At 67.6% G+C, this 87627-nt stretch carries 86 protein-coding genes, 2 tRNA genes and 1 pseudogene; 52 read left to right on the top strand and 37 right to left on the bottom strand.

All coding sequences use genetic code 11. From position 1 onward, the window contains the following. The 6 genes from AC1DTF_RS09825 to AC1DTF_RS09850 all read right to left on the bottom strand — a co-directional run. Positions 1 to 1444, bottom strand: a 1444-nt coding sequence (locus AC1DTF_RS09825; protein ID WP_477473946.1) for a polyamine aminopropyltransferase, incomplete at its 3' end; no start/stop codon positions are given. Next, positions 1441 to 1905 (bottom strand): DUF350 domain-containing protein, encoded by a 465-nt coding sequence (locus AC1DTF_RS09830; protein ID WP_477473947.1) that lies wholly within the window; start codon positions 1903 to 1905, stop codon positions 1441 to 1443. The genes AC1DTF_RS09830 and AC1DTF_RS09825, both read right to left, overlap by 4 nt. A 15-nt stretch (positions 1906 to 1920) precedes the next feature. Next, positions 1921 to 2352: a DUF4247 domain-containing protein gene (locus AC1DTF_RS09835; protein ID WP_477473948.1), complete on the bottom strand. Its 432-nt coding sequence runs from the start codon at positions 2350 to 2352 to the stop codon at positions 1921 to 1923. Continuing rightward, complete coding sequence (locus AC1DTF_RS09840; RefSeq protein ID WP_477473949.1) at positions 2349 to 2855, bottom strand: DUF2617 family protein; 507 nt, start codon at positions 2853 to 2855, stop codon at positions 2349 to 2351. The genes AC1DTF_RS09835 and AC1DTF_RS09840 overlap by 4 nt, the downstream gene beginning before the upstream one ends. A gap of 8 nt (positions 2856 to 2863) precedes the next feature. Then, the gene (locus tag AC1DTF_RS09845) at positions 2864 to 3481 is read right to left on the bottom strand and encodes a DUF4178 domain-containing protein (RefSeq protein ID WP_477473950.1); all 618 of its coding nucleotides are present in this window, start codon (positions 3479 to 3481) and stop codon (positions 2864 to 2866) included. A 73-nt stretch (positions 3482 to 3554) separates the two neighbouring features. Then, complete coding sequence (locus AC1DTF_RS09850; protein WP_477473951.1) at positions 3555 to 4214, bottom strand: ACT domain-containing protein; 660 nt, start codon at positions 4212 to 4214, stop codon at positions 3555 to 3557. 70 nt (positions 4215 to 4284) lie between these two features. Between AC1DTF_RS09850 and gatC the strand changes: the two genes are divergently transcribed. Together gatC and gatA are read left to right on the top strand one after the other, a co-directional pair. After that, the gene (gene gatC / locus AC1DTF_RS09855; protein ID WP_057166289.1) at positions 4285 to 4584 is read left to right on the top strand and encodes an Asp-tRNA(Asn)/Glu-tRNA(Gln) amidotransferase subunit GatC; all 300 of its coding nucleotides are present in this window, start codon (positions 4285 to 4287) and stop codon (positions 4582 to 4584) included. Then, entirely contained in the window at positions 4581 to 6062 is a 1482-nt protein-coding gene (gene gatA, locus AC1DTF_RS09860) for an Asp-tRNA(Asn)/Glu-tRNA(Gln) amidotransferase subunit GatA (RefSeq protein WP_477473952.1), read from the top strand. The genes gatC and gatA overlap by 4 nt, the downstream gene beginning before the upstream one ends. A 3-nt stretch (positions 6063 to 6065) precedes the next feature. Here the strand turns inward: gatA and poxB are convergent, their stop codons facing one another. Further along, the gene (poxB, locus tag AC1DTF_RS09865) at positions 6066 to 7796 is read right to left on the bottom strand and encodes a ubiquinone-dependent pyruvate dehydrogenase (RefSeq protein ID WP_477473953.1); all 1731 of its coding nucleotides are present in this window, start codon (positions 7794 to 7796) and stop codon (positions 6066 to 6068) included. 77 nt (positions 7797 to 7873) lie between these two features. On the opposite strand from poxB, the gene AC1DTF_RS09870 reads away from it, so the two are divergent. The 4 genes from AC1DTF_RS09870 (at position 7874) to AC1DTF_RS09885 (ending at position 12011) form a co-directional block, all read left to right on the top strand. After that, positions 7874 to 8905: an ATP-dependent 6-phosphofructokinase gene (locus tag AC1DTF_RS09870; protein WP_057166292.1), complete on the top strand. Its 1032-nt coding sequence runs from the start codon at positions 7874 to 7876 to the stop codon at positions 8903 to 8905. 205 nt (positions 8906 to 9110) lie between these two features. Further along, positions 9111 to 9671, top strand: a complete 561-nt coding sequence (locus AC1DTF_RS09875) for a hypothetical protein (RefSeq protein ID WP_057166293.1) — start codon at positions 9111 to 9113, stop codon at positions 9669 to 9671. After that, a complete protein-coding gene (locus AC1DTF_RS09880) occupies positions 9668 to 11002 on the top strand; it encodes a Dyp-type peroxidase (RefSeq protein ID WP_057166294.1) in 1335 nt (444 codons plus the stop codon). The genes AC1DTF_RS09875 and AC1DTF_RS09880 overlap by 4 nt, the downstream gene beginning before the upstream one ends. 1 nt (position 11003) lies before the next feature. Continuing rightward, a complete protein-coding gene (locus tag AC1DTF_RS09885) occupies positions 11004 to 12011 on the top strand; it encodes a hypothetical protein (protein WP_477473954.1) in 1008 nt (335 codons plus the stop codon). Positions 12012 to 12018: 7 nt separating this feature from the next. Here the strand turns inward: AC1DTF_RS09885 and AC1DTF_RS09890 are convergent, their stop codons facing one another. Then, positions 12019 to 12711, bottom strand: coding sequence for an NAD(P)-dependent oxidoreductase (locus AC1DTF_RS09890; protein WP_477473955.1), 693 nt, complete (start codon positions 12709 to 12711; stop codon positions 12019 to 12021). A 72-nt stretch (positions 12712 to 12783) separates the two neighbouring features. Between AC1DTF_RS09890 and AC1DTF_RS09895 the strand changes: the two genes are divergently transcribed. Beyond that, positions 12784 to 13257, top strand: a complete 474-nt coding sequence (locus AC1DTF_RS09895; RefSeq protein WP_057166296.1) for a MarR family winged helix-turn-helix transcriptional regulator — start codon at positions 12784 to 12786, stop codon at positions 13255 to 13257. A gap of 16 nt (positions 13258 to 13273) precedes the next feature. Continuing rightward, positions 13274 to 14776 (top strand): Asp-tRNA(Asn)/Glu-tRNA(Gln) amidotransferase subunit GatB, encoded by a 1503-nt coding sequence (gatB, locus tag AC1DTF_RS09900; protein ID WP_477473956.1) that lies wholly within the window; start codon positions 13274 to 13276, stop codon positions 14774 to 14776. Between the two features lie 10 nt (positions 14777 to 14786). Here the strand turns inward: gatB and AC1DTF_RS09905 are convergent, their stop codons facing one another. Further along, entirely contained in the window at positions 14787 to 16175 is a 1389-nt protein-coding gene (locus AC1DTF_RS09905; protein ID WP_477473957.1) for an HNH endonuclease signature motif containing protein, read from the bottom strand. A 137-nt stretch (positions 16176 to 16312) separates the two neighbouring features. Next, on the bottom strand, positions 16313 to 17419 hold the full coding sequence (locus AC1DTF_RS09910; protein ID WP_442928708.1) for a PQQ-dependent sugar dehydrogenase: 1107 nt from the start codon (positions 17417 to 17419) through the stop codon (positions 16313 to 16315). 178 nt (positions 17420 to 17597) lie between these two features. On the opposite strand from AC1DTF_RS09910, the gene AC1DTF_RS09915 reads away from it, so the two are divergent. Beyond that, a complete protein-coding gene (locus AC1DTF_RS09915) occupies positions 17598 to 18419 on the top strand; it encodes a DoxX family protein (RefSeq protein ID WP_057166299.1) in 822 nt (273 codons plus the stop codon). A gap of 74 nt (positions 18420 to 18493) precedes the next feature. Next, on the top strand, positions 18494 to 18643 hold the full coding sequence (locus AC1DTF_RS09920) for a hypothetical protein (RefSeq protein ID WP_477473958.1): 150 nt from the start codon (positions 18494 to 18496) through the stop codon (positions 18641 to 18643). Between the two features lie 7 nt (positions 18644 to 18650). On the opposite strand, the gene AC1DTF_RS09925 is transcribed toward AC1DTF_RS09920, so the two are convergent. Continuing rightward, positions 18651 to 19031 carry a PH domain-containing protein gene (locus tag AC1DTF_RS09925; RefSeq protein WP_477473959.1) on the bottom strand — a complete coding sequence of 127 codons (381 nt, stop codon included), beginning with the start codon at positions 19029 to 19031 and terminating at the stop codon, positions 18651 to 18653. Positions 19032 to 19325: 294 nt separating this feature from the next. Between AC1DTF_RS09925 and AC1DTF_RS09930 the strand changes: the two genes are divergently transcribed. The 3 genes from AC1DTF_RS09930 to ilvC all read left to right on the top strand — a co-directional run bounded on the left by AC1DTF_RS09930 (position 19326) and on the right by ilvC (position 22750). Continuing rightward, positions 19326 to 21176, top strand: a complete 1851-nt coding sequence (locus AC1DTF_RS09930) for an acetolactate synthase large subunit (protein ID WP_477473960.1) — start codon at positions 19326 to 19328, stop codon at positions 21174 to 21176. Further along, entirely contained in the window at positions 21176 to 21685 is a 510-nt protein-coding gene (gene ilvN, locus AC1DTF_RS09935) for an acetolactate synthase small subunit (RefSeq protein WP_057166302.1), read from the top strand. The genes AC1DTF_RS09930 and ilvN overlap by 1 nt, the downstream gene beginning before the upstream one ends. Positions 21686 to 21748: 63 nt before the next feature. Next, positions 21749 to 22750, top strand: coding sequence for a ketol-acid reductoisomerase (ilvC, locus tag AC1DTF_RS09940; protein WP_200962101.1), 1002 nt, complete (start codon positions 21749 to 21751; stop codon positions 22748 to 22750). A gap of 66 nt (positions 22751 to 22816) precedes the next feature. Here ilvC and AC1DTF_RS09945 read toward each other — a convergent pair whose 3' ends face one another. The 4 genes from AC1DTF_RS09945 to AC1DTF_RS09960 are packed head-to-tail and all read right to left on the bottom strand — an operon-like array spanning position 22817 to position 25537. Further along, positions 22817 to 23242 (bottom strand): hypothetical protein, encoded by a 426-nt coding sequence (locus AC1DTF_RS09945; protein ID WP_477473961.1) that lies wholly within the window; start codon positions 23240 to 23242, stop codon positions 22817 to 22819. Then, positions 23239 to 23454 carry a hypervirulence associated TUDOR domain-containing protein gene (locus AC1DTF_RS09950; RefSeq protein WP_477473962.1) on the bottom strand — a complete coding sequence of 72 codons (216 nt, stop codon included), beginning with the start codon at positions 23452 to 23454 and terminating at the stop codon, positions 23239 to 23241. The genes AC1DTF_RS09945 and AC1DTF_RS09950 overlap by 4 nt, the downstream gene beginning before the upstream one ends. A 41-nt stretch (positions 23455 to 23495) precedes the next feature. Further along, entirely contained in the window at positions 23496 to 24095 is a 600-nt protein-coding gene (gene wrbA, locus AC1DTF_RS09955; RefSeq protein ID WP_477473963.1) for an NAD(P)H:quinone oxidoreductase, read from the bottom strand. Continuing rightward, a complete protein-coding gene (locus tag AC1DTF_RS09960; protein ID WP_477474000.1) occupies positions 24092 to 25537 on the bottom strand; it encodes a phytoene desaturase family protein in 1446 nt (481 codons plus the stop codon). The genes wrbA and AC1DTF_RS09960 overlap by 4 nt, the downstream gene beginning before the upstream one ends. A gap of 62 nt (positions 25538 to 25599) precedes the next feature. On the opposite strand from AC1DTF_RS09960, the gene serA reads away from it, so the two are divergent. Genes serA through AC1DTF_RS09980 form a run of 4 tightly spaced genes read left to right on the top strand, consistent with a single transcriptional unit; the run spans position 25600 to position 29400 of the window. Further along, a complete protein-coding gene (gene serA / locus AC1DTF_RS09965; protein WP_477473964.1) occupies positions 25600 to 27186 on the top strand; it encodes a phosphoglycerate dehydrogenase in 1587 nt (528 codons plus the stop codon). Then, on the top strand, positions 27183 to 28193 hold the full coding sequence (locus tag AC1DTF_RS09970) for a 3-isopropylmalate dehydrogenase (protein ID WP_477473965.1): 1011 nt from the start codon (positions 27183 to 27185) through the stop codon (positions 28191 to 28193). The genes serA and AC1DTF_RS09970 overlap by 4 nt, the downstream gene beginning before the upstream one ends. Before the next feature lie 5 nt (positions 28194 to 28198). After that, positions 28199 to 28762, top strand: coding sequence for a hypothetical protein (locus tag AC1DTF_RS09975; RefSeq protein WP_477473966.1), 564 nt, complete (start codon positions 28199 to 28201; stop codon positions 28760 to 28762). 29 nt (positions 28763 to 28791) lie between these two features. Continuing rightward, entirely contained in the window at positions 28792 to 29400 is a 609-nt protein-coding gene (locus AC1DTF_RS09980; RefSeq protein WP_477473967.1) for a dihydrofolate reductase family protein, read from the top strand. 18 nt (positions 29401 to 29418) lie between these two features. Here the strand turns inward: AC1DTF_RS09980 and AC1DTF_RS09985 are convergent, their stop codons facing one another. Further along, entirely contained in the window at positions 29419 to 30621 is a 1203-nt protein-coding gene (locus AC1DTF_RS09985; RefSeq protein WP_477473968.1) for an MFS transporter, read from the bottom strand. A 129-nt stretch (positions 30622 to 30750) separates the two neighbouring features. On the opposite strand from AC1DTF_RS09985, the gene AC1DTF_RS09990 reads away from it, so the two are divergent. From AC1DTF_RS09990 to AC1DTF_RS10005, 4 genes are all read left to right on the top strand, one after another. Continuing rightward, positions 30751 to 31563 (top strand): fumarylacetoacetate hydrolase family protein, encoded by an 813-nt coding sequence (locus tag AC1DTF_RS09990; RefSeq protein WP_477473969.1) that lies wholly within the window; start codon positions 30751 to 30753, stop codon positions 31561 to 31563. Between the two features lie 2 nt (positions 31564 to 31565). Beyond that, positions 31566 to 33017: a glutamate--tRNA ligase gene (gltX, locus tag AC1DTF_RS09995; RefSeq protein ID WP_057166313.1), complete on the top strand. Its 1452-nt coding sequence runs from the start codon at positions 31566 to 31568 to the stop codon at positions 33015 to 33017. 116 nt (positions 33018 to 33133) lie between these two features. Continuing rightward, positions 33134 to 33205 (top strand) — tRNA-Gln (locus AC1DTF_RS10000). A gap of 92 nt (positions 33206 to 33297) precedes the next feature. Next, positions 33298 to 33370, top strand: a tRNA-Glu gene (locus tag AC1DTF_RS10005). A gap of 54 nt (positions 33371 to 33424) precedes the next feature. On the opposite strand, the gene AC1DTF_RS10010 is transcribed toward AC1DTF_RS10005, so the two are convergent. From AC1DTF_RS10010 to AC1DTF_RS10020, 3 genes are all read right to left on the bottom strand, one after another. Then, positions 33425 to 34630 (bottom strand): DUF1501 domain-containing protein, encoded by a 1206-nt coding sequence (locus tag AC1DTF_RS10010; RefSeq protein ID WP_057166314.1) that lies wholly within the window; start codon positions 34628 to 34630, stop codon positions 33425 to 33427. Positions 34631 to 34651: 21 nt separating this feature from the next. After that, positions 34652 to 35920: a DUF1800 domain-containing protein gene (locus AC1DTF_RS10015; protein WP_477474001.1), complete on the bottom strand. Its 1269-nt coding sequence runs from the start codon at positions 35918 to 35920 to the stop codon at positions 34652 to 34654. A 106-nt stretch (positions 35921 to 36026) separates the two neighbouring features. After that, positions 36027 to 36728, bottom strand: coding sequence for an IclR family transcriptional regulator (locus tag AC1DTF_RS10020; RefSeq protein WP_057166316.1), 702 nt, complete (start codon positions 36726 to 36728; stop codon positions 36027 to 36029). A gap of 76 nt (positions 36729 to 36804) precedes the next feature. On the opposite strand from AC1DTF_RS10020, the gene leuC reads away from it, so the two are divergent. The 3 genes from leuC to AC1DTF_RS10035 all read left to right on the top strand — a co-directional run bounded on the left by leuC (position 36805) and on the right by AC1DTF_RS10035 (position 39726). Then, on the top strand, positions 36805 to 38247 hold the full coding sequence (leuC, locus tag AC1DTF_RS10025; protein ID WP_477473970.1) for a 3-isopropylmalate dehydratase large subunit: 1443 nt from the start codon (positions 36805 to 36807) through the stop codon (positions 38245 to 38247). 28 nt (positions 38248 to 38275) lie between these two features. Further along, complete coding sequence (gene leuD, locus AC1DTF_RS10030; protein ID WP_057166318.1) at positions 38276 to 38869, top strand: 3-isopropylmalate dehydratase small subunit; 594 nt, start codon at positions 38276 to 38278, stop codon at positions 38867 to 38869. 203 nt (positions 38870 to 39072) lie between these two features. Next, entirely contained in the window at positions 39073 to 39726 is a 654-nt protein-coding gene (locus tag AC1DTF_RS10035) for an HU family DNA-binding protein (protein WP_477473971.1), read from the top strand. A 61-nt stretch (positions 39727 to 39787) separates the two neighbouring features. Here the strand turns inward: AC1DTF_RS10035 and mutT1 are convergent, their stop codons facing one another. From mutT1 to cofC, 3 genes are read right to left on the bottom strand one after another with little or no spacing between them, the layout of a single operon-like run. Further along, a complete protein-coding gene (gene mutT1 / locus AC1DTF_RS10040) occupies positions 39788 to 40708 on the bottom strand; it encodes an 8-oxo-(d)GTP phosphatase MutT1 (RefSeq protein ID WP_477473972.1) in 921 nt (306 codons plus the stop codon). A 40-nt stretch (positions 40709 to 40748) separates the two neighbouring features. Continuing rightward, positions 40749 to 42920: an RNA degradosome polyphosphate kinase gene (locus AC1DTF_RS10045; RefSeq protein WP_477473973.1), complete on the bottom strand. Its 2172-nt coding sequence runs from the start codon at positions 42918 to 42920 to the stop codon at positions 40749 to 40751. Positions 42921 to 42968: 48 nt separating this feature from the next. Continuing rightward, positions 42969 to 43637: a 2-phospho-L-lactate guanylyltransferase gene (gene cofC, locus AC1DTF_RS10050; RefSeq protein WP_477473974.1), complete on the bottom strand. Its 669-nt coding sequence runs from the start codon at positions 43635 to 43637 to the stop codon at positions 42969 to 42971. Between the two features lie 53 nt (positions 43638 to 43690). Between cofC and AC1DTF_RS10055 the strand changes: the two genes are divergently transcribed. The 3 genes from AC1DTF_RS10055 to AC1DTF_RS10065 are packed head-to-tail and all read left to right on the top strand — an operon-like array spanning position 43691 to position 46950. Beyond that, the gene (locus AC1DTF_RS10055) at positions 43691 to 44671 is read left to right on the top strand and encodes an NAD(P)H-dependent glycerol-3-phosphate dehydrogenase (protein ID WP_156409096.1); all 981 of its coding nucleotides are present in this window, start codon (positions 43691 to 43693) and stop codon (positions 44669 to 44671) included. 28 nt (positions 44672 to 44699) lie between these two features. Continuing rightward, positions 44700 to 45800 carry a cystathionine gamma-lyase gene (locus AC1DTF_RS10060; protein ID WP_057166323.1) on the top strand — a complete coding sequence of 367 codons (1101 nt, stop codon included), beginning with the start codon at positions 44700 to 44702 and terminating at the stop codon, positions 45798 to 45800. A 52-nt stretch (positions 45801 to 45852) separates the two neighbouring features. After that, entirely contained in the window at positions 45853 to 46950 is a 1098-nt protein-coding gene (locus AC1DTF_RS10065) for a D-alanine--D-alanine ligase family protein (protein ID WP_057166324.1), read from the top strand. A gap of 7 nt (positions 46951 to 46957) precedes the next feature. Here the strand turns inward: AC1DTF_RS10065 and AC1DTF_RS10070 are convergent, their stop codons facing one another. Both AC1DTF_RS10070 and AC1DTF_RS10075 read right to left on the bottom strand, forming a co-directional pair. Further along, complete coding sequence (locus tag AC1DTF_RS10070) at positions 46958 to 47500, bottom strand: DUF3515 domain-containing protein (protein ID WP_477473975.1); 543 nt, start codon at positions 47498 to 47500, stop codon at positions 46958 to 46960. A gap of 10 nt (positions 47501 to 47510) precedes the next feature. After that, positions 47511 to 47753 carry an Lrp/AsnC family transcriptional regulator gene (locus AC1DTF_RS10075; protein WP_057166326.1) on the bottom strand — a complete coding sequence of 81 codons (243 nt, stop codon included), beginning with the start codon at positions 47751 to 47753 and terminating at the stop codon, positions 47511 to 47513. Between the two features lie 106 nt (positions 47754 to 47859). On the opposite strand from AC1DTF_RS10075, the gene AC1DTF_RS10080 reads away from it, so the two are divergent. Beyond that, positions 47860 to 48810, top strand: coding sequence for a thiamine-phosphate kinase (locus AC1DTF_RS10080; protein ID WP_477473976.1), 951 nt, complete (start codon positions 47860 to 47862; stop codon positions 48808 to 48810). Between the two features lie 27 nt (positions 48811 to 48837). Then, complete coding sequence (locus tag AC1DTF_RS10085) at positions 48838 to 49521, top strand: uracil-DNA glycosylase (protein ID WP_057166328.1); 684 nt, start codon at positions 48838 to 48840, stop codon at positions 49519 to 49521. An 88-nt stretch (positions 49522 to 49609) separates the two neighbouring features. On the opposite strand, the gene rpmB is transcribed toward AC1DTF_RS10085, so the two are convergent. Beyond that, positions 49610 to 49804 carry a 50S ribosomal protein L28 gene (rpmB, locus tag AC1DTF_RS10090; RefSeq protein WP_057166329.1) on the bottom strand — a complete coding sequence of 65 codons (195 nt, stop codon included), beginning with the start codon at positions 49802 to 49804 and terminating at the stop codon, positions 49610 to 49612. 222 nt (positions 49805 to 50026) lie between these two features. Here rpmB and AC1DTF_RS10095 point away from each other — a divergent pair, with 222 nt between their 5' ends. Genes AC1DTF_RS10095 through AC1DTF_RS10115 form a run of 5 tightly spaced genes read left to right on the top strand, consistent with a single transcriptional unit; the run spans position 50027 to position 55901 of the window. Next, on the top strand, positions 50027 to 51625 hold the full coding sequence (locus AC1DTF_RS10095) for a DAK2 domain-containing protein (RefSeq protein ID WP_477473977.1): 1599 nt from the start codon (positions 50027 to 50029) through the stop codon (positions 51623 to 51625). A gap of 3 nt (positions 51626 to 51628) precedes the next feature. Next, positions 51629 to 53857, top strand: a complete 2229-nt coding sequence (gene recG / locus AC1DTF_RS10100; protein WP_477473978.1) for an ATP-dependent DNA helicase RecG — start codon at positions 51629 to 51631, stop codon at positions 53855 to 53857. Continuing rightward, positions 53854 to 54558 carry an HNH endonuclease family protein gene (locus AC1DTF_RS10105; RefSeq protein WP_477473979.1) on the top strand — a complete coding sequence of 235 codons (705 nt, stop codon included), beginning with the start codon at positions 53854 to 53856 and terminating at the stop codon, positions 54556 to 54558. Before recG ends, AC1DTF_RS10105 begins: the two co-directional genes overlap by 4 nt. A gap of 54 nt (positions 54559 to 54612) precedes the next feature. Then, a complete protein-coding gene (locus AC1DTF_RS10110) occupies positions 54613 to 54990 on the top strand; it encodes a BlaI/MecI/CopY family transcriptional regulator (RefSeq protein ID WP_057166333.1) in 378 nt (125 codons plus the stop codon). Continuing rightward, entirely contained in the window at positions 54987 to 55901 is a 915-nt protein-coding gene (locus AC1DTF_RS10115; RefSeq protein ID WP_477473980.1) for a M56 family metallopeptidase, read from the top strand. The genes AC1DTF_RS10110 and AC1DTF_RS10115 overlap by 4 nt, the downstream gene beginning before the upstream one ends. Positions 55902 to 55921: 20 nt before the next feature. Here AC1DTF_RS10115 and AC1DTF_RS10120 read toward each other — a convergent pair whose 3' ends face one another. After that, positions 55922 to 57121, bottom strand: coding sequence for a L,D-transpeptidase (locus AC1DTF_RS10120; protein ID WP_477473981.1), 1200 nt, complete (start codon positions 57119 to 57121; stop codon positions 55922 to 55924). 119 nt (positions 57122 to 57240) lie between these two features. Here AC1DTF_RS10120 and AC1DTF_RS10125 point away from each other — a divergent pair, with 119 nt between their 5' ends. Next, positions 57241 to 57900 carry a DsbA family protein gene (locus AC1DTF_RS10125; RefSeq protein WP_477473982.1) on the top strand — a complete coding sequence of 220 codons (660 nt, stop codon included), beginning with the start codon at positions 57241 to 57243 and terminating at the stop codon, positions 57898 to 57900. 29 nt (positions 57901 to 57929) lie between these two features. Then, on the top strand, positions 57930 to 58712 hold the full coding sequence (locus tag AC1DTF_RS10130) for a serine hydrolase (RefSeq protein ID WP_477474002.1): 783 nt from the start codon (positions 57930 to 57932) through the stop codon (positions 58710 to 58712). 3 nt (positions 58713 to 58715) lie between these two features. On the opposite strand, the gene AC1DTF_RS10135 is transcribed toward AC1DTF_RS10130, so the two are convergent. After that, positions 58716 to 59375 carry a TetR/AcrR family transcriptional regulator gene (locus AC1DTF_RS10135; protein ID WP_477473983.1) on the bottom strand — a complete coding sequence of 220 codons (660 nt, stop codon included), beginning with the start codon at positions 59373 to 59375 and terminating at the stop codon, positions 58716 to 58718. Next, positions 59372 to 60025 (bottom strand): TetR/AcrR family transcriptional regulator, encoded by a 654-nt coding sequence (locus AC1DTF_RS10140; protein ID WP_477473984.1) that lies wholly within the window; start codon positions 60023 to 60025, stop codon positions 59372 to 59374. Before AC1DTF_RS10140 ends, AC1DTF_RS10135 begins: the two co-directional genes overlap by 4 nt. Positions 60026 to 60119: 94 nt before the next feature. Between AC1DTF_RS10140 and AC1DTF_RS10145 the strand changes: the two genes are divergently transcribed. Next, a complete protein-coding gene (locus AC1DTF_RS10145) occupies positions 60120 to 61049 on the top strand; it encodes a metal-dependent hydrolase (RefSeq protein WP_477473985.1) in 930 nt (309 codons plus the stop codon). Beyond that, positions 61042 to 62184 carry a hypothetical protein gene (locus tag AC1DTF_RS10150; protein WP_477473986.1) on the top strand — a complete coding sequence of 381 codons (1143 nt, stop codon included), beginning with the start codon at positions 61042 to 61044 and terminating at the stop codon, positions 62182 to 62184. Before AC1DTF_RS10145 ends, AC1DTF_RS10150 begins: the two co-directional genes overlap by 8 nt. 19 nt (positions 62185 to 62203) lie before the next feature. Here the strand turns inward: AC1DTF_RS10150 and AC1DTF_RS10155 are convergent, their stop codons facing one another. Together AC1DTF_RS10155 and AC1DTF_RS10160 are read right to left on the bottom strand one after the other, a co-directional pair. Then, on the bottom strand, positions 62204 to 63043 hold the full coding sequence (locus AC1DTF_RS10155) for an aldo/keto reductase (RefSeq protein WP_477473987.1): 840 nt from the start codon (positions 63041 to 63043) through the stop codon (positions 62204 to 62206). Positions 63044 to 63049: 6 nt separating this feature from the next. Continuing rightward, positions 63050 to 63898: an aldo/keto reductase gene (locus tag AC1DTF_RS10160; protein ID WP_477473988.1), complete on the bottom strand. Its 849-nt coding sequence runs from the start codon at positions 63896 to 63898 to the stop codon at positions 63050 to 63052. Between AC1DTF_RS10160 and AC1DTF_RS10165 the strand changes: the two genes are divergently transcribed. From AC1DTF_RS10165 to sepIVA, 7 genes are all read left to right on the top strand, one after another. After that, entirely contained in the window at positions 63897 to 64979 is a 1083-nt protein-coding gene (locus AC1DTF_RS10165) for an alpha/beta hydrolase (protein WP_477473989.1), read from the top strand. The genes AC1DTF_RS10160 and AC1DTF_RS10165 overlap by 2 nt on opposite strands. A 10-nt stretch (positions 64980 to 64989) precedes the next feature. After that, positions 64990 to 65721 carry a DsbA family protein gene (locus AC1DTF_RS10170; RefSeq protein ID WP_057166343.1) on the top strand — a complete coding sequence of 244 codons (732 nt, stop codon included), beginning with the start codon at positions 64990 to 64992 and terminating at the stop codon, positions 65719 to 65721. Then, positions 65718 to 66335, top strand: coding sequence for a vitamin K epoxide reductase family protein (locus AC1DTF_RS10175; protein WP_477473990.1), 618 nt, complete (start codon positions 65718 to 65720; stop codon positions 66333 to 66335). The genes AC1DTF_RS10170 and AC1DTF_RS10175 overlap by 4 nt, the downstream gene beginning before the upstream one ends. Positions 66336 to 66394: 59 nt before the next feature. Further along, on the top strand, positions 66395 to 69775 hold the full coding sequence (locus AC1DTF_RS10180) for a pyruvate carboxylase (RefSeq protein WP_477473991.1): 3381 nt from the start codon (positions 66395 to 66397) through the stop codon (positions 69773 to 69775). Then, entirely contained in the window at positions 69772 to 70323 is a 552-nt protein-coding gene (gene rsmD / locus AC1DTF_RS10185) for a 16S rRNA (guanine(966)-N(2))-methyltransferase RsmD (protein WP_477474003.1), read from the top strand. The genes AC1DTF_RS10180 and rsmD overlap by 4 nt, the downstream gene beginning before the upstream one ends. Positions 70324 to 70334: 11 nt before the next feature. Beyond that, positions 70335 to 70811 (top strand): pantetheine-phosphate adenylyltransferase, encoded by a 477-nt coding sequence (gene coaD / locus AC1DTF_RS10190; RefSeq protein WP_057166347.1) that lies wholly within the window; start codon positions 70335 to 70337, stop codon positions 70809 to 70811. A 112-nt stretch (positions 70812 to 70923) separates the two neighbouring features. Next, positions 70924 to 71661 (top strand): cell division protein SepIVA, encoded by a 738-nt coding sequence (gene sepIVA, locus AC1DTF_RS10195; protein ID WP_057166348.1) that lies wholly within the window; start codon positions 70924 to 70926, stop codon positions 71659 to 71661. A gap of 65 nt (positions 71662 to 71726) precedes the next feature. Here sepIVA and AC1DTF_RS10200 read toward each other — a convergent pair whose 3' ends face one another. From AC1DTF_RS10200 to AC1DTF_RS10220, 5 genes are all read right to left on the bottom strand, one after another. Then, entirely contained in the window at positions 71727 to 72950 is a 1224-nt protein-coding gene (locus AC1DTF_RS10200) for an SfnB family sulfur acquisition oxidoreductase (protein ID WP_477473992.1), read from the bottom strand. Positions 72951 to 73047: 97 nt separating this feature from the next. Beyond that, the gene (locus AC1DTF_RS10205) at positions 73048 to 74385 is read right to left on the bottom strand and encodes a flavin-containing monooxygenase (protein ID WP_477473993.1); all 1338 of its coding nucleotides are present in this window, start codon (positions 74383 to 74385) and stop codon (positions 73048 to 73050) included. Positions 74386 to 74404: 19 nt separating this feature from the next. Next, positions 74405 to 76693: a DUF1989 domain-containing protein gene (locus AC1DTF_RS10210; RefSeq protein ID WP_477473994.1), complete on the bottom strand. Its 2289-nt coding sequence runs from the start codon at positions 76691 to 76693 to the stop codon at positions 74405 to 74407. Positions 76694 to 76711: 18 nt separating this feature from the next. Further along, positions 76712 to 77086: a cupin domain-containing protein gene (locus AC1DTF_RS10215; RefSeq protein WP_057166351.1), complete on the bottom strand. Its 375-nt coding sequence runs from the start codon at positions 77084 to 77086 to the stop codon at positions 76712 to 76714. 94 nt (positions 77087 to 77180) lie between these two features. Then, positions 77181 to 78362, bottom strand: coding sequence for an LLM class flavin-dependent oxidoreductase (locus tag AC1DTF_RS10220; RefSeq protein ID WP_477473995.1), 1182 nt, complete (start codon positions 78360 to 78362; stop codon positions 77181 to 77183). Between the two features lie 197 nt (positions 78363 to 78559). Here AC1DTF_RS10220 and AC1DTF_RS10225 point away from each other — a divergent pair, with 197 nt between their 5' ends. The 3 genes from AC1DTF_RS10225 to mutM are packed head-to-tail and all read left to right on the top strand — an operon-like array spanning position 78560 to position 80673. After that, positions 78560 to 79114 carry a YceD family protein gene (locus tag AC1DTF_RS10225; RefSeq protein WP_057166353.1) on the top strand — a complete coding sequence of 185 codons (555 nt, stop codon included), beginning with the start codon at positions 78560 to 78562 and terminating at the stop codon, positions 79112 to 79114. Further along, on the top strand, positions 79104 to 79820 hold the full coding sequence (gene rnc / locus AC1DTF_RS10230) for a ribonuclease III (RefSeq protein ID WP_057166354.1): 717 nt from the start codon (positions 79104 to 79106) through the stop codon (positions 79818 to 79820). The genes AC1DTF_RS10225 and rnc overlap by 11 nt, the downstream gene beginning before the upstream one ends. Next, positions 79804 to 80673, top strand: a complete 870-nt coding sequence (gene mutM, locus AC1DTF_RS10235) for a bifunctional DNA-formamidopyrimidine glycosylase/DNA-(apurinic or apyrimidinic site) lyase (RefSeq protein WP_057166355.1) — start codon at positions 79804 to 79806, stop codon at positions 80671 to 80673. The genes rnc and mutM overlap by 17 nt, the downstream gene beginning before the upstream one ends. Here the strand turns inward: mutM and AC1DTF_RS10240 are convergent. Next, entirely contained in the window at positions 80660 to 81322 is a 663-nt protein-coding gene (locus tag AC1DTF_RS10240; protein WP_477473996.1) for an Rv0361 family membrane protein, read from the bottom strand. The genes mutM and AC1DTF_RS10240 overlap by 14 nt on opposite strands. Before the next feature lie 61 nt (positions 81323 to 81383). Here AC1DTF_RS10240 and AC1DTF_RS10245 point away from each other — a divergent pair, with 61 nt between their 5' ends. The 4 genes from AC1DTF_RS10245 to AC1DTF_RS10260 all read left to right on the top strand — a co-directional run bounded on the left by AC1DTF_RS10245 (position 81384) and on the right by AC1DTF_RS10260 (position 86533). Then, the gene (locus AC1DTF_RS10245) at positions 81384 to 81794 is read left to right on the top strand and encodes an OsmC family protein (RefSeq protein ID WP_477473997.1); all 411 of its coding nucleotides are present in this window, start codon (positions 81384 to 81386) and stop codon (positions 81792 to 81794) included. Further along, on the top strand, positions 81787 to 82068 hold the full coding sequence (locus AC1DTF_RS10250) for an acylphosphatase (RefSeq protein WP_156409090.1): 282 nt from the start codon (positions 81787 to 81789) through the stop codon (positions 82066 to 82068). The genes AC1DTF_RS10245 and AC1DTF_RS10250 overlap by 8 nt, the downstream gene beginning before the upstream one ends. A gap of 26 nt (positions 82069 to 82094) precedes the next feature. Further along, entirely contained in the window at positions 82095 to 85682 is a 3588-nt protein-coding gene (gene smc, locus AC1DTF_RS10255) for a chromosome segregation protein SMC (RefSeq protein ID WP_477473998.1), read from the top strand. A 71-nt stretch (positions 85683 to 85753) separates the two neighbouring features. After that, entirely contained in the window at positions 85754 to 86533 is a 780-nt protein-coding gene (locus tag AC1DTF_RS10260; protein WP_477473999.1) for a hypothetical protein, read from the top strand. Positions 86534 to 86544: 11 nt separating this feature from the next. Here the strand turns inward: AC1DTF_RS10260 and AC1DTF_RS10265 are convergent. Beyond that, positions 86545 to 87627 (bottom strand): annotated as a pseudogene (locus AC1DTF_RS10265) (hypothetical protein); the annotation flags it as partial.

An 87627-nucleotide genomic window follows, 5' to 3' on the forward strand; every position in this document is an offset into this window, starting at 1 on the left:
CCGTCGCCGCATCGAGCACCTGCTGGGTCAGAAACCGCAGCGGGGGAGCGCCTTCGGGAATCGTGGGCGTCGGCGCCGAAGCCCCGCGGCGGGCCAGCGCAAAACCCCAGTCGCCGAAGGTCGGCACGTGCACGTGATACGGAGTCACCGCGAACCCCGCCGACCCCAGGGTGGACACCGTGCGCCAGAACGCATTCGGAGTCGAGAACGGGCTACCCGACTGCACCACCACCAACCCGTCGACCGCCAGCACCCGGGTCACCAGCGCGTAGAACTCGAGCGAATACAACCGGCCCAGCACCGGATTGTCCGGGTCGGGCAGGTCGATGATCACCGCGTCGAACCCGCCCTCGGGCAGCACCGAGGGTTTGCGCAACCAGGTCATGGCGTCATCGACCACCACCTGCACCCGCGGGTCGTCCAGCGCACCGGCATTGGCGGCGCGCAGGGGTCCGCGTGCCAACGCGATCACGGCCGGATCGAGTTCCACCTGAACGATCTGCTGCACCTGGGGCATCCGCAGCAGCTCGCGGGCCGCCAGACCGTCACCGCCGCCGAGGATGAGTACCGAACGCGCGTCGTCGCCGAGCGCGGGGTACACCAGACTCTCGGTGTAGCGGTATTCGTCGCGCGTCGAGAACTGCAGTCCGCCATCGAGATACAACCGGGTGTCGGTACCACGCCGGGTGACCACGATCTCCTGGTAGGAGGATTGCTGATAGGCGATGATCGGATCGGCGTACAGCCGCTGACGGGTGGTGCTCTGGATGCCGTCGGAGGCCACGATCAGTGCGGTCAGCCCGAGTGCGGCGGCGGTGAGCACGGCCAGCGCCGAGTTGAGTTGGCGGCGGCTGATGACGGTGCGCAGCAGGAACACCGCCACGATGGCCGCCGCGGTCAGGTTGATCATCCCGGTGACCGCGGCGCCGCGGATCATCCCGAGCTGCGGCAGCACCAGGAACGGCCAGGCCAGACCGCCGATCAGTGCACCCAGATAGTCCGCGGCGTTCAGGTTGGCCAGCACCCGGCCGGCATCGGCCGCACCCGCGGTCCGGCCCCGCTGCAACAACGTCATCAACAGCGGCACCTCGGCACCCACCAACGCGCCGATCACCGCGGTGCCCAGCACCAGCACCCACAGCGAACCGCCGATGAAGGAGAAAGCCACATACATTGCCGCAGCGGATAATCCGCCGATCACCCCGAGCAGGGTCTCGACGGCGATGAACGTGATGGCGGCGTGCCCGAGCAACGGTTTGACCAACAGTGCGCCGGCGCCGAGCGCCGCGACATAACCCGCGACGATCAGTGAGGTGGCGACGATACCGCCGCCGTGCAGACTGGCCGACAGCGTCAGCAGGGCGAGTTCGTAGATGAGCCCGCATGCCGCACAGGCCGCCACCGCGGCCAGCAGCAGTGCCCGCCAGCGCGTGGTGCCCGTCATGACAGCGCGGCTGCGTTCACCCCTCCGACGGCCAGCAGGATCACCGCGGTCGCGACGGCGCCCGGGTGCAGCTTCTCATCGCCGATCAGGTCGCGAAAACGTCCCGGCACCAAAGCCTCCAGCACCAGCAGCGTGATGCCCTGTAGCACCACCCCGACCAGTCCGTAGACAAGCGCGTCGACCAGTCCCTGGCCCAGCTCGGCCGAGCTCGCGATGATCGCCACGGCGGTCACCAACGACAGCGCCCCGTACATGCCACACGCCACCGCGACCGCATTCGGGCGGTGCTGCACGAACACCAGCTCGCGCAGGCTGCCGGGCGTCAGCACATCGGTCATCACGAATCCGGCGCCGAACACCACGATCCCGACGACGAAGTACAGCACTGCCGCGACCACGTTCTGGGTCAGTGCGCCGCCGTCGACCGTGCCGAACTCGAGTGCAAGATATGACGTGTCCATCGGTGTCTCCTGCTCTTACTTCGTTCCGCCGGGTCCGCCGGAGCTGCCGCCCGAACCGCCCGCTGGTGAGCCCGGGGTGAATCCCGGACCCAGGAAAATGAATCCGCCACCGCTGTAGCGGGAATTGATGTCCTCGACCCGGACGCTGCACGGATACTGTCCGTCCGGTCCGACGATGACGATGTCATCGGGATAGCGCAAATACTCACTGCCGCGGTCGGAAGCGCGTGACTCCGGTGCGTCGTAGGACGCGATGTTGTCGGCCACCGACTTCGGGGACCCGCTGCACTCGTAGCGACCGTCAYCGCCGTCCGCCGAGTACTGCCGGTAGTTCTCGCCCACGTGACTGCGAACATCCTTGTTCAGCAACAGCATTCCGGAAACCAGCAGGACGGCGCCGAGCACCCCCAGTGCTGCGGCAAGCCCGAACAGCGCGTTGCGGCTCATGGCCGCCACCTGCTGTCGGTGTGCACAATGGTTCCGCCACCTGGGGCAACCCCGCGGTCGGCGGGGTACAGGTGCCAGGTCTGCCAGTGCCAGCCGGGTCCGTCGGGGGTTGCGCACAACGCCGTGAGTGCGGCCTCGTCACCAGGGAAGCTGCCGCCCAGCCAACCGGTCTCGTGTTCGCAGCGGTGCCGCAGGTCGGCGGCGATCCGGCGGAAGGTGGTCTCGTCGTGGCCGGCGATCTCGGACTTCAGCGCGTAACCGGGTGCCTGCGCGGAGTCCGGTAGCGCCGAACTGGTGTCGTGCTCGGTGCAGGACACCTGCTCGGAAAACCCGGCCACCGTGACGACGTGGGACGCGCCGAGCACCCCGAGGACCAGATCGGCGCCGTCGGGATGGCGCAGCGTGCAGGCCGCCAGCGGCGCCGGGGCCGCGGCGTTCAGCGTCAACCGCAGACTCGCGCCGCTGACATCGGCGGGAACCACGCTGAGACGGTGCAACGGCAACGCGGTACCTAGGAGCCGGCCGGCGGGGCCGGGTAGACGGTCAGTTCTCCGGCGCGCACCGGCGTGCCGTAGGAGACCTCCCACGCCATGGTGGGCGCCCAGCGCTCATAACCGAGCAGGGCGGTACCGCCATTGGCGCTGTAGTCGACGTAATCCATGTCGCCGCCCGCGGGCAGTCCGGTGGTGCCTTCGGTGGTGTAGGACGCGCGGCCGTTCTCGTCGACGGTGAACGACACGCCGTCGACCTCGATGCTGCTACCCGGCTCGGCGGGCAAGCCGGTGCGCTTGTGCCACCACACCAACTCGAGACGGCCCTCGTCCTCTTCGACGCTGAACCAGACCGGCGGCTCGTCGGCTTTCCCTTCGAGCAGGTGCTCCCACCAGACGAACGGACCCTCGCGCAGGGTGACCGAGCCGCGCACCACATAGTCGGTGCCGCCGTAGCTGACGATGGCACCCGGGCCCAGTTGCCGCGGGCCGAAAGCCTCTGTTTGGGAAGCGAATCGCAACGGGTCCTGTCGGGCCGCGGGTTTCTTGGGCTGCTTCGGGCGGTTGCGGGCGACGAGGAAGACGATGACGCCCGCCGCGAGCGCAACGATGGCGAGGACGATCAGTAGTTCCCCCACGCAACACCTTTCATCGTGTTCGACTGCCAGATTTCCACCGTACAGCCTCGCTCACAGCGCCTTCTCAGCTTTATCAGCGAAGGATCGTCGCCACGATGCCCGCGAGATAGCCCAATCGGGCCACCTCCGACGGACGGAACGCCGGGCCGCCGGCACGGCCGAGCACGACCGCGGTGAGCGGATCACCGAGCGGGGCCGCGGCCAGTGCGGTGTCGATATCGCGCCACACCTGCGGCACCCAGTCCGCGGTCGCGTCCAGCGCCTCGGCGTGTTCCAGCGGAAGCCACGGGGCGGCGGTGGCTTGGGTCTCCGGGGCGCCCGAGCTGCCCGCGACCCGCTCGACACCGTCGCCGGTGGACCGGACCACGGTGCACCAGCTGACCCGCAGCACCCGCGGGGCGTCCTGGGCGAGCACGTGCAGTTTGTCGGTCCGGCCACGCGCCGCGGCGATGTGGTCGATGAGCTCGAGCTCACGGTGGGCTTCCAGCAGGCCGGTGTGCGGGCGCACGCTGTCGACGTACACACCCTTGATGTGCTCGGCGGCGGTGATCAGGGAGTCGGGCATGGCGCCGGGCGGCAGTTCGACCACCAGATCGTCGATGGCGTAACCGGCACCGCGCTCGACGACGTCGAGGGACAGGATGTCGGCGCCCACCGAACCGAGCGCGACGGCCAGCGAGCCGAGGCTGCCCGGTCGGTCCTCCAGCTGGACCCGCAGCAGATATGACGGCACGGCCAACACGATGTCACAGGGGTCGGGGCGCAGCGACCCGGGGAATGCAGGGTGACTAGGCTTTGCAGTCGTGTCACAGATTTCCCGGGACGAGGTAGCGCACCTGGCGCGGCTGGCCCGGCTCGCCCTGACCGACGGTGAGCTGGACAGCTTCGCAGGCCAGCTCGACGCCATCCTGGCCCACGTCGGCCAGATCCAATCCGTCGACGTCACCGGCGTCGAAGCCACGGACAACCCCCTCAAGGTTCTCAATGTCACCCGTCCGGACGCCGTGGTGCCCGGGCTGACGCAGGACGAGGCGCTCGCCGCCGCGCCGCGCGCCGAGGACGGCCGGTTCGCCGTGCCCAGGATTCTGGGGGAGGCAGAGTGAGCGAGCTGATTCGCGAGGACGCCGCGACCCTCGGCGCCCGCATCGCCGCCAAGGAGGTGTCCTCGACCGAGGTCACCCAGGCCCACCTGGACCAGATCGCCGCCACCGACGAGCGCTACCACGCCTTCCTGCACGTCGCGGGGGACAAGGCGCTCGCCGCGGCCGCCGAGATCGACGCCAAGGTGGCCGCCGGTGAGCAGCTGCCGTCGCCGCTGGCGGGTGTGCCGCTGGCACTCAAGGATGTGTTCACCACCACGGACATGCCGACCACCTGCGGGTCGAAGATCCTGGAGGGCTGGCACCCGCCGTACGACGCAACGGTGACCGCGCGGCTGCGCGCGGCCGGCATCCCGATCCTCGGCAAGACCAACATGGACGAGTTCGCCATGGGCAGCTCGACGGAGAACTCGGCCTACGGCCCGACCCGTAACCCGTGGGACACCGACCGGGTGCCCGGCGGCTCCGGTGGTGGCAGCGCCGCCGCCCTGGCGGCCTTCCAGGCGCCGCTGGCAATCGGCACCGACACCGGCGGCTCGATCCGCCAGCCCGCCGCCCTCACCGCGACCGTCGGCGTGAAGCCGACCTACGGCACGGTCAGCCGCTACGGTCTGGTCGCCTGCGCGTCCTCGCTGGACCAGGGCGGGCCGTGCGCGCGCACCGTGCTCGACACCGCGCTGCTGCATCAGGTCATCGCGGGCCATGACGTGCGGGACTCCACCTCGGTGGACGCCCCGGTGCCCGATGTCGTGGCAGCCGCCCGTGCGGGCGCGAACGGTGACCTCAAGGGCGTGCGCATCGGCGTGGTGAAGCAGCTGCGCGGCGATGGGTATCAGCCCGGCGTGCTCGCCTCGTTCAACACCGCCGTCGACCAGCTCACCGCGCTCGGCGCCGAGGTGACCGAGGTGGACTGCCCGCACTTCGATCATGCGATGGCGGCCTACTACCTGATCCTGCCCTCGGAGGTGTCCTCCAACCTCGCCCGGTTCGATGCGATGCGGTTCGGGCTGCGCGTCGGCGACGACGGCACGCACAGTGCCGAAGAGGTGATGGCCTTGACCCGCGCGGCCGGATTCGGCCCGGAAGTCAAGCGCCGCATCATGATCGGCACCTACGCCCTGTCGGCCGGGTACTACGACGCCTACTACAACCAGGCGCAGAAGGTCCGCACCCTGATCGCCCGCGACCTCGACGAGGCCTACCAGAAGGTCGACGTGCTGGTTTCCCCCGCGACGCCGACCACAGCCTTCCGGCTGGGGGAGAAGGTCGACGATCCGCTGGCCATGTACCTGTTCGACCTGTGCACGTTGCCGCTGAACCTGGCCGGGCACTGCGGTATGTCGGTGCCCTCGGGTCTGGCGGCCGAGGACAACCTGCCCGTCGGTCTGCAGATCATGGCGCCGGCGCTGGCCGATGACCGGCTCTACCGGGTCGGTGCGGCCTACGAAACGGCGCGGGGAGCGCTGCCCACCGCGCTGTAGCCGTCAGTCCAGGATGCGGCGCGCCACATTGGTGCTGACCAGATCCAGCAGCTCGTCGGACCGTCCGGCCAGGATGGTCCGGATCGCGTACAGCGAGAAGCCCTTGGCCTGTTCGACGGTGATGGCCGGCGGAATGGACAGCTCCTGACGCGCGGTCACCACGTCGATCACCGCCGGGCCGTCGTGGGCGAACGCCTCGGTGAGCGCGGACTCGAGGTCACCTGGCTGTTCCACACGTCGGCCGAAGAGCCCCAGTGACCGCGCGACGGCCGCGAAGTCGGGATTGTGCAGATCGGTGCCGAAGGTCACGATGCCAGCCGCCTTCATCTCCAGTTCCACGAAGTTCAGCGACGAGTTGTTGAACACGATCACCTTCACCGGCAGCCGGTTCTGGCTCAGGGTGATCAGCTCACCGAACAGCATGGTCAGTCCGCCGTCGCCGGCGAAGGCCACCACCTGCCGGTCGCGGTCCACGGTCTGGGCGCCGATGGCCAGCGGCAGCGCACACGCCATGGTGCCGTGGTTGAACGAGCCCAGCAGGCGCCTGCGCCCGTTCATCGTCAGGTAGCGCGCCGCCCACACCACCGGTGATCCGACGTCGACGGTGAACACCGCATCGTCGTCGGCCAGCCGATCGGCCGCGGCGGCAAGGTATTCCGGCCGAATGGGGGTTTTGTCGCGGTCGTTGACGGCGAGCTCGTCGAGCCGGCGCCGGGTCTTGCGGTAGTGCGTCAGCGACCGGTCCAGATGCGTGCGGTCGTTCTTGGCGGTGAGCAGCGGCTGCAAGGCGGCCAAGGTGTCGCCGACGGAGCCGACCAGACCGAGGTCGATGGGGGTGCGCCGGCCCAGGTTGCGGCCGCGGATGTCCACCTGGATGACGGTGGCGCGCTCGGGATAGAACTGCCGGTACGGGAAGTCGGTGCCCAGCATGAGCAGCACCTCGGCCTCCTTGATGGCCTTGTAGCCGGAGGCGAATCCGAGCAGGCCCGTCATCCCGACGTCGTACGGATTGTCGTATTCGACGAACTCCTTGCCGCGCAGCGCGTGCACCACCGGCGCCTGCACGGTGCCGGCCAAGGTCACCAGCTCGTCGTGGGCGCCCTCGACACCGGCGCCCGCCAGGATGGTGATCTTGCTGGAGTTGTTGAGAATGGTTGCGGCCTTGCGCAATTCATCATCGGCAGGCCGGCAGATCGAGCGGGTGGGCAGCACGGGAGTGACCCTCAGGTCGCTGACCTTGTGCAGGAACACCTCGCCGGGGATGACGACGACGGCCACCCCGTTCTCCTCGAYGGCGGCACGCATGGCCATCTGCAGCACCCGTGGCGCGGCCTCCGGTGTGGTGACCAGCTCGCAGTACACGCTGCACTCGCGGAACAGTTCCTGCGGCCGGGTCTCCTGGAAGTACTCCGAGCCGATCTCGGACTGCGGGATGTGCGCCGCGATGGCCAGCACCGGCACCCGGCTGCGCTGGGCGTCGAAGAGCCCGTTGATCAGGTGCAGGTTGCCCGGCCCGCAACTGCCCGCGCAGACCGCGAGTTGTCCGGTCAGGGCGGCATCGCCGGCCGCGGCGAAACCGGCCGCCTCCTCGTGGCGAACGTGTTCCCAGGTGAAGCCGTCGGCACGCCGGATGGCGTCGGTCAGCCCGTTGAGACTGTCTCCGGGCAGCCCGTAGACGCGGGTGATCCCACTGGCCTGCAGTGTCGAGATGACGTGATCGGCGAAGGTGGTCATACCTCAACCCTAAGACGCTGAGCTCCACTTTCGCTGTGGGCGAGCCCGGACTGGACGAAGCTGGCAGGATCTAACCCATGCGTATTGGTGTTCTCACAGGTGGCGGTGACTGTCCTGGCCTGAATGCGGTGATCCGCGCGGTGGTGCGCACCAGTGCGGTGCGGTACGGCTCGTCGGTGGTGGGTTTCCAGGACGGCTGGCGCGGTTTGTTGGAGGACCGCCGCATCCAGCTGTCGAACGACGACCGCAATGACCGGCTGCTCGCCAAGGGCGGCACCATGCTGGGCACCGCGCGTGTCAACCCGGACAAGCTGCGCGCCGGTCTGGACCAGATCAAGCAGACCCTCGAAGACAACGGGATCGACGTCCTGATTCCCATCGGCGGCGAGGGCACGCTGACCGCGGCGCACTGGCTGTCCGAGGAGAACGTCCCGGTGGTCGGGGTGCCCAAGACCATCGACAACGATATCGATTGCACCGACGTCACTTTCGGCCATGACACCGCCCTGCACGTCGCGACCGACGCCATCGACCGGCTGCACAGCACCGCCGAATCGCATCAGCGGGTGATGCTGGTCGAGGTGATGGGCCGCCACGCCGGGTGGATCGCGCTCAACGCCGGCCTGGCCTCGGGGGCGCACATGACGCTGATCCCCGAGCAACCTTTCGACGTGGAGGAAGTGTGCCGGCTGGTCAAACAGCGCTTCGTGCGCGGTGATTCGCACTTCATCTGTGTGGTGGCCGAGGGTGCCAAGCCTGCGGAGGGTTCGATGCAGCTCAAGCAGGGCGGTACCGACGAGTTCGGGCACGAGAAGTTCACCGGTGTGGCACACCAGCTCGGCGTCGAGATCGAGAAGCGGATCAACAAGGAAGTGCGGGTCACGGTGCTCGGCCACGTGCAGCGTGGCGGTACCCCGACGCCGTATGACCGGGTGCTGGCCACCCGATTCGGCGTCAACGCCGCCGACGCCGCGCACGCGGGTGAGTACGGGATGATGGTGTCGCTGCGCGGACAGGAAATCGGCCGGGTCCCGCTGGCCGACGCCGTGCGTCAGCTCAAGCTCGTCCCGCAAAGCCGCTATGACGATGCCGCGGAGTTCTTCGGGTAGCCGCGGCTGGTCCGCGCTTCGCGCTTCCCGATGTTTGCAAAGGCGGCAACCAAGTTAGTCGTCCTTACTTTTTCCCGGCGAGCCCCGGCCGCATCGAAATCGCCTAAGCCGCAGGCGGATCAGTGATTTCACCTCTTGCAGTTCGCGCGCCGGAACGGGTCTCCGGGTGTAGCGTCCGAGACACCGAATCGGGAAAGGTGTCGACATGGCGGCAGGGAATGACGACTGGACCAAGCCGGCAGCGATGGCCATCCCCAAAGAGGGCTATTTTGAGCTGGAACGCGGAAGGTACGGTCCGGTCTACCCCAGGACGCCCGCGTGCCACGGCTTCTCGATCATCGCGAAGGTGAAAGAGGGCCGCGAGGAGGCGGTCCGCGCCTACGGCAAGACGATCGAGGAGACCATCGCGGCGAGCCCGGAGGCATTGGCGCCGCTGAAGTTGCACTACCTGCGGTGGAATCTCTTCGACATCGGTTCCGGCCTGCACTTCCAGTACATGGGCATCTTCGACACCGACTTCGACAAATACACCGAGGATGCCGTCCAGTTGTTCAGTGCGACCGGCATCACCACCATTTTCACCCAACTCGAAGGCTTCCCCGAGGACTGGAAGGAGAACCCCGAGGCCTTCATCAAGTTCGTCCGCGACCACCAGCAGCCGAGCTTCCTGGAATACGGCGAATACCCCTACGTGACCGCCGACGAGATCAAGAAGGCACTGAAACTCAAGGCCGCCTTCTCGGACATGCTCGACCAGATGCAGTGACCACAACGCTCGAATTCGACGATATCCAGCACATCCTGCTGACCAGGACGCCGGCGATCACCGGGCGTTACGAGTTCCTGACGTTCGATACCCCGGCCGGTGGACGCGCCTGGCTGACGGCATTGCTCGATCGGGTGCAGTCCGCATCCGACGCCACATCGACCATGGACGAATCGGACCGCTGGGTCACCCTCGCGTTCACCTGGACCGGCCTGCGCGCACTCGGCGTGCCCGAGGAATCGCTGGCCACCTTCCCCGACGCGTTCCGCGAGGGGATGGCCGGCAGGGCCGCCATCCTCGGTGACACCGGTACGTGCGCACCCGAACACTGGGTCGGCGGGCTGGCCGGCGACGATGTGCACGCCATTGCGATCCTGTTCTCCCGCACCGACGAGCAGTGCGCCCGCTCGATCGAAGAACACGACAAACTGTTGGCGCGCACCGAGGGTGTGCGCAGCCTGTCCTACCTCGACCTGAACGCCTCGCCGCCGTTCAACTACGCCCACGATCATTTCGGCTTCCGGGACCGGCTGTCCCAGCCGGTCATGAAGGGCTCCGGCGAGGAACCGACACCGGGATCGGGCGACGCGCTGGAAGCCGGCGAGTTCATCCTCGGATATCCCGACGAGAACGGTCCGGTCGCGAATCTTCCTCAGCCCGAGATCTTGTCGCGCAACGGAAGTTTCATGGCCTACCGCAGGCTGCAGGAGCACGTCGGAACGTTTCGCGAGTATCTGAGCGATCACGCCGAGACGCCCGAGGAGCAGGAACTGCTGGCCGCCAAGTTCATGGGCCGCTGGCGCAGCGGCGCACCACTGGTGCTGGCACCCGAGCACGACGATCCGGAGTTGGGTGCCGACCCGATGCGCAACAACGATTTCAACTACAAGGAGATGGATCCGCACGGGTACGCCTGCCCGCTGGGTTCGCACGCCCGCAGGCTCAACCCGCGTGACACTGCGCATTACATGAACCGTCGCCGGATGATCCGGCGCGGCGCCACCTACGGTCCGGCGCTACCCGACGGCGCACCCGATGACGGTGTCGAGCGCGGTATCGCGGCGTTCATCATCTGTGCAGATCTGGTGCGCCAGTTCGAATTCGCGCAAAACGTCTGGATCAATGACAAGGCATTCCACGAGTTGGGCAATGAGCACGATCCGATCGCCGGGACCCAGGACGGCACGCTGGATTTCACCGTCCCCAACCGGCCGATCCGCAAGGTCCATAAGGGCCTGCCGGCGTTCACCACCCTCACCGGAGGGGCGTACTTCTTTCTGCCGGGCATGTCGGCGATGAGGTACCTGGCGGCACTGGACACGGGAGAGTGACATGACCGCTGCGCGCACCTACAACCAATCCCATGTGCCGCGACCGCACAACGGGCGCCGCCGGATCAGCATCTACTGGACGTGGAGTTATCCCTGGGAGGCGCAACGCGATCCGGCGGCCATGGCGAACCGGTTCTCGACCATCACCGAAGTCCGCAATGTGCTGTGGCCGGCCTACGAGACACCCGAATACGACGCGGCGAACTTCCTGCAAGGCATCCCGGGCACGCTCGAACTCTTCCACCGGTCCACGCTGGCGTTCCAGGCGCTGGCCGAGGAAGCCACCGGGCATCCAGTGGCGGTGTTCCAGCGAATCGACCAGGCCGGCTACCGGCTACCGATCGACGAACGCATCCTGGCCGACACCGACACCCTGATGGTGTTCGGGCTCGACCATCTGCCGTCGGCGCAGGACGCCGACCCCGACGAGATCGCCGCGATCAACCAATGGCTGCAACGGGAGGGCACCTGCCTGGTGCTGGCCCCGCACCATGACGTGGGATTCACCGACGACTACGACCAGCGCCAGGTCGAGTACCTGCACCACGGCGACCGGCTGGTGCCCCGGCAGCAGCGTTTCAGCCAGTACACCCGCTCCCTGATGGCGGCGCTGCAGGTACCGGTGCACAACACCTGGGGGCTGCGCCCGGCCGTCGTCGACGGCACCACCAACCAGATCGCGCCGCTGACCGCGTTTCACGATCTCGACGGGACCGGCCTGCTGGCCGACGTCACCACCTTCAACTTCCACCCGCACCTGCCGCACTACGAACTGACCGCCCCCGAAAGCGCGGATCTGGTGGTGCTCGGCAAGCAGCGCGTCGACCCCAATCGGCCCCACCCCTTCACCGCGGCCGGCCATACGGAGTTCAACGCATTGATCTCGATGCCACCGACCGGGGCACGGGCGGGTCACATGGTGCTGGTCGACTCCACGAACTTCACCACCCTGTTCGGCGGCACCGACAGCCTGCAGAACTTCTGGCGCAACGTCGCCACCATGACGTGATTCCCGCTCACGCCGACGCGAAGGCCTCGCGCCGGACCATCTGCCACAGGGTGGGAGTATCGGCCACGGTGGAGATCGTCACACGGGAATTCGGCCCGGATGTCTGCGCCAGCGCCAGCAGATAATGCGCAAGGTCGGTACGTGAGGTGAAGGCCCCCACCGGATCGACCTCTCCGGCAACGTATTCGGTGACATGGTCCAGATCGAACAGGCCGGACGGGCGCACCACCGTCCAGTCCAGCCCGCTGGCGGACACCACCGCTTCCATTGCGCGCTGATCGGCGTAGGTGGTCCGGCCGATGCTCGTCTTGAGGACGGGCTCGACGAATTTCAGGGCCAACGGCGCTCCGGTGCGCCCGGGATAGGTGGCCACCGCGGTCGAACTGACGGCGACGAGGCGCCGAATCCCACTGTCCGCCATGGCCTTGACGATGTTCTGTGCGGCGACCGAGTAGGTGTCGATGCGGCGCAGGCCCATCGGCACGCCGAGCACCGATATCACGGCATCAGCACCCGCGACGGCGGCTGCGACATCGGCGGGGTGATGGGCGTCCGCCTCGGCGACGCGTAGCCGCTCGCCGGACAGTGGAAACCCGGCGGGCTTGCGCGTCACCGCGACCGCATCGTGTCCTGCGTCGAGGACCTGCTGGGTCAGCAGCCGAMCGGTCTGACCGTTCGCGCCGAAGACGGCAATGCGCATGATGATCTCCAATAGTCACTGGTTGTGATTATCAAACTATATGACTATCAATTCTCGGGCTAGTCTTGGGCGGTGACCGGACCCGGCATCGTCGAGCTGCATCAGCGCATCCCGTTCCTGCTGTCTCAGCTCGGCGTGCACATCGCCGACGACTTCGTCACCCGCCTGCTGCCCTACGAGGTGGGTCCGCGCACCTATGCGGTGCTGATGGCGCTCGCCGCCGGCGACGGACAGTCGCAGCGACAGCTCTCCCAGCGGCTCGGCATCCACCGCAACGCGATGGTCACGGTCATCGATGATCTGGAGGTCAAAGGCCTGGTGGCGCGCCGTCCGCACCCGGATGACCGCCGGGCCTTCGCCGTCACGCTGACGGACGCCGGCCGTGAGCTGCTGCCCGATCTGGATGCCCAGGGGCGGGCCCAGGAGGACGAGATCACCGCCTCGCTGACGGCTCAGGAACGCACCGTGCTGCTGGGTCTGCTGCAGACCATCTCGGCGGGTCTGGGCATGAGCCCGGGTGTGCATCCGAAGCTGGCGGAGGGCTGACACTAAAATCGCGGGCATGACCACTTCTACTGCCGACCTCGTCGACTACGACGACGTCATCGCCGAGTTCGACCCCGTGATGGGCATGGAAGTGCACGTCGAGCTGTCCACCGCCACCAAGATGTTCTGCCCGTGCGCCAACAAGTTCGGCGCCGAGCCCAACACCCAGGTGTGCCCGGTGTGCCTGGGCCTGCCCGGGTCACTGCCGGTGCTCAATCAGGCCGCGGTCGAATCGGCGATCCGGATCGGGCTGGCCCTCAACTGCACCATCGCGCCCTGGGGACGTTTCGCCAGGAAGAACTACTTCTATCCCGATCAGCCGAAGAACTATCAGATCTCCCAGTACGACGAGCCGATCGCCATCGACGGCTACTTGGACGTGCCGCTCGACGACGGCACCACCTGGCGCATCGAGATCGAACGCGCGCACATGGAAGAGGACACCGGCAAGCTCACCCACCTGGGCAGTGACACCGGCCGGATCTCCGGTGCGACCACCTCGCTCGCCGACTTCAACCGGGCCGGTGTGCCGCTGATCGAGATCGTCACCCGGCCCATCGAGGGCACCGGCGAACGGGCCCCGGAGATCGCGCGCGCATACGTGACCGCCCTGCGCGATCTGCTGCGCGGGCTCGATGTGTCCGATGTGCGGATGGACCAGGGATCGATGCGCTGCGATGCCAACCTGTCACTGAAACCCAAGGGCGCCAGTGAGTTCGGCACCCGCACCGAGACCAAGAACGTCAACTCGCTCAAGAGTGTCGAGGTCGCGGTCCGCTACGAGATGCGCCGTCAGGCGGCGGTGCTGAAGTCCGGTGGCACCGTCACCCAGGAGACCCGCCACTTCCACGAGGACGGACACACCAACGCGGGCCGCAGCAAGGAGACCGCGCAGGACTACCGGTACTTCCCGGAGCCCGACCTGGAGCCGGTGGCGCCGTCGGCCGAGCTGGTAGAGCGGTTGCGTGGCACCATCCCGGAGCTTCCGTGGTTGGTGCGCAACCGCGTTCAGCAGGAGTGGGGCATCTCCGATGAGGTGATGCGCGACCTGGTCAACAATGGCGCGATCGACCTGGTGGCCGCGACCGTGGCCCAGGGCGCGTCCAGCGAGTCCGCCCGCGCCCTGTGGGGAAACTTCCTCGTGCAGAAGGCCAACGAACAAGGGGTCGAACTCGAGGCTCTGCCGATCACGCCCACCCAGGTGGCCGCGGTGATCAAACTCGTGGACGACGGCAAGCTGTCGAACAAGTTGGCCCGTCAGGTCATCGAGGGTGTGCTGGCCGGTGAGGGCGAACCCGAGCAGGTGATGAACGACCGCGGTCTGGTCGTGGTGCGCGACGATTCCCTGATCCAGGCCGCCATCGATGAGGCGCTGGCCGCCCAACCCGATATCGCCGAGAAGATCCGCGGCGGCAAGGTGCAGGCCGCAGGCGCGATCGTCGGCGCGGTGATGAAGGCGACCAAGGGCCAGGCAGACGCCGCCCGGGTGCGCGAACTGGTGCTAGCCGCCTGCTCCTGAGTGACGTCGGTCAGGGGTCTCGTTCTTCAGCTTTGCTTTTGCGTCTGGTGGTGGCCAGCAGCTTCTCTGGATGGTGGAACAGATTTGTCCGCGGTCCGGCGGTGTCGAGGGCCGCGGGTGGATGCCAGTGCACGGAGCCGTCGGCTGCAATGGTGGTCCTCCAGCCGCCTTCGGTGACGAGCCGGTTGTGCACACCGCAGGCCAGGGCGAGTTCGTTGATATTCGTCTGGCCGTTTCTTGCGAAGTCTCTGACGGCGTGGTGGACCTGGCAGCCATAGGCGGGGACCCGGCAGCCGGGGAAGGTGCACCCGCGTTGCAAGTAGGTCAGCACGAGGCGTTGGTCGAGGGTGGCGCAGCGTTTTGTGCGCCCGAAATCCAGCACTTTGCCGGTGACGTCGTCGAACACCGTCAGGCACAGGTAGGCGTGGGAGGCCAGCCGTATGACATCGCGGGTTGGGATCTTGGTGCCGTCGGCGGTGTGTCCGGTGCCGGTGCCGGCGTCGAGTTCGGCAGCGCCGACCCCGATGACGACGGTGACGGGCAGCCCGTTGTGGTCGCCGAGTTTCCCTGAGGTCAGGGTGCCGCGGGCGAGTGTCATCAGAGCGTCATGTTGGCGTTGCCCGGTGGTGCGGGTGTCGGTGTCGATCTTGTCCTGGCTGGGGGTGCCCGCGGTGCAGGGTGTGTCGTTGTCCGGGTTGCACATGCCCTTGCCGGCGAATCTGGCGAAGATCGGTCCCAGGTAGGCCCGGAACTCCGGGGTGATGGTCAGCCGCATCTCGGACATACCGTCCTGGTCCTGCTCACCCAGGACGCAGTCGCGACGGTCGCGGCGGCGTTGTTCGACCTCGTCGTCGTTTGGTTCGGGTCCGTCGGGGTCGAGGACGTCCAGCAAGTGGTTGGCGGCTTTGCGTAGGGCTTCGGGGGTTTGTTCACAAGCGATCTGGGCCAGGGTGGCCTCGGCGTCGGCACGGGTCGCAGCGTCGATGTGGGCCGGCATCGCGGCCATTGCGGCGGTGATGATGCGCACGTGCTCGGCGGTGATCGCCCCGGCGGCTTGGGCGCCTGCGGTGTGCGGATACTTCGGCGGCAATGCCTGCCCGGTCACCGAGCGGCGAGGACCCAGGGTGTCGGCTTCGGCGAAGCGTCGGTGTGCATCGGGGGACGAGATCAGCATGCGGACCTGGAGCACTTCGGCCCAGCTTTTGGCGCCCAGTTCCGCGGGAGTGGTCTGGAAGGTCAGCGCGRCCAGCAGCCGATGTTCGACGGCGGGGATGCGTCGGGCGAGATCTTCCAAGGCGGATTCGAAGCTGAGCAACTCGGCCGGGGTGGCGCGGTCGAACCCGATGCTGGTGACCTTGTCGAGCAAGGCCACCAGATCGGTGAGCAGACCGCCATCCATGCTTCGAACATTAGTTCGATAGACCGACAAGAATCGCCGAGATGTGGCAGGTGGGACCACAGTGAGCAAAGTTTCTCGATGGGGCCCGAAAGTCGCCGGCTGGTCGGGCGATCCACCCCAGCAGGCGGGCGTTCCCGTTACGTCTTGTCGGCGTTACTGCGGGGGAATCCGCCACCGGACGGGAACAGCGGAAAGACCACATCGTCGAACGACCCGGCGTCCCCGGAGGTCTTGTTCACCGTGGCGCCCCAGATGTTGCCGTCCGGGGACACCGCGAGTGCCCAGGCGTGGCCGTGCTGGTCCTGACGTACGACCTCGGGCTCGCCGGTGACCGCGCCGGTGTCGGGCGCCAACCGCAGTGCCACCGTCTGCTTGGTGTTCACCAGGTTCACCAGCACGGTGCCGTCGAGTGCGGCGCAGCCGGCCACCCCGGGACGGTCCGGCCAGGTCCACACCGTCGAGACGTTGGAGTCCTTGGTGATCCGCTGTACGCGGTCCGCGGTCGGGGTGCGGTCGGTGACATACAGCGCGCCGTCGGCCGGATCCACGCACATGCTGCCGCCGGCGCCCATCCCGGACAGCGCCGTGGTCTGCGGTGCCTGGTCGACGGTCGTCGGCTGCTCGATGCGCAGCACCTTGCCGGCCATCGAGCCCGGATCATTGCTCTGCGCCGGGTTACCGGCGTCACCGGTCAGCACCAGCAGGGTGGTCGGACTGGTGAACACCAGTGCCCCTGCATTACCCGTCGCGCCCTTCGGGATCCCGGTGAGGATCGGCTTGGGCGGATCGCCGTCGGCGATGCGCACGACACGGTTGTCGGTGGGCGTGCTGATGTAGGCGTACATCAGCCGGTCCTGGGCGTAGGTCGGCGACTTGATGATGTCGAGCAGTCCGCCGTCGCCGGTCGGATCGACCGGGATGACGAGCTTGACGATCGGCTCGGCCCTCGTCGACACCTCTTTCACCACACCGGTGGTGCGCTCGGCGACCAGTGCCGACTGGCTGTCGCCGCCCATGATCAGCCCGCTGGTGCTGTCCAGGCAGCCCTGCATGACGCCCTGGGCCTTGCACTCCTTGGGGAACGGCGTCGCCGGCAGCGGTGGTGGCGGTTCGGGCTTGGTCGGCGGCGGAGGCGTCATCGCGGGTTGGGTGGTGAACGGCTGGGACTGGGCGTCGTCGAACCGCGCGCAGCCCGAACCGACCAGCAATGCCGCGCACAGCAGCGCGGCCAGTCGCGCCGGCATGCTCCGCGTCGGTCCGCCCAGTCTCATGCTGGCCAGATTACGGATCGCCGAGCAGTGCGCGCCACGAAGGCCTGTTGTATGCGCCGGTGTGTCACAACTCGGCAACGGTGTGGATACGCTGCGCAATGCGCCGCGCCAATCCCTTGCTCTGCGGTGACTTGCACTTACGCTGGCATTCGTGACCGCTGAACCTCAGAACCTGACCGACTGGCAACGGCCGGCGTCGGCGCAGTTGGTCGACCCCGAAGAAGACCTTCCCTCGTCGACCTACGGGGGAGACTTCGAAACCACCGCCATCCCGCGCTATGACATCGATGGCAGCCCCAAGCCCGACCAGTCGCCCTTCGCGCTGCTCAACGATCCCGAGCCGCTGCCCTATGTCTCTCCGGCGCAGCCCAACCCGTACGCCGCGGCACCCGCCGCCCCGACCGAGATCGGCCCGTACGACGCTGAACAGCAGATTCGCCACGCCGGCCGGCGTGGCACCACCGACCTGGGCCTGATGCTGCTGCGGGTCGGCCTGGGCGCACTGCTGATCGTGCACGGCCTGCAGAAGATCTTCGGTTGGTGGGGTGGCGCGGGCCTGAGCGGATTCGAGGGCTCGCTGGCTGACCTCGGCTACCAGCACGCCGGCCTGCTGACCTATGTCGGCGCCGGAGCGCAGGTCGCCGCCGGATTGCTGCTGGTGCTGGGGCTGTTCACCCCGCTGGCCGCGGCCGCCGCGCTGGCCTACCTGGTCAACGCGCTGCTCGCGTCCATCGCCGCCGAACCCGGCGTCAGCTTCGTCGATTTCGTCATCCCGACCGGGCATGAGCATCAGGCAACTCTGGTGCTGGTGGCCGCCGCGCTGACGTTGACCGGTCCCGGGCGCTACGGCCTGGACGCCGGCCGCGGCTGGTCTCGGCGCCCGTTCGTCGGATCTTTCCTGGCGCTGCTGCTCGGCATCGGCGTCGGTGTCGGTATGTGGGTGCTGCTCAACGGCGCCAACCCGCTGGGGTAGACCGCGCAGTCGCCAGTTCACCCGTCAAGGCCTCACCCGTCGAGGGGGTCGGATGCTGGAATTGCGTCCCAGCTGTGAGTGCTGTGATCGTGACCGGCCGGGCCTGCCCGAACTGCGGCGGCAACCTGACCGCGAGGCCGATCCGGCCGGCCGCCTTACTGGCGGCCAATCCGCCGGTCACGACCCGAACGTTCAACCCGGACTGCCGCATCACACCGGCGTGAAGGCCCGCTACTCGTAGGGGTTGGGCACGCGGCCGCCGCTGACCGCCGTCAGCAGCGGCAGAGTCGCGAATGTCACTGCAGGAAGCGTCAATTCGCTGCCATCGGTGAGCCGGGCCTTGGCCCAGGAGGACCTGTCGAAACGCAGACCGTCGATCTCGGTCCACGGCACGGTCCGGCTGCGGAGCAGCGTCCGCGAGGTCACCTGCTCGCGGTCGGCCACCGTGCGGTAGCGAACGACGGCCGCCGACACCAGCACCGGGATCAGGAACAGCACCCGCGTCCAGCTCGGCCACACGAACACCAGCGCCGCCAGCCCGAGGAACAGAAAGAACACCGCGAAGTGCGCCATCGGGGAGATGCGGATGACAAGCGGGGAGGGGTCACTCACCCCGCCATCTTCTCACCGCCGGTGGGACCGCCTTTTCGGCGGACGTCGCCGGCGCCTGGATCCTGGATGGGCAATTTGACCTTTGAGCAGTGCGGCGGCTACCGTCAAGGTCTATGTACACCCCGGACAAGCTCGTAGTAATTGGTTGGCGCGTTGATGCCGCGCTAGCTCTCTGCCGGGCTTAGCCAACAGCATCGACGCGCCAACCCTCGTACAGCGGACTCCGCTGACGGGGGTTTTTTGCTGTCACAGAACGTCACAACACCACAGAAACACCGAATCAACGAGGTAAAAGTGAGCGCACCCACCACGCGACCGCCGGAGTCCACCCCGCGCGCGAACGGCGTCCAGGCCCCCGCCAAGGCGGAGCCGAAGCCCAATGTTGTTGCACCACAACGGATGACCGGCGCGCAGTCGGTCGTGCGGTCGCTCGAGGAGATCGGTGTCGAGATCATCTTCGGCATCCCCGGTGGCGCCGTGCTGCCCGTCTACGACCCGCTCTACGACTCGAAGAAGCTGCGCCACGTGCTGGTGCGCCACGAGCAGGGCGCCGGGCACGCCGCCAGCGGCTACGCCCACGCCACCGGCAAGGTCGGCGTGATGATGGCCACCTCGGGCCCGGGTGCCACCAACCTGGTGACCCCGCTGGCCGACGCCCAGATGGATTCCATCCCGGTCGTGGCCATCACCGGACAGGTCGGTCGCGCCCTGATCGGCACCGACGCCTTCCAGGAGGCCGATATCACCGGCATGACCATGCCGGTCACCAMGCACAACTTCCTGGTGCGCGAGGGCGATGACATCCCGCGGGTGATCGCCGAGGCGTTCCACATCGCGTCGTCCGGGCGCCCCGGTGCGGTGCTCGTCGACGTCCCCAAGGACATCCTGCAGAGCGAGTGCACCTTCTCCTGGCCGCCGGTGATGGATCTGCCGGGCTACAAGCCGAACACCAAGCCGCACAGCCGCCAGGTGCGCGAGGCCGCCAAGCTGATCGCCGCGTCCCGCAAACCCGTGCTCTATGTCGGCGGCGGCGTCATCCGCGGCGAGGCAACCGCCGAACTGATGGACCTCGCCGAGCTGACCGGCATCCCGGTGGTCACCACCCTGATGGCCCGCGGCGCGTTCCCCGACAGCCACCCGCAGCACATGGGTATGCCGGGCATGCACGGCACCGTCTCGGCGGTGGCCGCGCTGCAGAAGAGCGATCTGTTGATCGCGCTGGGCACCCGCTTCGATGACCGTGTCACCGGCAAGCTGGATTCCTTCGCCCCCGACGCCAAGGTGATCCACGCCGACATCGACCCCGCCGAGATCGGCAAGAACCGGCACGCCGACGTGCCGATCGTGGGCGATGTGAAAAATGTCATCACCGATCTGCTGGAGATCCTGCGCCGCGACGACACGAATGCGGCATCGCTGAAGCTGGACAGCTGGTGGGACTACCTGTCGAGCATCAAGGCGACCTTCCCGCTGAGCTACGGCCCGCAGAGCGACGGCAGCCTGAGCCCCGAGCTGGTCATCGAGAAGCTGGGCCAGATCGCCGGACCGGAGGCGCTGTACGTCGCCGGTGTCGGTCAGCACCAGATGTGGGCCGCCCAGTTCGTGAAGTACGAGAATCCCAAGACGTGGCTGAACTCCGGCGGTCTGGGCACCATGGGCTACGCGATCCCCGCGGCGATGGGTGCCAAGTTCGCCCGTCCCGAGGCAGAGGTGTGGGCGATCGACGGTGACGGCTGCTTCCAGATGACCAATCAGGAACTGGCCACCTGCGCCCTGGAGGGTGCGCCGATCAAGGTCGCGCTGATCAACAACGGCAACCTGGGCATGGTGCGACAGTGGCAGACGCTGTTCTACGGAGAGCGCTACAGCCAGACCAACCTGTCCACGCACAGCCACCGGATCCCCGATTTCGTGAAGCTGGCCGAGGCGCTGGGTTGTGTCGGATTGCGTTGTGAGCGTGCCGAAGACGTCGAAGACGTCATCAACCAGGCGCGCGCCATCAACGACCGTCCCGTCGTCATCGACTTCATCGTCGGCGCCGACGCACAGGTGTGGCCGATGGTCGCCGCAGGCACCAGCAATGACGAGATCCAGGCCGCCCGCGGCATCCGTCCGCTGTTCGACACCGAAGAAGGGCACGCCTGATGAGCACGGTCTCCACCCACACGCTGTCGGTGCTCGTCGAGGACAAACCCGGTGTGCTGGCGCGCGTCGCGGCACTGTTCTCCCGACGCGGCTTCAACATCCAGAGCCTCGCCGTCGGCGCCACCGAGCAGAAGCACCTGTCCCGGATGACGATCGTCGTCGAGGTCGAGGACTTCCCGCTGGAGCAGGTCACCAAGCAGCTCAACAAGCTGATCAACGTGATCAAGATCGTCGAGCAGGACGATGCGCAGTCGGTCTCGCGTGAGCTCGCGCTCATCAAGGTGCGCACCGATGCCACCACCCGCAGCCAGGTGATTGAAGCGGTCAATCTGTTCCGTGCCAAGGTTGTGGACGTGTCCACCGAGTCGCTGACCATCGAGGCCACCGGGACGCCCGAGAAGCTCGAGGCATTCCTGCGTGTGCTCGAGCCGTACGGTATTCGGGAAATCGTGCAGTCCGGCATCGTCTCGCTGTCGCGCGGACCGCGCGGTATCGGCACCGCCAAATAGCTTTCATCGACACAGCTTCATCAAGAACGAAAACAAGAGAAGGAAAATTCAGTGGCAATCGAACTGTTCTACGACGACGACGCGGATCTGTCGATCATCCAGGGCCGCAAGGTCGCGGTGATCGGCTATGGCAGCCAGGGCCACGCCCATTCGCTGTCACTGCGTGACTCGGGCGTGCAGGTCAAGGTCGGCCTCAAAGAGGGCTCGAAGTCCCGCGTCAAGGTCGAGGAGCAGGGCCTGGAGGTCGGCACGCCGGCCGAGGTCGCCAAATGGGCCGACGTGATCATGGTGCTCGCGCCGGACACCGCGCAGGCCGAGATCTTCACCAAGGACATCGAGCCGAACTTGGAAGACGGCAACGCGCTGTTCTTCGGGCACGGCCTGAACATCCACTTCGGTCTGATCAAGCCGGCCGAGAACATCACCGTCGGCATGGTCGCCCCCAAGGGCCCCGGCCACCTGGTGCGCCGGCAGTTCGTCGACGGCAAGGGCGTGCCCGCCCTGATCGCCGTTGCGCAGGACCCCAAGGGTGAGGGCCAGGCGCTGGCGCTGTCCTACGCCGCCGCCATCGGTGGCGCGCGTGCCGGTGTCATCAAGACCACCTTCAAGGAAGAGACCGAGACCGACCTGTTCGGTGAGCAGGCCGTGCTGTGCGGTGGCACCGAAGAGCTCATCAAGACCGGTTTCGAGGTCATGGTCGAGGCCGGCTACGCCCCCGAGATGGCCTACTTCGAGGTGCTGCACGAGCTCAAGCTCATCGTCGACCTGATCTACGAAGGCGGCATCGCCCGGATGAACTATTCGGTGTCCGACACCGCGGAGTTCGGCGGCTACATCTCCGGTCCGCGCGTCATCGACGCCGACACCAAGGAGCGGATGCGCGCCATCCTCAAGGACATCCAGGACGGCAGCTTCGTCAAGCGTCTGGTCGCCAACGTCGAGAACGGCAACACCGAGCTCGAGGGCCTGCGCAAGGAGAACGCCGAGCACCCCATCGAGGTCACCGGCAAGAAGCTGCGCGACCTGATGAGCTGGGTCGACCGGCCGATCACCGAGACCGCGTAACTCGCTGAACCATCCGATATGGCTGCCACCGGAGTTCCGGTGGCAGCCATTTCGTCATTCTGGAAGCTATGGCGTCGCCTCGTGACCGTCGCGGCCCTTCGTGCGCCGGTCCTCTTTCATCTCCGCTTCGAACACGTGTCGCCGGCCGTCCATCAGCTCATCGCGGACCCTCTTCTCGTGCTCGCGGAAACGCGACCAGTAGTCGTCGTCGAATTCCTCGACGACCTGGAACGTCCAGCGGCCGCGAATGACGTTGCGGCCGACCAAGTCCTCGGTGAGCCGATCGGCAATCCCGTCGTGCCCGGCGTCGCGCAGGGCATCGGCTGCCTCGCCGAGCAGCAGATCGGCGTGCCCCATCAGCTGATGGAACGAGTACAGGTGCCCGCGCGCCCGTTCGACGTATTCCAGCGCCTCGGACACCTTGCCGACGGCCTCGACGGTGTCATCGGAGGTGCCCGGTGGCCGGGCGTGGGCTGAGTCGACGGACGTCATGACGAGCGCTTCTTCAGCGCCTCGGGTTTGTGCACCGCGTCGCGGCCGCTCTTGTCGCTGGTCACGCGGTACTGCGGTTCGTCCTTGCTGGCCTTCACCGTGCGACCGGCGGCTTCGGTCTCGGAGGTGATCTTCTCTTCAACGGTGCCGGGCACAGTGGTGCCGTGGCTCTGCCACGACACCTTGTCGCCCTTCTTCAGTGAATCACTCATGCGCCCTGGTGTACCCGCGCCGGGACGCTTTCAGTCAGGTTTCAGGATGCGAGGCGGCCCGCGATGCCGACCACCCGCCGCGCCAGGTGATCGAGGGCATCGTTGGTCGCGTCATCGAACTCGGTGACGTTCTCCCGGTTCGCGATCAGGCCGGCCCCATAGGGGTTGCCATCGACGAATTTCACCGGATCGGTGTATCCCGGCGGCACGATGATCCCGCCGAAATGCATCAGCGTCACATACAGATTGAGCAGGGTGGATTCTTGTCCGCCGTGCGCGGTCTGGGTGGAGGTGAACGCGGCGTACACCTTGTCGGCGAGCTTGCCTTCGGACCACAACCCGCCGAGCGAGTCCAGGAAGGCCCGCAGTGGCGCCGCCGGAGAACCGAATCGGGTGGGGGAGCCGAAGATCACCGCGTCGGCCCACACGATGTCCTCGCCGGTCGCGGCCGGCAGGTCCTTGGTGGCCTCATGGTTGGCCGACCACGCGGGGTTCTGCGCGAACGACCCGGGGTCGTTGGTCTCGGTGACGTGGCGGGTGCGCACCTCGGCGCCCGCCGCCTCGGCGGCAGCAGACACCCGGGCGGCCATCGAGGTGCCGTGCCCGGTGGCCGAGTAATAGATGACGGCGAGTTTGGTCATGGCGCCAGTTTAGGAAGCTCCCGGATGCCGAACTCCCGTTTCAGGACGGTCCGCGCGGCATAGAAACCGGCCATACCGTGCACGCCACCGCCGGGCGGGGCGGCCGAGGAACACAGGTAGGCCTTCGGGATCGGGGTGGACCACGGATTGATCCGCGGGGTGGGGCCGGCGATCGCGCTCACCATGTTGTTGCCGCCGACGCCGATGTCCCCGCCGACCAGGTTGGCATTGTGATCGGAAAGTCGTGCGGCGGGCACGCTGCGCACCGCGACCACCACATCGCGGAATCCGGGGGCGAACCGTTCGAAGATGCCGGTGACGGCCTCGGCCATGTCCACCGTCGAACCGGCAGGCACATGGGCGTACGCCCACAGCGGCCGCCGGCCCTGCGCATCGATGCGGGCCGGGTCGGCGATGTGCGGCAGGGCCGCCAGCACCATCGGCCACTCCGCGTGCCTGCCGGCGGCGATCTCGGATTCGGCGAGCGCCATCTGCGCTCGGCTGCCGCCCAGATGAAGTGTCGGGGCCTGCGCCAGACGTGGATCCCGCCAGGGGATTTCGCCGGACAGGACGAAGTCGACCTTGGCGACTCCGGGCCCATAACGGTAGCGCTGCAAGGCTTTTGCGTACCGAGGGGGCAGTGCCGAGCCGTAGATGGACAGCAGCGCCGTCGGCGCCGTGTCGTAGAGCACCACGCCGCCCGGAGGTGTGCTGACCTCTTCGCCGAGGACGAGTTCCCCGCCGTGATCCAGCAGGTCGGCGATCAGGACATCCGGAATGGCCTGGGATCCACCGACCGGGATCGGCCAGCCGACCGCGTGCCCGAGGGTGGCCAGCATCAATCCGGCACCGGAGGCGACCAGCGACGGCATCTGCGAAATGGTATGTGCGGCAACACCGGTGAACAGTGCGCGGGCATCCTCACCCTTGAGCATGTTCCACAGCGGGCCACCCTGGAGCAACAGCCGCGGTGCGAGTTTGAGCGCGGCGGTGACCGACGGCGGCAGCGAACGCTTGTCGCCGAGGATCAGCCCCACCACGCCCTCGCTGTCGGCCGCGAGCGGTCCGAGCAGTCGCCGCCAGGAGTCGCCGTCGGACAGTTCGGCGGCGGTGCGCTCGATATCGCGGTAGCCGATGGCCGCCGGCCGGTCGACCAGTGGGCTGGCGTAGGAGATCTCCGGGACCGACAGCGTCACCCCGCGCGCCTGCAGGTCGTAGGCGGCGAAGAACGGCGACGCCAACGCCAGCGGGTGCACCGCCGAACAGATGTCGTGGCTGACACCGTCGAATTCGGGGTCGGGCAGGGTGCGCGCACCACCGCCCGCGGTGGTCTGCGCTTCGATGACGCGCACGGACAACCCGGCCCTGGCCAGGATGACGGCTGCGGTCAGCCCGTTGGGGCCACTTCCGACGACGGTGACGTCCACCACATCAGTAGACATCATCGCCCGCGAGCGCACGTGGCCTGTGGTAGCGCGGCGGGCACACACTAGGCTGTAGCGCCGTGAGTCTTCCCGTTGTTCTGATCGCCGACAAGCTTGCCGAGTCGACCGTCGCCGCGCTCGGCGACCAGGTCGAGGTCCGCTGGGTGGATGGCCCGGACCGTCCGAAACTGCTGGAGGCCGTCGCCGACGCGGACGCGCTGCTGGTGCGCTCCGCGACCACGGTGGACGCCGAGGTCATCGCTGCCGCGCCCAAACTCAAGATCGTCGCCCGCGCCGGCGTCGGCCTGGACAACGTGGACGTCGACGCGGCCACCGCACGCGGCGTGCTGGTCGTCAACGCGCCGACCTCCAATATCCACAGCGCCGCCGAGCACGCGCTGGCACTGCTGCTGTCGGCGGCCCGCCAGGTTCCGGCCGCCGATGCCACGCTGCGCGAGCACACCTGGAAGCGGTCCGCGTTCTCGGGCACCGAGATCTTCGGTAAGACCGTCGGCGTGGTCGGGCTGGGCCGCATCGGTCAGCTCGTCGCCGCGCGGCTCGCCGCGTTCGGCACCCACATCGTGGCGTACGACCCCTATGTGTCCTCGGCGCGCGCCGCGCAGATCGGCATCGAACTGGTCAGCCTCGACGAGCTGTTGAGCCGGGCCGATTTCATTTCGGTGCACCTGCCCAAGACCAAGGAGACCGCGGGTCTGCTCGGCAAGGAGAACCTCGCCAAGACCAAGCCCGGCGTCATCATCGTCAACGCCGCGCGCGGTGGCCTCATCGACGAGCAGGCGCTCGCCGACGCCATCACCAGCGGGCACGTCCGCGGCGCGGGCCTGGACGTGTTCTCCACCGAACCGTGCACCGACAGCCCGCTGTTCGATCTGCCGCAGGTCGTGGTCACCCCGCACCTGGGCGCATCGACCGCCGAGGCGCAGGACCGGGCCGGCACCGATGTGGCCGCCAGCGTGAAGCTGGCACTGGCCGGTGAATTCGTGCCCGACGCCGTCAACGTCGGCGGGGGAGCCGTCGGCGAAGAAGTGGCGCCGTGGCTGGACCTGGTCCGTAAGCTCGGCCTGCTGGTCGGCTCGCTCGCCGAGGCCGCGCCGGTGTCGCTGAGCGTCCAGGTCCAAGGCGAGCTGGCATCCGAGGACGTCGAGATCCTTCGCCTGTCGGCGCTGCGCGGCCTGTTCTCGGCCGTCGTCGACGAGCAGGTGACCTTCGTCAACGCACCCGCCCTGGCCAAGGATCGCGGCGTGACCGCCGAGATCAGCACCGCCAGTGAGAGTCCCAACCACCGCAGCGTGGTGGACGTGCGCGYGGTCTACGCCGACGGGGGTTCGCTGAACGTGGCGGGCACCCTGTCCGGTCCGCAGCAGGTGCAGAAGGTCGTCCAGATCAACGGGCGCAACCTGGATCTGCGCGCCGAGGGCTACAACCTGGTGGTCAACTACCACGATCAGCCCGGCGCGCTCGGCAAGATCGGCACGCTGCTCGGTGGTGCCGATGTCAACGTGCTGGCCGCGCAGATGAGCCAGGACGCCAGTGGCGACAGCGCCACTGTGATGCTGCGCCTGGATACCGATGTGCCCGAAGATGTGCGCGCCGCGATCGCCTCGGCGGTCGGCGCCACCACACTGGAAGTGGTCGATCTGTCATGAAGCTCGCTGTAATCGCCGGTGACGGTATCGGTCCGGAGGTCATCGACCAGGCGCTGCGGGTACTGGATGCGGTGCTGCCCGGAGTCGAGCGCACCGAGTACGACCTGGGAGCGCGGCGCTACCACGCATCGGGCGAACTGCTGACCGCGGAGACGATCGAAGAACTGCGCGGTTATGACGCCATCCTGCTCGGCGCGATCGGTGATCCGTCGGTACCCAGCGGCGTGCTGGAGCGCGGGCTGCTGCTCAAGCTGCGTTTCGCGCTCGACCATCACGTCAACCTGCGTCCCGGTCGGCTCTATCCCGGTGTGAGCAGCCCGCTCTCGGGCGTCACCGGTATCGATTTCGTCGTGGTCCGCGAGGGCACCGAGGGGCCCTACACCGGAAACGGTGGAGCGCTGCGGGTCGGCACCCCCCACGAGGTGGCCACCGAGGTCAGCGTCAACACGGCCTTCGGGGTGGAGCGCGTCGTGCGCGACGCGTTCGCCCGCGCGCAGGCCCGCCGCAAGCATCTGACGTTGGTGCACAAGACCAATGTGCTGACCTTCGCGGGCAGCCTGTGGTCGCGGGTGGTGGCCGAGGTCGGCACCGAGTTCCCCGAGGTCGAGGTCGCCTACCAGCACATCGACGCCGCCACCATCCACATGGTCACCGACCCGGGACGTTTCGACGTCATCGTCACCGACAACCTGTTCGGCGACATCATCACCGACCTGTCGGCGGCGGTGTGCGGTGGTATCGGTCTGGCCGCCAGCGGCAATATCGATGCGACGCGGACCAATCCGTCGATGTTCGAGCCGGTGCACGGCAGCGCGCCCGACATCGCGGGTCAGGGCATCGCCGATCCGACCGCGGCCGTGATGAGCGTGGCGTTGTTGCTCTCTCATGTGGGCGAAGAGGATGCCGCGACGCGGGTGGACAAGGCGGTCTCCGAGCACCTGGCGACCCGCGCCGACGCAAAACTGTCGACCAGCGAGGTCGGCGACCGGATCCTGTCTCTGCTGTAGCTCCGGTGTCCGCCTTCGCGACGCTGAGCCGGCAGTGCCGGCTGTTCGCGATCGGTTCGGCGTTCTTCGCGGTGGCCACCGCACCGGGATTCGCCGCGCTCGCGGGGGCCGGTGCGTCCAACGCGCTGTGCTTCATCGGCTCGTGGTTCTTCACCACGGCCGCATGGATACAACTGGCACTGGCCGGTCGCGGCATCGGCTGGTGGTCATCGGCCAGCCAGTTCGCCGGCACCATCCTGTTCAACGTCAGCACCGGGGCGTCGGTGTGGGCGCACACCGTCCATGCCGAGCGCCGTGACGTGTGGGCGCCGGACGCGACGGGCTCGGTGGCGTTCCTGATCAGTGGCGTGCTCGCCGTCATGGCGGTCGGCCGGTGGGCTCCGCGATCGGTGGACTGGCAGGCGGGGTGGATCAATCTTGCCGGCTGCATCGCGTTCGGGGTGTCTGCGGCTGCGGCGTTCGTGTTCACCACCGGGGAGACGGTCAACGCGGCGGTGGCCAACCTCGGCACCTTCGTCGGGGCATTGTGTTTCCTGGCGGCGGCACTGGTGGTGCTGCCGCGGCGATGAGTTCGGGTGGCCTTGCTGGTCTATCCGGTATGGGACTCATCGATATCGAACTGTTCGCAACGCTGGATCTGGTCGGGCAGGGGCCCGGCGGCCCCGAGGAGGATCCGATCGGCTTCCCGTTCGGTGGCTGGCAGGCGCCGCTGGTGGACGAGGTGGCCGGCGGGCAGGTGGCGGCCGCCTACGAAGGCACCGACGCACTGCTGCTCGGCCGGCGGACCTATGACATCTTCGCCGCGTTCTGGCCGCACCAGGATGACGAGTTCGCGGCTTTGTTCAACCGCATCCCGAAGTATGTGGTCTCGCGCGGCAGGCCCGACCTGTCCTGGGCGGGATCGACGCAGCTCGGCCCGGACCTGGTCGGCGCGGTGCGAGAGATCCGGGACCGGCACGAGCGGGTGAAGGTTGTCGGCAGCCTCAATTTGGTGCAAACGCTGTTGCGCGAGAAGCTCTTTGACGGGATCGACCTGTGGCTTCATCCGATCATGCTCGGCGTCGGGAAGAAGGTGTTCGACGGTGGTGTGGTGCCCACGAACATCACACTGCTGCAGCCGCCGGTCGCCAGCCCGAAGGGATCGGTGTATCTGCGCTACGGTCTGGCCGAGGGTGTGCCGGCCACGGGGGATATGACCGCCTCCTGAAAGTTGTTCGCAGCTGGGCTATTTCCCGCGTGCGACGGCGTCGGAACCGGGGTCGGCGGGCACCAGGAAGACCGCTGCCGCAGGGAACAGCGCGCACACAGCGAACGCAAAAGGAAATCCGACGGCTGCGATCAACCCACCGAACAACGGCGACCCGACCGCCGTGGCCAGATGCTGGCTGGTGTTCTGGGTGCCCAGCGCGCGTCCACTCCAGAACGGACCGGCGATCTCGGCGATCGCGGTGAACGCCAACCCGTTGTCGGACACCGTCACCACCGAGGCGATGACGATCAGTGCGATGCTCACCGGCGAGCTCAGTGCGTCGGTGACGGCAAGCAAGGCCATCGTCGCCGCCGCGGCCGCAGCGATGAATCGGATGGGCCGCAGGCGCAGGCCCAGCACATCGGACCACCGCCCGGCCGCAATGCGACCCGCTGCGCCCAGCACCTGAGAAGCCGTGACGAGCGCGCCCGCCGACGCGGCCGACCACCCGCGCTCGGTCATCAGCCACACCAGCATGAAGGTCCACACGAAACCCTGAGGGATGACCAGCAGCACGGATACCGCGTGAATGCGTGCCAGCACAGACGATCCGCGGTACGGGTTGGCCAGATCCTCTGGCGGCGCCTCGGCTCGGGGCGGCCGCGGCGGGTCCAGTACGCCGATCGCGCAGATCACCGCGGACAGCACGCACACCACTGCGGGAAACAGCAATGCGGTGCCCACACCATGGCTTTCGGCGACCCGTGGGATCACCAGGGCGCCCAGTCCGACGCCCAGGGGTGTCGCGGTCTGACGGATTCCCATGGCCAGGCCGCGCTGCTCCGGCGGGAACCAGCCCACCACGACGCGTCCGCTCGCGGCATTGCTGCTCGCCGCGGCCATTCCGCCGAGCAGCAGGAATGCCCCGACGGCGAACAGGGAGTGCACCGACGCGGCACCGAAGGCGAATGCCGCGGTGAGTGCCGAGCCGACGGTCAGCACGATGCGTTCGCCGACCCGGTCCACCAGCCAGCCCCAGGCGATCAGCGTCACCACCATGCCGAAGCTGGGCATCGCCGAGAGCAGTCCCGCCGCAGCCAGGTCCACGCCGCGCTCGCTGTGCAGGGTGGGAATGAGAAAGGCCGCGCCGTTGATGAAGACATTGGCGCACGTGGTCGCCGTCAGGGCGATCACCAGCATGGACCAGCGCCGCGCGGTGCTGATGGTCGACGTGGGCATGACGACATGGTGCCATGGCCATCCCATGATATTGAACTCTGATCTCATGATGTGAGAGACAATGCTCTTGCGCAGGCAAAGGTCGACGCCGCGCGCCGACCGGCTGCCGGGGCTCATTAGGCTGAGCGGATGCGCCTCGGTCGAATCGCCAGTCCTGACGGGGTCGCCTTCGTGGTCATCGAAGGCGACTCGAACTCCGATGCGGTGTGCCGCGAGATCGCCGAGCAGTACCTGTCGCGAAACCCCACCTTCACCGGTCGCAGCTGGCCGCTGGCCGACGTGCGGCTGCTGGCCCCGATCCTGGCCAGCAAGGTGGTGTGCATGGGTAAGAACTACGCCGCACACGCCCTCGAGATGGGCGGCGAGGCACCGGAGGATCCGGTGATCTTCCTCAAACCCAACACCGCGATCATCGGGCCCAATGTCGCCATCCAGCTGCCCGCAGACGCGCACCCGGTCCATCACGAAGGCGAACTGGTGGCCGTCATCGAACGGCCCTGCAAGGACGTGCCCGCCGCGAAGGCCGCCGACTACATCCTCGGCTACACCATCGCCAACGACGTGTCCGCACGCGACCAGCAGCAGAAGGACGGCCAGTGGATGCGGGCCAAGGGCCATGACACCTTCTGCCCGGTCGGTCCGTGGATCGAAACCGCCGTCGACCCCGCCGAGCTGGACCTGCGCACCGAGGTCATCCACCCGGCCGAGGACGGTTCGGTCGGCGAGATCGAGGTTCGTCAGAACAGCAACACCGCGATGCTGCTGCATGATGTGGGCGCCATCATCGAATGGGTGTCGGCGGTCATGACACTGCTGCCCGGCGATCTCATCCTGACCGGCACCYCCGAAGGCGTCGGCCCGATCGAGGACGGCGATATCGTCAGCATCACCATCGAGGGCATCGGCACCCTCTCCAATCCTGTTGTGCGTAAAGGAAAGTAGCGATGACCGTTCGGGTACGTTTCTGCCCATCACCGACGGGCACCCCGCACGTCGGGCTGGTCCGCACCGCGCTGTTCAACTGGGCCTACGCCCGGCACACCGGTGGCGCCTTCGTCTTCCGCATCGAGGACACCGATGCGGCCCGCGACAGCCAGGAAAGCTATGACGCGATTCTGGACGCGCTGCGCTGGCTCGGTCTGGACTGGGATGAGGGCCCGGAGGTCGGGGGACCCTACGAGCCCTACCGGCAGTCGCAGCGATCCGATCTCTACCGCGATGTGATCGCCAAACTGCTCGCCGCGGGCGAGGTGTACGAGGCCTACTCCACGCCCGAGGAGGTCGAGGCCCGTCATATCGCCGCGGGCCGAAATCCCAAACTGGGCTACGACAACCATGACCGCGACCTCACCGACGATCAGCGTGCGGCCTTCACCGCCGAGGGACGTAAACCGGTGTTGCGGTTGCGGATGCCGGATGCGGACCTGACCTGGAACGATCTGGTGCGCGGTGAGACCACCTTCGCTGCCGGCGTGGTGCCCGATTTCGCGATCACCCGGGCCAGCGGAGATCCGCTGTACACCTTGGTCAATCCCGTCGACGACGCGTTGATGAAGATCACCCACGTGCTGCGCGGCGAGGATCTGCTGTCCTCCACGCCGCGCCAGATTGCCCTGTACCAGGCGCTGATCCGGATCGGTGTCACCGACAGCATTCCCGAGTTCGCGCACCTGCCAAGCGTTCTCGGCGACGGCAACAAGAAGCTGTCCAAGCGTGACCCGCAGTCGAATCTGTTCCTGCACCGCGACCGGGGATTCATCCCGGAGGGGCTGCTGAACTATCTCGCGCTGCTGGGCTGGGGTATCGCCGACGACCACGATCTGTTCAGCCTCGATGAGATGGTCGCGGCGTTCGACGTTGTCAACGTCAACTCCAACCCGGCCCGGTTCGACCAGAAGAAGGCCGACGCCATCAACGCCGAGCACATCCGGCGCCTGTCACCCGAGGATTTCTGCGCCCGGCTGCGGGCCTTCCTGGAGGCGCACGGCCACGACACCGGTCTGGACGACGCCGGCTTCGCGGAAGCGGCGGCACTGGTGCAGACCCGCATCGTGGTGCTCGGCGATGCGTGGGATCTGTTGAAGTTCTTCGACGACGACAGCTATGTGCTCGACGAGAAGTCGGCGGCCAAGGAACTGAAGGCCGAAGCCGCCCCGGTGCTCGACGCCGCCCTAAGCGCTCTGGAGGCTGCGCCGGAGTGGACGACGTCCTCGATCGAAGAGGCGCTGAAGACGGCGCTGCTGGACGGCCTTGAGCTCAAACCGCGTAAGGCCTTCGGTCCGATCCGGGTCGCGGTCACCGGTTCGTCGATCAGTCCGCCGCTGTTCGAGTCGATGGAGCTGCTGGGTCGCGACCGCAGCCTGGCCCGGTTGCGCGCCGCACGGGGTGGGGTGTGAAAAGTGGCCGCGATTCTTTGGTAATCTGTTCGTCGGCCCGAAAAGCACAGCGGAGATCATCACCGCGGCGCTGATTGGGCCAAATGATGCCCTGACCTGCAGTGATGGGCATCAAATGGGGTATGGTGTAATTGGCAACACTAGGGATTCTGATTCCCTCATTCTAGGTTCGAGTCCTGGTACCCCAGCGGTGATGAGCGTTCACGCGAAGAACGTTCAGGCACAGCGGTGATTAGGTCTGCATACGCTCCTGAGCTATGCTGGCTCACCGGAAGTTCTAGCCCCCGTCGTCTAGCGGCCTAGGACGCCGCCCTCTCACGGCGGTAGCGTGGGTTCGAATCCCATCGGGGGTACAGACGAAGTCCCAGGAGAAATCCTGGGACTTTTTTTGTGCCGTGTCGCGAACGTCACAGAAAGCCGATGGGTCGCCGGCCCGGGCCCACCGATGGCTCCGGATCGGTGCCCAACGTCTGATCGAGCAGTTCGTGATAGACGTCGCGAAAATCGGTGGTGGTCTTCAGGTCGCCGTCACTCAGATCGGTGAGGCTGGGCGCGTCACCGTAGAACCCGCCCCGCACCGACTCGCCGAGAATCAACACCGGACCCGAGGTGCCGTGGTCGGTGCCCTGGGTGGCGTTGGCGGCCACCCGTCGGCCGAACTCCGAATAGATCATCGTCACCACGTGCCGGCCGTAGGCGCTGTTGCGCATCTGCTTCAGGAACGGTGTGACGGCGTCGTTGAGGGCAGTGAGCAGTTTCTGTTGGTCACCGCGTTCGTTGGCGTGGGTGTCGAATCCGCCGAGCGAGACCATGTACACCTTGGTGGGCACCCCGGCCCGCACGCACTGGGCCACCAGTTCCAGATCGTCGGCCAGTTGTCTGCCCAGATCGGTGGCCGCCGTCGGGGGTAGCGGATTGTCGGTGAAGGTGCGGAACGTGTCATCGGTCGTGCGATAGGCCCGGTAGTCGGCACGCACGGCCGCCATCGCGGGGGTGTCGAGCGGGTCGGGGGCGCTCATCGCCTCCAGAACGCCGGGCATATCGGGTGGCAGCTTCGGGATGGTCGCGGAAAGCCCGGCCGCGGTGTGCTTTTGGCCGATGGCCATCGGGGGCAGCACGGTTCCGATGTTCACCGCGCGCAGCGGATCGTCCCCGCCTGCGTCCAACCAGCGTCCGATCCAGCCGGATGCGGTCGGGTCGTCGGGGGAGGCCGTCTGCCAGATATCCATTGAACGAAAATGACTTCGGTCCTGTTTCGGATAGCCGACACCGCGGATGATGGCCAGGTTGTCGCTGCGCCACGCCGACGCCAGACCGGTCAGCGCGGGGTTCAGCCCGAACGCACCGTCCAGATCGATGACCGTCTCCGGTCCGAACGCCAGATCGGGACGTGCGTCGTAATAGGCGTTGTCGGTGAACGGGATCACGGTGTTGAGGCCGTCGTTGCCGCCGTAGAGCGTGAGGATCACCAGGATGCCGGTGTCGGCGGGCAACGGTTGTTGTTGCGCGCGCTCGAACATCTGGGGCAGGGTGACCGCCGCGCCGGCCGCTGCGGCCAGCCCGGCGGCCCCCGCACTGGCGATCAGGAATCTGCGGCGATTCATCTCCGGCATGGCTGTGTCACCCCAACTTCGCTAAACCGTGAGGTATTCGGGTGTGTTGACGGCGGCGGCGACCAGCCGGTCCGGGCGGTCGGCCAGCGGCTTCAACGCCCCGGCCGTGGTGTCGGTCCAGGCGCCGATACCCAGCAGGTAGCCCGCGGCATCGATGCGGTCGCCGGGAGCGGCATCCGACACCAGCGAGAGATCACCCAGGGGGACGAACCGGTCGGCCGCCCAGACCCGCGCGGCCGCACTCGTATTGGACAGCCACACCCGGCCCTGCGGCCAGCCATCGACGTCCGGTGGCGCAAAGGGACGCTGGCCCATCACCTTGAGCACGACATCGCAGGCGGTCAAGGTGTCCGGGCCGTCGAGCGGCACCGACAGCGAGCGCAGCATGCCGACCAGCCACTCCACCGGTGTGACGACCGAGGTGCCGGCGCCTGCAGTGAAGTCGGGGTCGAGAAAGATGGCTTTGGTCAACGCTTTCAGATCCCGCTTCGGGCCGTAGGCGGCGACCAGCCGGGCGGAGGCGGCCTCGCTCGGGTCGGTATCGGAGGCCAGCAGACGCCACAGCTTGGAGCTCACGAAGCGTGCCGACGCGGGGTGCCCGACCACGATGTCGCAGAAGTCGTTGTCCCCGAAGGGGCCGGTCTTGCCCAGGATCGTCTTGGAACCGCCGTCGTGGTGCTCTGCCACCAACAAGGTGCCCCGGCCCAGTGTGTCGAAACGCCCGGTGAGCGCCCGCGCGCCCTCGCGGACATCGCTTTCGTTGTAGCCGTTGTCGTGACCGAGGGCGAAGAGTTCCATGAATTCCCGGGACAGGTTCTCGTTGGGCGCCTCTTTGGTGTTGCCCAGGCCATCGAGCCAGCGCAGCATCGCCGAGTCGGTCAGGATGGCGTAGGCGAGATCCCGGAAGTCACCGAGCGTGTGGGTGCGCAGAGTCTGGTTCTGGGCCGCCATGAATTCCGCGGCCACCACCTTTTCCGCCGAGGTGGCGAAGTGGTTGTGCCAGACGAACGTCAGCTTTTCGTGGATCGGTTGACGCACGGCGACCATACGACGTATCCACCAACCGGACAGATCCTGCATCTGCGCCAGCATGCTGCTCACGAAGGGCGCCGTGGTGGCTTCGCTGGCGGGCAGTGCGGGGGTCGAGTAGGACGCCATCGGGGTCGCGATGGCACCCGGGTCGGCGGCGGGGTCAAGATCGAGCACCTCGTCGAGGTATGCCCGCCACTCGCGATTCACCACCGCGTCGATTTCGCGCCCGGTCGCACCGAAACCGGACCGCCGCATCATTCGTGCGGTGGCCAGCCATTGCGGCGATTGCGAACCCGTGATCTGCTCCTCCGGCCAGCGCAGCTGCGCTCGTGGTGTCGACAATAGGGCCCGCGCGCGAAGTTTGCTAGAGCCGGCGGGTCAGGGCTTCCGATGCGGCCAGCAGATCGGCGGCCCAGCGGGCGCCCGGCCGGCGACCCATCCGGTCGATGGGCCCGGACACCGAGATGGCGGCGATCACCGCGCCGCGTCCGTCGCGCACCGGCGCGGACACGCTGGCGACCCCGGATTCGCGTTCGGCGGCGCTTTGCGCCCAGCCCCTCTTGCGGACCTCGGCGAGCGTGCGTTCGGTGAATTTCGCGGTCGTGAGCACCGACTGCTGGGTGGCGCTATCGCTGTAGGCCAGTAGCACTTTGGCCCCGGACCCCGCCGTCATGGGCAGCCGGGTGCCGACGGGGACGGTGTCACGCAGACCGACCGGTGGCTCCAGGGAGGCCACGCACACCCGGGAGCTGCCCTCCCGGCGATAGAGCTGGACGCTCTCGCCGGTGAGTTCGCGCAGCCGGGGCAGGACGGCGGCACCGGCGGCCAGCAGCGGATCGTTGACCTGCCCGGCCAGTTCGGTCAGCGCCGGTCCCAGCCGCCATCGACCCTCGGTGTCCCGGGCGAGCAGGCGGTGCACTTCCAGTCCGGCGGCCAGCCGGTGCGCGGTGGCCCGCGGCAGGCCGGTGCGTTCGCACAGTTCGGCCAGACCGCAGGGTGACTCGGCCACCGTGTGCAGTACGCCCACCGCTTTGTCGAGGACGCCGATACCGCTATCCTGTCTCACAGGGAGATACTAGCGTCCCGCATCGTGAGATAGCCAGCCCGTCACGGCAGGACGCCCGAGTCGAATAGAGATACCCATGGAGCAGACACAGTCCAGTCCGCGGCCCCGAACCCTGGCCGAGAAGGTGTGGGATGACCACGTCGTGGCCCGCGGCGCCGGTGAACCCGACCTGATCTACATCGATCTGCACCTCGTGCACGAGGTCACCAGCCCGCAGGCCTTCGACGGTCTGCGGTTGGCCGGGCGCCCGGTGCGGCGCCCCGATCTCACCATCGCCACCGAGGATCACAACGTGCCGACGGTGGATATCGACAAGCCGATCGCCGATCCGGTGTCGCGCACCCAGGTGGACACCCTGCGGCGCAACTGCGAGGAGTTCGGTATCCGGCTGCATCCGATGGGCGACGCCGAGCAGGGCATCGTGCACATCATCGGACCGCAACTGGGTCTGACACAGCCGGGTATGACGGTGGTCTGTGGCGACAGCCACACCTCGACCCACGGCGCGTTCGGCTCGATCGCCATGGGTATCGGCACATCTGAGGTCGAGCATGTGATGGCCACCCAGACGCTTCCGCTCAAGCCTTTCAAGACCATGGCGGTCAATGTCGACGGCGATCTGCCCGAGGGAGTGAGCGCCAAGGACATCATTCTGGCGGTCATCGCCAAGATCGGCACCGGTGGTGGGCAGGGTCACGTCATCGAATACCGGGGCAGCGCCATCGAATCCTTGTCGATGGAGGGCCGGATGACGATCTGCAACATGAGCATCGAGGCCGGCGCCCGGGCAGGCATGGTGGCGCCCGATGCCACCACATTCGAATTCCTCAAGGGCCGTCCGCACGCGCCGAAGGGCGCCGATTGGGATGCCGCGGTGCAGGCCTGGACCGAGTTGCACACCGATGAGGGCGCTGAATTCGACACCCAGGTCTACATCGACGCCGCGACGCTCAGCCCGTTCGTCACCTGGGGGACCAACCCCGGGCAGGGTGTGCCGCTCTCGGCGACGGTGCCCGATCCCGAGATGATGCTCGATGACGACGCCAAGCAGGCGGCTGAGAAAGCGTTGACCTATATGGACCTTCGCGCCGGCACCCCGATGCGTGAAATCCCGGTGGACACCGTCTTCGTCGGATCGTGCACGAACGGACGCATCGAGGATCTGCGGGTGGTCGCCGAGGTTCTGGACGGCCGCACGGTGGCGGACGGGGTACGGATGCTGGTGGTCCCCGGCTCGATGCGGGTGCGCGCACAAGCCGAATCCGAGGGTCTGGGAGCAATCTTCACCGCCGCCGGGGCGGAATGGCGCCAGGCCGGCTGTTCGATGTGTCTGGGGATGAACCCGGATCAGCTTGCCCCCGGCGAGCGTTGCGCCTCGACCTCCAACCGCAATTTCGAAGGCCGACAGGGCAAGGGCGGGCGCACCCATCTGGTGTCGCCTGCGGTGGCAGCAGCCACCGCAGTGCGCGGCACGCTGTCTTCCCCGGCCGATCTCGAACCGGCCGCCGCCACCCACTAGGTCTTCGAACCGCAAGGAGTACCAGGACATGCAGGCTTTCACCACTCATACCGGGATCGGCGTGCCGCTGCGCCGTACCAATGTCGACACCGACCAGATCATCCCGGCCGTGTATTTGAAGCGGGTCACCCGAACGGGTTTCGAGGACGGTTTGTTCGCCGCATGGCGTAACGACCCGTCATTCATTTTGAATCTGGCGCCCTTCGACAAGGGGTCGGTTTTGGTGGCCGGCCCCGATTTCGGCACCGGATCGTCCCGCGAACACGCCGTCTGGGCGCTCATGGACTACGGCTTCCGAGTCGTCATCTCACCGCGATTCGCCGATATTTTTCGGGGCAACGCCGGCAAAGCGGGTCTTTTGGCGGCCGAAGTGTCACATGATGATGTCGAACTTCTCTGGAAGCTGATCGAGCAGAATCCGGGCTTGGAAATCACTGTGAATCTTCAAGATCGGACCATCTCCGCTGGAACGGTCCTGCTGCCGTTCAACATTGATGACTACACCGCATGGCGGCTGCTCGAGGGACTCGACGATATAGGCCTTACGCTGCGGAAACAGGACGAAATCGAAGCCTACGAGCAGCGTCGACCGAGCTTCAAGCCGCGCACACTTCCGGTCTGAATTCGGGGTTTCCGGGGCCCCAAATATGGCCCGGCAACCACATTCTCGGACGCCGGTACCACTGTCCAAGTGGGCCAATCGGATTGCCGAATATTCATCAGCTACGTATGAAACTGCGCGTGGCTCTTGGAAATATGCGCCCAATGGGTTTACCGTGTCCTCTAGTCGGTCCAAGGTGGACCACTGGACTTCGGAGGGTTTGCATGAACAAAGCAGAGCTCATCGACGCACTCACAACCAAGTTGGGCACCGATCGTCGACAGGCTACTGCCGCGGTTGAGAACATCGTTGACACGATCGTGCGTGCCGTGCACAAGGGCGAGAGCGTCACCATCACCGGCTTCGGCGTTTTCGAGCAGCGTCGCCGTGCCGCCCGTGTGGCTCGTAACCCGCGTACCGGTGAGACCGTCAAGGTCAAGCCGACGTCGGTTCCGGCATTCCGCCCGGGCGCGCAGTTCAAGGCGGTTGTCTCTGGCGCGCAGCGTCTCCCGGCAGACGGCCCCGCCGTCAAGCGTGGTGTGGCAGCGGCTCCGGCCAAGCGCGCTGCGGTGAAGAAGGCTGTCGTCAAGAAGGCTGTCGCCAAGAAGGCGGCTCCTGCCGTCAAGAAGGCCGTCGTCAAGAAGGCTGTCGCCAAGAAGGCGGCTCCTGCCGTCAAGAAGGCCGTCGTCAAGAAGGCTGTCGCCAAGAAGGCGGCTCCTGCCGTCAAGAAGGCCGTCGTCAAGAAGGCTGTCGCCAAGAAGGCGGCTCCTGCCGTCAAGAAGGCCGCCGTCAAGAAGGCCGTCGCCAAGAAGGCGGCTCCCGCGGCCAAGAAGGCTCCGGCCAAGAAGGCGGCTCCGGTCAAGCGCGGCCGCAAGTAGTTCCGGCTCTTACCCACAAAAGCACCCCAGAACAGTGGTTCTGGGGTGCTTTTGTGTGTGCCTATTCCAGGACGGCCAGTGGGCTGCCGATATGGTCGGCGGCGATCAGGCGGCCACCCACCGACGACAGCACCCAGGTGCTGCCCTTGCGGTTTCGTGACTTGTCGGGCCGCACACCGTCGCGCTCACACCACCACGCGATGAGATCGGGAATCACCTTGCCCTGGGTGCAGATCACCGGCGTCGCATCGGCTGAACCGGAGGCGATCTCCAGAACCCGGGCGCGGGCGGTCTTCTTGTCATCGGAGTAGGCCTCATCGGTGAGGGCGGCCTCTGTGTCGATGGGCACACCGATTTCCTGAGCCAGTGGCTCCAGCGTCTGCCGGCATCGCACCCGCGGGGCGGCGTGAAGCTCGGTGGCACCAAAGGCAAGTAGTTGACTCACCAGCGATTCGGCCTGTGCGCGACCGAGCTTGTCCAGCGGTCGTTGGGAATCCTCGCCCTTGTACTTGGACCGCGAACCGGCCCGCGCATGCCGCACGATGATCGTCGTCGCGGTGTCGGCGGGTGCTTTGGCGAAGCGTCGCAGCACCTTACGGTCCTGCTGGTACTGCAGCCGCTTCATTGCGTCTTTCGGCGGCAGCCAGAGCAGTTCGTCCACCTCGTCGTTGGCGCTGAACGCGCCGTCACCCACGCCGGCCGCCCAGTACACGACCCGCTTGACCGCACCGTCCACCGGATAACTGATGACGGCCAGCCTGCGCCCGAGTCGGCTCTGAAATCCGGTCTCCTCACGGATCTCCCGGACCGCGGTGGCGGGGTGGCTCTCGCCGGGGTCGACCTTGCCCTTGGGAAGAGACCAGTCGTCGTAGCGCGGGCGGTGCACGACCGCGACCTCGGTGCGTCCCGCATGCTCCCGCCACAGCACCGCACCGGCGGCATGGACGGTCTTCACCTTCTTGCGGGTCGAGCTGTCCGACACATCAACTCCTAGGTGTTGTCAGTGGCCGACAGTCCGGGGGTCAGGGTGAGCGATGTCTCGCCATCAGGGCGACTTGGTGGTCGCGCACCGTCTGGCCGGGGAGCGGCAGCGCATTCCATCGACCGTCGGCCTGGAGCTCCCAGCACCTGGTCGCCGGATCCATGGTGGACTCGAACATCTCGTCCAATTGGGCCGTCAGCCGCTGATCCTTGACCTGTGCCATGACTTCCACCCGGCGGTCCAGATTACGATGCATCATGTCGGCACTGCCGATCCAGAACTCATCGATGGCGCGGAAGTGAATAATTCGGGAGTGTTCCAGGAAACGGCCGAGAATCGAGCGCACCACGATGTTCTCGGACAGACCCTCATGGCCGGGACGTAACGCACAGATTCCGCGGACCACCACCTCGACCCGGACACCGGCCTGCGAGGCCCGGTACAACGCGTCGATCACCTGTTCGTCGACCAGGGCGTTGGCCTTCAGCCGGATTCGGCCCTGCCCGGTCTCCAGATGTGCAGCGGTCTCCTGCTCGATCCGCCCGATGATGCCCTTGCGCACACTGTGCGGCGCCACCAGCAGGTTGCGGTAGGACACCTTGCGGGAGTACCCCGTCAACGAGTTGAACAGGTCGGTCAGGTCGGCGCCGATGTCGGGGGAGGCGGTCAGCAGGCCGACATCCTCATACAGCCGGGCGGTTTTCGGGTTGTAGTTGCCGGTGCCGATATGGCAGTACCGCCGTATCGTCGAGCCCTCACGCCGGACCACCAGGCAGGTCTTGCAGTGCGTCTTCAGCCCGATGAGCCCGTAAACCACGTGCACACCGGCTTGTTCGAGGGCACGTGCCCATTTGATGTTGGCCTGCTCGTCGAACCGCGCCTTGATCTCCACGAGCGCCACCACCTGCTTGCCGGCCTCCGCGGCGTCGATCAGCGCGTTGACGATCGGCGAGTCACCGGATGTGCGGTACAGCGTCTGCTTGATGGCCAGCACGTTCGGGTCGGCCGCGGCCTGTTCGATGAAGCGCTGCACCGTCGTCGAGAACGAGTCATAGGGATGATGCACCAGCACATCACCGTCACGCAGCGTCGAGAAGATGCTCTTCGGCGTCTCGCGCTCGCCGAACGCGGCGGGCGTGGCGGGCACGAACGGACGGTCCTTGAGATCGGGCCGGTCCACCCCGTAGATCTGCCACAGTGACGAAAGGTCGAGGAGCCCTGGCACCTCGATGACATCACCGGGATGCACGTCGAGTTCCCGCAACAACAGCTCGAGCATGTTCTCGGTCATGTCGTCGGCGACCTCGAGACGCACCGGCGATCCGAACCGGCGCCGGGCCAGTTCCCGCTCCAGCGCCTGCAGCAGATCTTCGTCGCGATCCTCGGCGACCTCGAAGTCGGCATTACGGGTGATCCGGAACGCGTGCTGCTCGACGATCTCCAGGCCCGGGAACAGTACCGATAGGAAGGCGCCGATCAGCTCCTCCAGGGGCAGGAAGCGCACCGGACCCGGCGTGCCGTCCTCACCTTCGCGGCGGGGCAGCTCGACGAACCGGTCGACGTTGTCGGGCACCTTGATTCGGGCGAAGTGCTGGGTGCGGTCATCGGGCTGGCGCACCGTGATCGCCAGGTTCAGGCTCAGGCCGCTGACGAACGGGAACGGGTGCGCCGGGTCGACAGCCAGCGGCGTCAGCACCGGGAACACCTGCTCGTGGAAGTAGGTGGACAGCGTGGCGTGTTCGTCCTCGTCCAGATCGGCCCAGCTGACGATCAGGATGCCCTTCTCGGCCAACGCGGGTCGCACCGATTCGAGGAACACCTGGGCGTGGCGGCTGGAGATCTGCTGGGTGCGCTCACCGATGCGGCGCAACTGTTCCCGCGGGGACAGCCCGTCGGCGGAGCGCACCGACAGTCCCATCTCGTCACGACGTTTCAGGCCGGCGACGCGCACCATGTAGAACTCGTCGAGATTGGAAGAGAAGATGGCCAGGAACTTGGCCCGCTCCAGCAGCGGCAGCGAAGTGTCGGCGGCCAGCGCCAGCACCCGGGCATTGAAGTCCAGCCAGCTCAGCTCACGATTGAGGTAGCGGTCCTCGGGTAGCGCGTCCTCGACGGCGGCGGTGGTCTCCGCGGGGGGAGCGTCGGGTGAGCCGTCCACGGCCTCGGCCGGCGTCCACTCGGTGTCAGTAGTCGTTGTATCGGCGTCGGTCATGTGTCGATCATTGCCTATCCCCACCGTGCATTCCAGTGCGCATCGTGATCAACCGTCGCTGCCGGTGGACGGCAGCGCGCCGACCACGCGGTGTGTCGCCGGACCGAGGCCGAGGTGCAGTGCCGCGGCGAGATCATCGGGGGTGTCGATATCGCAACGCAGTCCCGGCCAGCTGCCGGTCAATTCGGTCGCGCCCGAATCAGCATGGCGGCGTGTGGATTCCACCCCGAACCGAGGGTCGAGCGGGACGCCGAACGCGAACAGCGCCGACGTCCCGGTGCCGTGCCGGTCGCCGACGAAGCTGCGCGGGTGCCGGCGTGCGGCGGCGAGCGCCCCGGCCAGCTCCTCGGTTCGCAGCGCCGGCAGGTCACCCTGGAGGACAACGATGTTGGGGACGAGTGCCGCCGCTTCGGCGACGCCGAGAGCGTTGTTCAACGGGTCGGGGTGCCCGTCGGGGGTCGGGTCCATCAATGCGTGGGCGCCGAGCTCGCGGGCGGCCGCAGCCGCATCCGGATCCGGAGTGACCACGGTGATCGAACTCACGGCGGGCACGGCCGCCGCTGCGGTGACGGTGTCCACCAACATGGCCAGCACCAGACTCTCCCGTGCCGAGGCCGAGAGCACCGGCGCCAACCGGGTCTTGGCTGCGGTCAGCCGCTTCACCGCGATCAGCACACCGACCTCCGGCTGCGCGTTGCTGCCCTTCATATCCGCCATCCTGCCAGTCTCCGCGGGGCAGCTAGGGTTGAGCCGTGGTCGAAGCCGCTGTGATGGGAGCCGGTGCGTGGGGAACAGCGCTGGCCAAGGTGCTTGCCGACGCCGGTAACAACGTGACGCTGTGGACACGTCGGCCCGAACTGGCCGACGAGATCAACGCGACGCACCGCAACCCCGACTACCTCGGGGACACTCCGCTGCCCGCCGGCATCCGGGCCACCGGTGATGCTGCCGAGGCGCTTCAGGGAGCCTGCACCGTCCTGCTCGGCGTGCCGTCCCAGACCCTGCGGCCCAACCTGGAGTCCTGGAAACACCTGATCGGACAGGACGCCACGCTGGTCAGCCTGGCCAAAGGCATCGAACTGGACACCCTGATGCGGATGAGTCAGGTGATCTCTCAGGTCACCGGTGCCGATCAGGCGCGGGTCGCGGTGGTGACCGGACCGAACCTGGCCAAAGAGGTGGCCGATGAACAACCCGCCGCCACGGTGGTCGCGTGCACCGACTCGGGTCGTGCGGTGACCATACAACGGGCGCTGTCCACCGCCTACTTCCGTCCCTATACCAACGCCGATGTGATCGGTGCCGAGATCGGGGGCGCCTGCAAGAACGTGATCGCGCTGGCCTGCGGCATGGCCGCCGGTGTCGGCCTCGGCGAGAACACCTCGGCGGCGATCATCACCCGCGGGCTCGCCGAGATCATGCGGCTGGGAATAGCGTTGGGCGCCAAGGGCGCAACGCTGGCCGGCCTGGCCGGAGTCGGTGATCTGGTGGCCACCTGCACCTCGCCGCAGTCACGCAACCGTACCTTCGGGGCGCGGCTCGGGCAGGGTGGTTCGATGGAGTCCGCGCTGCGTGCCGCTCAGGGGCACGTCGCCGAGGGCGCCACGTCATGTCAGTCGGTGCTGGCGCTGGCGTCGAGTTACGACGTCGAGATGCCGCTCACCGACGCGGTCCACCAGGTCTGCCATCGCGGTCTGTCCGTCGAGCAGGCCGTCATGTTGCTGCTGGGACGCAGCACCAAACCGGAATGAGCGCCACCCGGAGCGACGGGAGATAAGCATGGATGGTTATGGTGATTCCACCCGCAGCGTGAATGCTGTTGGAGCACACGGAGTTCCAGGTTCACCCATCGCGCCGGTGCCGGTTCCGGCGTCGGCGTACCACCTGTCGCCGGACGAGTCCGCACCGCTGGACACCTACGGTCGGGCCTCGAATCCGACGTGGCGCCAGCTGGAATCGGCACTGGCCGAGCTGGAGGGCGCCTCCTCGGCGCTGACCTTCGGTTCCGGTATGGGCGCCATCAGCGCGGCACTGCGGGTGCTGGCCAAACCGGGCAAGACACTGGTCGTGCCCGCCGACGGCTACTACCAGGTGCGCCGGTACGCCGCCGAATACCTGGCACCGCTGGGCGTCACCGTGGTCGAGGCGTCCGCCGCGCAGATGTGCGCGGCGGCCGAGCACGCCGACGTCGTACTCGCCGAGACGCCGGTGAACCCGACGCTGGACGTGGTGGACCTGCACCGACTGGCCACCAGTTGTCGTTCCCGCGGCGCGACCCTGCTGGTCGACAACACCGCCGCCACCCCACTGGGCCTGCAGCCGCTGTCGCTGGGTGCTGACCTCGTGGTCGCCAGCGCCACCAAGGCACTGTCCGGGCACAGCGATCTGCTGGCCGGCTACGTGGCGGGCTGCCACCCCGAACTGATGGCCGCGGTGGAACGCGACCGCCTGCTGGCCGGGCCGGTGCTCGGCACATTCGAGGCCTGGCTGGTGCTGCGCAGTCTGGGCAGCGCCGGGCTGCGCATCGACCGGCAGTGCCGCAACGCGCAGGCATTGGCGCTGATGCTGCGCGATCATCCGGCGGTGCGTTCGGTGCGCTACCCGGGCCTGCCGCAGGACCCGTCCCACCCGATCGCCGTCGAGCAGATGCGGCGTTTCGGTGGCCTGGTGTCCGTCGAGCTCGCCGATGCCGACGCCGTGCACAAGCTGGTGGAGCGCAGCGCGCTGCTGGTGGCGGCCACCAGCTTCGGCGGCATCCACACCTGTGTGGACCGTCGGGCGCGGTGGGGAGACCCGGTGCCCGAGGGCTTCGCCAGGATCTCGCTGGGCATCGAGGACACCGACGACATCGTCGCCGATATCGAGCGCGCGCTGGCCTGAGCCAATCCCTGAGAATCCGGCCGGTGCCCGAAGCCGGTAGCCTCTGCAGGTTGTGAGTGCCCGTACCCGTGTCGCCGTCATCTATGGCGGACGCAGTTCTGAGCACGGGATTTCCTGTGTTTCCGCAGGAAGCATCCTGCGCAATCTCGACCCGCAGCGCTTCGACGTGGTTGCCGTCGGGATCACCCCGGACGGCTCCTGGGTGCTGACCGACGGTAAGCCCGAGACCTTGGCGATCACCGCCGGTGAGCTGCCGAATGTGGCCGGCGGCACCGCGCTGGCGCTGGCCGCCGACCCGGTGCGCAGGGGCGAACTGCTCTCGCTGGGCGAGGGCGCCGGTGAGGTGCTGGCCGCCGTCGACGTGGTGTTCCCGGTGCTGCACGGCCCCTACGGCGAGGACGGCACCATCCAGGGCCTGCTGGAACTGGCCGGCGTTCCTTATGTCGGGGCCGGGGTGCTGGCCAGCGCCACCGGTATGGACAAGGAATTCACCAAGAAACTGCTGGTCGCCGACGGTCTGCCGATCGGCGATCATGTGGTGCTGCGGGCCCAGCAGGACACCGTCGCACTCGACGACCGGGAACGCCTCGGCCTGCCGGTGTTCGTCAAACCCGCCCGCGGCGGCTCCTCGATCGGCGTCAGCCGGGTGACGGCCTGGGATCAGCTGGCCGCCGCGATCGCCGACGCCCGCCGGCACGACCCGAAGGTCATCGTCGAGGCGGCCATCATCGGCCGCGAACTCGAGTGCGGCGTGCTGGAGTTCCCGGACGGACGCGTGGAGGCCAGCGAGATCGGGGAGATCCGGGTGGCCGGGGTGCGCGACCGCGAGGACACCTTCTATGACTTCGCCACCAAATATCTCGATGACGCCGCCGAGCTCGATGTGCCGGCCAAGGTCGACGACGAGATCGCCGGCGAGCTCCGTGCGCTGGCCATCAAGGCGTTCCGCGCCATCGACTGCCAGGGCCTGGCCCGGGTCGACTTCTTCCTCACCGAGGACGGCCCGGTGATCAACGAGATCAACACGATGCCCGGCTTCACCACCATCTCCATGTACCCGCGGATGTGGGCGGCCAGTGGGGTGGACTACCCGACGCTGCTGGCGACGATGGTCGACACCGCGGTGGCCAGAGGTACCGGCCTGCGGTGATGCTCGGTCAGCGCGACGGCCCGGGATCCAGCGGCTGGGCCGGCATGGTCCGCGCGATCGCCTTGGAGATCAGCTGGATCGGCGTCGGACCGGACCCCGACGGCAGCGTGAGCGCCACATAGGTGCCCCGGTCCACGGCGAACCAGGTGCTGGTCCCGTAGGCGTTCACCTCGAACCACTGCACCTCGTCGACGACCTGCAGTGGGGTGCCCACCACGAAGTCGGCCGGGCGGTCCAGGCCGCAGCGCAGGATGACCGCGTCGGCATCGGGATCGGCCTGCCAGGCGGCGGCGCCGGCGGGTACCGGTTCGACGGCCTGCGCGCGCCGGTAATCACCCAGCTGTTCGGGCAGCGTTTCCAGCAGCGCCGCGCACTGCGGGCTGTCGGCCTGCGGGGCGGGAGCGGCGGCGATGGCCACCGGTGTGTCCGGCGGCGCGGCTTGGCGGGTCGCGGCGAAGGTGAGCACCACGATCACCGCGGCCACGGCTACTCCGACCGCCGCGATGATCAGCGACCGCGGCGGGCCGTCCTGCTCATCGGGCTGCGTCACATGGGTAACTCTAGGGATGCTGCGTCTCGGCGATCGGGCAGGTCAGGGTCCGGGTGATTCCGGCCACCTGCTGAACCTTGTCCACGACATCGCGCTGCAATCCGTCCAGCGTGTCGGCGCCGACCCGGGCCACCACGTCGTACGGTCCGGTCACATACTCCGCCGAGTGCACCCCGGGCAGTCCGGCCAGCTGTTTGGCGACGACCTCGGCGCGGCCCACCTCGGTCTGAATCAGCATGAATGCCTCTACCACTGGGTGTGCCCTCCGTTTCCGCTGCATAGACTCGTCGCCGCAGGGACCAAACGTACCGCAGGTCGCGGCAGTGTTCAGGCCGGGAACCCCTACCCAGGACGGTGAGATGAGCGACAGCGAGCCGACGTTGGCACAGGTCGGGGAGTTCGGCGTCATCGACCGGATCAACGCGGGGCGTCACCAGCCCGAGGCCGTGGTGCTGGGTCCCGGAGATGATGCCGCGGTGGTCACCGCGGCCGACGGGCGCACCGTGGTGTCGACGGACATGCTGGTGCAGGACAGGCATTTCCGGCTGGATTGGTCCACGCCGCACGACATCGGCCGCAAGGCCATCGCCCAGAACGCCGCCGATATCGAGGCGATGGGTGCGACGCCGACGGCGTTCGTGGTCGCCTTCGGTGCACCGCCGGACACCGCGGCGTCCGCGGCGCAGGCCTTGTCGGACGGTTTGTGGGATGAGGCGCAGCGCTGTGGCGCGGGGATCGCCGGCGGTGATCTGGTCAGCGCCCCGCAGTGGGTGGTGTCGGTGACGGTGCTCGGCGATCTCGGCGGCCGCGCTCCGGTGCGACGGGACACCGCGCGCCCCGGTGACATCGTCGCCGTCGCGGGTGACCTGGGCCGTTCGGGTGCCGGATATTCGTTGTGGCTCAACGGCATCGGCGAACCGGCCGCGCTGCGCGAACAGCATCTGGTGCCGAAACCGCCCTACGGTCAGGGCCGCGTTGCCGCCGCTGCCGGGGCCACCTCGATGACCGATGTGTCCGATGGGCTGCTGGCCGACCTGGGCCATATCGCCACCGCGTCCGGGGTCGTCATCGAGGTGTTCAGGGAAGCGCTGGGCAGCGATCACGATGCCTTGGCCGATGCCGCAGCGGCCACCGGATCCGACGCCTGGAACTGGGTGTTCGGCGGGGGAGAGGACCATGCGCTGGTGGCCACCTTTCCCGGTGCGGTGCCGGCCGGGTGGCGGGTCATCGGCCGGGTGCGCGACGGTGCGCCCGCAGTGCTCGTCGACGGACAGGCCTGGCAGGGAAACGCGGGCTGGCAGTCCTACTGAACCGGCGGCACGCTAGTTTTGGGCCTCGTGACACCACGCCCGCTGACAGATCTCGTCGAACCCGGTTGGGCGCGTGCGCTCGAGCCGGTGGCCCCGCAGGTGACCGAGTTGGGCGAGTTCCTGCGCGCCGAACTGGCCGCCGGACACCAGTACCTGCCGGCCGGAGAGAACGTCCTGCGGGCGTTCACGTTTCCGTTCGAGGCGGTCCGCGTACTGATCGTCGGCCAGGATCCGTACCCGACTCCGGGACATGCCGTGGGGCTGAGTTTCTCGGTGGCCCCGGACGTTCGCCCGGTGCCGCGCAGCCTGGTCAACATCTTCACCGAGTACGGTGCCGACCTCGGCTACCCGGTGCCCGCCAACGGCGATCTGAGTCCGTGGGCCGCGCAGGGTGTGATGCTGTTGAACAGGGTGCTCACCGTGCGGCCCGGTGCGCCGGCCTCACATCGCCGCAAGGGGTGGGAGGCCGTCACCGAATGCGCGATCCGGGCACTGGTCGCGCGCCCGCAGCCGCTGGTGGCAGTGCTCTGGGGACGCGACGCGCAGACGCTGAAACCGATGCTGATCGAGGGCGGCTGCGGTGTCATCGAATCGGTGCACCCGTCGCCGCTGTCCGCGTCGCGAGGATTCTTCGGATCGAAGCCGTTCAGCCGTACCAATGAACTGCTGACGAAGCTGGGCGCCGATCCGATCGACTGGCGACTGCCGTAGCAGTACCTAGAGTCACCAAAACGACGGCACCCGCGAGGGTGACCGTCGATGTGGTGCAGATTTCAGCTGTGGACCGCGCGAGGCGGAATCAGCCGCGTGCGACCTTGCCGGCCTTCAGGCAGGAGGTGCAGACGTTCAGACGCTGCTTGTTACCGCCGGGGCGGGTCACGGCGTTGACGGTCTGGATGTTCGGGTTCCAGCGACGGTTGGTCCGGCGATGGGAATGCGACACCGACTTGCCGAAGCCGGGGCCCTTAGCGCAGATGTCGCACACGGCAGCCATGTCTAGAACTCCTTGTAATCAGTACTGGGGGCCAGCGACCGCAAGCGGGTGACCCGACAACTGGACCAGGATACCGGCCCGGTGAACGGATCTCCAAAACGTCCCGCTGATCCGCTCGCCGCGTTCACCCGAGCTGTCCACAACCTGTGCGGCTGCGGCCCCGCTGTCGGCGGCGATGGCTATTCTGGCCCGCACGGCTGGTGCGACGCTCAGGAGGTGTAGATGTCGGCTGCGCGGCTCGACGCATCGGCGATGCGACGTTGGGCCCACACCGCCGTCGGGCACCTGATCACCCACACCGACGAGATCAACCGGCTCAACGTCTTCCCCGTCGCGGATTCCGACACCGGCACCAACATGCTGTTCACCATGCGATCGGCGGTGGCCGGCCTGGAGGGGCGCGAGGATCTCGACCTGGTGGCGGTCACCGGCTGCCTGGCCGACGGCGCCTTGCGCGGTGCCCGCGGCAACTCCGGGGTGATTCTGTCCCAGATTCTGCGCGGCCTCTCCGATGTCACCGCCGAACGGCACCTCTCCGAGATCGGCGGTGAGGCCTTCGCCGCCGCCCTGCGCCGCGCCGAGGGACTGGTGGTGGCCTCGATGGGTGAGGCGGTCCCCGGCACCATCGTCTCGGTACTCGGCTCGGCAGCCGACACCGCCGAAGAACGCGCCGCCGCGGGTGCCGATGTCAGCACCGTCGTCGAAACGGCCGCCACCGCGGCGGTCGCCGCCTTGGAGCGCACCACCGACCAACTCGACGTGCTGGCCGAGGCCGGGGTGGTCGACGCCGGCGGGCGAGGTCTGCTGGTGCTCCTCGACGCGCTGACCGCGACCCTCGTCGGAAACGCACCCCGGCGGCACGCTTACGAACCGGCCGCCGGCGCCCCCGAACCGGCCGTCGGCTCGGCCGCGCCCCCGCAGTTCGAGGTCATGTACCTGCTCGACGGCTGCCGGGCCGAGTCCGTGGAGGGGTTGCGCGCCACGCTGGCCGCGCTCGGCGACTCGGTGGCCATCACCGCCGGCCGCAGCGGAACCCAGTCGGTGCACGTGCACACCGACGATGCCGGCGCCGCGGTGGAGGCCGGCATCGCGGTAGGTAGTCCCAGCAGTATCCAGATCACGGTGCTCACCGGCGCCCGTCCGGTGCACACCGCCGGCCGCGACCGCGCGGTGCTCGCCGTGGTCGACGGCGACGGCGCGGCGACTCTGTTCGCCGGCGAAGGTGCCCGGGTGCTGCGCCCGCACGATGGCGTGCCGATCAGCGCGCAGCAGCTGCTGCGCGCGCTGGTCGACGCCGATGCCGCGCAGATCATGTTGCTGCCCAACGGTTTCATCGCCGCCGAGGAACTGGTGGCCGGCTGCACGGCCGCGACCGGGTGGGGTATCGATGTGGTGCCGGTGCCGACCGCCTCGATGGTGCAGGGGCTGGCGGCCCTGGCCGTACACGACGGGGCCCGCCAGGGTGTGGACGACGGATACACCATGGCGCGCGCCGCCGCCGGCGCGCGGCACGGTTCGGTGCGGGTGGCCACCGACGACGCGCTGACCTGGGCCGGRCACTGCAAACCCGGTGACGGACTGGGCATCTCAGGTGATGAAGTGCTGATCGTCGGGCGCGATGTGGCCTCGGCCGGGGCCGGTCTGATCGATCTGTTGCTCGCCGCCGGTGGCGAGCTGATCACCGTGCTGATCGGCAGCGGTGTCGACGAGGGAGTGGGGGAGCGGTTGCGCGATCACGTGCGCCAGCAGCATCTGGGTGCCGAACTGGTGAGTTACCGCACCGATCACGACGGTGACGCGCTGCTGATCGGGGTGGAGTGACCCGTGGTTGCGCTCAACGATCTGCTCTCACCCATCATCGGCGCCAAGGCCGCCGACAAGCTGGAGGAAGCCTTCGGCATCCGTACGGTCAACGACCTGCTGCGCCATTACCCGCGCAAGTACAGCGACGGGATGACCGTCCGCGAAGAGGGCGAGGAGATCGAACTCGAGGAGGGCACCCATGTGACCTTCGTCGACGTCATCACCGCCACCGATGTCCGGCAGATGAAACCCCAGCCGGGCAAGCGGCCACGCAAGATGCTCAAAGTCACCCTCGGTGAGCGCAACCCCGCGATCACCGCCACCTTCTTCAACGCCGATTACCTCGTCAACAGCCTCACCCGGGGCACCAGGGTGATGCTCTCCGGTGAGATCGGCTACTTCCGGCAGACGATGCAGCTGTCGCATCCGGCGTTCCTGATCATCGGCGCCCCGGGCGAACGGACCATCGGGACGCGGTCGTTCGCGAAGATCGCCGACGCGTCGGGGGAGTCCGGCTCGGACGTCCTGGCTGCCTTCGAGAGGGAGTTCTTCCCGATATATCCGGCGACCAAGAAGCTGCAGAGCTGGGACATCTACGCCTGCATCTGCCAGGTGCTGGCGGTGCTCGACCCGATCCCCGAGCTGCTGCCGGAACCCTTTCTGCGGCAATGGAATTTGACCTCCGAAGACACCGCCCTGCGCCGCGTGCACGTCTCGGAGAACGCCGTCGAGCGGGAGGCCGCGCAGGAACGACTGACCTACGACGAGGCGATCGGCCTGCAGTGGGCGCTGGTGTCGCGGCGCTACGGCGCGCTCGGTGAGACCGGGCCGGCGGCCCCGCTGCGCGGCGACKGGCTGGCGGCCGCCCTGATGAAGCAGTTGCCGTTCGAGTTGACCGGCGGTCAGCGTGAGGTGCTCGACGTCATCTCCGGTGAGCTCGCCAAGACCCGGCCGATGAACCGGATGCTGCAGGGTGAGGTGGGCTCCGGCAAGACCATCGTGTCGGTACTGGCGATGCTGCAGATGGTCGACGCCGGCATGCAGTGCGCGCTGCTGGCGCCCACCGAGGTGCTCGCCGCGCAGCACTACCGTTCCATCCGCCAGGTACTCGGGCCACTGGCGATGGCCGGTGAACTCGGGGCCGCCGACGGGGCCACCGCCATCACCCTGCTCACCGGTTCGATGTCACCACAGCAGAAGCGCCAGGCCCGTGATGAGATCTATTCCGGCACAGCAGGAATCGTGGTGGGAACGCACGCCATCATCCAGGAGTCGGTGGAGTTCGGCCGGCTCGGCATGGTGGTGGTGGACGAACAGCACCGGTTCGGCGTCGAGCAACGGGACCGGTTGCGCGCCAAGGCCACCGGGGGGATCACCCCGCACCTGCTGGTGATGACGGCGACGCCTATCCCGCGCACCATCGCCCTGACCGTGTTCGGCGATCTGGAGACCTCCACGCTGCGCGAGCTGCCCCGTGGACGCCAGCCCATCACCAGCAATGTGGTGTTCACCAAGGACAAGCCGTCCTGGCTGGACCGGGCGTGGGCGCGCATCATCGAGGAGGTGGCCGCCGGGCGGCAGGCCTACGTGGTGGCCTCGCGTATCGATGAGGAGCCCGACAAGAAGAACGCCTACGAGCACGGCCCGCCGCCGGTCACCGTGCTGCAGGTGCTGGAACGGCTGAGCACCGGGCCGTTGGCCGGGTTGCGGCTCGGGCTGATGCACGGGCGGCTGGCGCCAGAGGAGAAGGACGCGGTGATGTCGGCATTCCGGGCCGGCGAGATCGACGTGCTGATCTGTACCACCGTCATCGAGGTCGGCGTCGACGTGCCCAACGCCACCATGATGGTGGTGATGGATGCCGACCGGTTCGGCATCAGCCAGTTGCACCAGCTGCGGGGGCGTATCGGCCGCGGGCAGCATCCGAGCCTGTGCCTGCTGGTGACACGGATGCCGGAGAGTTCCAAGGCCGGTGAACGGTTGCGCGCGGTGGCGGGCACCCTGGACGGTTTCGCGTTGGCCGACCTCGACCTCCAGGAGCGTCAGGAGGGAGATGTGCTGGGCTACAACCAGTCCGGACGTCTCACCACGCTGCGCTTCCTGTCATTGGCAGATCATCTGGGCATCATTCAGGACGCCCGCAGTTTCTGCGAGTCCGCGTATCTGGACAATCAGTACCAACCCGGGCTGGACGTGCTGGCCGCGCCGTTCGCCGACTCGGATCGGGTTCAGTACCTGGACAAGTCGTGAAGCGGATCGGTCTGCTCGGGGCCGGCGTCGCGCTGGCGGTGCTGGTGGCCGTGCAGGTCAGCACCGAACCCGGTGCGGGTTCGGCGCGATATGTGGCCGAGGCCGATATCCCGACCGTCGCGCCCGGCGTCGACGTGCTGGCCGGGGTGATCGAGATCCCGGTCCGGACGCCCGGTTACGACTACCGCCGTGACGCGTTCGGGGAGTCCTGGGACGATGACAACGATGCCCCCGGCGGGCGCAACGGCTGCGACACCAGAAACGACATCCTGGACCGCGATCTCGTCGAGAAGTCGTACGTATCGATCAAGCGGTGCCCGACCGCGGTTGCCACCGGCACGCTGATCGATCCGTACACCAACGCCACCATCGCCTTCGTGCGCGGCAACCAGATCGGGGCGTCGGTGCAGATCGACCACATCGTTCCGCTCTCGCTGGCCTGGGATCTCGGCGCCCGCACCTGGACCGACGAAATGCGGCTGCGGTTCGCCAACGACCCGGCCAATCTGCTCGCCGTCGACGGGCCGACGAATCAGAACAAGGGTGACAACGAGCCGGCGGTGTGGATGCCGCCCAACCGGGCGTTCTGGTGCCAGTACGCGGTGCAGTTCGCCGCGGTGCTGCGCGGGTACGGGCTGCCGGTGGATGCGCCCTCGGCACGGGTGCTGCGGGAGGCGGCCGGGACGTGCCCGACGGGCTGAGGCGCGATCTACGTAGCAGAGGCGTAGATTGGCCGTTCGGGAACGGAGGTGCGCATGCAGCAGCGCGGGTTCGGTGACCTCGAGGCGACCGTGATGGACCGGGTGTGGGGCCGCGAGGACGGCGTCACCGTGCGTGAGGTCTTCGAGGAACTCACCGACGCGCGCCAGATCGCCTACACCACGGTGCTGTCCACCCTGGACAATCTGCATCGCAAGGGCTGGGTGCGGCGTGTACGCGAAGGCAAGGCCTACCGGTACTGGGCGACGATGACCCGTGAGGAGCGCTCGGCCAACCTGATGCGCGCCGCGTTCGAGTCAGGCGGCAAGCCCGAGGCGGTGCTGGCGTTCTTCGTCGAACAGATGTCGGCCGACGAATCCGCGCAACTGAAGGCGGCGCTGCGGTCGTCMGGTACCCAGAAGCGCCGCCGATGACCGCCGCGGTCTACCTGCTGGCCTACGGGGCGCTGGTGACCTGGCTGGCGCCGCCACTGTTGGCCAGGCTCACCCGCCGCGGGCTGAACCCGCAACTGGGAGTGGCGGCCTGGCTGACGGCCATCGTCGGTGTACTGGCGGCATGGGCGGTGGCGATATCGCTCATCGTGGTCAACGGGTTACGCGGACTACCGGATTCACCGGTGCTGGTCGTCTGCCTGGAACTGCTCGGGATCCCCGAACAGGTCGCCACCCCGGGGTTGCCGGGCCTGTTGCTGGTGATCGCCGCCGGTGTGGTCCTGACCGCTGCGGTGAGCATGAAGGTGGGACGCGCGGTGCGGGGGTCCCGCGATCGCAGCCATGATCACGCGCACGCCGCCCGGTTGGTAGGTCTGCCCACCGATCGGCCGGATGTCTTTCTGCTCGACGCCGAACGGCCCGCCGCATATTGCGTGCTCGGGCGCCCGAACGCGATCGTGGTGACCACCGCAGCCGTGCAGCGCCTTACCCCATCGCAGCTGAATGCGGTGCTGGCCCACGAAGACGCGCACATCGCAGGCCGTCACCACCAGGTACTGATGTTCTTGCGGGCCTTGGCCGCAACACTGCCGCGTCTGCCGCTCTTCCCGCGCGGTGCCGCGGCGGTGGGTGACCTGCTGGAAATGTGCGCCGATGACGCCGCCGCTCGACGGCACGGCAGCCGGGCGTTGGTCGCGGGAATGCTCGAACTGGCCGGACCGGTGCAGCCGGCAGGTCTGGCGGTCGGCGCAAGCGCAATCGCCGTGCGTGCCAATCGGCTACTCGTGCCGGCGGGCCGGGGGAGTCTGCAGCGTCACCGGTTGCTGGCGTGGGCGACCATCGCCGTGACGGCCGGCGCACCCGTCGTCATCAACCTGATCTGCCATCACTGATAACCAGGTGAGACGGCTGGTCAGGCGGCGGCGTTGCCCGCTTTCCACTGCTCCCACGGGATGTTCCAGTCGCCGAGACCGTCGGTGCCCGGCAGCGTCGGCCCGACGGTGTTCACCACCTCGACGATATCCCCGCGTTTGGTGTTGTCGTAGAACCACTTCGCGTTCTCGGTGCTGGCGTTGAGGCAGCCGTGGCTGACGTTGGCCCGGCCCTGACTGCCCACCGACCAGGGAGCGGCGTGCACGAAGATCCCGCTGTAGGACATCCGGGTGGCCCACTTGACCTCAGTGCGATACCCGTCGGGTGAGTTCACCGCCACGCCGTAGGTCGACGAATCCATCACCATGTCCGCCAGGCGTTCGGCCACGATGTAGGTGCCGTTGTCGGTGGGTGTCTTGTCCTTGCCCATCGAGATCGGCATCGTCTTGGCCACTTCGCCGTTGACGCGCACGGTCAGCGTCTTGGTGGCGTCATCGGCGGTGGCGATGACCTCGTCGCCGATGGTGAATCGGGTGGTGGCATCGTCCTGGCCGAACAGGCCATCGCCGAGATCCACGCCGTAGGTCTTCACCTGCACCTCGACGATGGTGCCGGGTTTCCAGTATTGCGCGGGCCGCCAGCGGACCTCGCGGCCGCTGAGCCAGTAGAACGCCCCCTCGACCTCCGGGGTGGTGGTCACGGTGATGGCGCGTTGCGCGGCCACCCGATTGGGGATGACCTCGTCGAAGGTCACCGAAATGGGCTGGCCCACACCGACCACCGCGCCGTCATCGGGCATGACGTAGGGCATCGCCAGATTCTGCGGGGAGTGTGTCTCGAAGGTCGCGCTGGTGTGGGTCACCCCGCCCAATCCGAAGGCGTCGGCGTCGAGCGTGTATTCCTTGTTGTAGCCCAGTGGTTCGGCGGAACGCCAGGAGACGCCGTCGGCGCTCAGTTCGCCGTCGACGACCCGGCCCTGGGCATTCACCAGTCTCACCTCGCCGAGCACGCCGGCCTCGACGCTGACGGTCACCGGTTCCTCCACCGACACGCCGATGTCGCCGTCGGTGACCGAGGCCTGCAATGTCGGTACCAACAAGTCCCCGTACGGCGTGCCCTTGTCCGTCACCGTCTGTGCTTGCGGCGGGGCCGGTGCCGAGGTGCAGGCACTCAACCCCAACACGACCGCCACGACGGTCAGCAGAGCCAGAACCGCGGTTGCCGATGTCGCCCGCCTCATCACAGTGTTCCTGCCGTCCGTCGAAGTGCCCTTGCGCTAACATCCTACGTAGTAACTACGTAGATGCACGTCAACGCGTGTGCGGGGCGACGCGAGCGGTGCATCGGGGAAGAGAAACCGTGTTGAAGACCCGCGCCGGCCGCGCCTGGGTGACCGCATTCGCCGTCCTGGTGATCCTTGCGGTGGGTGTCGTGCTACTGGCCACCCGCGGCGAGGACGATCGCGACGCGCAGGCATCCGACACCGGCGCGGTGCAGGTGGTGCGCGACAGCAGCCACCGCCTGAACGCTCCGCAGGACGCGACCGTGACATTCGTCGAATTCCTGGACTTCGAATGCGAGGGCTGCCGGGCCGCCTATCCGATCGTCGAACAGCTGCGCATCGACTACGGTGACCGCGTCGAGTTCGTGCTGCGGTACTTCCCCTTGTCGGGTCACTTCAACGGCGAACGCGCCGCGCGTGCCGTGGAAGCCGCGGCGCAGCAGGGCCAACTGGAAGCGATGTACCGAAAGATGTTCGACACCCAGGCCGAATGGGGTGAGCAGCGCGTCCCTGCCGATGRCGTCTACCGCGGTTTCGCCGGCGATCTCGGCCTGGACCTGGCGGCCTTCGACGCCGCCTACAACGACCCGGCCACCCTGGAACGCATCCGGGTCGACCAGCGTGACGGCGAAGCGCTCGGCGTGATGGGTACACCCACCTTCTTCGTCAATGGCGAGCAGATTCCCGTACAGAGATCAGAAGACCTGCGCAACGCCATCGACAGCGCGCTGGGGTGACGCCCGCACGTGCCCTGGTGGCGGTCTGGATGCTGTGCGCGGGCCTCATCGCCGCTCCGGTGGCCTCGGCGAACTGCGGTGCCTCGGACCCGCAATGTGTGCTGCAACAGCGCATCGCGACCGCCGAGAAGTACGTCGCGACCCGACCGGGAACGGTCGGGTTCGTGCTGCGTGACCGGGTCACCGGCGCGCGGTACCGCAACGCCGCGGCGGGGACACCGATCTGGACCGCGTCGACGATCAAACTGGCGATGGTGGCCGACCTGCTCACCCGCGAACAGGCCGGGACGTTGCGTCTCACCGCGGCAGACCGGGATCAGATGGCCGCAATGCTGCGCAGTTCCGACAACGAGGCCGCCGACTCACTGTGGTCGCGCCACGGCGGCACCGACAACGTGTTCAATACGAACTTCGCTCGGTTCGGGATGAAAAGCGTGCGGCCCCAATCCGGTTTCGGTGACGTCTATCCGTACTGGGGCTTTCAGAAGGGCACCGCCGACGATTTCGACGCCTTGATGAACTATGTGCTCACCGGTCTCACGCCGGCCAACGCGGCAGCGGTGGTCGCCGAGATGCAGCGGGTGGACAGCTCGCAGCAGTGGGGTGTCTGGGGTGCCGGTGCGGCGATGACGCCGGGCAACAAGAACGGCTGGTCGCAGGAGCAGGGTGGGTGGGTGGTCAATTCCGTCGGATTCGCCGGCCCGGGCCAGCGCTACACCCTGGCCATCATGAACGGTCTCGGTGGCGACGGCGGATACGACGACGGGGTGCAAACGACGACCGAGCTGTCCCGAATTGTGCTGGGACCGTAGGGTTCAGCCCGCCGGCTGCCAGCCGTTCATCGCGGTGTCCATCTGATCGTCGTCGAGAGCGTTCACCGGCAGCCGGGCCTGTCCGTCGCGGTGTCGCAGACCGTCGAGCAGCAACGCGACGTAGCGGCGCCAGAGTTCGGGCTCGACATGGCCGGCCCACTCACTCACGGTGCCGGCCAGCATGCTGAGGATCGGCATATCGGTGTGGTCGGCATCGGCACGCAGATAACCATCGGCGCGGGCGCGGTCGACGAGTTGCGAGATCGGGGGCACCAGCCGAAGCCGCGCGCAGTCGACCGGGTATCCGCCATAGGCGGTGCTGTAGACCATCTCGCGCAGACCGCGATCGGTTGCGGTCAGCTCACAGAGATGTTCGACGAACCACACGAAGCCGTCCCACGAGTTCTGGCGCTGCATGGCCGATTCGGCGAGCGCCACGATCTGCTCGATGGCGTTCTCGAAGATCGCGTCGAGCAGTTCCTGTTTCGTGGCGAAACGCCGATATACGGTTCCGACACCGACATTGGCATGATGGGCCACGTCGTTGAGGGTGGCTTCCAGGCCTCGCTGCGCGAACAGGTCCCGCGCGGCATCGAGGACGCGTTGCCGATTGCGTTCGGCGTCCTTGCGCAACGCGCGGCGGGGCTCGTCGGTGGTGGTCACGGCGGGAACACCTGTGTGATGCTGCCGGTGGCGGCGTGCGCGATGTGATCCCGCTGGGCGGCCACCGCGCCACCGAGCCAGCGCCGCAGGAATTTTCGTAGCTCGGCCGGTGACCGATGGGCGTCGTTGGGCGCGACGAAGAAGGACAGCATGATCCGCAGCGTGAACTCCACCAACTCCTGAAGGCTGGCTTCGTCATAGCCGTGGGCGGCCCAGTCCACGTCGAAACGGTCGACCATGCGCATGCCGATGGCGCGGGCCTCCTCGGAGGTCAGATCCTCGGTGTGGTTGTGCGGGTAGGACTCTGAGAGCAGGATGCCCAGGTGCGGGGTGCGGCTGACCTCGTCGAGGGTGAACAGGGTGCCTTGGGTGAGCGCGTCGGCCGGGTCGTGCAGACCGCGCACGCTGTCGGCGAGACGGTCCAGAAAGGCATCGACCGAACCCATGGCCACCGCGTGCATCAGGGCATCGGAGGTGGGGAAGTAGCGGTAGACGGTCTGGCGGATGATGCCCAGTGAGTTGGCGACCTCGGCGAGGGAGACGGCCGATCCGGTGGCGCTGATCAGATCGACGGCGGCCGTGATGATGCGCTGGGTGGCCTCTTCATCGGTCTGGGGTGGGTTGCCGCCCCACCCGCGCCTGCGTGCCATGACCAACTCCCTCTCGGCGGTACGCGACGGTAGCACGCACACGTCATCATACAGTTAGACGTAGGGGCGTATGATCGTGTGATAGTTTGCGGGCATGACCAACCTCCAAGTGCGCAAGATGCGGTTCGGCTTCGCCGACCACGACGTGCCGTTCCTCTGGAATGAGACCAACCCGGCGTTCTCCGCGATGGCCAATGCGGTGTCATTTCTGGCCATCGCGTTCGAGAAGATGATCGTCACCACGATGGCCGAGGCGAAGCCGCTGCTCACCGACCCGGCCATCGCCGAGGAGGCCGACGCCTTCACACGCCAGGAGGGCCAGCACTCGATGGCCCACCGCCAGCACGCCCGCGGCCTGATCAAGGCCTACCCGGCACTCAAGGAAACCCTCGATGAGGTGATCGCCGCCTTCGACGACCTCGTGGACACCAAGCCGCTGAAGTACCGGCTCGCGTACACCGCCGATCTCGAAGCCACGTTCACGCCCGTCTTCAAACTGATGCTCGATCACGACGACACACTGTTCGCTCCCGGCGATGACCGGGTGGCCTCACTGTTCCTCTGGCACTTCGTCGAAGAGGTCGAGCACCGTAGTTCCGCGCTGATCATCTACGACGGACTCGTCGACGACCCCTGGTACCGGATGCGGGTGGCGCCCTCGATCTTCAAGCACGTCCTCGACGTGGTCCGGTTGGCCTGCGACGGGTTCAACAAACACATTCCGCTGGAGGTGCGCAAGGTCGACGCGGTCTCCACCTTCGCCCTGGAGCGGCGCAAGAACCAGTTCCTCACCCGCATCGGGCGCCGCCCCGACTACGGGCCGCTGGCGAACGCGTTCGCCCACCTGCCCAAGCGCGAGATGGCCACCGCGATGGCAGGCATCGTGCGCAGCCAGATCCCCGGCCACAACCCGGAACACGAAAAGCTGCCCGCGCTGGCCGCGCAATGGTTCGATCGGTTCGACGCCGGATACGACGTCACCAAGTGGTACACGGCCGACAACAAGGAGGCAGCCGATGTCTGACCTGTGCGCACCGACGTTCGAGCAACTGGCCGAACGCCTGGGATTCTCCTGCGCGGAGGCCGGCGGCCTGGTGGAACTTCGCAGCCCGTTCGGTCTTGAGAACTGGACACTGCCGGTGCTGGAACTCACGGTGATCGCCGGCGCGATCCTTGCCCTGGTGTACGCGGTCACCCGACTCCGCCGACACGGAGACGCGACCAATATCGCGCTGTGGTTCGGCGCCATCGCCTATCTGCTGATCATCGAACCGCCGCTGTACTTCCCGGCGCAGTTCGGGATCGCCGAGTACGTCGACACGATGTTCGCGCACAACGTGTTCACCGTGGACTTCCTGTGGGGCCGGCTGCCGCTCTATATCGTCGCGATCTACCCGATGATGGCCACCATCGCTTTCGAGATCGTGAGAACCCTTGGGGTCTTTCGTCGTTACGGCACCCTGGTCGGCGCGGTGTGCGTCGGCTTCGTGCACCACGCCTTCTACGAGATATTCGATCACCTGGGCCCGCAACTGCGTTGGTGGGAGTGGACGCTGGATCACCCGATGAACCAGCCGTTCCTGGACTCGGTGCCGTTGCCCAGCGTCGTGGTGTTCGCCGCGCTCTGGCCGATGTCGCTGGCCTTCTGCGTGCAGTTCTTCGYCGGGCGCCACGCCGACCGGGGCCGGCGGTTCACCGGTCTACAGATCGTGTGGCGCACCGTCGTCATCGGCCTGCTGGCCTCGATCGGCACCGTGCTGCTGCCCGCACCCGCGACGGTCATCGGATCGTTCACCAACGTCACGGTGATGGGTGTGGTGTACGCGCTGGAACTCGTGGTGATCGCCGTCGTCGCGATCCCGGTGATGGTCAAACAGTGGCAGCGGCTGCGCAACACGCCGGCCGGTGCCACCGAGGCGCGGTATACGAACCCGCTGATGGTGCGGTTCGGCGTCGGCTACCTGGCGGTCATGGCAGTGCTCTGGGTGACCGCGCTGCCCGCGTACTTCGGGGCCGTCGACGGCGTCACCGACAACGGGGATCCGGTGGGCAGTCTCTGGTACACCGCACTGTGTTTCGTCATCGCCGGCCTGAGTACCTTTGCCGCGCTGACGGTCTCGGCGGCCCAGACCCAGAAGGTGCCCGCGCGCGTGTCGTGAGCTCGCGCCGAGACGTGGGCTACTCGCCGGTGTAGGTGGTGGGATCCGGGCGGAACCGGGTGCCGTCGTCCAGACCGGTCAGCGCCGCAAGGTGCTCCTCGGCCAGCTCGAAGTCGAACACGTCGAAGTTCTGCGCGATGCGTTCGGCCGAGGTCGAACGGAAAACGACCGCATTGCTCAACTGCAGGTTCCAGCGGATCAGCACCTGGGCGGGCGTCTTGCCGTACTCACCGGCGACCGAGGTGACCGTCGGGTTCTCCAGCAGCTTGCCCACGCCCAGCGGGCTGTAGGCCTGCGTGACGATGCCGTGCTCGGCATGCGCCGCGCGCAGCTCGGTCTGGACCAGTTGCGGGTGCAGTTCCACCTGGTTGACGGTCGGCACCACATAGGTCAGATCGATGATCRTCGACAGATGCTCCGGGGTGAAGTTGGCGACACCGATCGACTTGGCGAGCCCGTCGCTCTGGACGCGCATGAGTCCACCCCAGGTGTCCACGTACTTTCCGCCCTCACCGCCGGGCCAGTGGATGAGGTAGAGGTCGACGTACTCCTGACCCAGGCGCTCCACGCTGGCCCTCGCGGCGTCCTGGGAGGCCTGGAATCCCAGGTCCGCGATGTCCAGTTTGGTGGTGAGGAAGATCTCGGCGCGCGGCACGCCGGAGGCCGCGATGGCCCGGCCGACGCCCTCTTCGTTGCCGTAGGCGGCTGCGGTATCGATAAGGCGGACACCGATTTCCAGTGCGGCCGCGACCGCCTGCTCGGCCTCGGTGTCGGAGAGACCGCCCACTCCGATGCCGAGGGCCGGGATGGTGTTCTCATCGCTCAAACCGATGTTTGGCGCCGCAGCTGCCGATGTCATGTCTACCTAGCCTGTCCAGTTGAAAGTCCGCGGATCCGGTCCCAGTCGGGTGCCGTCGTCGAGTGTCGCGATGGACTCGATGTCCTGCGCGGTCAGCTCGAAATCGAACACGTCGAAGTTACTCGCTATCCGGTCGGGGTTCACCGACTTCGGGATGACGATATTACCCAGCTGCAGATGCCATCTGATCAGCACCTGGGCTGGGGTTTTCCCGTGCGCTTCGGCCACGCCGACCACGGTGGGGTCACTCAGCAACGCACCTTGCCCGAGCGGGCTCCACGCCTCGGTGGCGATACCGAGCTCGGCGTGCACTTCCCGCAACTCCTGCTGGGGGAATCTGGGGTGCAGTTCCACCTGGTTCACCGCGGGCACGATGCCGGTACCGTCCACCAGGGTCCGCAGATGCTCGGGTGCGAAATTGCTCACGCCGATGGAGCGAACCCGGCCCTCGTCACGCAGTGCGGCCAACGCCTTGAACGTCTCGACGAACTGATTGACCTCGGGCATCGGCCAGTGAATCAGATACAGATCCACGTAGTCGACGTCGAGGCGCTTGGCGCTCGCGTCGAAGGCCTTGAGCGCCTTGTCATATCCGTGCTCGGCGTTCCACAGTTTGGTGACGAGGAACACATCTTCGCGCGTCACGCCCTTGTCGGCGGCGGCCTTTAGCGCCTGGCCCACCTCGGGTTCGTTCTTGTAGGCGGCCGCGGTGTCGACGTGCCGGTAACCCGTTGTCAGGGCGGCCTCGACCGCCTGCCGGGTCTCCTCGGCCGGGGTCTGCCAAACTCCCAACCCGACCGTGGGGATGGAATTACCGTCGTTCAGCAACAGCGTGGGATGCGAAAGGCCAGTCATGTCACAGAGTCTGCCAGCACGGCAGAACCCGAGCCCGTTCCGGTTGAAGTTCGCCGAGGTCGCCAGCCGGCTGTCGTTGCCGGTCATGGCGCGAACTCCGGACCCCGTCAAACGGGTCCTGCTGGGCCGACGTTCGATCACCATCGAGGGCAACACGTTGGACACCACCCTGCAGTTGATGCTCAACGCGCAGCAGCTCTCCGGGGTCGGCGGCCTCGTTGCCAGCGACGATGTCGTCGTCGCCAGAAATCAGCTCGACAGCGTCGCCTCCGCGCTGAGCACCCCGGTTGTCGTCCCGGCGCGGGATTTCACCATCCCGGGCCCGGCCGGTGAGCTGACCGTTCGGCACTACGCCGCCGAGCCCGGAGCGCCGCTGCTGGTTTTCCTTCACGGTGGCGGATTTGTGGTCGGCAGCCTGGGCACCCACGACGGTTTGTGCCGGCGCCTCTGCCATGACGCCGGGGTGCACGTCCTGTCGGTCGATTACCGGTTGGCCCCCGAGCACAAGGCGCCCGCCGCCGGCGAGGACTGCATCGCGGCCTACCGCTGGGCGGTGGAGCACGCCGACGAGCTCGGCGCCGATGTTCGACGGGTGGCGGTCGGCGGGGACAGCGCGGGCGGGAACCTGGCCGCGGTGGTCACCCAGGCCGCCCGTGACACCGGGGTGGCGCTGCCGGTTCTGCAGGTGCTCATCTACCCGATGGTCGACCCGGGAGGCGAGACCGTGTCCCGGACGCTGTTCGCCGACGGCTATTTCCTGACCAAGGCAGATATCGACTGGTTCAACACGCACTACATCGACGGCTCCGGTCTCTCGCCGACCGATATCCGGGTGGCCCCGTTGCGGGCCACCGATCTGTCAGGGCTGTCGCCGGCGTTGGTGCTGACCGCGGGGTTCGATCCGTTGCGCGACGAGGGTGCCGCCTACGCCGCGGCGCTCGCGGCTGCGGGTGTACCGGTGGACCTGCGTGAGTACGGATCGCTGACGCACGGCTTCGCCAACTTCTTCCCCCTCGGCGGCGGCAGTGAGGTGGCGCTCACCGACCTGACCTCGGCACTGCGGGCACATCTGAGCCGGTAGGCTGCATCCCGTGGCGAACAAACCGAAGAAGCAGGCCAGCTACGACTTGAAGGCCGCCGACCGCAAGCGCAACCTTTTCGTCCAGATCGGGCTCACCTCGGTCGTGGTGCTCTTCGCAGTCGCGTTGGTGCTCTGGATCGTGCTGTCGGGCGAGACCAAGCCCGAATCCGGCGAGGCCCGCTCGGTCCGCATCGAGTCGAGCAATGTGGTCAAGAAGGACGACGGGATCGAGCCCAAGCTCGTGCTGTCGGTCTACGAGGATCCGCTGTGCCCGCACTGCGGCGCCTTCGAGAAGGCCTTCGGGCCCACCATCAACAAGCTCATCGACGGCGGCGCGATCGCGGTCGACTACTACATGGTCGGCATCCTGAACAGCGCCGGCAACCAGAACTACTCGTCGCGGGCCAGCGGCGCCGCCTACTGCGTCGCCGATGAGTCGACCGAGGCGTTCCGCCGATTCCACGGCGCCCTCTACGCCCAGCAGCCCAGCGAGACCGGCGGCGCCTACCCGACCGACGCGCAACTCATCGAGACCGCGCGCCAGGCCGGCGCCGCGGGCAAGGTGCCCGAGTGCATCGACAAGGGCCGCTACGTCGACATGGCTTCCGGCATGGCCGCCGCCACGGAGATCAATGCCACCCCGACCGTCCGCGTGAACGGCGAGGACTACCAGTACAGCACCCCCGAGGCCCTGGTCGCGAAGGTCAAGGAGATCGTCGGCAACGTGCCGGGGATGCCGTGACGGTAGAAGCGCCTCTCGAGTCGGCCGAGGTTCCGGCCGAGCAGAGCGGGGTGCGCAGGTCCAGCGCGATCGGTGTGCTCATCGCCGGCGTGCTGGGGCTCGCCGCGGCCGCGACGCTGACCGTCGAGAAGATCGAGATCCTGATCGATCCCAGCTACATCCCGTCGTGCAGCCTGAACCCGGTGTTGTCCTGCGGGTCGGTGATGACGACACCGCAGGCCTCGGTCTTCGGGTTCCCCAATTCGCTGATCGGCATCGTCGCCTTCACCGTCGTGCTGGTGACCGGCGTGCTCGCCGTCGCGCGGATCGATCTGCCGCGCTGGTACTGGGCGGGTCTGGCCATCGGCACCGGCCTGGGCGTGGTTTTCGTGCACTGGCTGATCTTCCAGAGCCTTTATCGGATCGGGGCGCTGTGCCCCTACTGCATGGTGGTCTGGGCGGTGACCGTCCCGCTGCTGGTGATCGTCACGTCGATCGCCCTGCGTGCCGACACCGGCACCGGGGTGCTGGGCGCGGTCTACCAATGGCGCTGGTCGCTGGTGGCGCTGTGGTTCACCGCGGTGCTGCTGATGATCCTGGTTCGTTTCTGGAATTACTGGTCGACCCTGGTGTGATTTCTGGCGGCGACGCCGGTGTTACATCCAGGTAACAACAGCGAAGTTAGGGTAGCGCCGTGATTACCAAACTCCTGGTGGCCAACCGCGGTGAGATCGCCATTCGCGCGTTCCGTGCGGCGACCGAGATGAATATCTCGACGGTCGCGGTGTATCCGTTCGAGGACCGCAACTCGTTGCACCGGCTCAAGGCCGACGAGTCCTATCAGATCGGTGACGAGGGTCATCCGGTGCGGGCGTACCTGTCGGTCGACGAGATCATCCGGGTGGCCAAGCATGCCGGCGCGGACGCGGTCTACCCGGGCTATGGCTTTTTGTCGGAGAACCCGGAGTTGGCCTCGGCGTGCGCGGCCGAGGGCATCACGTTTGTGGGCCCGGGCTCGGATGTGTTGGAGCTGACCGGCAACAAGGCACGCGCGATCGCGGCGGCGCGGGAGGCCGGGTTGCCGGTGTTGGCGTCCTCGGAGCCTTCGGCGTCGGTGGATGAGTTGGTGTCGGTGGCGGAGTCGATGACGTTCCCGCTGTTCGTGAAGGCGGTCTCCGGTGGTGGCGGGCGCGGGATGCGCCGGGTCGCGGAGGCATCGGATCTGGCCGAGGCGATCGAGGCTGCCAGCCGTGAGGCGGAATCGGCGTTCGGTGATCCGATGGTGTATCTGGAGCAGGCAGTCATCAATCCGCGCCATATCGAGGTGCAGATCCTGGCCGATGGTGCGGGCAAGGTGATCCATCTGTTCGAGCGCGACTGCAGTCTGCAGCGCCGCCATCAGAAGGTCATCGAGCTCGCGCCGGCACCGAATCTGGACCCGGCGGTGCGGGAGAAGATCTGCGCCGATGCGGTGGCGCTGGCGCGGCACATCAACTATTTCTGCGCGGGCACCATCGAGTTCCTGCTCGATGAGCGTGGCCATCATGTGTTCATCGAGTGCAACCCGCGCATTCAGGTGGAGCACACGGTGACCGAGGAGATCACCGATGTGGATCTGGTGGCCTCGCAGTTGCGGATCGCGGCGGGGGAGACGCTGGATGATCTGGGGTTGAGCCAGGATTCGATTCAGATCCGTGGCGCGGCGATGCAGTGCCGCATCACCACCGAGGATCCGGCGAATGGTTTCCGCCCCGATACTGGGCGGATCACCGGGTACCGGTCCCCGGGTGGTGCGGGTATCCGCCTGGACGGTGGTACCCACACGGGTGCGGAGATCAGCGCGCACTTCGATTCGATGCTGGTGAAGTTGACGTGTCGTGGTAGGGATTTCGCGATGGCCGCGACGCGTGCGCGGCGTGGGTTGGCGGAGTTCCGGGTTCGTGGTGTGTCCACGAACATCCCGTTCCTGCTCGCGGTGCTCGATGATCCGGATTTCCGGGCGGGCCGGGTGACGACCTCGTTCATCGATGAACGCCCGCAGTTGCTGACCGCACACATCCCGGCCGACCGGGGCAGTAAAATGCTCAACTATCTGGCGGATGTGACGGTGAACTCGCCTCACCGGGACCGGATCAGGGTGTATCCGCAGGACAAGCTGCCCACGTGTGATCTTTCGGTGGAGCCGCCGGCGGGCTCGAAGAACAAGCTGGTCGAACTCGGCCCCGAGGGTTTTGCCAAGTGGCTCAAGGATTCTCCGGCTCTCGGTGTCACCGACACCACGTTCCGTGATGCGCACCAGTCGCTGTTGGCGACCCGGGTGCGCTCGTCGGGTCTGCTGGCGGTGGCGCCCTATATTGCGCGGTTGACGCCGCAGTTGTTGTCGGTGGAGTGCTGGGGCGGGGCGACTTATGATGTGGCGCTGCGCTTTTTGAAGGAAGACCCGTGGGAGCGGCTGGCGGCGCTGCGGGAGGCGATGCCCAACATCTGTCTGCAGATGCTGCTGCGCGGCCGCAACACCGTCGGGTATACCCCGTACCCGGAGCTGGTCACCCAGGCCTTCGTCGATGAGGCCACGGCGACCGGGATCGATATCTTCCGGATCTTCGATGCGCTCAACAACGTGGACTCGATGCGCCCGGCCATCGACGCGGTGCGCGAAACCGGCACTGCGGTCGCCGAAGTCGCAATGTCCTACACCGGGGACCTCTCCGACCCGGCCGAGGATCTCTACACCCTGGACTACTACCTGCGCCTGGCCGATCAGATCGTGGATGCCGGGGCGCATGTGCTGGCCATCAAGGACATGGCCGGGCTGCTACGCCCCCAAGCGGCCACCAAACTCGTCTCGGCGCTGCGGGAGCGGTTCGATCTGCCGATTCACGTGCACACCCATGACACCCCGGGCGGGCAGCTGGCCACCTATCTGGCGGCCTGGACCGCCGGCGCGTCGGCGGTGGACGGGGCATCGTCGCCGTTGGCGGGCACCACGAGTCAGCCCGCCCTCTCGGCGATCGTGGCCGCGACCGCGCACACCGAATACGACACCGGCCTGGACCTGGCCGCGGTGTGTGACCTGGAACCGTATTGGGAGGCGCTGCGCAAGGTCTACGAGCCGTTCGAGGCCGGGCTGCCGGCCCCGACCGGTCGGGTCTACACCCACGAGATCCCGGGCGGGCAACTCTCCAATCTGCGGACCCAGGCCGTCGCGCTGGGGCTCGGGGACCGGTTCGAGGATGTCGAGAACGCCTACGCCGGTGCCGACCGGGTGCTCGGTCGCCTGATCAAGGTGACCCCGTCGTCCAAGGTGGTCGGCGATCTCGCGCTGGCCCTGGTGGGGGCGGGCGCGGATGCCGCGGAGTTCGCCGCCGATCCCGACAAATACGACATCCCCGACAGCGTGATCGGTTTCCTGCGGGGTGAACTCGGCGATCCAGCAGGTGGCTGGCCGGAGCCGTTGCGCACCAAGGCGTTGCAGGGTCGCGCCGAAGCCAAGCCGATCGTTGCTCTCGACGCAGCCGACGAGAAGCTGCTGGGTGAGCCCGGACGGACTCGGCAGATGACCTTGAACCGGCTGCTGTTCCCAGGTCCCTCCAGGGAATTCGAGGAGCATCGTGTTCTGTACGGTGACACCTCGCGATTGTCGGCCAATCAATTCTTCTACGGCCTGCGCCACGGTGATGAACACCGCATACAGCTGGACAAGGGTGTCGAGCTGATCGTCGGGCTGGAAGCCATTTCCGAACCTGACGAACGCGGCATGCGCACCGTCATGTGCATCCTCAACGGGCAGCTGCGCCCGGTGCTGGTGCGTGACCGCAGCATCGCCAGTGAGGTCGCCGCGGCCGAGAAGGCCGACAGGTCGAACCCCGACCACGTCGCCGCACCGTTCGCCGGAGTGGTCACCATCGGCGTGGCGACCGGGGAGAAGGTCGATGCCGGGCAGACCATCGCCACCATCGAGGCCATGAAGATGGAAGCCGCCATCACCGCACCCAAGGCCGGCACCATCGAACGCATCGCCGTCACCGGCACCGCCCAGGTCGAGGGCGGAGACCTCCTGGCGGTCGTCACCTGACCCGGATCGTCGCCGGACAGTTCAAGGGACGCCGAATCTCGGTGCCCGCCAGTGGAACTCGTCCGACCACCGACAGGGTGCGGGAGTCGTTGTTCAACGTGCTGCAGGCGCGGATGGATCTCGACGGGATCGCGGTGCTCGATCTGTACGCCGGCTCCGGCGCGCTGGGACTGGAGGCGTTGTCCCGCGGCGCATCCTCGGCGCTGCTGGTCGAGTCCGATCGTCGCGCCGCGGCGGTGATCGAGTCCAATATCGCCGAGCTCGGGGCCAGGGGAGCGGTGCTGCGCCGCAGCCCGGTCGACAAGGTCGTCCAATCCACCGGCAGGCCGGTCGATCTGGTGTTCGCCGACCCACCGTACGAGGTGGATGCCCGCGCCATCGAGCGTGTCCTGGTCGCGCTGCTCGCGAACGGCTGGGTGCGCCCGGGTGCACTCGCGGTGATCGAGCGCGCGGCGGGAGGGCCCGCGATCGTGTGGCCGGACGGCTGGGAGGCCGAGGAGGAACGCCGCTACGGCGACACCCGACTGGAGTTCGGCGTCATCGCGTAGCGTCTTGCACCATGAGTGGCGCTGTATGTCCCGGATCATTCGACCCCGTCACCCTCGGTCATCTCGATGTCTTCGAGCGGGCGGCCGCCCAGTTCGACGAGGTCGTGGTGGCCGTGCTGGTGAACCCGAACAAGAAGGGGATGTTCAGCGCCGAGGAGCGCATCGAACTGATCCGCGAGTCGACGACGCATCTCTCGAATCTGCGCGTCGAGTCCGGCTCCGGTCTGGTGGTCGACTTCGTCAAGCAACGGGGTCTGACCGCCATCGTCAAGGGCCTGCGCACCGGCACCGATTTCGAGTACGAGTTACAGATGGCGCAGATGAACAAGCACGTCGCCGGCGTCGACACCTTCTTCGTGGCCACCACGCCGCAGTACTCGTTCGTGTCGTCCTCACTGGCCAAGGAGGTCGCCCAGCTCGGCGGCGATGTCGCCGATCTGCTGCCCGAGCCGGTGAACGCGCGGTTGCGCGAGAAGCTCAAGGGCTGATCGTTCGATTGATTGGCGGTATCCGAGGGCGACACACCGGCCGGTAAAGCCGAGTCACAGGCGTAACACCAGGCACACTGGTCACTAACAACTACGCCTGGAGGGTGTTGCCGTGTATCGAGTGTTTGAGGCGCTTGACGAACTCAGCGCAATCGTCGAAGAAGCCCGTGGCGTGCCGATGACGGCCGGGTGCATGGTGCCGCGCGGCGACGTCCTGGAGCTGCTCGACGACATCAAGGACGCCATCCCCGGTGAACTCGACGACGCCCAGGATGTACTGGACGCCCGGGACGCGATGCTCAACGAGGCCAAGGACCACTCCCAGTCCATGGTGGCCACGGCGTCCGCCGAGGCCGACTCGATGGTCAACCACGCCCGCGGTGAGGCAGATCGCCTCCTCGCCGACGCCAAGTCCCAGGCCGACCGGATGGTCGCCGAGGCACGTGCGCACAGCGAGCGGATGGTCGGCGAGGCCCGCGAGGAAGCCGGCCGTATCGCCTCGACCGCCAAGCGTGAGTACGAGGCCGCCACCGGTCGCGCCAAGGCCGAGGCCGACCGTCTCATCGAGAACGGCAACATCTCCTACGAGAAGGCCGTCCAGGAAGGCATCAAGGAGCAGCAGCGCCTGGTGTCGCAGACCGAGATCGTGCAGACCGCGACCAGCGAGGCCACCCGCCTGGTCGACACCGCGCACGCCGAGGCCGACCGGTTGCGCGGCGAATGCGATATCTACGTCGATAGCAAGCTGGCCGAGTTCGAGGACTACCTCAACGGCACCCTGCGCTCGGTGAGCCGGGGCCGTCACCAGCTGCGCACCGCCGCGGGCACGCACGACTACGCCACCCGGTAACCAACCCGAACGACGACAACATGGTCGCCACCCTGACCCGGGGTGGCGACCATGTGTCGTTGGCGCTAAAGCTGGCCGTGCCGCGGCGGTTTGGTGCCCGACAGGGTGTAGCGGCCGATGTGCTGCAGCTTCCAGCGGGTCGCGTCGTGCAACGTGTGGGTGCGGGCATCACGCCAGTACCGCGACAGGTTCGCCGTCCCGGAAGCGCTGCGGGTGCCGCCCAGTTCGAACAGCGTGCTCGACGCCTCCAACGACGCCCGGGTGGCGGCCACCTTGGCCACCGCAACGGCCACCGAAGCCACTGCGGCACTGTCGGAATCGAGATCGGCGGCCGCGGCGTCGACGGCGCGACCTGCCTCGGCCAGCAGCGCCTGTGCGCCTCGCACCGTGACGGTCAATTCGCCGGCCAGATGGACCACCGTCGGATCATCGGCGGCGGTATCCACCCCGGCCTCGAAATGTGGGCGGGCCTTCGCAGACTGCCGGACCCCTTCGGCCAGTGCTGCGGTGGCGATCCCGACATCGAGTGCGGCGTGGAACAATTGGGCGCGCGCCCCGTACACACTGGGCGCCTTGAAGATCGGGGTGAATGCCACCACCTGCTCGGCCGGCACCCGCACGGCGTCGAGGGTGACGGTGCCCGAGGCGGTGGTGCGCTGACCCATCCCGTCCCAGTCGTCGACCACCTGCAGGCCCTCGGTGTCGACGGGCACGAAGGCCAGCGCCTTCGGTGTGGACGATGTCGGGGTGTCCCCGGGGTGCTCCGGCAGCGAGGCCCGCACGATCACCCAGTCGGCGAACAGCGCACCGGTGGAGTAGAACTTGCGGCCCTCCAGCACATAGTCGTCATTGTCGCGGACCAGTGTGGTGGCGTCCACATCGATGGGGTGCGGGCCGCGCTCGGATTGCGCGTTGGCGAAAAGCGCGCCATCCAAGACCTTCTCGAAGAAGAACGCCTGCTGTGCATCGGTGCCCTGCAGCCGCACGGCCTCCAGGAACGTGTAGTGCGAATGAGGGATCTGAGCCAGCGAGGGATCACCGTGGGCGAACAACCGGAACACCTCGGCGATCACTGTCGCGGGTGCGGCGATCCCGCCGTGCTCGACCGGCACCGACAGCGCGAGCAGGCCGGAGTCCTTGAGCGCCTGTACCTGATCGTGCGGCAGCGCCCGGTCGGCATCGCGGGCACCGGCGTCGGCGGCGAACGCCGCGGACAACTCGGCCGCGACGGCCAGAGCCTGATCGACGTCGGCGATCCTGGTGGCCTTACCCGACGTGCCGGTGGTCACGGAATGCAGGCGCGGAACGCGCGGAGGGGACACTTCGCAGAGCGTGCCCGCCGGCAGCGGACCGGTCACCCGTTGGACTCAGCGAGATTCTGAGTGCTCAGCGCTGCAGGAACCGGGCCAGGCTGTCGTCGAGTTCCTCCCACCAGGTGGAACTGGGAACGGGCCCGACCGTGCCGGTGCACGGGGAGGAGAACGATTTGTCCCGGTACCCGGTGATGCTCTCGTCCTTGTCGTGTTCCCAGGTGACGAAATGTCGGCGCACCAGTTCCAGATCGAACGTCTGGTAATCGGTCAGCGCCATCAGATCCCGGACGTAAGCGGTCTGGAAGTCGATCTGTTCCATCACGCTGTCCACCGCGGCGTACATGGCCAGCCAGGCGTCGACATCGTCGGCCATCGCCTCCGCGGTGGGCAGCGGCAACCGGCCCAGCACCACATCGCGGGCCACGAACGCCTGCGCGTCGAACATGTTGAAGGTGTAGTACTGGTCCTGCATGCCCAGGTAGAGCAGCTTCGGGTTGGCAGTCCACACCACACCCTTGTACAACCCGGCGGGATAGAGGTTGTTCGCGGTCGTCAGCCTCAGCTCGGGGTCGATGAACGGGAAGTGGTGCTGGTATCCGGTGCACAGGATGATGGCGTCGACGTCGCGGCTGGTGCCGTCGGCGAAATGCGCGTTGCGACCGTCGAGGTGTTGTAGCGCAGGGACTTCGGTGATGCCATCGGGCCAGCCGAATCCCATCGGGGCATTGCGGTAGGCGACGGTGATGGATGCGGCCCCGTACTTGAGGGACTGCAGCGCGATGTCCTCGGCCGAATAGCTGCTGCCCAGGATCAGCAGGTTCTTCCCGGCGAACTCGACGGCATCCCGGAAGTCGTGCGAATGCAGGATGCGGCCCGGAAAGCACTCGAAGCCCGGGTATTCCGGCACGTAGGGGGTGGAGAAGTGCCCCGTCGCGACGATGACGTGGTCGAAGGTCTCGGTGCGCAGCACGCCGGGGCCGGTCTCCCATGATTCGACGGTGACGGCGAACGTGTCCCCGTCGAAGGTGATATCGCGAACCGCGGTGTCGAACTGGATGAACTGGCGCACATTGCTCTTCTTGGCCCGCCCGACGATGTAGTCGTAGAGCACCTCACGCGGCGGGAACGACGGGATCGGGCCACCGAAGTGCTCGTCGAAGCTGTAGTCGGCGAACTCCAGGCATTCCTTGGGCCCGTTGGACCACAGGTAGCGGTACATGCTGCCGTGCACCGGGTCTCCGTGGGAGTCCAGACCGGTGCGCCACGTGTAGTTCCACAGTCCACCCCAGTCGCTCTGCTTCTCGAAGCACACCACCTCGCCGACGTCGACGCCGTCCTGGCGCGCCTGCTCGAACGCATGCAGCTGGGCCAGTCCGCAGGGGCCGGCGCCGATCACGGCGGTTCTGGTCATCGGGTTCTCCTCAGGGGCGTCATGAGCGGGGTCGGGTCTTGTCGGGGTCGTAGAACGGAAAGGTGGTCACGGTGGCCGGGATGCGTTTACGGTGTCCGTCGAGCTTGCCGACCTCCACCCGGGTGCCGGGCTCGCTGTGCTGAACGGCCATACGGCACAACGCGATGCTGGCGCCCAGAATCGGTGAGCGCACACCGCTGGTGATCACGCCGACCTGGGCGCGCCCGAGGTGCACACAGTCCCCGTGGGTGGCGGTCTCGTTGCCGTCCAGGCGCAGCCCGACCAGTGTGCGTTGCGGATGTGCCTTGCGTTCGAGCAGCGCGTCCCGGCCGATGAAATCGTCGGTCTTGGATTTCAGAGGCACGGCGAACCCGATACCGGCCTCGAACGGGTCGGTCTGATCGTCGAATTCGTGACCCGCCGCGATCAGGCCGGACTCGACGCGCAACATCTCCAGTGCCTCCAGGCCCAGCGGTGTCAGACCGTGCGGTTCACCGGCCAGCCACACGGCGTCCCAGAGGGTTTCGGCGTCGCCAGGATGCACCCACAGTTCGTAGCCGAGCTCGCCGGAGTATCCGGTCCGCGACACCAGCAGCGGGATCCCGTCCGGCCCGCCGAGCCGGCCGATCAGGAACCGGAACCACCCGAGGTCGCGCAGGGCGGGCTGGGTCGGTGGCGTCCAGATCAGCCCGGCGAGCAGGTCGCGGCTGGCCGGGCCCTGCACGGCGATATTGTGCATCTGATCGGTGGAGTCCTTGATCCACACCTGCTGCAGCCCCAACTTCTCGGCCTGGGTGCGCAGCCACATCCCGTCGTGCGGGTCACCGCCGATGAAGCGGAAGTTGGTGTCGCTCAATCGCAACACGGTGCAGTCGTCGACGACACCGCCGGACTCGGTGCACATCGCCGAGTACACCACCTGCCCGCGCGACAGCCGACGGATGTCGCGGGTGAGCGTGGCCTGCAGCAGGGCCTCCGCGTCGGGGCCGAGGACCTCGAACTTGCGCAACGCCGACAGATCCATCACCGCGACGCGTTCCCGGCACGCCCAGTACTCCTGCTGCGGTCCGTGGCCGTCGAAGCTGTTGGGCAGCCAATAGCCCTGATACTCGGTGAAATTCGAGGTCAGCGCGCCGGTCCTGGAGGCGAACGCGGTGGGTTTGGTCAGCACCGGTTCGGAGTCCGGGGTCAGCCGGTGTCCCACCGCCACAGAGAACCTCCTGGTGGAGTCGTAGACGCGGACGTGGATGTCGGTGGGCGTCCAGCCGTTCGCCGGATCGATGTCATCCGGGCAGGCCGATGACGCGCACACCAGGTCGGTGCAGGCCCGCAGCATCACGTAGTCACCCGGGCGTGACCAGGGCTCATCGGAGGTCAGCTGGTGCGCCGCGTCGAATGCGGTGTTGTAGAACAGGTTCAGCGCCGGCCACCCGGCGCGGGCCGCCACCCCGAACCGTGCCAGCGACGCGTTGAAATTATCGGTGCAGTTGACGTGGCCGGGGTAGCCGAAATCGGCGTAGTACTTGGCGGTGCAGGCCAGCGCGAAGGTGTCGTGCCGTCCCACCGTGTCCCGCACCACCTCCACGAGCGGCTGGGCCCGGCGGTCGAAGAACTTGCCGAACAGGCCGGGCTGCGGATACGCGCCGCCACCGATGGTGCGGGTGGTGGTGGCGTCCAGGCCGTACTCGTTTCCGCCGTCGAGCCCGCGGGCATCGAAGGCCAGAAAGTCCGAGCACTGCCGGCCCTGGACATCGATGATCTGGATGAACTGCCCGGCCCGGATTTCATAGGACGACGCGGTCGACGCATCGATACGCATATCCCACAACGGTTCGGCCAGCGGCACAGGGAGTTCGCGCTCCTGCGCAGGCACCGGGGTGGCCCGGCGCACCTCGATGAGTACCTCGGAGGGCGGATTCGGTTCGGCGAGGGCCAGGTTCATCGGCGCGGCGGGCGCGGCGATGAGGACGACGGCGTCCGCGTCGACGGCGAAGGCGAGCCGGGCTCCGGCCGCGGAGTCACCGCCGAACAGCTGGGTGGCCCTGGCCTGGTCCTGATCGACGTGGCGGGAGAGCAGTCCCAGGATCCGACCGGCCGCGTAGCCGTTCTCGTCGGGGCCGGCCACCAAGCTGCGCAAGACCGTGGCAGGGGAGTCGGGCGCCGATCCGCTGACTGCACGGGGGTCGGTGGCGAGCACCGTCAGTTCCACGGGCTGGCGCCCGTACCGGTCGATGACCTCGAAGCGGTCCCCGCCCGTGACCGACAGAGCAGTGACCGACCCGGGTGCCACCCGGAAACGTTCGATCATGGGAGTCCGGCAGCGGGATCAGGGGGCGAACGACCGGTAGCCGACGTAGAACGCCAGCGCATGGTCGGGGGTGGAGAACAGGATCCGCGAGCCCTTCGGGAAGAAGATCGCGTCCTTGGCCCGCGCGATCTGCACCTGTCCGGTGTCCGGGTTCTCCAGCCGGAACTCACCTTCGAGGACGACCTTCATCTCGTCGTAGGCGTAGTAATAGTCCAGCGGCGCATCGGTATTGCGCAGTTCGAAGTACCCCGAGCACATCGGCACGCCGTCGGGGTTGGCGTAGACGTCGTCGATGAACCCCTCGGTGCCCGGGTACTGCTCCAGGGGCATCTGCGGAAGTGATTCCCAGAAACCAGAAGTCACCTGAAAGATGGGCGCGGCCGTACTCGTCACAGAACCTCCATCGTGATCTCTCACATGAAACAGCGTCTGATGTGAGGAAACCACGCGTGGATTTCGGCGAGATTACGCCGACGTGCCTGTGTCGTTAGCGCGCCGACCCGACGAACGGGATCGAGACGCTCGGCGCTATCGGCGAATGCTGCCCGGATCCAAGGTTGAAGAGGCCGCGTTCACGCAGGACCGGCACCACTCCCTCACCGAACCAGTACAGCTCCTCCAGGTGCGGGTAACCGGAGAAGATGAACTCGTCGATGCCGATCTCGGCGTATTCGGCGATCCGGTCGGCCACCTCGGTGTGGCTACCGACCAGAGCGGTCCCCGCCCCGCCGCGCACCAGCCCGACACCGGACCACAGGTTCGGCGCGATCTCCAAACTGCGTGCGTCGCTCCAGGTTCCGTTGGTCCGGTTGGCCTCGTGCAACGCCAGCATCCGCTTCTGGCCCTCGGACTGGCTGCGCGCCAGCCCGGCCTGGGCGGCCTGCACGGTCTCCTCGTCGAGCGCGCCGATCAGCTTGTCGGCCTGCGCCCACGCCTCGTCGGCGGTGTCGCGGGAGATGGTGTGCAGCCGGATGCCGAAGCGCAGCGTCCGACCCGCGGCCTCGGCTTCCTTGCGGATCCAGGCGATCTTCTCGGCCACCGCGGCCGGCGGCTCACCCCAGGTGAGGTAGACATCGGAATGGCGCGCCGCGACCGGGCCGGCGGCCTTCGAACTGCCACCGAAGTACAGCGGCGGCACCGGGCTGGGCGGCACCGCCAACGCGGCCTCCTCGACGTTGACGTACTCGCCGTTCAGGCTGACCGTTTCCCCGGCGAAGAGACGGCGCACGACTTCGAGGAATTCGTCGGCGCGGGCGTACCGGGCGTCCTTGTCCAGGTGGTCGCCGAATGAGCGCTGCTCGTGTGCCTCACCGCCGACGACGACGTTGAGCAGGATGCGTCCCGGGGCATGGCGGGCGAACGTGGCGGCCATCTGAGCCGACAGCGTCGGGCTCACCAGCCCGGGGCGGAACGCCACCAGGAACGCCAGCGATGTCGTCTCCCGCGCCAGCAGCGCGGCGGTCACGAAGGCGTCCTCGCACCAGGCCCCGGTCGGGATGAGCGCGCCGGTGAAGCCGAACCGCTCGGCGGCCCGCACGATCGACGCCAGATAGTCGATGGACGCTTCGCGGTCACCCCCGGCGGCACCGGCCGGAGTGCCGTGTCCACCTCCGACGATCAGCCGGCTGTCGCCGTAGGTGGGCAGAAACCAGTGCAACTTCACGGTCACAGATACGTCCTTTACGCAGCAAGTCGTCTTCGTGACCACGAGTATCGGCTTCCGCGGCGGTCGACACCGCACGCTCCGCCGTTTGGGCCATTGCGCCACCGACCTCACCGGCCACAGCGCCGTCGGCGATTTAAAATCTCGGTGATCGAGTGTCGGGTGCGGCGGAGCGCTGTCGGCACCGAAGTAAGATCGGCGTCATGGCTGGCAAAAATCCCCTCGCGATCGACATCTCGCGGCTGGGTCGTCGGCCGGGCTCGATGATCGAGGTGCACGAGACGGTGCCGTCGCCGTCGCGCATCGGTCTGGACCTGGTCCGCATCGAGCAGGGCGCCCCGCTGGAGCTGGATTTGCGCATCGAATCGGTCTCGGAGGGCGCCCTGGTCACCGGCACGGTCTCCGGGCCCACCACCGGCGAATGCGTGCGCTGCCTGGAACCGGTCAGCGACGAGGTGTCCATCGACATCATGGAACTGTTCGCCTACCCGGGCAGCACCACCGAGGCGACCACCGAGGAAGACGAGGTCGGCCACGTCGTCGATGATCGCGTCGACATCGAGCAGACCGTCGTGGACGCGGTCGGGCTGGTGCTGCCGTTCTCGCCGGTGTGCCGCGAGGACTGCGCCGGGCTGTGCCCGGACTGCGGTGTGGCGCTCGCCGACGCCGAGCCGGACCATGGGCACGACAAGATCGATCCCCGCTGGGCCAAGCTGGCCGCGCTGAAGGACCAAGCCGGAGATGCCAGTGACGGCTGAGCATGAGTCGTTGATCGAAGGCCTGGGCGTGCGGCTGCCCGAGGACCTGCTCACGATCGCCCTGACCCATCGCAGCTACTCCTACGAGAACGGCGGGCTGCCCACCAACGAGCGCCTGGAGTTCCTCGGCGACGCCGTGCTGGGCCTGACCATCACCGAGGAGCTCTACTACCGCCACCCCGACCGCCCCGAGGGTGATCTGGCCAAGCTGCGAGCCAGCATCGTCAACACCCAGGCCCTCGCCGATGTCGGCCGCAAACTCGGCCTCGGCAACCATCTGCTGCTCGGCAAGGGGGAGGACAGCTCCGGCGGTGCCGACAAGTCCAGCATCCTCGCCGACGGGGTCGAATCCCTTTTGGGTGCAATCTATCTGGACCAGGGCAATGTGGTTGCGCGCGAAGCGATCCTGCGGCTGTTCAGCGAACTGCTCGACACCGCACCGACGCTCGGCGCCGGGCTGGATTGGAAGAGCAGCCTGCAGGAGCTGTCCGTCGCACGCGGGCTCGGCCCACCGGCGTACACCGTCAGTGCCCAAGGTCCCGATCACGACAAGGAATTCACCGCGATCGTGGTGATTGCCGAACGCCAGTACGGCCGCGGGATCGGGCGCACCAAGAAAGAGGCCGAACTCAAGGCCGCCGCCGCAGCGTGGAGTGCCATCGACGCCTCGGCCGACGACGAGACCGGGGATGCCGGAACTCCCTGAGGTCGAGGTGGTGCGGCGGGGGTTGGCCGCGCACATCCTGGACCGCACCATCACCGACGTGCAGGTGCTGCACCCGCGGGCCTCGCGCAGGCACGTCGCCGGCTCCATCGACCTGGCCGCGCGCCTGCAGGGCAACACCATCACCGGCACCGGCCGGCGCGGAAAGTACCTGTGGCTCACCCTCGCCAGCGGCGACGCACTCGTCGTGCACCTCGGGATGAGCGGGCAGATGCTGCTCGGTGACGTGCCGAACCCGTCGCACCTGCGGATCGCCGCCACCTTGGACAACGGTGTCACGCTGAACTTCGTCGACCAACGCACCTTCGGGGGCTGGATGCTCACCGACCTGGTGACCATCGACGGCACCGAGGTGCCCGAACCCGTCGCGCATATCGCCCGGGACCCGCTGGACCCCGAATTCAACCGCGACGGTGTGGTCACGGTGTTGCGGCGCAAGCATTCCGAGATCAAACGCCAACTGCTGGACCAGACGGTGGTCTCCGGGATCGGCAACATCTACGCCGACGAGGCCCTCTGGCGGGCCAAGATCAACGGCGCCCGGTTGGCGTCGTCGCTGACCAGACGCCAACTCGCCGAACTGCTGGATGCCGCCGCCGAGGTGATGACCGGCGCGCTGAGTCAGGGCGGCACGTCGTTCGATTCGCTCTATGTCAACGTCAACGGCGAATCCGGGTACTTCGAGCGCTCACTGGAGGCCTACGGGCGTGTCGATCAGGCGTGCCGGCGATGCGGCGCGGTGATGCAGCGTGACAAGTTCATGAACCGGTCGTCGTACTACTGCCCGAAATGTCAACCGCCGCCGCGGATTCGGCGCAGACCTAGCGCTGGCTGAACTCCACCGCGGCGGACATACAGACCTTCCACTCGCCGGACTCCTTGCGGAAGTAGGCGGTGTCGAACGGGCCGCCGGCATTCATCTTGGCCGACGCCACATCGCCCTTGACCTTGATGTCGGTGGCGGTCACCTCGCTGGTCTGGGTGCTCTGCGGAACGTCCATGCCTTCCAGGATGTCGCCGAGTTCGCCGAGGGCGCCGAACATCCCGGCCTCCGCGGCGCAGAAGTACTGACCGAGATCGGAGAACTTCCCGGTGTTGCCCGCGGCGCCGAATTCCTCGACGAGCTGCTGGATCTGGGCTTCGTCGGTGGACACCAGGATCTGATCACCGGAGCGGAACAGGAACACCCCGCCGACCACCAGGGCCGCCACGATCAGCACGCTGGCCACGCCGCCGAGAATCCACCAGGTGCCGTTGCTCTTCTTCGGGGGCTGCGGAGGCTGCGGGGGATAGCCGTAGGGATAACCCGGAGGAGGAGTGCCGTATCCGTAAGGCTGCTGGCCGTAGGGCTGCGGCGGTGGCGGCACGTCATAGGCCGGGTACTCGTAGGCCTGCGGCGGTTGCTGCTGCTGGGGATCCCACGAGCCCTGCTGTTGTGGACCCCGTCCCTGCGGCCCCGGTTGCTGCGGGGGGTAGTACGTCACGGCGATAGCTCCTCAGCTGGTGTAGTTCAACACTAACTCGCCCCTCCGTAGACTCGCCGGAATGACAGAACTGTGGGTCGAGCGCACCGGCGTGCGCCGCTACACCGGGCGCAGCACGCGTGGCGCAGAGGTACTGGTGGGGTCCGAGGACGTCGAGGGCGTCTTCACCCCCGGTGAGCTGATGAAGATTGCGCTCGCCGCGTGCAGCGGGATGAGCAGCGACGCCCCGCTGCGGCGCCGACTCGGCGACGAGTACGCCACCACCATCCGGGTGTCCGGGGCGGCCGATCGTGACCAGGAGCGCTACCCGCTGCTGGCCGAAACCCTGGAGATCGATCTGTCCGGCATGTCCGAGGACGAGGTGAAGCGGCTGCTGGTCGTCGTCGAGCGGGCCGTCGACCAGGTCTGCACCGTCGGGCGCACCCTCAAAGCGGGCACCGAGGTCACCTTCGAGGTCAAGAACATTGGCTGACGGCGAGGTCCGGCTCAGCGCCTATGTGCACGGGCACGTGCAGGGCGTGGGTTTCCGCTGGTGGACGCGCGCCCGGGCGCTGGAAATCGGGCTGACCGGGTATGCGTCCAACCGGCCCGACGGGCGGGTGCACGTCGTGGCACAGGGCCCCCGGGCGGACTGTGAGCGGCTGCTGGACCACCTGAAATCCGGCCAGTCGCCGGGAACGGTGGACGCTGTGATGGCCGATTGGTCCGCGCCGGGCGACCCGATTGACGGCTTCAGCGAACGTTAACCGCCGCGACGGTAGGGTTTCACCTCGTGCATCTCAAGAGTCTGACGCTGAAGGGCTTCAAGTCCTTCGCCGCGCCGACGACTCTGCGCTTCGAGCCGGGCATCACCTGCGTGGTCGGGCCCAACGGGTCGGGTAAATCCAACGTCGTCGACGCCCTGACCTGGGTGATGGGCGAGCAGGGCGCCAAAACGCTGCGCGGCGGCAAGATGGAAGACGTCATCTTTGCCGGCACCTCCTCGCGCGCACCGCTGGGCCGCGCCGAGGTGACGCTGACCATCGACAACTCCGACAACGCGCTGCCCATCGAGTACAACGAGGTGTCGATCACCCGCCGGATGTTCCGCGACGGCGCCGGGGAGTACGAGATCAACGGCAGCAGCTGCCGCCTGATGGACGTGCAGGAACTGCTCAGCGACTCCGGCATCGGTCGGGAAATGCACGTCATCGTCGGGCAGGGCAAGCTCTCCGAAATCCTGGAATCGCGCCCCGAGGACCGCCGCGCCTACATCGAGGAAGCCGCCGGGGTGCTCAAGCACCGCAAGCGTCGCGAGAAGGCCGTCCGCAAGCTCGACTCGATGCAGGCCAACCTGGCCCGGCTCACCGACTTGACCACCGAGCTGCGCCGCCAGCTCAAACCTCTGGGCCGCCAGGCCGAGATGGCGCGCCGTGCGCAGACCATCCAGGCCGATCTGCGTGATGCCCGGCTGCGGCTGGCCGCCCATGACCTGCTGGTGCGCCAGACCGAGTTCAACGACACCAACCAGGCCGAGACCACGCTGCGCCGCGAGCACGATGACGTGACGACGCGGCTGGAGGTCGCCACCGCCGAGCTGGCCGCCCACGAAACCGCCGTGACGGAGCTGACCGAACGCGCGGAGGCCGCCCAGCAGACCTGGTTCCGGCTCTCCGCGCTGGCCGAGCGGGTCAGTGCGACCGTGCGGATCGCCAATGACCGCACCCAGCTGCTCGACGCCGAACCCGACACCGACTCCGGTCGCGACCCCGATGCCCTGGAGGCCGAGGCCGACGAGGTCGCCGCCCTCGAACAGGAGCTGCTCGCGGAGCTGGAGGCCTCGCGGGAGACCCTGGAATACGCCCGCGCCGAACTCGCCGAACGCGAACGCATCGCCGCGGACGCCGAGCAGGCGCACCGCGCGGCGGCGCGCGCCGAGGCCGACCGCCGCGAAGGCCTGGCGCGGCTGTCCGGGCAGGTCGACACCATGCGCACCCGGGTGGAATCCACCGATGACGAGGTAGCCCGGCTCACGGCCCGCATCGAGGAAGCCGCGACCCGCGTTCAGCAGGCCCAGGCCGACTTCGAGAACGTGCAGGCCCGCGTCGGTGAACTCGACGAGGGCGAGGTCGGCCTCGACGATCAGCACGACCGCTCGGTCACCGCGCTGCGCACCGCCGACGAACGCGTCGCCGAGCTGCAGTCCGCCGAGCGGGCCGCCGAGCGGCAGGCCGCCTCGCTGCACGCCCGTATCGACGCGCTGTCGATGGGCCTCGCGCGCAAGGACGGCGCCGCCTGGCTGGCGGAGAACCACGGTGGCACAGGCCTTTTCGGCTCCGTCGCCAAGCTGGTCCGGGTGCGCCCGGGCTACGAGGTGGCGGTGGCGACGGTGCTCGGTCCCGCCGCTGACGCGCTGGCCGCCGAGAACGTCGGCGCCGCTCGCGCGGCCGTCGCCGCGTTGAAGGAATCCGACGGTGGGCGGGCATCGATCCTGCTCGGCGACTGGCCCGTGCAGTCCGCCCACAACGGCGAGGTGCTGCCCGCCGGCGGGCAGTGGGCAATCGATCTGGTCGAGGCTCCCGACCGGCTGCGGGGCGCGATCAGCGCGCTGCTCTCCGGGGTGGCGGTGGTGGACGATCTGTCGGCGGCGCTCAGCCTGGTGGCCGAGCGGCCGCACCTGCGGGTCGCGACCGCCGACGGCGACCTGGTYGGTGCCGGCTGGGTCAGCGGCGGCTCCGACCGCAAGGTCTCGACATTGGAGATCGCGTCCGAAATCGAGAAGGCCCGAACAGAACTCGCCCATGTGGAGCGTCAGGCCGGGGAGCTGACCGCGGCGTTGGCCGGTGCCAAAGAGGAACAGACGGCCCGCCAGGATGCGGCCGAGCAGGCGCTGGCCGCGCTGAACGAATCCGATGCCGCGATCTCGTCGATCTACGAGCAGCTGGGCCGGCTCGGTCAGGAATCGCGCAACGCCGACGCCGAATGGCAGCGGCTGATGAAGCAACGCGACGAGCTGGAGGCGGGCCGGACCAGGGCGGTCGAGGAGCTCACCGAGCTGGAGACCCGGCTGCACAATGCGCAGCAGTCACCGATGTTCGAGGTCGACGACACCGAGGACCGCCAGGAGTTCACGCTGGCTGCTGAGACGGCGCGAGCCACCGAGGTGGAGGCCCGCCTGGCGGTGCGTACCGCCGAGGAACGTGCGAATGCAGTTCGGGGACGGGCTGATTCGCTGCGACGGTCGGCCGCGGCCGAGCGGGAGTCACGGTTGCGTGCGGCCCGGGTCAGGGAGGCCCGCGAGCATGCCGCGACGGTGGCGATCGCGGTGGCCGAGTCGGGGCGGCTCGTCGCGGGACGGTTGGCGGCCGCGGTCGCACTGGCATCGCGGACCCGCGACCAGGTGTCCGCCGAGCGCGCGCAGCGCACCGAGGCGCTGAACCGGGCACGCACGGAGGTCAACGAGCTGGGTGCCCGGATCAATGCGCTCACCGATTCGCTGCATCGCGATGAGGTCGCCAAAGCTCAAGCGGCACTGCGCATCGAGCAGCTGGAGCAGCAGGCGCTGGAGCAGTTCGGGTTGGCCGCGGCCGATCTGATCGCCGAATACGGCCCCGATAATCCGCTGCCGCCGACCGAGCTGGAGATGGCCGAGTACGAGCAGGCCAAAGAGCGAGGCGAGCAGGTCACCGCGCCGGCGCCGATGCCGTTCGACCGGCCCACTCAGGAGCGGCGCGCGAAGAAGGCCGAGCGTGAGCTCAATGAGCTGGGCCGGGTCAATCCGCTGGCGTTGGAGGAGTTCGCGGCGCTGGAGGAGCGCTACAACTTCCTGTCCACCCAGCTGGAGGACGTGAAGGGCGCCCGCAAGGACTTGATGGATGTCATCGAGGACGTCGATGCCCGCATCCTCACGGTGTTCACCGAGGCCTACGCCGATGTGGAGCGCGAGTTCACCCAGGTGTTCGCCTCGCTGTTCCCCGGTGGTGAAGGCCGGCTGCTGCTGACGAACCCCGACGACATGCTGACCACCGGTATCGAGGTCGAGGCGCGGCCGCCGGGCAAGAAGGTCAAGCGGCTCTCGCTGCTGTCCGGTGGCGAGAAGTCGCTGACCGCGGTGGCGATGCTGGTGGCGATCTTCCGGGCACGGCCGTCACCGTTCTACATCATGGACGAGGTCGAGGCGGCCCTGGACGATGTGAACCTGCGCCGACTGCTGGGGTTGTTCGAGCAGCTGCGGGAGAAATCGCAGCTCATCGTCATCACCCACCAGAAGCCGACGATGGAGATCGCCGACGCGCTGTACGGCGTCACCATGCAGGGCGACGGCATCACGCAGGTGATTTCGCAGCGCATGCGCGGGCAGGACCTCGCCACCACCGGCTGATTTTGGTGCCCGCCGGGGTGTGAGGCTCCGGTAGGGTTTTCGGCGAGGAGTGTGTCGCGGGAGGGGGCTTCATGACACTGGAACCGTTGAAGGTGGACGCCGAGATGCTCGGCGCGGCGGGGCAGCGCCTGTTGACGGCGGCCCAGGGCCTGCCCGATGCGCCCGAGGCGTTCACCCCCGCGTACGGAACGGATGCGCTGTCGCAGGCGCTGTCGACCGATGTGCCCAAGGCCGAGGCCCCGATCATCGAGGGTCTGCCGCCGTTGAAGCAGTCCGCCATCGGGACCGCGGAGTCCGTCGTGGAAGCGGCCCGACGGTATCTGAGCGCCGATTCGCACCTCAAGAGCAAGATCGAAGAGACCATGAATCAGCCCGCCGGAGGTGGTTCATCGGCCGGTGGCGGTGGATCTGCTTCCCCGGCAACGGGTTCCGGCGGTGGCGCTGCGGCCGGTGCGGCTGCTGCCGCAGCGGGAGCTTCTGCGGCCGGAGCGACGGGCGGTGCCGGCGGCGGCATGGGCGCCATGGGCGGGATGATGGGCATGCCCATGCAGATGGCTCAACAGGCCGGCCAGATCCCGCAGCAGATCGGCGGCATGGCCGGGTCGTTGCCGCAGTCTGCGATGCAGGGTGCGCAGCAGGTGGGTGATCAGGTCAAACAGATTGTCGAGCAGTTCAGCGATAAAGAGCCCGGCGAGAAGGACGAAGCGGCTGAGCCCGGCGGGAAGCACCGCGCCGAGGAGCAACCTGCCGGTGCCGCACCGGGACAGGCTGACGGCGAGCGCGCGCCGGCGGCGCCCGCTTCACCTTCGCCGAAGCCGGCCACTCAGGCGGATCCGACGATCAACCTGTAGTACTGGCTGGGTCAGCTCACCATCGCGGCCAGCGCATCGGCGCTGAGCACGCTGATGTGTTGCCAGTAAATCCATTCCGCGATCGCGGCCCGCTGTAGTTCGGCGTCTTGCGCGTTGTGGGCGCGGAACAGTGCCACATTCTGCAGGTGATCGGCGTAGGCAACCATCGCCTTCAGATGTGCGCCGGCGCGATCCGGATTGGCGCTCATCAGCGGCTTGCAGACCTCCAGCAGCAGGTTGATCCTGTTGTCGGCCGGTGGCGTGTTGTCCGCGGGTGCCGGCGGCAGCAGTTCGGTCAGACCGGTGGCATTGATACCGGCGAGCTTGGTCGCGACTTCGGGTGCGATGACCTCAAGTCGACTGCGGCCCTGCATCTTTCCACTGTCCGGCATGTCGTCGGGTGTAATGATGTCGCGCGCGGCGCCGAGGTCGAAACCTCTGAGATTCTCTTCGGTGCCGGCCACGGCCTGCAGGGTGACATTGTGGTGGCGCGCCCATTCCTGGACTGCCAGTAGGGGATAGGTGGCCCAGGTGCCGCGGGTCTGGGCGGGGATCGATTCATCGGCCGTGACCATGCGGACCTGTTCGGGCAGGTGTACGTGTTCGGGGATGTAGGCCAGGCCGTAGTTGTTGGCGGTCAGGATCTGTCCGTCGGAGGTGACGGCGGTGATCCAGACCAGGCTGGGGTCGGTGATGTCGACGTTGAGGGCGGCGGCGATGTGGCGGGCGAGTTGGCGGGGGTTGGGTCCCTTGCGTCGCATCGCGCCCGCGGTGGCGGCGGCAGCGATGGCATCGCGTTCGGCGCGGGCGGCCGAAATCGGCACCGGTGCAGCAGCTCCACCGGCAGCGCCCTGGCTGGTGGAGGCAGGGGCGACGGCGGGGCCAACGGGTCCAGCGCCGGGTGGCACGGGTGCGGCGGGTGCCGGGGTGGACGGGTTGCCCAGCGGCATGGGTGGGGCACCGGTCGGTGCGGCGGGCGCCGGTGGTGCTGTCGGAGCAGGGGCACTTGTCGCCGGTGCGCTGTGGTTGGTGGCCGCGGCGGGTGATGTGGCGCTCGAGGTGTCCGGTTGTTGGTAGACGGGTGCAGCCGGTTG

The sequence above is a fragment of the Mycobacterium sp. P4_H6 genome, assembly GCF_056400845.1.

Excerpts from the sequence above, each read along its gene's own strand:
- AC1DTF_RS09830 (WP_477473947.1), bottom strand. The coding sequence starts at position 1,905 with ATGGACACGTCATATCTTGCACTCGAGTTCGGCACGGTCGACGGCGGC.
- AC1DTF_RS09870 (WP_057166292.1), top strand. The coding sequence starts at position 7,874 with ATGCGTATTGGTGTTCTCACAGGTGGCGGTGACTGTCCTGGCCTGAAT.
- AC1DTF_RS09875 (WP_057166293.1), top strand. The coding sequence starts at position 9,111 with ATGGCGGCAGGGAATGACGACTGGACCAAGCCGGCAGCGATGGCCATC.
- AC1DTF_RS09885 (WP_477473954.1), top strand. The coding sequence starts at position 11,004 with ATGACCGCTGCGCGCACCTACAACCAATCCCATGTGCCGCGACCGCAC.
- gatB (WP_477473956.1), top strand. The coding sequence starts at position 13,274 with ATGACCACTTCTACTGCCGACCTCGTCGACTACGACGACGTCATCGCC.
- AC1DTF_RS09910 (WP_442928708.1), bottom strand. The coding sequence starts at position 17,419 with ATGCCGGCGCGACTGGCCGCGCTGCTGTGCGCGGCATTGCTGGTCGGT.
- ilvN (WP_057166302.1), top strand. The coding sequence starts at position 21,176 with ATGAGCACGGTCTCCACCCACACGCTGTCGGTGCTCGTCGAGGACAAA.
- AC1DTF_RS09945 (WP_477473961.1), bottom strand. The coding sequence starts at position 23,242 with ATGACGTCCGTCGACTCAGCCCACGCCCGGCCACCGGGCACCTCCGAT.
- AC1DTF_RS09950 (WP_477473962.1), bottom strand. The coding sequence starts at position 23,454 with ATGAGTGATTCACTGAAGAAGGGCGACAAGGTGTCGTGGCAGAGCCAC.
- wrbA (WP_477473963.1), bottom strand. The coding sequence starts at position 24,095 with ATGACCAAACTCGCCGTCATCTATTACTCGGCCACCGGGCACGGCACC.
- AC1DTF_RS09960 (WP_477474000.1), bottom strand. The coding sequence starts at position 25,537 with ATGTCTACTGATGTGGTGGACGTCACCGTCGTCGGAAGTGGCCCCAAC.
- AC1DTF_RS09970 (WP_477473965.1), top strand. The coding sequence starts at position 27,183 with ATGAAGCTCGCTGTAATCGCCGGTGACGGTATCGGTCCGGAGGTCATC.
- AC1DTF_RS09980 (WP_477473967.1), top strand. The coding sequence starts at position 28,792 with ATGGGACTCATCGATATCGAACTGTTCGCAACGCTGGATCTGGTCGGG.
- AC1DTF_RS09985 (WP_477473968.1), bottom strand. The coding sequence starts at position 30,621 with ATGCCCACGTCGACCATCAGCACCGCGCGGCGCTGGTCCATGCTGGTG.
- gltX (WP_057166313.1), top strand. The coding sequence starts at position 31,566 with ATGACCGTTCGGGTACGTTTCTGCCCATCACCGACGGGCACCCCGCAC.
- AC1DTF_RS10010 (WP_057166314.1), bottom strand. The coding sequence starts at position 34,630 with ATGCCGGAGATGAATCGCCGCAGATTCCTGATCGCCAGTGCGGGGGCC.
- AC1DTF_RS10015 (WP_477474001.1), bottom strand. The coding sequence starts at position 35,920 with ATGATGCGGCGGTCCGGTTTCGGTGCGACCGGGCGCGAAATCGACGCG.
- leuC (WP_477473970.1), top strand. The coding sequence starts at position 36,805 with ATGGAGCAGACACAGTCCAGTCCGCGGCCCCGAACCCTGGCCGAGAAG.
- leuD (WP_057166318.1), top strand. The coding sequence starts at position 38,276 with ATGCAGGCTTTCACCACTCATACCGGGATCGGCGTGCCGCTGCGCCGT.
- AC1DTF_RS10035 (WP_477473971.1), top strand. The coding sequence starts at position 39,073 with ATGAACAAAGCAGAGCTCATCGACGCACTCACAACCAAGTTGGGCACC.
- AC1DTF_RS10045 (WP_477473973.1), bottom strand. The coding sequence starts at position 42,920 with ATGACCGACGCCGATACAACGACTACTGACACCGAGTGGACGCCGGCC.
- cofC (WP_477473974.1), bottom strand. The coding sequence starts at position 43,637 with ATGGCGGATATGAAGGGCAGCAACGCGCAGCCGGAGGTCGGTGTGCTG.
- AC1DTF_RS10055 (WP_156409096.1), top strand. The coding sequence starts at position 43,691 with ATGGGAGCCGGTGCGTGGGGAACAGCGCTGGCCAAGGTGCTTGCCGAC.
- AC1DTF_RS10060 (WP_057166323.1), top strand. The coding sequence starts at position 44,700 with ATGGATGGTTATGGTGATTCCACCCGCAGCGTGAATGCTGTTGGAGCA.
- AC1DTF_RS10080 (WP_477473976.1), top strand. The coding sequence starts at position 47,860 with ATGAGCGACAGCGAGCCGACGTTGGCACAGGTCGGGGAGTTCGGCGTC.
- rpmB (WP_057166329.1), bottom strand. The coding sequence starts at position 49,804 with ATGGCTGCCGTGTGCGACATCTGCGCTAAGGGCCCCGGCTTCGGCAAG.
- AC1DTF_RS10115 (WP_477473980.1), top strand. The coding sequence starts at position 54,987 with ATGACCGCCGCGGTCTACCTGCTGGCCTACGGGGCGCTGGTGACCTGG.
- AC1DTF_RS10120 (WP_477473981.1), bottom strand. The coding sequence starts at position 57,121 with ATGAGGCGGGCGACATCGGCAACCGCGGTTCTGGCTCTGCTGACCGTC.
- AC1DTF_RS10130 (WP_477474002.1), top strand. The coding sequence starts at position 57,930 with ATGCTGTGCGCGGGCCTCATCGCCGCTCCGGTGGCCTCGGCGAACTGC.
- AC1DTF_RS10140 (WP_477473984.1), bottom strand. The coding sequence starts at position 60,025 with ATGGCACGCAGGCGCGGGTGGGGCGGCAACCCACCCCAGACCGATGAA.
- AC1DTF_RS10145 (WP_477473985.1), top strand. The coding sequence starts at position 60,120 with ATGACCAACCTCCAAGTGCGCAAGATGCGGTTCGGCTTCGCCGACCAC.
- AC1DTF_RS10165 (WP_477473989.1), top strand. The coding sequence starts at position 63,897 with ATGTCACAGAGTCTGCCAGCACGGCAGAACCCGAGCCCGTTCCGGTTG.
- AC1DTF_RS10160 (WP_477473988.1), bottom strand. The coding sequence starts at position 63,898 with ATGACTGGCCTTTCGCATCCCACGCTGTTGCTGAACGACGGTAATTCC.
- coaD (WP_057166347.1), top strand. The coding sequence starts at position 70,335 with ATGAGTGGCGCTGTATGTCCCGGATCATTCGACCCCGTCACCCTCGGT.
- AC1DTF_RS10205 (WP_477473993.1), bottom strand. The coding sequence starts at position 74,385 with ATGACCAGAACCGCCGTGATCGGCGCCGGCCCCTGCGGACTGGCCCAG.
- AC1DTF_RS10210 (WP_477473994.1), bottom strand. The coding sequence starts at position 76,693 with ATGATCGAACGTTTCCGGGTGGCACCCGGGTCGGTCACTGCTCTGTCG.
- AC1DTF_RS10225 (WP_057166353.1), top strand. The coding sequence starts at position 78,560 with ATGGCTGGCAAAAATCCCCTCGCGATCGACATCTCGCGGCTGGGTCGT.
- mutM (WP_057166355.1), top strand. The coding sequence starts at position 79,804 with ATGCCGGAACTCCCTGAGGTCGAGGTGGTGCGGCGGGGGTTGGCCGCG.
- AC1DTF_RS10245 (WP_477473997.1), top strand. The coding sequence starts at position 81,384 with ATGACAGAACTGTGGGTCGAGCGCACCGGCGTGCGCCGCTACACCGGG.
- AC1DTF_RS10260 (WP_477473999.1), top strand. The coding sequence starts at position 85,754 with ATGACACTGGAACCGTTGAAGGTGGACGCCGAGATGCTCGGCGCGGCG.